Genomic DNA, 115,343 nt, shown 5'->3' on the forward strand with positions numbered 1-115,343 from the left:
TTCTTTTATTATCAATGATAAACATAACTTATCCACAGATTTTATATTTATTAATAATAATAATATTTATTCTTTTATTTTTTTTTTTTTTTTATTTTAAAACAATAAAAAAATAATCTTTAATATTAATGTTTTATTTTTAATGTTTACATGTGTTATCTTGATTAAAATATTAATACTGTATAAAATAATTTTTAACATTTTAAAGGATTTTTATATGTTGCAGTCAAGTTTAAAAGTTTTTGATGTAATTATTATTGGCGGAGGTCATGCTGGGACTGAAGCTGCATCAGCTTCGGCAAGATTAGGATGTAAAACATTATTATTAACTAAAAATATGAAAGATATTGGTGTTTTGTCTTGTAATCCAGCGATTGGTGGAATTGGAAAAAGTCATTTAGTAAAAGAAATTGATGCTTTAGGTGGTATAATGGCTAAAGCGATAGATCATTCAGGTATTCAGTTTAGGATTTTAAACAGTAGAAAGGGTCCTGCTGTACGATCTACTCGAGCGCAAGCTGATAGATTACTTTATGCTCAAAATGTAAAAAAATTATTGTATCAAGAAAATCATTTATTAATTTTAGAAGAAGAAATAAAAGATTTAATTGTAAAAAATTATAAGGTTATCGGTGTTTTAACGCAGAATGAAATCAGTTTTTATGCTAAATCAGTTGTTTTATCTACTGGTACTTTTTTAGGAGGACGAATACATATAGGTAAAGATAGTTATTTTTCAGGAAGAATAGGTGAAAAAGCTTCATTAGATTTAGCGCGTCGTTTAAGAGAATTACCTTTACGTGTTAATCGATTAAAAACAGGAACTCCGCCTAGAATTGATTTAAATACTATTAATTTTAATAATTTACTTGCGCAATATGGAGATACTCCTGTTCCAGTTTTTTCGTTTATAGGAAAAATTTCAAATCATCCTGCTCAAATACCATGCTATATTACACATACAAATGAAAAAACACATCAAATAATACGTGAAAATTTAGATAAAAGCCCAATATATCAAGGTTTAATAACAGGTATAGGACCGCGATATTGTCCTTCTATTGAAGATAAAATTATACGTTTTCCTAACAAGACAGCACATCAGATTTTTTTAGAACCAGAAGGTTTATCTAGTGCTAAGATATACCCTAATGGAATTTCAACTAGTTTGCCGTTAAAAATTCAAGAAAAAATCATTAAATCTATAAAAGGTTTAGAGCAAGCTAAAATTATTGAACCGGGATATGCAATAGAATATGATTTTTTTGATCCTAAAGATTTAGATTTAACTTTAGAAAACAAATGGATTAAAGGATTGTTTTTAGCAGGTCAAATTAATGGTACTACTGGATATGAGGAAGCTGCTTCTCAGGGTCTTTTAGCAGGTTTGAATGCTGGACTGTATGCATTAGATCGGCAACAATGGTTTCCTAGACGTGATCAAGCTTATTTAGGTGTACTTATTGATGATCTTACTACACAAGGCACCAATGAACCATATCGTATTTTTACTTCTCGTGCTGAACATCGGCTGATTTTAAGAGAAGATAACGCGGATATACGTCTTACTGAAATTGGTCGTAAATTTGGATTAGTAGATGATTTTAGATGGTCTTGTTATAATAGTAAATTATTTAATATTAATTCTGAAATAAAACATTTGAAAACAACAAAATTATATCCTAAGTCTTCTCATGCTGTAATGTTAAAGAATTGTTTTGATATTTTATTAACTAAAGAAATAAATGTTTTTAATTTGTTTAAACGACCAGAAATAACATATAAAAATTTATCTGATTTGAATATTTTTTATTCAAAAACGTCTGATCTATCAGTTATGAATCATATAGAAAATGAAATAAAATATGAAGGTTATATTAAACGACAGTTAAAAGAAATTAATAAACATTTAAAAAATGAAAATACTTTTTTACCATTGCAATATGATTATAAACAAGTAAAAGGTTTATCACATGAAGCGATTTCTAAGTTAAATGATTATAAACCAGTTTCTATTGGTCAAGCATCTCGTATTTCTGGTATTACACCCGCATCTATATCTGTTCTATTAATCCATTTGAAAAAAGAAGCTTATAAAAAAAAACTTGTTTTATAAAATATTTACTGTCTAATTTAAAATGTAATATAATTAGATTAAAATATAAATTTTTAATTAATGTTTAAATTATTTTTCATTTTTTAAATAATATATATTTTAGGTATTGTAGTAAAATTTTTTAAATGTTTATGTTTTTATATTAAATTTAATATAAAATAGATGAGAAAAAATTATGTTTTTAGAGCCAATATCTAATCCTCAAAAATATATTAGTCATCATTTGCATCATTTACAAATAGATTTATCTAGTTTCAAAATTGTTCAATCTGAAATTGTTTCTTCTCATTTTTGGATTTTAAATGTTGATTCAATAATATTTTCTTTTATATTAGGGTGTATTTTTATAAGTATTTTTTACATAGTAGCAAAAAAAATTACAACTGGTGTTCCAAATAAATTACAAGCTTGTGTTGAAATAATTTTCGATTTTATATCATCTAATATAAAAGGTATGTTTCAAAGTGACAACATACTTATAGCACCGTTATCACTAACAATTTTTATATGGGTTTTTTTAATGAATCTAATGGATTTGATTCCGATTGATTTTTTACCATTATTTTTTGAAACTTTATTTCAATTACCGGCTATGCGTATTGTTCCGTCTGCTGATGTAAACATTACTTTATCAATGTCATTAGCAGTTTTTGTTTTAATTTTATTTTATAGTATAAAAATTAAAGGATATATTGGTTTTTTTAAAGAACTAACTTTACAACCTTTTAATCATCCTGTATTTTTTATTTTTAATTTTTTATTAGAATTTATTTCTTTACTATCTAAACCTATTTCTTTAGGATTAAGACTTTTTGGCAATATGTATTCTGGTGAAATGATTTTTATCTTAATTGCAAGTTTACTTCCATGGTGGTCGCAGTGCTTTTTAAATGTTCCATGGGCTATTTTTCATGTTTTAATAATTTTTTTACAAGCTTTTATTTTTATGGTTTTGACAATTGTTTATTTATCAATAGCTTCGCAATCTCATTAAGATAAAATTTAACTATAATCCTATTAAAAGCCGGGGTTTATAATGAATAATTTAAATGCTGATATGTTATATATAGCAGTAGCTATTATGATTGGATTAGCTGCAATTGGTGCTGCAATTGGTATTGGTATTTTAGGTGGAAAATTTTTAGAAGGAGCGGCAAGACAGCCTGATTTAATTCCTTTGTTAAGAACACAATTTTTTGTTGTAATGGGATTAGTTGATGCAATTCCCATGATTGCTGTAGGTTTAGGTTTATATATGCTTTTTGCTATTTCTTAAATTTTTATTTTTAAAAGAATAGTTTTTATTTTAAATAATTATCAAAATCTTTACGTTTTTGAATGGCGTAAAGATTAATTTAACATAGGGCGTATGATTGTGAATCTTAATGCAACAATTTTTGGACAAGCAATTTCATTTATTTTATTTGTCTGGTTTTGTATGAAGTATATATGGCCTCCTATTATGTTAGCTATAGAAACAAGACAAAAAAAAATTGAAGATACTTTAATTTCTTCAAAAAAAATTGAAGAAGAATATTTATTGATACAAAAAAAAACGAATCAAATGATTAAAGATAGTAGAAAAAAAGCTTCTTTTATTGTAAATGAAGCTAATCAACAAAAATTATTAATTTTAGAAGAAGCAAGAAATAAAGCTATTCAAGAAACTAAAAAAATTTTTTTAAATAGTAAGTTAGAGATTAATATGCAAGTTATAAATGCTCGTCAAAAATTAAAAAAAGAAATTATAGATTTGTCTATCTTAATGGCTGAGAAAATCATTAAAAAAAATATGCAGGGAGATAAAGATAAATTTTTTATTAATAATATAGTTGCTTCTTTATCAAAGATAAAAAATCAATATAGGTAATATTTAATGTCATTAGACACTATTGCTAGACCTTATGCTAAAGCTATTTTTGAAACAGCAATAAAAAGCAATTCAATAATAAAATGGAAAAAAATATTAATTTTAATTAATCAAATAATTTCATTTAAAGAAATTGAAAAATTTTTATCCGGATCTTTATCTGCTCATTATTTATCATCATTTTTTATATCTGTTATAGATGAATATCTTGATGAAAATTCAAAAAATTTAATAAAATTATTAGCTTATAATCAACGGTTTAAAATATGTGGTAATATATTAAAACAATTTCTTAAATTAGAAGCTGATTATCAAAATATTACCATTATTCAATTGACATCAGCATGTGTTTTAAAAAAAGATCAAGTCATTAAAATACGTCTCCTTTTAGAAGAAATATTATCTTCTAAAATTAAATTTATATATAAAATTAATAGTTATATACTTGATGGTATAATTATAAAGATAGATGATCAAATTTTTGATTTTTCTATGCGCAATCATTTACAACAATTATCTTTAGCATTAAATTTTTAAGAGAATAATATATGCAATTAAATTCGACAGAAATTAGTCAATTAATTAAAGAAAGAATTGCTCAATTTGAGGTTTTTAATCAATCTTATAATGAAGGTACTATTATTTCTGTTAACGATGGTATTATAAAAATATATGGTCTTTCCGAAGTCATGTTAGGAGAAATGATTTCTTTGCCTAATAATGAATATGCTATCGCCCTTAATATAGAAAGAGATACAGTTTCTGCCGTAATTATGGGGTCTTATATTCATATTTCTGAAGGTATGAAAGTAAAATGTACAGGAAAAATTTTAGAGGTTCCTGTAGGTGTAAATTTTTTAGGTCGAATTGTTAATTCATTAGGCTCTCCGATTGATGGTAAAGGAATGATAAAATACGATCGTTTTTTACCAGTAGAATGCAGTGCTCCAGGAGTAATTGAACGTCAATCAATTAATCAACCAATACAAACTGGTTACAAAGCTATTGATGCTATGATTCCGATTGGCCGAGGACAGCGGGAATTGATTATTGGAGATCGTCAAACCGGTAAAACTGCGCTTGCAATAGATACTATTATAAATCAAAAAAAATTTAATATTCCATGTATCTATGTTGCTATAGGACAAAAACTTTCTACTATTATCAATGTTGTAAAAAAATTAGAAGAATATGATGCTTTATCAAATACTATTGTTGTTGTTGCTTCTGCTTCTGAACCAGCTTCTTTACAATATTTAGCACCATATTCAGGTTGTGCTATGGGAGAATTTTTTCGTGATCAAGGAAAAGATGCTTTAATTGTTTACGATGATCTTTCTAAACATGCAGTTGCTTACCGTCAAATTTCTTTATTATTACGTCGTCCTCCTGGGAGAGAAGCTTTCCCTGGGGATATATTTTATCTACATTCTCGCTTATTAGAAAGAGCAGCTCGTGTTTCTGAAGAATATATAAAAAATGTTACTCAAGGAAAAGTTATCGGAAAAACAGGATCACTTACAGCTTTTCCAATTATTGAAACACAGTCTGGAGACGTTTCTGCATTTGTTCCGACTAATGTTATTTCTATTACAGATGGTCAGATATTTTTAGAATCTAATCTATTTAATTCAGGTATTCGACCAGCTGTAAACGCTGGTATTTCTGTTTCTCGCGTTGGCAGTGCTGCTCAAACTAAGATTATTAAACAATTATCTTCTGGTATTCGAACGGCGCTAGCTCAATATCATGAACTTGCAGCATTTTCACAATTTGCATCAGATTTAGATCCGACGACACAAAAACAATTAAGCTATGGTCAAAAAATTACAGAGCTTCTTAAACAAAAACAATATCAACCTTTTAGCATATCTGAACAAGCGTTAATATTTTTTATTGTAGAGAATCATTTTCTTGATGACATTTCCGTTGAAACAATTGCTCAATTTGAACAAGATATTTTAATATACGCACATAATAATTATTTAAATTTAATGGTAGAAATAAATCAAAATGGAGATTATAACAATCAAATAAAAGAACAATTTATTCAGTTAATCAAAACATTTAAACACTCTTAGTTTTATAATAATTTATTTTTTCATAAAAACTATTACAAAAAAGAGAAATATTAGTGGGTATAAAAGAAATACAAAATCAAATAACTAGTATTATAAGTACAAAAAAAATTACTAAAGCTATGGAAATGGTTGCTATTTCTAAAATGCGGAAGACGGAAGAACGAATGCGTTCAGGGAGGCCTTATTGCGAAATTATTGAAAAAGTTATTCGTCATATTGTCACAGGTAGTTTAGAATATAAACATAGTTATTTAGAAAATCGAGATATTAAAAGGATTGGTATAATTATTGTTTCAACTGATCGTGGTTTATGTGGTGGTTTAAATACTAATCTTTTTAAACAAGTACTATTAAAAATCAAAGAATTTATGAATATAAATATTCCTTGCGATTTAATATTATTTGGTTTAAAAAGTTTATCTGTATTTAAATTGTATGGAAGTTCTATTCTTGCTCAAATAACTAATATAGGAGAAAATCCAGATTTATCAAAGTTCATCGGATCTATACAAATTATGTTAGAAAAATATCAAAATAATGAAATTGATAAAATATTTGTTGCATATAATAAATTCCATAATAAAATGTCTCAATATCCAGTAATTACACAACTACTTCCTTTATCTCCTGAAAAAAATATATTAAATAAAGAGAAATGGGATTATTTATATGAACCAGAATCTAAACTAATTTTAGATATATTGTTTAATCGATATATTGAATCTCAAATTTATCAAAGTATTTTAGAAAATATTGCAAGCGAACAAGCAGCTCGTATGGTAGCTATGAAAACTGCAGCAGATAATAGTAGTAATCGTATTAAAGAATTACAACTAGTTTATAATAAAGTTCGTCAAGCTAACATTACTCAAGAATTAAATGAGATTATTGCTGGAGCATCAGCAGTATCAGTAGATTAAAATTAGTTAGAGGTATTCATTCAATGATAGCTACTGGAAAAATTATTCAAATTATTGGCGCTGTAGTTGATGTAGAATTTTATCAAAATGCAGTACCAAAAATATATCATGCATTAGAAGTACAAAATCAGACAGTAAAACTAATTTTAGAAGTGCAACAGCAATTAGGATCAGGTATCGTTCGAACAATTGCTATGGGATCTACAAACGGTTTAAAAAGAGGTTTAATTGTTATTAACCTTGGTCACTATATTAAAATACCAGTAGGACAATCTACATTAGGTCGTATAATCAATGTTTTAGGTCAAACAATAGATAATAAAGGGCCATTGAAAAGTATCGATAAAACTCAAATAGAATACTGGGAAATTCATAGATCTCCTCCTAGTTATCAAGAACAAGCAACTTCTCAAGAGATTTTAGAAACAGGTATAAAAGTTATTGATTTGATTTGTCCTTTTGCAAAAGGGGGAAAAGTTGGTTTGTTTGGGGGGGCAGGTGTAGGAAAAACAGTAAATATGATGGAATTAATTAGAAATATTGCAATCGAACATTCTGGTTATTCAGTGTTTACTGGGGTAGGTGAACGTACTCGAGAAGGTAATGATTTTTATTATGAAATGAAAGATTCCAAGGTATTAGATAAAGTCTCCTTAGTATATGGCCAAATGAATGAACCTCCAGGAAATCGATTACGTGTTGCTTTTACAGGTCTAACTATTGCAGAAAAATTTCGTGATGAAGGCAAGAATGTATTATTATTTATTGATAACATATATCGCTATACTTTAGCAGGTACAGAAGTATCAGCATTACTCGGAAGAATGCCTTCTGCTGTAGGATATCAACCTACTTTATCTGAAGAAATGGGTTTATTACAGGAAAGAATTACCTCAACAAAAAAAGGTTCAATTACTTCTGTTCAAGCAGTTTATGTACCTGCAGATGATTTAACAGATCCGTCACCTGCTACAACATTTGCCCATTTAGATTCTACAGTTACATTAAGTCGTCATATTGCATCTTTAGGTATTTATCCTGCTGTTGATCCTTTAAATTCTACCAGTCGTCAATTAGATCCTTATATTGTTGGAGATGAACATTATAATACAGCGCGAGGAGTTCAATCAATATTACAAAGATATCAAGAACTTAAAGATATTATAGCAATATTAGGTATGGATGAACTTTCGGAAGAAGATAAAAAGCTAGTTTCAAGAGCTCGTAAAATACAAAGATTTTTATCACAACCCTTTTTTGTAGCAGAAGTATTTACTGGATTTCCAGGTAAATACGTTTCTTTAAAAGATAATATTCGTGCATTTAAAGGAATAATAGAAGGTGAATTTGACGATTTACCAGAGCAAGCATTTTATATGGTAGGTTCAATTGAAGAAGTTAAACAAAAATCAAAAACATTATAAATTATAACAAATATTTTGGATATATCCATGCATTTTTATTTAGATATTGTTAGTTTTGAGAAACGTATATTTTCTGGGTTAGTTGAAAAAATACAAGTTTCTGGTAGTGAAGGAGACATGGGTATTTATCCCGGTCATACTCAATTATTAAGTATAATTAAACCAGGAATAATACATATATCTCATAAAAACCAAACAGAAGAATGCCTTTATATATCAGGAGGGATTTTAGAAATTCAACCTTCTATTGTTTCTATTTTAGCAGATATTGCAATTCGCGGTGCAGATTTAGATCAAGAACGGATTTTAAAAGCGAAAAAACAAGCAGAAGAATGTTTTAAAAATCAAGATAAAAACATTAAAAAAGATGATCTTTTAATTCAAATATCCCAAGAAATTGCAAAACTTCGTGTCCTTGAAATAATGAATAAATATAAATAAGTATTATATGTTCGCGGCTGGTCTTTCCTGCCGCAATTGATTTTAAAACATATTAATATATATTTATAAAAATTTTAATAAAATTTTTTAAATATCTATATTTTCAGCGTTTAGAGCGTTATTTTCTATAAATTTTCGTCTAGGTTCAACTGTATCTCCCATTAAAATATTAAATAAATTGTTCGCTGACATTGCATCATGAATTTTAACTTGTAACATATTTCTGGTTTCAGGGTTCATTGTAGTATCCCATAATTGATCTGGATTCATTTCTCCAAGTCCTTTGTAACGTTGTACAAAAAAATTATTTTTAGACTCGTTGATTAACCATTCTATAGTGCTTTTGATATCATTAATCATATATTTTTTATCTCCTTTCACTATAAAGTTTTTATTTATTTGAAATTTTTTAAATTTTTCGCCTAATTTAATAATGGAAATATATTCTTTGCTTTTTAAAAACTTTCTTGTAAATTCATATTGATTAAAATATTCATATCTAGATGAGATTATAATTGGTGCAAATGTATTTTCATTTGCTTTGTTATCAACTTTAAATTGATATAACGTATTATTTTGATCTTTATTATTTAATGCTTTTATTAAGTTTTTTATCCATATTGTTACTTGTTCTTTACTGTTTAAATCATGTAAATATGGTTGGTAAATGAGTTCATTTAATATAATTTCAGGAAAATAATTTTTATTCTTTTTTATATTAATTTGAATTTTATTAAATTCCGAGATAATTTGTTTAAAAATTTTTGTATTATTTTCAATATTATGATATTTTTCATTTTTTATAATAAGATCTTTTAATGCTATTTTTACTTGATATTTTTTCATTTCTTCATCATTTTTAATATATTTTTCTTTTTTACCTACTTTAATTTTATATAAAGGAGGTTGCGCAATATAAATATATCCTTTTTCAATTAATTCAGGTAATTGACGATAGAAAAATGTTAGTAATAATGTACGAATATGTGCTCCATCTACATCTGCATCAGTCATTATAATAATATAATTATACCTTAATTTTTCTAAATTATATTCATTTTCCCCAATTCCACATCCTAAAGCTGTAATTAAAGCTGCTAACTCTTGAGATAAAATCATTTTATTAAATTTTGATTTTTGTACGTTTAATATTTTACCTTTAAGCGGTAAAATTGCTTGGTTTTTTCTGTTTCTACCTTGTTTTGCAGACCCTCCTGCGGAATCGCCTTCTACTAAATAAATTTCTGATATTGTAGGGTCATTTTCTTGGCAATCAGATAATTTTCCAGGTAATCCTCCTAAATCTAATATTCCTTTTTTTTTATTTATCTCTCTAGCACGTCTTGCAGCTTCTCTTGTTTTTGCTGTATTTATAATTTTTTGAATTATCGCTTTTGTATCGACAGGGTTTTCTAAGAGATATTCAATAAGGTGCTCATTAATTAATGATTCTATTACTGATTTTGCTTCAGATGAAACTAGTTTATCTTTTGTTTGTGAGGAAAATTTTGGATCAGGTAATTTAATTGATATAATTGCTGTTAACCCTTCTCGTGTATCCTCTCCTGTTACAACAGTTTTATTTTTTTTATTGTATCCTTCTCTTTCAATATGCAAGTTTAATGTTCGTGTTACTCCAGATCTAAAACCGGCTAAATGTGTACCACCATCTTTTTGGGGTATATTATTTGTAAAACAGTGTATATTTTCTTTATGTGTTTCATTCCATTGTATAGCTACTTCTAGTTCAATATTATTTTTAATAGATTTAAAGTAAAATATATTTGAATTAATTATTAACTTATTTTTATTTAAAAACTTAATAAATGCTTTAATTCCTCCTTTATAACGGTAATGATCTTCCATATTATTTCTGTTATCTTTTAGGATGATAGAAATATTAGAGTTAAGAAAAGATAGCTCACGTAAACGTTTAGATAAAATTTCATATTGAAATTTAGTTTTATTCGTAAAAGTTTTATAACTAGGCCAAAATCTGATATATGTACCTGTTTTTTTTGTTTTTCCAATCTTTAATAAAGGTGATTCTGGAATTCCATTTTTGTATATTTGTTTGTATTGTTTTTGATTTTTATATATTATTAATTCTAGTTTTTCTGACAAAGCATTGACAACTGAAATACCTACACCATGTAATCCACCAGATATTTTATATGAGGCATTGTCAAATTTTCCACCTGAATGTAATACAGTCATAATAACTTCTGCTGCTGAAATTTTTTCTTCATGATGTATATCTGTTGGAATTCCTCTTCCATCATCTTGTATTGATACGGAATTATCTTTATGAACAATCACTATTATTTCTTTACAAAATCCTGCTAATGCTTCATCAATAGAATTATCTACAATTTCAAAAACCATATGATGCAAGCCACTACCGTCATCAGTGTCTCCAATATACATTCCAGGTCTTTTCCGTACTGCATCTAATCCTCTTAAAATTTGAATATTTGAAGAATTATAGTTATTTTTCATAAATTTTCCTGTTTAATCTTTATTATTTATAACTGTTTCAGTTAACGTTTTAGCAACATTATAACGTAAACAGTTGAAGTATTATTTTCTGGTTCAATTTGTATTGCAGTTTGAGATTTATTTAAAAATAATGAAATATTTTCAGTATTAATAGTATTCAGCACATCTAGCATATAATACACATTAATTGATATTTCTATTGTATTACCAAAATATGTAACGTCGAATTTATCTTGTGCAGTTTCTTCTTCTTGATTATCAGATACTGTTTTTAGTTCACCATTTTCAATGTTAATTTCAATTCCAGAAAATTTTTCATGTGATAAAATAGAAGTGCGTAGCAATGATTTTTTTAGTAAATTATTGTTAATAATAATAGGTTTTTTTTGGTCTTCTAATAAAACGCTTTGATAATCAGGATATTTTCCTTCAACTAATTGAGTAGTAAAAATTAAATTGTTAATATGTATTCTCAGGTGATTAGTTCCTATAAAAATATGTAATAATGTTTCTTTTACATTTAGTAGTTTTAATATTTCCATTACTCCTTTATTTGGCACAATAATAGAAAAAGAATTGATTTTTTCTTTTAAAGAAATATATGAGGTTGCTAATCGATACCCATCTGTTGCAACATTTCGAAGGTAATTTTCTTTTTTTTCGAACAACATACCATTAAGATAATAACGAACATCTTGTTTTCCCATAGCAAATTCAGTTTTTGTAATCATATTTTTTAAAATGTTTGATGATATTTCAAAACTAGAAATATAATTAAAGCTTTGATGATTAGGAAAACTTTCAGCTGGCAAAGTTGATAGTACATAACTACTTTTTTCAGAAGAAATATATATTTTATTATTTTTCAGTTGTATTTGAATATCTGATGTTTCTGGTAAATTTCGACAAATATTTAATATTTTTTTACCTGAAATAGTTATTTTACCTGGTATATATTCTTGTGATATTTGAATATTTACAATTGTTTCAATTTCTAAATTTGTTGTAGTTAAAGATAATATACCTGTTTTAATTTCTATAAGAATATTTTCTAAAATAGGAAGTGATGTATTTTTAACTAATAATCGAATAATTTTTTTTAAATTTGCAACTAAAATATTATTTTTAATAATGAATTTCATAAAATCACACTGATAGAGTTCTAATTAAGTTGGAAAAATCTTCTTTAATATCATTGCATTCTTTTCGTAATTGTTCAATTTTACGACAAGCATGCAATACTGTAGTATGATCTCGCCCACTAAATGCATTACCAATTTCTGGTAAACTATGATTAGTCAATTCTTTTACCATAGCCATAGCCATTTGTCTTGGTCTGGCTATCGATCGAGAACGTCTTCTCGATAATAAATCTGATACTTTAATTTTATAGTATTCTGCAACTGTTTTTTGAATATTATCAATTGTTATAAGTTTTGTTTGTAATGCTAATATATCTTTAAGCACTTCTCGTACAAATTCAATTGTAATAGATCTATGAGTAAAATTAGCGTTAGCAATTATTCTATTTAAAGCGCCTTCTAATTCACGAACGTTAGAACATAAACGTTTAGCAATAAAAAAAGCAACTTCATCAGATAATACAATTCTTTTTTCATCAGCTTTTTTTATTAGTATAGCTACTCTTGTCTCTAATTCTGGCGGATCTATAGAAATAGTCAAACCCCAGCCAAATCTCGATTTTAATCGATCTTCTACACCTTTTATTTCTTTTGGATAACGATCTGAGGTCAATATAATTTGCTGATTTCCTTCCAGAAGAGCATTAAACGTGTGAAAGAATTCTTCTTGGGAACGTTCTTTATGTGCAAAAAACTGAATATCATCAATTAATAATGCGTCTACTGAACGATAATGTAATTTAAATTTTTCGATTGCATTATTTTTTAAAGCTTGAACCATATCTTGAACAAAACGCTCAGAATGCATATAAGTGATTTTCATATTGTATTTATATGTTAATATTTCATTTCCAATTGCATGAAGTAAATGTGTTTTACCTAATCCTGTTCCTCCATATAAAAAAAGTGGATTATAAGAACCTCCTGGATTATGAGCAACTTGAGACGCTGCTGCACGTGCTAATTGGTTAGATTTTCCTTCTATAAAGTTTTCAAATTTATTTTTTTTATTAATATTAGAACTATAAGATAACTCATTTAAAATAGGTATTTTATCCCATTTTCGTTTTATTTTTATTTTTTTTAAATAATTTAAAGTATTTTTTTTAAATTTTTTTTCTTTAGAATTTTGGTATACTTTAAATGTTAATAATGGTGTATTTAATCCGCAAAAATCTTTTAGTATTTTTTTAAAAGTAATTAAATATTTATCTTTTACCCACTCTAATATAAATTGATTTGGAGCATATATTTCTAAAATATTATTATTTAGTTTGGCTTTCAGAGAGCGTATCCACATGCTAAATTCTGTAGATGGCAGCTCATCCTGTAACCGGTCAAGACACTGTTTCCAAAGACAAAGTGACACGGTGGACTCCAAGCGAACAAAATTAAATAAAATTGAAGTTTAAAATTTTTTATTGTTATATAAAAAAAATTATATAAAATCATATTTTTTACATTAAAATTTATACAATTTAAAATAGGTGAATATAACGAAAGGATCTATATTATTAGATATTTTATTTAATAAAGTTGTTTTATCTATTTTTTATCTTTATAACTAATAATTTAATTTAATATTTAAAATAAAATATCAAAAAATTTACAAATATGTTTTTTATTTTAAAAAAATATAAGTCATCTTTTTTAAAAAATTTATTTTTAAGAAAGTATTTGCTTATATTTTACACTTAACTAATTATAGAATCTTATCAATTTTCTTTAGGTAAATATTAAAATGAAACGAACTTTTCAACCATCAATATTAAAACGTAATCGTTCACATGGATTTAGAATTCGAATGGCAACTAAAAATGGTCGTTATATTTTATCACGAAGACGTGCTAAATTAAGGGCGCGTTTGAGTGTTTCTAGTAAATAATAGGTTTAATATAATGTTAAATTATTTTTTTAAAAAAAAATTAAGATTATTAAAACCTATAAATTTTAAATATGTTTTTAAAAAACATGACATTCAAAAAACATTTGAATTAATTATTTTAGGACGACCAAATTTATTAGGATACCCTAGATTAGGCATTAACATACCTAGGAAAAATATAAAATATGCATATCAGCGAAATGTTATTAAAAGATTGATTCGAGAAACTTTTCGTTTATTACAACATAAATTAGCTTCCATGGATTTTATAGTAATAGCTAAAAAAAATATTATTTTTTTAAAAAATAAGAATATTATTAATATGTTGGAGAATTTATGGTTAAAATATCATCAATAATTGTACGATCTTTAAGTTTTTTTGTTTTAATTTATCAATATTGCATTAGTCCTTTTATGCGATCACATTGTCGTTTTTACCCAACTTGTTCAACATATATGTTATTATCTTTACGTAGATTTGGCTTCATTAAAGGTATAAGATTAACAATTTTTCGTTTGTTTAAGTGTCATCCATTGCATTCAGATGGATGCAATTCAATATCTTTAAATATAAAAGATAAAAGCGAATATTAATTATGGAAGTACAGCGTAATTTTTTTATTGTTGCCTTTTTGTTAATCTCTTTTTTGCTTTGGCAAAAATGGCAAAATCAATTATATTCACATGATTATAAAAATGAAAAAAGTAGTGTAAATTTTAATTTTGAAAAAAAAGACTATCATAATCAAATTATAATTAAAAATAATGTTATTCGTTTAGTTGTGAATATGTATGGGGGTGATATAGAAGAAGCTAGTTTATTAGCTTATAAAGATAAATTAAATTCTTCTAAACCACTTAAATTATTGGAAACAGCACCAGATTTTATTTATCAAGCACAAAGTGGATTAATTGGACGAGATGGACCAGATAATTCAGAGAATTATAGCAGACCACTCTATCATGCAAAAAATAATTTTTTTGAATTAGAAAATAATCAAAAAGAATTACGTGTTCCAATCACTTTTACTAAAAATAATAATATTATTTATACCAAAACTTTTGTTCTTAAACCTAATCAGTACGATATACAGGTAGAATATAAAGTGCATAATCTTAGCAAAAATAATTTACAAATTCGTATGTTTGGTCAGTTAAAACAAACCATTAAACTTCCTAAAGAACGTGATATTTATAGCGGAAATTTTGCTTTACAAACGTTTCGAGGAGCCGCATATTCAAGCACTGATACAAAATATGAAAAATATAAGTTTGATGATATTTCTCGAAATCAACAATTACATATTTTAACTAAAAGTGGTTGGATTGCAATGTTACAACAATATTTTTCTGTGGCTTGGATACCTGAAGAAGATATAAATTTAAATACTATTTACACATCTTATATAAATCATAATATTGCTACTATCGGATATAAATCTTCTTTTTTTAATATTTCTCCTAATTCTCATTCTATTATAAAATCAAAACTATGGATAGGACCAGCAGTACAAAAAGATATGGCATTAGTAGCTCCAAATTTAGATTTAACAGTAGATTATGGATGGCTTTGGTTTTTATCTCAACCATTGTTTAAGTTATTGAGTGTTATATATAGTATTGTAGGCAATTGGGGTTTTTCTATTGTTTTAATTACATTTATTATGAAAGCTTTAACTTATCCTTTAACAAAAGCGCAATATATTTCTATGGCTAAAATGCGAAAATTACAACCTAAAATTAATGAAATTAAAAAGAATTTTAGAAATAATAAACAACGTATGAGTCAAGAAATGATGAATTTATATAAGAAAGAAAAGATAAATCCATTAGGAGGTTGTTTACCTGTTTTTATACAGATGCCTATCTTTTTATCACTTTATTATATGTTAATTGGATCTGTTGAATTACGTCATGCTCCTTTTTTATTATGGATTAAAGATTTATCTGATCAAGATCCTTATTATGTTTTACCAGTAATCATGGGGATTACAATGTTTTTTATTCAAAAAACATCATCTACTCATTCTTCAGATCCATTACAACAAAAAATAATACATTTTATGCCTGTTATTTTTACAGTATTTTTTTTATGGTTTCCTTCAGGTTTAGTTTTATATTATATTATTAGTAATTTAGTCACTATTATACAACAAAAAATTATTTTATTTAATTTTAAAAAAAGAAGTTGAAGTACAGATTTCTATTTTAATTTAAAAAAATTTTATTTTAAATAAGAAAGCATTCTATGATACAAAATGATACTATTGTTGCTCCAGTTACCTATCCAGGTAAAAGCGCCGTTGGAATATTACGTATTTCTGGAATGAATACAAGACGCATTGCTAGAGAAATTCTGGGTAAAATACCTAAGCCAAGGTTTGCAACGTACGCAAAATTTCTAAATAAAAATAAAACAATTTTAGATCAGGGTATATCTTTATGGTTTCCGGCTCCTTTTTCATTTACAGGTGAAGATGTATTAGAATTGCAAGGTCATGGTAATCCACTAATAATGGATTTATTAATAAAAAGAATTTTATCTATTAAAAATACAAGATTAGCTAAACCAGGTGAATTTTGTGAACGTGCTTTTTTAAATGGTAAAATTGATTTAGTGCAAGCAGAGGCAATAGATGATTTAATTAATTCTGAAACTGAATCTATGGTGAAAGGTTCATTGAATTCTTTAGAAGGAAATTTTTCATGTTATATAACTAATCTAGTAGAAATACTTAATACGTTCCGTGTTAATATTGAGTCTAGTATAGATTTTTCAGAAGAAGAAATTAATTTTCATTGTGATGATATTGTTAATAATAATTTTCAAAAATTAAATGATCAATTTTTAAATATAAAAAAAATTATTAAAAATAAAAGTATTATCAGAGAATCTAAAAAAATTATAATTATTGGACCTCCTAATGCTGGAAAATCTAGTTTATTAAATATTTTATCTTCTCGTAATCGAGCTATAGTTACCAATATTCCTGGTACTACACGTGACCTTCTCTATGAGAGTATAAATATTGATGGTTTTTTATGTGAAATTATTGATACAGCAGGTTTGCATGATACAGATAATGAAATTGAAAAAATGGGTATTAATCGAGCTTTAGAAATAGTTAAAACATGCGATCATATTTTATTTGTCATAGATAAAACAATAGATATTGCAAGCCAAAAAAAGATATCAAGTGATTTTATTAAAAAAATTAATTTATGTAATAGCGGTATACGGATAACTTTTATTTTAAATAAAAATGATTTATTAAAAGATAGTTTTGGTATAAAAAAAATAGAAGATTTTTATTTTATTAGTATTTCTGCTCTTACAGGACAGGGATTGGATGTATTAAAAAAACATCTTATCAAAGTAGAGAAAAATAAAGAAAAAGAAGGTTTATTTATTGCTAGAAGACGTCATGTGCATCAAATTGATTTATCTTATCGTGAATTTTTAAAAGCAAAAAAAACATGGGTAAAGTATAAAAATATTGAGCTACTAGCTGAATCATTAAGTTTAATGAATAAACTATTAGGTGAAATAATAGGTTCTTTTAGTTCAAATGATTTATTAAATCGTATTTTTTCTACTTTTTGTATAGGAAAATAAAATTATTAAATTAAAATAATTTATGCCCGGAGGCGGAATTGAACCACCGACACGGGGATTTTCAGTCCCCTGCTCTACCGACTGAGCTATCCGGGCATTTTTTACATTAAATCATCAAAGATAAAACTTTGTCAATACTTTTTTTATACTAAATTAACTTATATGTTATATTAGAAATTTATTTAAAATATTTAAAAAAAAATCATTAAAAATAATTTTTACCCTTGAAAGTTTTCATAAACATCCCTATATGTAATATTAACGATACAATATTAAAAAATATAATCTCAAACATATATTTTAAAATAAATAAACAGGATTATTCACAGGAGTATTATCATATGAAAATTCGTCCGTTGCATGATCGTGTACTTGTAAAACGTCAAGAAGCAGAATCAAAATCTGCCGGAGGTATTGTTCTTACAGGCTCTGCTGCTAGCAAGTCAAACCGAGGAACAGTTACAGCAGTTGGTAATGGTCGTATTCTAGACAATGGAGAAATTAAGCCATTAGATGTGAAAGTGGGAGACATTGTAATTTTTAATGAAGGTTATGGTGCAAAAACAGAAAAAATTGATAATGAAGAATTATTAATTTTAACTGAAAGTGACATTTTAGCGATTGTTGAATAGTAAAATATACTAACTATTATGCTATATATCCATAAAAAAAATATATTTAAGGAAATGTCAAAATGGGCGCTAAAGATGTAAAATTTGGTAATGAAGCTCGAATTAAAATGCTTCGTGGAGTTAATGTATTAGCTGATGCAGTTAAAGTTACTTTAGGACCAAAAGGTAGAAATGTAGTTTTAGATAAATCTTTTGGAGCACCTAGTATTACTAAAGACGGTGTATCAGTAGCTCGTGAAATCGAATTAGAAGATAAATTCGAAAATATGGGAGCTCAAATGGTGAAAGAAGTTGCATCTAAAGCAAATGATGCAGCGGGAGATGGAACTACAACAGCAACATTATTAGCTCAATCAATCGTAAATGAAGGTCTAAAAGCTGTTGCTGCTGGAATGAATCCTATGGATTTAAAACGAGGTATTGATAAAGCAGTTATTAGTGCTGTTGAAGAGCTTAAAAATTTATCTGTACCTTGTTCTGACTCTAAAGCTATTACACAAGTAGGTACTATTTCTGCTAATGCTGATGAAAAAGTCGGTGCTTTAATTGCTGAAGCCATGGAAAAGGTAGGTAATGATGGAGTTATTACGGTAGAAGAAGGAACAGGATTACAAAATGAGCTTGAAGTTGTTAAAGGAATGCAATTTGATCGAGGCTATTTATCTCCTTATTTTATTAATAAACCAGAGACTGGAATTGTTGAATTAGAAAATCCATATATTTTAATGGCTGATAAAAAAATTTCTAATGTTCGTGAAATGCTTCCAATATTAGAGTCTGTTGCAAAATCAGGTAAACCACTTTTAATAATTTCAGAAGATTTAGAAGGAGAAGCGTTAGCAACTTTAGTAGTTAATTCTATGCGTGGTATTGTAAAAGTTGCTGCTGTTAAAGCTCCTGGATTCGGCGATAGAAGAAAAGCTATGTTACAAGATATTTCGATTCTAACTGGGGGTTCTGTCATTTCAGAAGAACTAGCAATGGAATTAGAAAAATCTACTTTAGAAGATTTAGGGCAAGCAAAACGTGTTGTAATTAATAAAGATACGACAACTATAATTGGTGGTGTTGGAGAAAAACATGCTATCCAAAGTCGTATTAGTCAAATTCGTCAAGAAATCCAAGAAGCTACTTCTGATTACGATAAAGAAAAGTTAAATGAACGTTTAGCTAAATTATCTGGTGGTGTTGCAGTACTTAAAGTTGGAGCTGCAACAGAAGTAGAAATGAAAGAGAAAAAAGCCCGTGTTGAAGATGCTTTACATGCAACTCGAGCTGCTGTAGAAGAAGGTGTTGTTGCTGGTGGTGGTGTTGCATTAGTTCGTGTAGCCGGAAAAATATCTAGTTTACGTGGACAAAATGAAGATCAAAATGTTGGAATTAGAGTGGCTTTACGTGCAATGGAAGCTCCTTTGCGTCAAATTGTATCAAACTCAGGTGAAGAGCCTTCTGTAGTTACTAATAATGTAAAAGATGGAAAAGGTAATTATGGTTATAATGCTGCTACTGATGAATATGGAGATATGATTGATTTTGGAATACTAGATCCTACTAAAGTTACAAGATCTGCTTTACAATATGCTGCATCTGTTGCTGGTCTGATGATTACCACAGAATGTATGGTTACAGATTTACCAAAAGATGAAAAATCTTCTGATACAAGCGCCTCTCCTGCTGGCGGAATGGGTGGCATGGGTGGAATGATGTAAAAATTTTTTAGTTAATCATTGTTCAAATTAATTTAAAGATTTCTTTCCTCAGATATATTCTTTTGAGGAAAGAATTTACTTACAACGAAAAATAAAAATTTCAGATTCAATTTTAAATATTAATAAATTTTTCAAAAATAATATAAGTCTTTAGTTTTAAAATAAAATTTATATCTCATCTAACATTTATATAAAAATGACATTTTTGTTTTTTATTTTCATAATTATAAAAAATTTATAGAATATTTTTTTAAAAATTATTCTCATATTTTTTAAGTTCATGTTTGATGAAATATATATCAAAAGTTTATTTTCATTAGAAACATTAATATATTTTTATGGAGGTGTTATGAGAGTATATCAAAGTAATAATTTTCGTATTGGTTATAAAATTATTTTTGAAAAACAACCTTGTTTAATAGAATCTAGTGAATTTGTTAAACCTGGTAAAGGCCAAGCTTTTGTTCGTGTTAAATTAAGAAAATTATTAACAAATCAACTAATAGAAAAAACATTTAAATCAACGGATTCATTAGAAATAGCTGATATTTCAGAATATAAATTATCTTATTTATACAATGATGGTAATTTTTGGTACTTTATTAATAATAGTACTTTTGAAGATTTATCAGTAGAAAAAAAAATTATTGGTACAAATTCAAAATGGTTATTAGAACAAGATACATGTGTTATTACTTTTTGGAATAATAAACCAATTTCCATTATTCCTAATATTTTTGTAGAACTAAAAGTAGTAGATACAGAAGCAACTTTAAAAAGTGATACGATTAGTACTAATACTAAGTTAGCAAAATTAAGTACGGGTGCAATTGTAAAAGTTCCAATTTTTATACAAGTTGGATCTGTAATTAAAGTTGATACACGATCCGGTGAGTACATAGCTAGAGTAAAATAAAATATTAAATATTATAAAATTCTCATTAGTATTCATCACCTTTTATATATTGTCTATAACTCTCCCATTCAAAAGTTAACCATAAACTATTACCTAATCTCATTCTATCAATAACTCTTTCTCCTAGTAAACTCTTCATGCCTTTATGATCTAAATTCGATAGCATGCCAGTAGATCGTTTTGATGATGATCTTCTATCAACTATTTGATTAATAATAACTTTTTCATATCTTGATTCAGTTTGCATTCCAATTTCATCGATCATTAATAGATCAACACTACTTAGATTATGCAATAAATTTTCTTCAGTGATATTACTAGCTCCGCTAAATGTACCTTTCATATTAGACATTAAATCAGCTACTGTTACAATTAAAATACTTTTTCCATGCAAAATTAAATAATTACCTATAGCTGATGCTAAATGATTTTTACCGGTTCCAGGTCGTCCTGAAAAAATAAAACTTGCAATATTTTCATTAAATTCTTCAGCGTAACGTTTTGCTGCTTTGAGCACTTTTCTTTGTCCTTCATGTTCAATTTTATAATTTTCAAATGAACAATTCATATATAATTCTCGAATTCCAGATCTTCCTAAAACTCTTTGCATTTTCATTGCTTTATTTTCACGCAATATTGATTCAGACGATATTCTTCCTTGTTCTTGATTCCAAGCTAATAAATCCTGATCATTTTCAAATTTAGGTTTTATATTATTAGGCATAATGCGTTGAAGACGTTTGAAAAATTCTGTATAAAATGTCATTATTTCCCTCTAAATCCATCAGGTGTTTTTTTATCAGGAACTGGTATATAAGTAATATCGTTTTGTTTTTTGAGTAAGTTAAAGGAGCGAACTCTTTGTAAACTTCTTGCTAATTTTTGCTCCCATTGTACATGATAAAAAAAGCAACTTTCCGCTTCCCAATAAGAAATAAAAGCATTAAGTTCATGCTTAGATACTTCTTGATCTAATATTATACCCCACAACGCTGCTTTTCGAAGAAAGTCTTCATCTGGAGTCCATTTCGAATGCATAGAAAATTTTTGTTGCATTTTTTCTTCTTTTTTTATATTTTCTTCTGTAAAATTACATTCAAGATCAAATATTTTTTTCAATACTGATGGTGTGATAACATAAAAAAGAACTTTTTTATTTTTTGATATAGATAAAGCTCCATTTTTAGCTGTTTTGATTATTTGAATGGGATTTGTACAAAATAAATCTAGATTGATATTTTTAGATACTAAAATTTTCATAAACTTTAATCCTATTATTTGTTAATATTTTAAATTTTACAGTTCTTTATTTCGAAAATATAAAGATAACATGCAATTTGACTAGTTATTTTTTTTTTATATAAAGTGAAATTATGTGATATTATTAAAGACTGATTTTTTTTAGTTTCTATATAAATTATTGATTTATTTTTTATCCACTTTTTTTTCTCTAATAAAATAATAGTTTTTTCTATTAATTTTGCATCATATGGCGGATCTAAAAATATTACATCATATGGTGTTTTTGGTTTTTTTAACCAATCTAAGGTATTTGTATGTATAATTTCTATATTAGATATATTTAATTTTTTTGAGTTTTTTATTAATGAAAGTACAGTTTTTTTTTCTATTTCTAGTAAAGTAACAAACTTAGCATGTCGAGATATAGCTTCGAATCCTAATGCTCCGCTACCTGAAAAACAATCTAGACAACGAGAATGTTGAATATCTTTAGCAAGCCAATTAAATAGTGTTTCTCTTATTCGATTAGTCGTTGGACGTATATTTAGATTACTCTTGAAAGATAATTTTCTTCCTTTAAGTTTTCCTGAAATAATATAAACTTTTCCATTTTTTTTTAAAAAAGAATTATACATTTTATTAGATTATCGATGTTAATGATATAATTTATTTTATTATTAAATATCATTTAAATAAATATTTAATTTTGAATTTTTATAATATAAAGTAAACAACTTTTATTTTTAATTAAGAGGTTAGTTAAATGCATGATAATAAAAAAAATAATTTATTCTCTTGGATTAATTCAAAAATTATTAAAAAAAATAAAATTAATTTAAATAAAAATGAGGTACATAACAAAACCAATACTGTAAACATAGTAAAAAAAGATGATAAAAATAATATAAAAATTAATTTTTTTTTTAAATTAAAAGAAAGTTTAAAAAAAACTAAAACTTTTTTTAATGAAGGAATTAGTCGTATTTTTACTTCCAAGCATATAGATCAATCTTTGTTCGAAGAATTAGAAGATACTATGATCTTATCTGATATTGGTATTAATACTACTGAGAAAATTATCCAAGGATTAATTAATGATACGAATCGTCAGCAATTAAAAAATCCAAAATCAGTGTATTGTCTTTTAAAAGAAAGAATGCATTTAATTTTAAAAAAAGTAGAAATACCTCTTGTCGTTTCAAATAAAATTCCGTTTGTTGTATTAATAGTTGGTGTTAATGGAACTGGAAAAACTACAACTGCTTTAAAATTAGCAAAAAAATATAAATTAGATGGAAAATCTGTTATGTTAGCAGCAGCAGATACATTCAGAGCAGCAGCAATAGATCAACTACAAACATTGGGTAAAATGCATGATATTCCAGTGATAGCACAAGCTTCAGGATCAGATCCAGCTGCAGTAGCATTTGATGCATTAAAATCTGCTATCTCTAAAAAAATCGATATTTTAATAATTGATACAGCAGGAAGATTACATAATAAGCAGTATTTATTAGAAGAATTAAAAAAGATAGTTAGAGTTATTAAAAAGTTAAATGTATCTGCTCCACATGAAATAGTATTAGTGATCGATGCTTGTAATGGACAGAATACAATTAAACAGACTGAAATGTTTCATAAATCACTTAATTTAACTGGATTAATTATTACTAAATTAGATGGAACAGCAAAAGGAGGAGTAATTTTTGCTTTGTCAGATAAATTTTCTATTCCTATTCGTTATATTGGAACTGGTGAAAACTCAACTGATTTAGTTGCTTTTAATAGTAATGATTTTATTAATTCTATTTTTGATAATATAAAATAATTTTTATAAAATTTTAAATATCAGTCATTTACGTTATTTTTTGATGTTAATGTATTTAACATTTATATAAATTTTTGATTTTACGTTTTAATTAAAGTATGATGAAAATATCCCACATACTTATAATTGATCTGATATATTTCGTTCATGCGGGAATTAACATGACTAATAAAGTACAGATTTTGTCTGTTACATCATTAGGTAACTTAGATGCATATATTAGAATAGCTAATTTATGGCCTATGTTGTCTATTGAAGAAGAAAAATTATTAACTCAACGTTTGCGTTATAACAGCGATTTAGATGCTGCTAAAACTTTAATTCTTTCCCATCTTCGGTTTGTTATTCATATTTCACGTAACTATTCAGGGTATGGTTTACTTCAAGCTGATTTAATACAAGAAGGAAATATAGGTTTAATGAAAGCAGTCCGAAGATTTAATCCGGAAATTGGAGTGCGTTTAGTTTCCTTTGCAGTTCATTGGATTAAATCTGAGATACATGAATATGTACTTAGAAATTGGAGAATTGTAAAGGTAGCGACTACAAAATCTCAAAGAAAATTATTTTTTAACTTAAGAAAAAGTAAAAACAGATTAGGTTGGTTTAATAAAGAAGAAATTGAAATAGTTGCTCAAGAATTAGGTGTAAGCACCGCTGATGTTAGAGAGATGGAATCGCGTATGTCAGCTCAAGATATAACTTTTAATCCATTCCCAGATGATGATTTAAAAGACAGTAAAAATAATGTAAACATGCATTATTTACAGGATAAAACATCTGATTTTGCTCATGGATTTGAACAAGACAATTGGGATGAACATGCAACACATAAACTAAGTAATGCGTTATTAAGACTAGATAAACGTAGTCGCGATATCATTCGATCTAGGTGGCTTGATAAAAATAAAAAAAATACTCTACAAGCATTAGCAAATAATTACGGAATCTCCGCAGAGCGTGTACGACAATTAGAAAAAAATGCTATGAAAAAATTAAAAATAGCTATAGAAAATTAGATTTAAAGACAAAAATTATTTCTTATAATATTCTCTATATAGAGTATGAGACTATATGATAGTACTAAAACTCATACTCTTTTATCAAAATAAATATAAATGTTTACTCTACTGTAACAGATTTTGCAAGATTTCTTGGTTGGTCTATATTTGTTCCTTTACTTAAAGCAATATAATATGCAAGTAATTGCAAGGGAATTACATAAGAAATAGGTGCTATTATTTCCTCTACATATGGCACTTTTAAACATGTTATGTTTTTTTCTAAATTTATTTCTTCGTCAGAAAAAACATAAATTAAACCGCCTCTTGTACATATTTCTTGAATATTTTTTTTTGTTTTTTCAAGTAATGAGTTCTTGGGAGCTATAATAATAATAGGTATATCTTTATCAATTAATGCAAGAGGCCCGTGTTTTAATTCTCCACATGGATACGCTTCGGCATGAATATAAGCAATTTCTTTTAATTTTAATGCTCCTTCCATAGCAATAGGATACTGATCATTTCTTCCAAGAAATAGCATGTTTTTTGTATTATATAATTTTTTTGCTATATTTTGAATTGCTTTTTTTGTTTTTAAAATTTCTTCAATTCTATATGGTAAAACAGTTAAAATTTTTACAATTTTTTTTTCAATATTATCTTCTTTTTTTTTAATACTTACTATTTTTGCAACTAACATTAATAAAACAGTTAGTTGCGTAGTAAAAGATTTTGTAGAAGCAACTCCTATTTCAACTCCAGCTTTAGTTAATAAATAACTATCTGATTCTTGCACTAAAGATGAGCTTTTCATATTGCATATAGTTAAATTTCCTAAATATCCTAATTTTTTAGAAATTCTTAGCGCCATTAAAGTATCTGCTGTTTCACCTGATTGAGATAAAGTAACAAAAAAACTTTTTCTTCTTATCGCTAATTTTCGAGAAGTAAATTCAGAAGCAACTTCAACATCACATGGAATATTAGCTAAAGATTCAAACCAATGCTTAGCTACCATGGCAGCATGATAAGAAGTTCCACATGCAACTATATGAATATGTTCTAAATGTAAAAAAATATTTGTTTCTTTTTTTCCTAACTCTGGAAAATAAATAGTTTTATTATCTTTCAAACGGTTTTTTAGAGTATTTCGAATAGATTTTGGTTGTTCATATATTTCTTTTTCCATGTAATATTTATATTTTCCTTTTTTTATATATTCATACTTAATATCAGATTCAATTATTTTTCTTTGAACTATACAATTATTTTGATTGAAAATTTTAATTTTTTTTAGTTTAACAATAGCAATATCTCCTTCTTTTAAATATATAAAATGTTTGGTAACACCTAATAACGCAATTTGATCTGAAGCTATAAAATTTTCTCCTGCACCTAAACCGATAATTAAAGGACTCCCAGAACAAACAGCTATTAATTTTGATGAGTTTTTGCTATCCATAACCACCATGCTATAATTTCCTTTTAATTTCATTAAACTATAATGCATAATTTCTAAAAGAGATTTACCTGTTTTTTTTTGCTCCCAATGCAATAAATGTACAATAACTTCAGTATCTGTATCTGAATAAAATATATAACCTTTTTTTTCTAAAAAAGATCTAATTTGAAAACTATTTTCAATTATACCATTGTGGACAATAGCAATATTTGAAGAAATATGTGGATGTGTATTTTCTTCTGAAACTTTTCCATGAGTTGCCCATCGTGTATGAGCCAAACCAATTTTTCCAAATAATTTTTTATTTTTTGTTTTTTTTATTAATTCATTTACTTTTCCTACACATCTAACTCGAATAAAATTATTATTTTGATTTATTAGAGCTAATCCAGCAGAATCATACCCCCTATATTCTAATCGTTGAATTCTTTCAAGAAGAAAACTAATTATATTACGCTGTGTTACTGCAGCAACAATACCACACATATAAATCTACCTTTGTTTTATTAAAAAATCATTTTTATTATTTAGTAGTTTTTTTGTTATTACTTTTAGTAAGAACCCAGTTTTCTTTGTATTTTTGTTCTTTTTTATTATAAACTAAACCTGGTTTTTCTACATTTTTTATCACGGTAGTACCTGCTGCAATAGTTGTATTTTTTGAAATTGTAATCGGAGCAATTAATTCAGTATTAGAACCTATGAAAACGTTATTACCGATAATAGTTTTTGATTTTTTTAAACCATCATAATTGCATGTAATGCTACCTGCACCAATATTTACTTGAGAACCAATCTCAGAATTACCAATATAACTAAGATGTTTTATTTTAGATTTTTTTTCTATAGTGCTATCTTTCACTTCGACAAAGTTACCTATATGTATTTCATTGTTTATTATAGTATTATTTCTTAAATGGCAAAAAGGTCCTATTATACAACTTTCTCCGATTTTAACATTTTCTATAATGCTGTATTCTCTAATTTGAGATTTGTTTTTAATCATACTATTTTTAATTATACAACCAGCTCCGATTTTAACATGATCACCTAAAATTATATTACCTTCTAATATAACACCGGTATCTATTTCTATATTTTTTCCATGTTTCAACGTTCCTCTTAAGTTAAAATGATCGGGATCTTTTAATATAATTCCAGAAATCATAAGATTTTCAGTTATTTTTTTTTGAATAATTTTTTCTAAAATAGACAATTGGACTTGATTATTAACGCCTAACATTTCTCTGTAATTTAAAGGTTTGACTGTCGAAATAGTATTTCCTTCTAAATAAGCTAAATAAACAATATCTGTAGCATAAAATTCTTGATTAATATTGTTTTTATTAATTTTTAACAGCCATCTTTTTAAATCTTTTCCATTTGCTATAAATGTTCCAGAATATACTTCTTTAATCAATTTTTCTTTATTTTTAGCACATTTATCTTCTATAATACTAATTACTTTTCCTTTTTTTCTTAAAATTCTTCCATATCCTTCTGGGTGTTTTATATTACTCGTTAGTAAACTTAGATTTGATTTTTTTTTAGATTCTTGTAATTTTCTTATAGATTCTTTTGAAATCAATGGCATATCTCCATAAAGAACAATAATGTTTTCATTGTCTGAAAAATTTTTTGATGCTATAATAATAGCATCTCCTGTTCCTTTTTGATGTTTTTGGATTACCCATTCTACAGGAACATTTTTAGTTTGAGATAATATTTTTTTTATATTATTTGTACAAACTAATATGATTTTTGTAGGTTTAATAGATTTTGCTGTGTTTAAAACATATTCTAATATTGTTTTTCCGCCTAATTTATGTAATACCTTTGGGTAATTAGATTTCATTCTACTTCCCTTACCAGCTGCTAGTATAATAATAGTTGTCTTAGTTTGTAACATATATATCCTTTTAATATTTGTTAAAATATATAAATTTTTAAACTACTTTATTTAAAATTATTAAATTTATCAAATTATAATAATTAATTAATGGATATAAATTGATTATTAAAGTATTTCAAGTATATAAATATATTATTTTATATTAAGGTGTGTTATGTATCGAATTATCACAGTAGATCTAGATGGTACTTTATTATCTCCAAAAAATAAAATAACAAAATATACAAAAAAAATCATAAAATTATTAATAAATAAAGGTTTGTATATTATTTTTGCGTCAGGTCGTCATCATGTGGATATGATGCATATTCGAGATAATTTAAATATTAAAATTTTTATGATTACTTCTAATGGAGCTAAAGTTTATGATTTAGACAATACATTAATCTTTGAAAATGATTTAAATACAGACATCGCTCGTAAACTGATTTCTTTAACACATTTAGATTTAGATATTATTACACAGGTTTATCAAAATGATTATTGGTATATAAATAGCAGTAAAATTCAAAATAATTTTTGTTCGAGTTTATCGTCACTTAAATACAAGTATTTTAATCCAGATAAATTTAATTTTAATAAAGTTAGTAAAATTTTTTTTACCAGTAATAATTTTGAAAAATTATTTAATCTTGAAAAATATATCATTGCTTTATTATCGGAAAAAGTGAATGTGAGTTTTTCTGTACCAGGATGTTTAGAAGTTATATCCGGAAAAACTTCTAAAGGATATGGATTAAAATTAATATCTAATCTTTTAGGTATTTCTTTAAAAGAATGTATTACATTTGGCGATGGGATGAATGATTATGATATGTTAAAAATTTCTGGAAAAGCATGTATTATGCAAAATTCAGATTTACGTTTAAAAAATCTTTTACCTGACGCTGAAGTTATTGGTCATAATAAAGATGACAGTGTAGCAATTTTTTTGAATAAAATATTTTTTTTATCAAATGTTTAATTATATAAATATTTTATTCTTAATTAATATTTAAAGTTTTTAAAAAATCCAGGTTGTAATATATGACGAATAAATTTTAAACGATTATTAGCATGTGAAGATATAGAAAAAATAAAATTTTGTATAGTTAATTCTTTTTGTTCGCCACTTCTTACAGCAGCATATAGTCTTTTCCATATACCTTGTCCTAACTTTTTTGTTACAATTAAGTTTTGTTGTTCAAAATTGTCTACTACCCAGTGCGGTAAAGCAGTAATGCCCATTTTTGCTGATACCATTTGTATCAGAAGTGAGGTATTATTTACATTTTTAAATATTGGTATTATTCCTGCTGGTTGTAAAAAAAACTTCCATATATCTAATCTATTACGTTCTACTGGATATGTCATTAATATTTCAGATGATAAATCTTCTGGAACAATTTTTCTTTCTTGTTTCGCTAAAGGATGACTAGGAGATAAAATTAATCGAACTTCAAAATCGAACATAGGTATATAAACTAAATCGTTTTTAGGTAAAACTTCTGAAGTGAATACAATATCTAGTTTACCTTGTTGAAGAGAGGGTTGAGGACTAAAAATCATATCTGAGTAAAAATCTATTTCTACCTTAGGCCAGTTTTTATGAAAAATTTTTAATGCAGGTGTTAGCCAATGAATACAACTGTGACATTCAATAGCAAGTTTAATAACTGTATGATGAGTATATTTACAGTTTTTTATTGCTTTTTCTATCTTAGGTAGTATTTCTGTAGATAATTTTAGTAAGATTTTTCCTTGAATAGTAAATTTAATAGGATTGGTTTTTCTAATAAATAATTTAAAACCTAATCTTTTTTCTAGTTCATTACATTGATGAGAAATAGCTGATGGTGTTTGATGCAATTGAATTGCAGCGGAGTTTAATGAACCGCTATTTTTTAAGATTTGTAGCGTTCGTAGATGTTTTATTTCGATCATGAGATTCCTTCATATCGATAATTAAATATTTTTGCTTGCGTATTTTATTTAATACTAGAATTATAAGATATCTATTTTAAATAAATCAATTATTAAATTATAAATAAATATTTATAAAATAGTTTGATAAGGAGACAAAATGGCTATTACGAATCATATACTTGGATTTCCAAGAATAGGTGTGAATCGAGAACTTAAAAGAGCCCAAGAATCTTATTGGTCTGGTAATATTAAAAAATCAGATTTATTGTTGATAGGAAAAAATTTAAGAAAATACAGTTGGAATAAACAAAAAGAGACTGGAATCGAATATATATCAGTTGGAGATTTTGCTTGGTATGATCATGTTTTAACGACTAGTATGATGTTAGGAAATATACCAGAACGACATCATGATACTAATAATTCTATTGATTTAGATTGTTTATTTCGTATAGCTCGAGGATCTTATCCAGATATTTCTGCATCAGAAATGACTAAATGGTTTAACACTAATTATCATTATATAGTTCCAGAATTTAATAAAGATAGAATACTAAAATTTTCTTGGAATCAACTGTTAGAAGAAACAGATGAAGCTTTATCATTAGGTTATAAAGTTAAACCTATTATTTTAGGTCCTATCACATACTTATGGCTAGGTAAAGTAAAGGGAAAATATTTTGATCGTTTAGATTTACTTGATAATATATTGCCTATATATAAGTATATTTTAAATGAATTATCCAAAAGAAACATTAATTTTGTTCAAATCGATGAACCTGCTTTAGTTTTAGAACTTCCTGATAAGTGGAAAAAGGCTTATTCATATGCTTATAAATATTTACATGGAAAAACTAAAATATTATTAACAACATATTTTGATAGTATTAATCATAATATAGAATTTATTCGTAATTTGCCTGTACATGGTATTCATATTGATTTAGTTTGTGGAAAATATAATTTATTTGATTTTAATAATAAAATTCCTAAAGAATGGACGTTATCTTTGGGAATTATTAACGGGAGAAATATTTGGAAATCAGATCTTTTAAAATGGTTTGAAGTGATCTCTAAAATTACTAAGTTTCGTCAAAATTTGTTGATTAGTTCGTCTTGTTCATTATTACATTCGCCAATTGATTTAAACATGGAAAAAAATTTAGACAAAGAAACCAAGAAATGGTTTTCTTTCGCTATTCAGAAATGTAGTGAATTAAAATTATTGTTAACAGCGTTAAAGGATGATGATACTAGTTTAATTAAACAATGGTGCGATCCCATTTATCAACGTAGTTTTTCTGAAAAAGTTCAAAAATTTGAAGTTCAAAAACGTGTTTCTAAAATTTTAAATAGTAATTTTAATCGTATTAATAATTATTCTATACGTTCTGAAGCACAAAAAACTAAATTTAATTTGCCTATTTTACCTACTACTACGATTGGTTCTTTTCCTCAAACATTAGAAATAAGAAAGTTAAGAAAAGATTATAAAGAAAATGTAATAAATTTTAAAGAATATGAAATAGGTATTAAAAAACATATTTTAGAAGTAATAAGAATACAAGAAGAGCTAGATATTGATGTTCTTGTTCACGGAGAAGCCGAAAGAAATGATATGGTAGAATATTTCGGAGAACATTTAGATGGATTTGTATTCACAGAAAATGGATGGGTTCAAAGTTATGGATCACGTTGCGTCAAACCACCTATTATTATTGGTGATATTAGTCGTCCAAAATCTATCACTATAGAATGGTTAAAATATGCTCAATCTTTAACAAAAAAACCAGTAAAAGGTATGTTAACAGGTCCAGTAACTATTTTATTTTGGTCTTTTCCTAGAGAAGATATTTCATTAAAAATGATGTCTAAACAAATTGGACTAGCATTGCATGATGAAGTTTTAGATTTAGAAAAAAACGGAATTGAAATTATCCAAATTGATGAACCTGCATTACGAGAAGGATTACCTTTGAAAAAAAGTTTATGGAATAAATATTTAGATTGGGCAGTAGATGCTTTTCGTTTAACTTGTTTTGATGTAAAAAATACTACACAAATTCATACACATATGTGTTATTGCGAATTTAATGATATTATGAACTCTATTGCTTTATTAGATGCTGATGTTATTACAATTGAAACAGCACGTTCTGATATGGAATTATTAGAAGTATTTAAAGAATTTAAATATCCAAACGAAGTGGGCCCAGGTATATACGATATTCATTCTTCAAATGTACCTAATGTTAAATCAATTGATATATTATTACAGCAAGCAATGAAGTATATACCATTGAGACGTCTGTGGGTGAATCCAGATTGTGGCTTAAAAACAAGAAATTGGAATGAAACAATATCTTCGTTAAAAAATATGGTAGAAGCTACAAAAAAAATACGAAATATAATTCAAAAAAACCTAATATAAAACAATATTATTTAAAATATTGAATTAACCAAGTCTTAAATCATCTTTTAGATTATTTTATATAAATAAAAATCTAAATGATGATTTAACGAATATAATAATATTTTTTAATTTATTTTTCAAATATTATAGCTATATTTTATTTTTAGTATGATAAAGTTAATGTTTAAAATGACGTTGTTGAGTAAAAATCATTGCTATATTATATTCATTAGCACATTCAATCACTTCTTGATCACGAATTGAACCACCTGGTTGAATAATGCATTTTATTCCAATAGATGTTGCTTTATCCACTCCATCTCTAAAAGGAAAAAACGCATCAGATGCCATCACAGCTCCTGTAGTATCAAATCCTCGATCTTTGGCCTTAAGATTTGCTAATTGAGTTGCGTCTACTCTACTAGTTTGTCCAGATCCTATACTAATAGTTGTTTTATTAAGACCATATAAAATTGCATTTGATTTGATATATTTCACTATTTTCCAACAAAATATAGCATCTTGTAATTCTTTTTCAGTAGGTAATCTTTTCGTCACAAAATTAAATTTTTTTATATCTATTTCACTTTTATCATGTTCTTGCACAAGTAATCCGTTTGTTATTCTTTTGAAATCTATTTGTTCATTATTTTTTTTGAATTTTCCAGTAATTAATATTCTTATGTTTTTTTTCTTTTTTAATATTTCTAAAGATAAATGATTTATTTCAGGTGCAATAATTACTTCAACAAATTGTCTTTGAATAATTTCTTCAGCTGTTTTTACATCTATTATAGAATTAAATGCAATAATTCCTCCAAATGCAGAAATAGGATCTGCTTTATAAGCAGATATATATGCTTTTAATAGAGATGTTTTTTCAGATACTCCACAAGGATTTCCATGTTTCACAATAACACAAGCTGGTTCATAAAACTCTTTAACACATTCTAAGGCGATATCTGCATCAGATATATTATTATAAGATAATTTTTTTCCATGCACTTGATACGATGAACTAATCGTTCCTGGAGTTAAACTATGTTCTTTTATATATAAAGCCGATTTTTGGTGTTGATTTTCTCCATATCTTAAGTTTTGTTTTTTAACAAATTGAAATTTAATTTGATCTGGAAATAAATTTTTTTTATTTTTTTCATTAAATTTATTTTCATTTGTAAAGTATTGTTCGATACTTTTTTCGTAACGAGATGTATATAAAAAAGCTTGATTTGCTAAATACAACCTTTTTTCTATACTGACATAATTATTTTCTATTGAATTAAAAATTAATTTAAAATCAAAAAAATTTACTATAACTATCACATCTTTATAATTTTTGGCAGCAGATCGAACTAATGTTGGTCCTCCAATATCAATTTTTTCAATCATTTCTTCTATTTTGTATTCTTTTTGAATATCAATTTTGTCAAATGGATAAAAATTAACGATTACAATGTCTATTGGTAGTATGTCATATGATTGTATAGTTTTTTGATCTTTATCTCTTCTATATAAAATGCCTGCTATTATTTTAGGGTGCATAGTTTTTACGCGACCATTTAATATTTCTGGAAAATTTGTATATTCTGCAATTTCAATTACAGGTACATTGTGATTTTTTAAATATTTTGCTGTTCCTCCTGTTGCAAGTAAATTAATTTTTTTTTTCAATAAAATTTGTGCAATTTCTAATAAATGTTTTTTATTAGATAAACTAACTAAAGCATTTTTTAATATCTTTTTTGATGACATAATTTTATTTCTTATTTATAAAAGAGTGTTTTAATAAAATTCATTTAAAAAAATTTTAAATATTTTTTAATTATATAGGGGCACTTTGCCCCTTAAAATTTTTTAATGTAATAGATTTTTATTTAATTGCATTTTTTAATGTTTTACCAGATATAAAACTAGGAACTTTTGTTGCAGGAATAATAATTTCTTTTCCTGTTTGCGGATTCCTTCCTGTACGAGAAGCTCTTAAATTCACTTTGAATGTACCAAAACCAACTATTTGTACGGGTTCGCCTTTTTTCAAAGATTCAATAATAGTAGATAGTGTTGATTCTAAAGTAGATTTAACTTGTATTTTCGATAGATTAGACTTTTTAGAAATAATATTAATTAATTGAGTTTTATTCATTATCTGCCCTTTTTATTTAAAAAAATGATAATTAATTTAAATTATATTGATATAAATTTTAATAAAATAATTTATTTTTTTAATTAAAATAAATTCGTTTTAAGATACATTTTATATTTTTAAAAAATATTAAAAGTATATTTAAATTCGTATTTTATATAATTTAAATCGAAAAGTTGTTTGATATTATATTTTTAAAATTGATTTAAAATTAAAAAGATGAATTTAACGAATTAAATAAAATTAAAATATATAATATATCTAAAAAAAAATAAAAAGATAGTGCAAATCAATCATATGTTATTTCTAAAAGAAAAGTTTATTTTTTATATTTTTATAAATTGTTTAGGCTGCTTTACAAAAGCAGCCATATTTTATATTTTTTAAAAAATTATATAGATATAGTTTTATGTAAGAGTAGAATTTAATAGTTCAGATAAACTTGCAGATGCTTCTTCAACACTAACTTGCGAAGATGAATTATTATTTGATATATAATTTTTATTTGTAGATTTTCGACGATGTAATCGTTCTTTATGATATGCATATCCAGTACCTGCTGGAATTAAACGACCAACAATGACATTTTCTTTCAATCCTCGTAGTTCGTCTTTTTTTCCTGCTACTGCTGATTCTGTTAGCACTCTAGTTGTTTCTTGAAATGATGCAGCAGATATAAATGATTCAGTTGCTAATGACGCTTTAGTAATTCCTAATAAATCTCTTGAAAAAGTAGCTAGTATTTTATTTTTTTTATTTAATATACGATTTGCAATTTTTATTCTTGAAAATTCAACTTGTTCTCCATCTAAAAATTCTGAATTTCCTGATTTAATAATTGTTGCTTTTCTAAGCATTTGTCTGACTATAACTTCAATATGTTTATCATTAATTTTTACACCTTGTAAACGATATACTTCTTGTACTTCATTGACAATATATTTAGTTACAGCTTGTACACCTCTTAAACGAAGAATATCATGTGGTGATTCTGGTCCGTCGGATATAACATCACCTCGTTCGACTCGTTCACCTTCAAATACATTTAATTGTCTCCATTTCGGAATCATTTCTTCATACGAATCATTTCCATCTACTGGAGTAATAATTAATCTTCTTTTTCCTTTAGTTTCTTTTCCAAATGAAATGATGCCACTAATTTCAGCTAAAATAGCCAGTTCTTTTGGGCGTCTTGCTTCAAATAAATCCGCTACTCTTGGTAATCCTCCAGTTATATCTTTAGTTCCTCCTGATTCTTGGGGAACTCTTGCTAGAGTATCACCTGAACTAATTTTTACACCATCATTTAATTGTACAATTGCTTTTCCAGGTAGAAAATATTGAGCAGGCATATCTGTTCCTGAAATAAGTACATCATTTCCGTTTGCATCGATAATTTTTAATGAAGGTCTTAAATCTTTACCAATAGACATTCTTTCAGCTGTATCTAATACTACTATTGAAGATAATCCGGTTAATTCATCTGCTTGTCTTGTAATACTTTGACCATCAATCATATCTATAAATCGAACAAATCCATTTACTTCTGTAATTACTGGTATAGTATGAGGATCCCATTTTGCTATAGTTTCTCCAGAGGTAACTTCTTCTCCATTTTTTTTAGCCATTATAGATCCATAAGGTATTTTATAACTTTCTTTTGTCCTGCCAAATTTATCAATAATATTTAACTCTACATTTCTTGATGTTATAACTATTTTTCCTGAAGAATTAGTGACAGATTTTGCATTATTAAGATTTATAATACCTTTATTTTTAATTTGAATACTAGATTCTGTCGCAGCTCTTGAAGCAGCTCCACCAATATGAAATGTTCTCATCGTTAATTGAGTACCAGGCTCTCCTATAGATTGAGCTGCAATTACTCCTATCGCTTCTCCTTTGTTGACTAAATTACCTCTTGCTAAATCTCGACCATAACAATATGCGCATACACCAAAATCAGTATCACAATTAACTACTGATCTAACTTTAATAGTATCTATAGAATTTTTTTCTAATAAATCACACCATTGTTCATTTAATAAAGTATTTCTTTCTATTAATATTTTTTTAGTATTAGGATTTGTTATATTTTCTACAGTGACTCGACCTAAAACTCGTTCGCGTAATGGTTCTTTGACATCTCCGCCTTCTATTAAGGGAGTCATTAAAATACCTTCATGTGTTCCGCAATCTTTTTTTGTGACAACTAAATCTTGCGCTACATCTACAAGTCTACGAGTTAAATAACCAGAATTAGCGGTTTTTAATGCTGTATCCGCTAATCCTTTTCTAGCTCCATGTGTTGAAATAAAATATTGTAACACATTTAAACCTTCTCTAAAGTTAGCTGTAATAGGTGTTTCAATAATAGAACCATCAGGTTTAGCCATTAAGCCACGCATACCAGCTAATTGTCGAATTTGCGCTGCAGATCCTCGAGCTCCTGAATCTGCCATCATAAATATACTATTAAAAGAAGTTTGTTTTTGCGATTCTCCTTTTTTATTTAGAACCAATTCTGCAGATAAGTTTTCCATCATTGCTTTTGCTACTCTTTCATTTGCCGTAGCCCAAATGTCAATAACTTTATTATATCTTTCGCCTGCTGTAACTAAACCAGACTGAAATTGTTCTTGTATTTCAGCTACTTCAATTTCTGCTTCCTGAATAATACTTGATTTTTTTTCTGGTATGACCATATCATTAATACCAACAGATGCGCCTGATCTTGCTGCATAAGCAAAACCTGTATACATAATTTGATCAGCAAAAGTAACAGTAGGTTTTAAACCTAAAATGCGGTAACATGTATTTAACATTTTAGAAATATCTTTCTTCCCTAAAGTTTGATTAACTATGCTAAATGGCAATCCTTTTGGAACAATCATCCATAAAATAGCTCTGCCTACAGTAGTATTAACTATTTTTTTTATAGGAGTTAATTGATTGTCTTCGTTTTTTTGATATTCTATTATTCTAATTTTAATCAAAGAATGCAACTCAGCAACACCTAAATGATATACTTTTTCCGCTTCATGAGAACTGTTTAGAAACATACCTTCTCCTTTTCCATTGATTTTTTCTCGGGTCATATAATACAACCCTAAAACTACATCCTGAGAAGGTACGATAATTGGTTCACCGTTTGCTGGTGATAAAATGTTGTTTGTAGACATCATTAACGCCCTGGCTTCTAATTGAGCTTCAAGTGTTAACGGAACATGAACAGCCATTTGATCGCCATCAAAATCAGCGTTATAAGCAGCGCAAACTAATGGATGTAGTTGTATAGCTTTTCCTTCTATTAACACAGGTTCAAATGCTTGAATACCTAATCTATGTAAGGTAGGAGCTCGATTTAATAATACCGGATGCTCTCGAATAACTTCATCTAAAATATCCCATACTACCGATTCTTCTCTTTCTACCATTTTTTTTGCAGCTTTAATAGTAGTTGCTAAACTTCGTACTTCTAATTTTCCATATATAAACGGTTTGAAAAGTTCTAACGCCATTTTTTTAGGTAGACCACATTGATGTAATCGTAAATAAGGACCAACAGTAATTACTGATCGACCTGAATAATCTACACGTTTTCCAAGTAAATTTTGACGAAATCGACCTTGTTTACCTTTTATCATATCAGCTAAAGATTTAAGAGGTCTTTTATTAGATCCTGTAATAGCTCTACCTCTTCTTCCATTATCTAATAGCGCATCTACAGCTTCTTGTAGCATTCTCTTTTCATTTCGAATAATAATATCAGGAGCAGCTAAATCTAATAATCTTTTTAATCGATTATTTCTATTAATTACTCTACGATATAAATCATTTAAATCAGATGTTGCAAATCTGCCGCCATCTAATGGTACTAATGGTCTTAAATCAGGGGGTAATACCGGTAAAACAGTAAGAATCATCCATTCTGGTTTATTATGAGACTGTATAAATGATTCAATTAATTTAATTCGTTTTGTTAATTTTTTTCGTTTTGTTTCAGAATTTGTTTCATTTAATTCTGTTCGTAAATTTTCACATTCCTTTATTAAATTCATGCCTTTTAGTAATAATTGAATTGCTTCTGCACCCATTTTTGCGTAAAATTCATCTCCAAATTCTTCTAGTGCATCTAAATATTGTTCTTCTGTTAATATTTGATTTTTTTCAAGATGAGTCATACCTGTACTAATGACAACATAAGATTCAAAGTAGAGAACTCTTTCAATATCTCTTAATGGCATGTCTAATAATAAACCTATACGTGATGGTAATGACTTTAAAAACCAAATATGAGCTGTGGGAGAAGAAAGTTCTATATGTCCCATTCTTTCACGTCTTACTTTACTTTGTGTAACTTCCACGCCGCATTTTTCACAAATAACACCTCGATGTTTTAATCTTTTATATTTTCCGCATAAACATTCATAATCTTTAACTGGACCAAAAATACGAGCACAAAATAATCCATCTCTTTCTGGTTTAAATGTTCGGTAGTTAATGGTTTCTGGTTTTTTAACTTCGCCAAATGACCAAGATCTAATAACATCTGGTGATGCTAATGAAATTTTAATAGCATCAAAGTCTTCAGTTTTAGTTTGGGCTTTTAAAAATTTTAGTAAATCTTTCACGCATGAGCTCTCGTTGGAGTGAAATTTTTGAAGGTTTTAAATCTATGTGTGCACTGGATATATTAAATATTCTTTTATTCGTTTTCTAGTTCAATATTAATTCCTAACGAGCGAATTTCTTTTAATAAAACATTAAATGATTCTGGCATTCCAGGTTCCATTTGATGATTACCATCTACAATATTTTTATACATTTTAGTTCTTCCATTGACATCATCAGATTTAACAGTTAACATTTCTTGTAATGTGTAAGAGGCTCCGTATGCTTCTAATGCCCACACTTCCATTTCACCAAAGCGTTGTCCACCAAACTGAGCTTTTCCACCTAGTGGCTGTTGAGTTACAAGGCTATAGGAGCCAGTTGAACGAGCATGCATTTTATCATCTACTAAATGGTTTAATTTTAACATATACATATAACCAACAGTAACTGGTCTTTCAAATTTTTCACCTGTTCTTCCATCAAAGAGAAAAATTTGTCCAGATTCCGGTAAATTTGCAAATTGTAACATTTTTTTTATTTCATGTTCTTTTGCCCCATCAAATACTGGTGTTGCAACAGGAACTCCTTTTTTTAAGTTTTGTGCTAAATGCAATATTTCTTCATCTGAAAATTCCTCTAAATTCACTTTTTGTCTTAAATTTTCTCCTAAATTAAAAGTTTTTTGAATAAATCTTCTTAATTGAGATATTTTTTCTTGTTTTTTGAGCATGTTATTAATTTGATCACCAATTCCCTTAGCAGCCATTCCTAAATGTGTTTCTAATATTTGCCCAATGTTCATACGTGATGGAACTCCTAAAGGATTCAATACAATGTCTACTGGTATGCCATTTTCATCATATGGCATATCTTCAACAGGATTGATTTTAGAAATAACTCCTTTATTTCCGTGTCTTCCAGCCATTTTATCACCGGGTTGTATTTGGCGTTTTACTGCTAAGTATACTTTTACTATTTTTAAAACTCCTGGTGCAAGATCATCACCTTGTGTAATTTTTCTGCGCTTTATTTCTATTTTTTTTTCGAACTCTTTTTTCAATTCATTATGTTGTTGTATAAATTTTTCCATTTCTTGCTGTTTATTTTCTTGTTTTACATTAATTCTAAGCCATTTTTCAAAAGGTAATTGATTTAACTGCTCTATTTCAACGTTGCAAGATAACAAAGTGTTTTTAATTTTTAAAAATAAGCTTAATTGAAATATTTTAAATTCTTCTGTAAGATCTTTTTTTGCTTTCTTAAGTTGCATATCTTCAATTTCTAACGTTCTTTTATCTTTTTTTACACCATCACGTGTAAAAATTTGAACATCAATTACAGTTCCAGATACCCCATTGGGAACCCTTAATGATGAATCTTTTACATCAGATGCTTTTTCACCAAAAATAGCACGTAATAATTTTTCTTCTGGAGTTAATTGTGTTTCTCCCTTAGGGGTTACTTTTCCTACTAAAATATCTCCTCCGGTTACTTCAGCACCAATATAAACAATACCTGATTCATCTAATTTGCATAAAGCAGCTTCTCCTACATTAGGTATATCTGAGCTGATTTCTTCAGGTCCTAATTTAGTATCTCTAGATATACAGGATAGTTCTTGGATATGAATTGTAGTAAATCGATCTTCTTGTACAACTTTTTCTGAAACCAAGATAGAATCTTCAAAGTTATATCCATTCCAAGGCATAAAAGCGACTCGCATGTTTTGTCCTAATGCAAGTTCACCTAAATCAGTTGATGGTCCATCTGCTAAAACATCTCCTTTGTTTATTTTTTCATTTAATTGAACACATGGTTTTTGATTAATACAAGTATTTTGATTGGAACGAGTATATTTTGTTAAATTATAAATATCTATACCTGCTTCTCCTAAGTATGTTTCATCTTCGCTAACTTTAATTATAATTCGTGAAGCATCTACATATTGAACAATACCACTTCTTTTTGCGACAATTGTAACCCCAGAATCTACTGCTACTGCTCTTTCCATGCCTGTTCCTACTAAAGGTTTATCAGTTTTTAAAGTAGGTACTGCTTGACGTTGCATATTAGCTCCCATTAAAGCTCTATTTGCATCGTCATGTTCAAGGAAAGGAATTAAAGATGCTCCAACAGATACTATTTGTTGAGTAGAAACATCCATATAATCAACTTGATTGCAATTAAATAAGCTTGATTCTCCTTTATGTCTACAAGTTACTAAATCATCTACAAAAAAATTATTTTTATCTATGTTCGTATTAGCTTGTGCAATAATATAATTTCCTTCTTCTATTGCAGATAAATAGTGTATTTCTTGTGTAACTAATCTATCTTTTACCTTTCTATAAGGTGTTTCTAAAAAACCATATGAATTAGTTCTTGCATATACTGATAAAGAATTAATTAATCCAATGTTAGGACCTTCCGGAGTTTCTATCGGACAAACTCGACCGTAATGTGTTGGGTGAACATCTCTTACTTCAAAACCAGCTCTTTCTCTAGTTAAACCACCTAATCCTAAAGCTGAAATTCTTCGTTTATGTGTAATTTCTGATAAAGGATTATTTTGATCCATAAACTGAGATAATTGACTCGAACCAAAAAATTCTTTTACAGCTGCAGATATTGGTTTTGCGTTAATCATATCTTGCGGCATTAAAGTTTCTAAATCACCTACTGACAACCTTTCTTTGACAGCTCTTTCTACTCTTACTAAACCCAGTCTAAATTGATTTTCAGCCATTTCTCCTACTGATCTAATTCTTCTGTTTCCCAAATGATCGATATCATCTACTTCTCCTTTTCCGTTTCGGATATCAATTAATTTTTTTATCACATCAATAATATCTTCTTTATTTAAAGTGCCTAACCCTTCAATTTTTTCACGTGATAAAGATCTATTAAATTTCATACGCCCAACAGATGAAAGATCATATCGATCTTCAGAAAAAAACAAATTTTCAAATAGATTTTCTGTAGCTTCTTTTGTCAGGGGCTCTCCAGGTCTCATGACTCGATAAATTTCCATCAATGCACTTGTTCTATCATTTGATGAATCAATACGAAGTGTTTCTGAAATATATGGTCCATGATCTAAATCGTTAGTAAAAAGGGTTTCAATATATGAAAAATTTAATTTCTGTAATTTTATGAGTACTTCTAAAGATAACTCTGTATTAGCTGCGATAATTATTTCTTTTGTAATTGGGTGTAAGTAGTTTTTTGATACTATTCTTCCTAAAATATATTCTACTGGAACTATAATCGATGTAATTTTAAACTTTTTTAATTCTTGTATATGTCGTGCAGTGATTCGACGACCTTTTTTTACATAAATTTTTCCATTTTTTTCGATATCAAAAGAAGCAGTTTCTCCCCTAAGCCTTTCTGATACCAATGCCAATTCAATTTTTTCATTATCTATTTTAAAAATATTTTTTTCAAAAAATAAATTTAATATTTCTTCTGTATTATAGTTAAGAGCACGTAAAATAATAGTTACTGGTAATTTTCTTCGTCTATCAATTCTAACAAATAAAATATCTTTTGGATCAAATTCAAAGTCTAACCAGGATCCTCTGTAAGGAATAATACGAGCGTTATATAAAACTTTTCCTGAAGAATGTGTTTTTCCTTTATCACTATCAAAAAATACACCAGGACTTCTATGTAATTGAGATACAACAACTCTTTCTGTACCATTAATTATAAAAGTTCCATTATTTGTCATTAATGGTATTTCGCCCATATATACTTCTTGTTCTTTAATATCTTTAACTGTAGGTTCTAATATATCACGTTCATAAATAACTAATCTCAATTTTACTCTTAACGGTGCAGAATAAGTGGCACCTCGTATTTGACATTCTTTAACATCAAATGTTGTTTCTCCTAATCGATAACTGACATATTGCAATTCAGAATTGCCATTATAACCGCGTATAGGAAATACTGATTGGAAAGCTGCTTCTAATCCATGTTGTCCGTCTGGATCTATTTTAATAAACTTTTTATAAGAATTCAGTTGAATCGAAAGAAGATATGGTATATCCAAAATTTTAGGACGTTTTCCAAAATCTTTACGAATACGTTTTTTCTCGGTATAAGAGTAAACCATAGGATTCCTATGCTCGTTGAGAGACAAATAAAAGTTAATGTTATTGTCTTTTAATCTGAAGAAGAGATATTTTTTTTATTTTAATTGTTAATTTTTATTTTTTTAAATAATTTCATTTTGAAAAATTTTTTTAAAATTTTGTAAATATTCTTTATTATATAAAAGGGCTGGTGAATTAAAAACACCAGCCTATGTGGAAGTTAATTACAATAAAATATATAATTTTATTTAATTTCGATTTCAGCGCCAGCAGATTCTAAAGTTTTTTTAAGTGATTCTGCGTCTTGTTTGTTAATATTTTCTTTTATGACAGTTGGTGCAGATTCTACTAAATCTTTAGCTTCTTTAAGCCCTAAACCAGTTGCGCTACGCACACTTTTAATAACTGAAACTTTATTTGGACCAATAGCTTTTAAAAAAACATCAAATTCTGTTTTTTCTTCAGCAGCTTTTTGTTCGTTGCTGTTATTAGACTGCATAGACATATTTGCAGAAATTCCAAATTTTTTTTCCATTTCTGAGATAAGTTCTACAACATTCATAATAGACATTTCTGATATAGCTTCTAAAATTTGTTCTTTAGTAATAGACATAACAATAATTCCTAATAACAATTAGAATTATTTTAGATGTTAATAAATACATCAAAAATAATAACCTCTTTTACGAGGTTTCTTTTTTCCGTTTTATAGCAGATAATGTATAAATCAGTTTTCCAGCAGCTGATATTTTTAAGATTAATAAAAGTTTTGCTATTGCTTCTTCATAAGTTGGCATATCTGCAAGTTGATTGATTTCTAAATTAGATAGTAGTTTACCCTCAAACACTCCTCCTGTAATTTTAAATTGTTTATTTTTTTTTTCAAATTTTTTAAATAATCGAGCTCCACTGCCTGGATGATTTGTCGAGTAAGCTATAAAAGTAGATCCTTTTATAATTTTTTTTAAGCACTCAAAAGTTGTATTCTTAACTGCTAAAGATAATAAAGTATTACGAACAACGCTCATTTTTACGCCTAATTTACGTCCTAATTTTCTTAATTGATTTATTTGGTTTGCAGAAATTCCTTGAGAGTTGGCAATTACAGCTGATAAAGCTGAATTAGAAATTTGATTTATTTTAGAAACAATTGTTTTTTTTTTGTTAAGATTTAATGCCATTTTATCGTATTCTCCTATATTTTAATTTAGAGAAAAGATGTTTTATTAAGTATACTAATTAAAGCAATGATTGGGATTAGTATTATTGTTTCTTTGTGATTATAAAAAATTTATTAAAATAAATTTTAAATTTTTTTTAAAAGGGGATATCATTATAAATAATTTTTTTTCTACCGTAAAGTAAAAGATATTATTATAAAGATAGACTCGATTGGTCTAAAGTTAAACCAACTCCCATAGTACTAGATAGGACAACTTTTTTTATATATATTCCTTTTGATTGTGGTGGTTTAGCTTTTTTTATTGATTCTAAAAAAGTATTTAAATTATCTTTGATTTGATTTTTTTCGAAGTTAATTCTTCCGATAGTAGCATGAACGATTCCATTTTTATCATTTCGATAATAAATTTGTCCTGTTTTTGCATTTTTAATTGCTTCAGCAATGTTTGTTGTAACTGTACCCAATTTAGGATTAGGCATTAATCCGCGAGGCCCTAATATATGACCTATTTGTGTCACAACTTTCATTGCATCAGGCGATGCAATAGCAGTATCAAACATAACACCTTCTTTTTGTATTTTTTTAGATAAATCTTCCATTCCAATATATTCTGCGCCAGATTTTTTAGCTATTTCAATATTTTCACCTTGAGTAAATACAGCTACTTTAATAGAACGACCTATACCGTGTGGTAATATGGTAGTTCCTCGAATGTTTTGATCTGATTTTTTTGCATTTATTCCTAAATTAATAGCAATATCAATACTTTCGATAAAACTTACTTTTGATGCATTCTTTAGTAGTGTAATTAATTCATCAATATTATACATTTTTTCAATATTAATATTTTTTTTCATTATATTCATACGTTTATTAATTTTAATCATTATTAATCCTCAATAATTAAACCCATAGATTTAGCAGTCCCTTTAATAGATTGAATCATATTTTGAATATTTGAACCAGTCATGTCTTTTCTTTTGATTTTAGCTATTTCTTCAATTTGTAAATTTGTGACTTTTCCTTTTGTTTCTATTTTAGGTTTACTAGATCCTGATTTAATTCCAGCAGCTTTTTTTAATAAGATAGAAGCTGGAGGTGTTTTTGTAATAAATGTAAATGAACGATCCGAATATACTGTGATGATCACTGGTATCGGCAAACCTTTTTCTAAGCTTTCTGTTTTTGCATTAAACATTTTGCAAAATTCCATAATATTTACTCCTTTTTGTCCTAATGCAGGACCTATTGGAGGGCTTGGATTAGCCATTCCAGCGGATACTTGAAGTTTTATATAAGATTGTATTTTTTTTGCCATGTTAATATTCTCTTGAATAAAATATTTTTAATTTTTTTCAACTTGTCTAAAATCTAATTCTACAGGAGTAGATCTTCCAAAAATAGATACAGATACTTTTAATCTGCTTTTTTCATAATCTACTTCTTCTACAACTCCGTTAAAATCTGCAAAAGGGCCATCATTTACCCGAATCATTTCTCCAGGTTCAAATAAAGTTTTAGGTCTTGGTTTATCACCAATTTGACGAAGTCTATTAACAATAGTTTCTACTTCTTTATTACTAATTGGTGATGGTTTATCTGATTTACCTCCAATAAAACCTAGTACTCTAGGGATGTTTCTAATTAAATGCCATGTTGTATCTGTCATAATCATTTGAATTAAAACATATCCTGGAAAAAATTTATATTCACTTTTTCTGCGTTGTCCACCTCTAATTTCAACAACTTCTTCAGCAGGCACCATGACTTCCCCAAAAAAATCTTGCATTTTATTTAATTTAACATATTCTCGTATTGATTGAGCAACGCGTCCTTCAAAACCAGAAAAAGCTTGTAATACATACCATTTTTTATTTGAACTTTCGTGCATTTTTATAACCTTAAACTATTTTTATAACCTTAAACTAATAAAAAATGCTATTAAACGGAATATAATATTATCTATACCCCATAAAATGAGTGACATAAACATTGTCACAAAAATAATGATAAGTGTAGTATATAAAGTTTCTTTATATTTCGGCCATATTATTTTTTGCATTTCACTTTTTGATGCCTTGATATATAATAAAATAGATTTTCCTTTTTCTGTATAAATTAAAATTCCAATTGTACAGATAATTAAAAAAATTATTAATGCAGTTCGGATAAAAAAGTTTACTTTAATAAAATAATAGTTAACTAAAATACATAAAATAAAATTTATAAATATAAAAATCCATTTTATTCTTTCTGTATTTTTAAAGTTTTTTTTATTAGAAATTGATAGATTCATAGTTTCCCCTGCGAATTACAAAAAATGAAATAGTCAAAAAAATATGTTAGAATTTTAAATATTTTATTTTTTATAGTACACATTTTAAAAAATATTTTGAAAAATTAAAATCGTTTTTAAAGATACATTGATTTTAGGATTTATAAAATTTACATTAGGTGAGATATGTGAATTGAATACTATTTTTTTTGAATTTTTATATTTTTTAAAATGCTGATACCCAGATTTGAACTGGGGACCTCACCCTTACCAAGGGTGTGCTCTACCTGCTGAGCTATATCAGCAGTAAATTTTTTTAGCGGTCAGCGGGAATCGAACCCGCATCATCAGCTTGGAAGGCTGAGGTAATATCCATTATACGATGTCCGCATTTTTGGTGGGGGAAGGATTCGAACCTTCGAAGTCTGAGACGGCAGATTTACAGTCTGCTCCCTTTGGCCGCTCGGGAACCCCACCTATTAAATTTGCCGGCTACCGGAATCGAACTGGTGACCTACTGATTACAAGTCAGTTGCTCTACCTTCTGAGCTAAGCCGGCTTATTTAAGATTATTTTAAAATAAATTTTTCTACTTAATATTATATGTTGTTTCTTTTTTATTGCAAGGTTTTTTAAAAAATAATTTTTATATTAAATAGTTTCTTAGTTAAATTTAATATGTTTCAAATAAATAATTGAACTCATAAACTTTTAAGTGAAATATTTTTTAAAAGTTTTACTTTTCCTGATGAATTAATAAAATCTATCTCAGGTTCTAGTAATATTTTAAATTTTTTTAAAATAGATTTTTGTATTATTTTAGCTAGTATTAAAATTTCTTTTGGCTTTGCTATTTTTCGATTAATTAATACAAGTTTTTGTTTTTTGTAAATAGCTGCATCTCCAATTTGAATTTTATTAAAATTACATTTTTCAATTAACCATGCAGCTGAAATTTTTATAGATCCATCAATTTGAAAATAGTGCGGTATGTTGAAATATAAAGATAAATGTTTTTTTAAATGTTTTTTAGAAATAATTGGATTTTTAAAAAAACTACCTGCATTTCCTAGTTTATTAATATTAGGTAATTTTTTTTTTCTTATTCGACATATACTATTATATATTGTATATGGATTTATTTTATTTATATTAATGTTTTTTAAAAGCGAATGAAAAATAATAGGATTCCAATTTTTTAATATTTGTATACCAACGGCAATCACTGCGTATCCTTTTGTATATTTGTATTTAAAAAGACTATTACGATAAGAAAATTTACATAAGTTTTTTTCAATTCTTATTATTTTAGAATTTTTTAAAGAAATAATATCTACGTATTGGCATATATTTTTTAACTCTAAACCATATGCACCAATATTTTGAATCGCAGCAGAACCTAAACAACCAGGAATTAATGCTAAGTTTTCTAATCCAAAAAAACCCATTCTTAAAGTATATTTAACTAAATCATGCCATTTTTCTCCAGAAAAAACATGTAATAACCAAGAATTTTTTTTTTCTTTAACTTGAATTCCTTTAATTCTATTAATAATAACTATGCCTTTGTAATTTTCTAAAAATAATACATTACTACCTTCCCCTAAAATAATGTAAGGAATATGAGAGTAATAACATTTTTTACAAATCTCAATTAATGATTTAATAGTTTTAATGAAAATAACTTTTTTTGCTGTTACATCAATGGAAAATGTGTTTAAATTTTTTAAAGATTTTTGATAGATTTGATTTTTATACATATAAATTAAATATTATTAATGTTATTTAATAAAGATATTATTTTTTTTCAATATAAAATCATACATTTATTTATGATATGATACAAAAATAAAATATTTTAATGGAGCTGTTAAAATGAGTTTTTTAAAAAGTACATATTATCAAGATATAATGAATCAAAAATTAAATAATTTAAATAAAAAAATACAATGTTCTTTTGAGTTTTTTCCGGCTAAAAATATAAATTTAGAAAGTAAATTGTTTTCTTCTGCAATTAAATTAAGTGAATTAAAACCATTTTTTTTTTCTGTTACCTATGGAGCAAATAGTGGTGAACGTGAAAAAACATATGAAATTGTAAAAAAAATTCATCAAAAAACAGGCGTGATAACAGCTCCTCACTTAACTTGTGTTGATTCAACATATACTGAATTAGAGCAGATAGCAAAGTTTTATTGGGAAAATGGTATTCGAAGTATATTTGCATTAAGAGGGGATTCTAATAATGTACATCATAAACATGCAATGTATGCTTATGACTTAGTTGTTTTATTGAAAAAAATAGCTGATTTTGATATTTCTGTAGCAGCTTATCCAGAAACACATCCAGAAGCAAAAAATGCTAAATCTGATATTATTAATTTACAAAAGAAAGTAAATGCAGGTGCTAATAGAGCTATTACTCAGTTTTTTTTTAATACTGATATTTATTTACGATTTCGAGATAATTGTCTTAAAAATAATATAAATGTTGAAATTATACCAGGTATATTACCTATTTATAATTTCGAACAACTAAAACGATTTGCTAAAATGACTAATGTTAGTATTCCATCTTGGATGTTTGAAATTTTTCGTGGACTATCTAATGATTTAGCAACTCAAAGAATTATAGGTTCGAGTATACTTATAGATATGATAAAAAACTTATCTATTGAAGGTGTAAAAAATTTTCATTTTTACACTTTAAATCAATCAGATATAGTATATTCTATATGTCGTTTATTTGGTTTTTAAAATTATATAAATTATTTTATTTTAACAGCAAAATTTAACGATCAATTTTTTTAGAATATTTTTTGTAGGATCAATGAAAGAATAATGTAGATATTCGTCTGGGTGATGTGCTTGATCAATAGAACCAGGACCTAAAATTAATGTAGGTGCAATTTTTTTTAAAAATGGTGCTTCTGTGCAATAATTCACAGTTGTAGATTTTATTTTAAAGAGATTTTCTATTTTTTTAACTATATGATGTTTTTTAGATATTTCATACGCAGGAATAGGAAAAAAAATATTTTTTAAAAAAATTCGATTTGGCCATTTTTTTTTAATTTTTTTTAGTGTGTCTTTTAATAACGTTTCAAGTGTTTCAAAGCTTAGCTGAGGTATAGGTCGTATTTCAAAAGTTATACTACATAATGAACAAATACGATTGATTGGAGCATTACCTTGTATAGATCCAAAGTTCATAGTTGGATGCGAGATAGAAAAATCTTGATGTAAGTATTTTTGTTTTATATATTTTTTTAAGTTAATTAACTGTTTTATTATTTCATATGAAATTTCAATGCTATTCACACCATTAGAAGGATTGCTTGAATGCCCAGTATCTCCAAAAATATCAATTTTATATGCAATATGACCTTTATGAGCATTTATTATTTTTAAACATGTTGGCTCACCAATGATAATACAATCTGGTTTAATCTTTGTAGATTTAGAAAAATATCTTGCTCCAGACATATCTGTTTCTTCATTAGCAGTAGCAAGTATATAAATTGGTTTTTTAATTTTTTTTATATTTATAGAGGATATCACATCTAATAAAAAAGCAAAAAATCCTTTCATATCTACTACACCTAATCCATATATTTTATCATTTTTTTCAGTTAATTTAAAAGGATCTGTAGTCCATGTATTTTCGTCAAAATTGACAGTATCTGTATGACCCGAAAATAATAATCCTCCTCTTCCTACTCCAAACGAGGATAACATATTAAATTTATTTGTATTAGGTATATTTTTTATTTGTATTGAAAAATTTAATTCTGAAAAATAATTTGATAGTAAATCAATTAAAATTTTGTTACTTAAATCTATTGTTTTGTTTTCACTGCTAATTGTAGGTATTTGAATCAATGATTTATATATTTCAATAAAAGAAGGTATTTTTCTTGTCATCTGATAAAACTTATTAGGATTTTTATCTATTAAAACATATCTTTCTTATAAAGTAAAAATACTAATAAAATTAACAATAAGTGTAGATTATTTTTTATTTAAATAATTTAATAAACTCATTTTTTATTTTCTAAGGTTTTTAAACGTATGTTAAATGTTTTAATTGTTGGTGGAAGTGGATACTCGGGAGCAGAGTTAGTTAATTATATTTATCATCATAAATTTGCTAAAATAAAAAAAATTTTTGTTTCTAAAGATAGTATAAATATAGGAAAATTGTTTTCTGATTTACATCCAGAATACACGAACATTATAAATTTGCCATTTGAGTCTATTGAAAATTTTTTTTTAATTAAAGAGCATATAGATGCTGTATTTTTGGCTACAGACCATCATGTTAGTCATGCCTTAGTTCCTTTTTTTATGAAGTATAATTGTTTTGTATTAGATCTATCTGGTGCATATAGGATGAATAATGTTAATGTTTATTCAGAATATTATGGTTTTGTTCACCTCTATAAAAATATCTTAAAAAAATCTGTTTATGGATTAGCTGAATGGAACTATAAAAAAATTCAAAAAGCTAAATTAATTGCTGTACCGGGTTGTTATGCCACTTGTATACAATTAGCACTAAAACCATTGATAGAAGTGAATGTTTTATCTAAATCATATATTCCTATAATCAATGCTGTTAGCGGTGTCAGTGGAGCTGGTAGACATCCAAATATTAATAATAGTTTTTGTGAAGTTAGTTTAGCTCCATATAATATTTTTAAGCATCGTCATACTCCCGAAATGATAGAAAAGTTAGGAATTCCAGTAATTTTTATTCCACATTTAGGACCGTTTTCAAGAGGTATCATCGCTACTATCACATGCAAATTAACAAAAAATCTTAAATTAACTCAAATCTATAATATATATAATGATTTTTATAAAGATAAATCATTAATTAGAATACATCAAAATACTTTTCCAAGTATTAAAGGAATAGTGAAATTACCATTTTGTGACATTGGATTTACTATTAATAATGAATATCTTGTTATTATAACAGCTGAAGATAATTTATTAAAAGGAGCGGCTGCTCAAGCAGTACAATGTTTTAATATTCGTTTTGGCTTTTCTGAAACAGAATCAATTATTTGATGAGGTATTTAATGATTTGTCCTTTAGTTATTAAGTTAGGCGGTGTTCTTTTAGAAAGTAACGATGCAATGATAGATTTATTTAAAGCTATTTATGATTATCAAAAATCTAATAAACGAGATATTTTAATTGTTCACGGAGGTGGACGATTAATAGATAATTTAATGAATAAGCTATCTTTACCAGTTAAAAAAAAAAATGGACTACGTATTACTCCTTATGAACATATTAATATTATTACAGGTGTTTTAGCTGGAACAGCTAACAAAATTCTTTTAGCATGGGCATTAACAAGTAAAATTAATGCTATAGGATTATGCTTATCTGATGGAAAAAGTACAAACATAGATATATTAGATAAAGATTTAGGTCATGTTGGAAAAATTACGCCAGGATCTCCTGTTTTTTTATTACATTTATTTAAACAAAATATTTTGCCAATTATAAGTTCTATAGGTATAACTAGTGATGGAAAATTAATGAATGTAAATGCTGATTTAGCTGCAACAGCATTAGCAAAAACTTTAGAAGCTCATTTAATTTTATTGTCAGATATTAGTTCAATATTAGATGGTAAAGGACAAAGAATTAAAGAAATTAATAATGCAAAAGCTAAAAAATTAATTTCTCAAGGAATTATTACTGATGGTATGATTGTTAAAGTGCATGCAGCTTTAGATGCAGCTGCAAGTTTAAATCGTTCGGTAGATATTGCAAGTTGGCAAAATACAGAAAATTTAAAATTTTTATTTAATGGAAAAAATATTGGGACACGAGTTTTAGTATAGTTCAATTACAGTATAGGTATAGAAAAATGAATAATAATCTTGAAAAAGTTGTATTAGCATATTCAGGTGGTTTAGATACTTCTGCTATCATTCCTTGGTTAAAAGAAACTCATAAAGTAGATGTTATTGCTTTTGTAGCAGATATCGGTCAATCAAAAAATGATTTAGATGGTATTAATGAAAAAGCCTTGCAATCTGGTGCGTCAAGTTGTCATATTTTTGATTTAAAAAATGAATTTATAGAAAATTATGTTTTTCCTATATTAAAAACTGGTTCTTTATATGAAGGTAATTATCTATTGGGAACAGCTTTAGCTAGACCGATTATAGCAAAAAAACAAGTAGAATTTGCTTTAAGCATTGGAGCTAAGTTTTTATGCCATGGTGCTACTGGAAAAGGTAATGATCAAGTGCGTTTTGAAATGGCTTATTCAGCATTAGCTCCTGATCTTATAGTAATAGCTCCTTGGAGACATTGGAATTTGAATTCAAGAGAATCACTATTAGAGTACCTACATAAAAAAAATATTCCTACTACGGCAACATTAGAAAAAATTTATAGTAAAGATGAAAATATTTTGCATATTTCTACAGAAGGTGGTTTGCTTGAAAACCCTTGGAATAGAACAAATTCTGATTGCTGGAGTTGGACTGTAGATCCAGAACATGCCCCAGAAAAACCAGAATATATTTTACTTCATATAGATAAAGGAGTTGTGGTATCGATTAATAATAAACATTTTACTCCTTTACAATGTATCAAGAAATTAAATATTATTGGATCTAATCATTCTATAGGTCGATTAGATGTCGTTGAAAATAGAATTATTGGAATTAAATCTAGAGGTTGTTATGAAACTCCAGGTGGAACTATTATCCATACTGCTTTAAGAGCAATTGAACAGTTAGTGTTTGATCGAGAAAGTTTTAATTGGCGAGAAAAAATTGCTTTAGAAATGTCATCTGTAGTTTATGATGGTCGATGGTTTACTCCAATCCGTGAATCTTTACAAGCTGCTTCAGATTCATTAGCTTCTTCATTAAATGGAGAAGTAGTTTTAAAATTGTACAAAGGCAATGTAATTGCTGTTCAAAAAAAATCTTTACATTCATTATACTCTCAAGAATATGCAACTTTTAGTAAAGATGAAGTTTATAAACATTCAGATGCAGAAGGCTTTATTCATTTATTTTCTCTTTCTTCTAGAATACGTGCTTTAAATAAGTTAAAATAATTTTATAAAAATTTATTATTCAATTCATTACTTTAATTAGAGAACATATATGTCGCTTTGGGGTGGAAGATTCCTCGATGAATCTAATAAATTATTTAAAAGATTTAATACTTCTTTATCATTTGACTATATTTTAGCTCAAGAGGATATATTTGCTTCAATTGCTTGGTCTAAAACTCTTTTGGAAATTGGTATATTAACTCAAAAAGAGCAAAATAAAATAGAATCTGCATTGATTTCTTTAAAACAAGATATTTATGAAAACCCAGAAAAGATTCTGAAAAGTGATTGTGAAGACATTCATAGCTGGGTCGAAATAAATCTTATTAAAAAAATAGGAGAACTAGGGAAGAAATTACATACAGGCAGAAGTCGTAATGATCAAATTACAACAGACTTAAAATTATGGTGTAAAAAAAATATTCAGATTTTGTTAGAAAGTATTTTAAATCTTCAAAAACAATTTATTTTAGTTGCTGAACAATATCATGATATAATATTGCCTGGATATACTCATTTGCAACGTGCCCAACCCATTACTTTTGCATATTGGTGTTTAGCGTATGTTGAAATGTTAAAGCGTGATTTTAGTCGTTTAGAAGATACTCTAAAAAGATTAGACGTCAGTCCATTAGGATCCGGTGCTTTATCTGGTACAGCATGGAATATTGACCGTGAAAAATTAGCATTATATATGGGTTTTAGTGCTGCTACTAATAATGCATTAGATAGTGTTTCAGATAGGGATTATGTTATAGAGCTATTAGCTTCGGCTTCAATTAGTATGATGCATTTATCTAGATTTTCTGAAGATTTAATTTTTTTTAATTCTAGTGAAGCAAGTTTCATTGAATTATCTGATTCTGTTACATCAGGATCATCATTAATGCCTCAAAAAAAAAATCCAGATGCTTTAGAACTAATACGTGGAAAGTGTAGTCGTGTATATGGAGCTTTATTTTCTATTTTAATTGTTTTAAAAGCTTTACCACTATCTTACAATAAAGATATGCAAGAAGATAAAGAAAGTCTTTTTGATGCAATTAAAACTTGGAATAATTCTTTATTAATGGCTATTTTAGTTTTAAAAAATATAAAATTAAATAAGCTACTATGCTATCAAGCAGCAGAAAAAGGTTACTCTAATGCTACAGAAGTAGCAGATTATTTAGTTAAAAAAGGAATTACTTTTCGAGAAGCTCATTATATATCTGGTAAAATAGTATTGCATGCTATAAATGAAACGAAAGCTTTAAAAGATTTAGATTTATCTGAATTTAAAAAATATAGTCATCTTATAGAAAATGATATATATCAACATATTACTTTAGAATCATGTATTGAAAAACGTATCGCTAAAGGCGGAGTTGCATTCAATCAAGTACAAAAAGCAATTAAAAAAGAAAAAATTCGATTAAATATTGTATAACTTTGTTACCCAGCCCATAAAAGTACAATAGTTATCTTTTAATCTTATATTTTAGGGCATTTAAATTTTTTTAAATGCCAAAATTAATGCTATTTAAATATAAAATTATTTTTCCATTTATAAAATGTAGGATTTTCTTTTGTGAACGACATATTATTTTTTATATCTAATAATTTCATCCTTAGTATTATATGGTTTGTTTTGCTCAATATAACTATTTTTTTAATTTTTAAACAATTTTTTTTAAAAGCAAAAATAATTAATAATTTTTATGCTATAAAATTAATTAATGAAAGAAACGCTAAAATAATTGATACACGATCTTTAGAATTGTATAATGCAGGTCATATTGTAAATGCAATTCATATTCCATTAAACAATATTTCTTTAAAAAAAATTCAAGAATTAAATTTATCTACTCTTAGACCTGTCATTCTTATAATTAATTCATCAGAAAAAAATAATAAATATATTAAAAAGTTTATTGATAATGGAATAAAAAATATTTATATTTTACAAAATGGAATGGATGCTTGGAATATAGAAAATCTTCCTGTAATTACAAATTAAAAAAATTACTAGATATTTTAAAATCAAATTTTAATTAAATATTAAGAATTGGAATAGTTTATGTTAGAAGAACAGTTAAAAAAAAAAGTTTTTGTAATTCAGCGGATTTATGTAAAAGATATTTCTTTTGAGGCACCGAATACACCAGAAATTTTTGAGCAACAATGCATTCCAACTATGAAATTTAATATAAATACAGATATTAAAAAATTACAATTAAATCTTTTTGAAATTGTTTTACAAGTTAGAGTAATAGTAGAAAGTAAAAAAGATTTAGTGTTTTTATGTGATGTGCATCAAGCAGGTATTTTTCTTATTTCCAACTTTGATGAAATAGAATTAAAACATTGTTTAGGTTCATATTGTCCAAACATTTTATTTCCATATGCTAGAGCATGCATATCTAGCTTAGTGTCTTTTGGAAGTTTTCCGCAATTAAATCTTGCTCCCATTAATTTTGATGATATTTTAAATAAAAATTCAGAATTTAAAAAAAACAATATTAATATAAAATAATAGTTTTTAAATATTTAATAATAAATTATTTATTTAAATATTATTTTAAGGAGACAATATGTGTTTTAAAGAAATTTTAGAATTATGGAATATAATGTTATATGAAGCTCAAAATGAATTAAAAAAAGAACCAATTTTGTCTAGCTTATATAAAGAAAGTATATTAAAACATAAAACATTCAGTAGTTCTCTAAGTTATATATTATCAACTAAATTATCTACTTCTATTATTTCTGAAAAAAATATACAAAATATTTTTAATAAAATATATTTAAATAATATTTTTATTTTAAATTTAGTAGTCAAAGATTTAAAAGCTATTTTAAAAAGAGATCCAGTTGTAAATAATTATTTAACTCCTTTTTTATATTTTAAAGGCTTTCATGCGTTAGAATCTTATAGAATTAGTCATTATCTTTGGAATAAAAAACAATATGCGTTATCGACATATCTACAAAGTAGAATCTCTACTGTTTTTTCAGTTGATATCCATCCAGCAGCATGTATTGGTTCTGGAATCATGCTTGATCACGCTACTGGTATTGTTATTGGAGAAGGTGTAATTATCGAAGATGATGTTTCAATTTTACATTCTGTTACTTTAGGTGGAACAGGTAAAAATAGCAGTAAAAATAGACATCCAGTAATTAGAAATAAAGTTAGTATAGGAGCAGGAGCTAAAATATTAGGAAATATTGAAATTGGTTCTCACACAAAAATAGGAGCTGGTTCAGTAGTTTTAAAAAATGTACCTCCATGTGTTACAGTTGCTGGTATTCCTGCTAAAATTGTAAAACAATTAAATAATTCAGCTTCTTTTTTTCAAGAAAATCAAAATAACTTTTTAGATTGTATTGAACAATTTCAATACGGAGATGGTATTTAATATAATATAAAATTAAAACTTCTGTCTTTTATTCACAACATAATTTATATGTTATAATTGTTTATTACAGAAGTTTTATTATTTAATTAGTGACATATAATAATATTAATCATCTAAAAAACTACGCAATACTTCTGATCTACTTGGGTGACGTAGTTTTCTCAATGCCTTTGCTTCTATTTGTCTTATTCTTTCACGGGTAACATCGAATTGTTTCCCAACTTCTTCTAGAGTATGATCTGTATTCATATCGATTCCAAAACGCATACGTAGAACTTTAGCTTCACGAGCTGTTAGACCTGATAATACATCATGTGTAGCGGATCTTAAGCTTTCAGATGTCGCTGAATCTAATGGAAGTTCCAATGTCGTATCCTCTATAAAGTCGCCTAAATGGGAATCGTCATCATCTCCTATAGGTGTTTCCATAGATATAGGTTCTTTAGCTATTTTTAAAACTTTTCTAATTTTATCTTCAGGGATTAACATTTTTTCAGAAAGTTCTTCAGGAGTAGGTTCTCGACCTGTTTCTTGAAGTATTTGTCTAGAAATACGATTAAGTTTATTAATAGTTTCTATCATATGCACGGGAATACGAATAGTACGTGCTTGATCTGCAATTGAACGAGTAATAGCCTGTCGAATCCACCAAGTTGCGTAAGTTGAAAATTTATATCCTCTACGATATTCAAACTTATCAACTGCTTTCATTAAACCAATGTTACCTTCTTGAATTAAATCTAAAAACTGTAACCCTCTATTAGTATATTTTTTCGCGATAGAAATAACTAATCTTAAATTTGCTTCTACCATTTCTTTTTTTGCTCTTTTGGCTTTTGCTTCTCCAATAGACATTCTTTTATTAATATCTTTTACTTCTCCAATGGTTAATCCTGTTTCTTTTTCAATATTACTTAATTTTTTTATACTTAAAAGAATTTTTTCTTCAATTTTTTGTATTTTTTCAGACCAAGGTTGATTTAAATTTTTTTCTTTTATTAACCAATTGATATTTGTCTCATTGCCTGAAAAAATTTTTATAAAATTTTTTTTTGGCATTTGACATTCTTCAATACATAATTGCATTATTATTCTTTCTTGTGTTCTAACTCTTTCCATCATATTACGCATGTTATTCACTAAATGATCAAATTGTTTTGGAACTAATCTAAATTGTTTAAAAATTTCTGAAAGATTATAAATTTCTAGTAATGAATCCTTATGTTTTCTATTTTTAATTTTAATCATATTACTGGTATTAGTATATTGTATACGTAATGCAGAAAATTTTTCGTTTGCTAATTCAGGGTCAATACTATTGTCTTCATCTTCTTCATTTTCTTCATCTTCTTCATCTTCTTCATCTTGATCGTGTATTGCACTGTTAGCAATCTCATCTAATAATTCAGCTCCTAAATGCATATTGCTATGGGTAGAAGGTAACAGTTCTTCTGCATTAGGATCAACAAAACCTATTACTATGTCAGATAATCTTATTTGACCAGTTTTAATGCGATCATATTGCTCTAGAAGATAAGTAATAGCTTCTGGATATTCGGATACTGAAGATTGAACTTGATTAATTCCTTCTTCAATACGTTTTGCTATATCAATTTCACCTTCTCTCGTAAGTAATTCAACAGTACCCATTTCTCTCATATACATCCGAACCGGATCAGTTGTTCTTCCTAATTCAGATTCAACACTTGATAAAACTTGAGTCGCTGCTTCCACTGCATCTTCATCTGTGTCTGTATTTATTTCATTTAAAATTAAATCATCTGCATCAGGTGCTTCTTCGACGACTTGAATTCCCATATCATTAATCATCTGAATAATGTCATCGATTTGTTCGGAATCAATAATATCTTCTGGAAGATGATCATTAACTTCGGCATAGGTTAAATACCCTTGCTCCTTACCATGTGTAACAAGCAGCTTAAGTTGTGACTTTGGGTTTTGCTCCATAGGAAAATATCCAAATTTTTGTTAATATAATGAATATTAATTGACTACTTAGTCAATAATTAATATATAGAATTATTTTAATTTTAAGGTATACTATATAATGATTTTAATAGAAAAAATAAAAAATTATTCACTATTTTTTAATTGTTTTGTTAATAGACCAAATTTCTTTTTTTTCATTTATCGTAAGTCCGTGAATTCTTTCTTTTGCAATTAAATATTCTTGTCTTTTTTCAAGATCTTTTTTATATATACTTTTTAATAAATCTAAAAAAACATGTTTAATTTTTTCTTCCACTATCATATGGTCTAAAGTTGATAAAGTTTTTAAAATATTAATTATTTTACTATTTCTATAAAATTCTAGTAATTGACCCGTATTAAAATTTGGGTTTTTTAAGCATGTTTTTAAAATCTCTAAAAAAATAGGAATTCCTTTTGTTTTTGAGTTTTTTAATTTTTTTGTTGAAGTTACTAAATTTGACAAATTAGGGTTTTGAATAAGTAATCCTATAAGAGTTCGCATTAAAGTTGGTTTACTTTTATATTGTACAATTTTATTGTTTTGTTTTTGTTGATGTAAAAATTTTTCAAATTGGTAGTCATCTAAAATTCCTATTATTCGTGCTAATATTTGTCTTAAATAAATTCGTATTGTATCGCTAGGTATAGAATTTATTAAAGGTAGTGCACGTACACTTAGATAAAATTTATCATCGTTAGATGATAAATCAATTCCTTTTAAAATATTTTTAAAAAAAAATTTAGACATTGTAAGAGCATATTTAATGCGCAATTGAAAATTTTTAGCTCCTTCTTTTTTAATAATACTGTCTGGATCTTCATTTTCAGGTAGTATTACAAATTTTACAGTTTTTTTATCAGATATATATGGCAATGTAATTTTTAAATTTCTCCAAGCAGCATTTCTACCGGCCTCATCACCATCGTAACAGTATATAACTGTATCAGTATTGCGAAAAAGTATTTTTATATGTTCTTTTGTAATTGACGTTCCTAAAGAGGAAACTACATAATCAATTTTATTTTGTGTTAACATAATAACATCAATATATCCTTCAACAACTAAAAGATATTTTGGTTGTAATTCTTTCTTTTTTACTTGATATAATCCGTAAATTTGTTTGCCTTTATAAAAAATATTTGTTTCAGTCGAATTTATATACTTTGGAAGAGTTTTTTGTATTGTTCTCCCTCCAAAACCTATAGTTTTTCCGTATTTATCATGTATAGGAAATATTATTCTACCTTGGAAAGGATCGTATATTTTTTTTTTTTTATTAATAGAAATAATTTTATTATTTAACAGTTCTATTTCTAATTCTTTTTTTATATTGAATTGCTTAGAAAACAAATCCCAAGTAAAACTTGCAAAACCAATACAAAAAAATTTCATCATATTTTTACTAACACCCCTACGAGTCAGATACTCATAAGCAGCGCTATTTAAAATTAAATTTTTTTGATATAATTTTGATATTTGATCGGTTAATAAATATAATTTTTGTTTTATAAAATAATCATTTTTTTTAGATGTTACATTTTTTTCAAATGGTATTGAAAGCCCATGTATCAAAGAAAGCTCTTCAATACTTTCTAAAAAATTTAAATTTTCATAGTTTATTAAAAAATCAATTACATTTCCATGTGTATTACATCCAAAACAATAATAAAATTGTTTTTCATAACTAACAGTAAATGATGGTGTTTTATCGTTATGAAAAGGGCAATTAGTTTGATAATTTTTACCTATTTTTTTTAATTTTATTCGTGTATTAATAACATCAATGATATTTGTTCGAAATAATAAATCATTGATAAAGTATTTAGGTATTTTTCCAGACATAAATTTTTTATAATAGAATTCCGTTCTTTTAAAAGAACGGTTGTTTATTTTTTATATTTTTAACATATTTTAATACATTCGTATTCTTTTTGCATTTTCTCGCGTCAGTTTTTTTGCTAAACGTTTTATAGCAGAAGCTTTAGCACGCTTTCTTTCAGTGGTAGGTTTTTCATAAAATTCTCTTCTACGTATTTCTGCTAAAATACCAGCTTTTTCACAAGATCTTTTGAAACGACGTAATGCAACATCAAATGGTTCATTTTCACGTACTTTTATTATTGGCATTCAATATTTACCTCAATTATATAATTTATATTAGATTTATGGTTATAGTGTTTAAATTAATCATTGAATAAGCGTTATTTTTTATAGAAAATAAATCCTATCTTAATTAATATTATATTGTAAAGTATCATCTTTTAAATGGAATTATTTTTTTATAAGTAAATTTATTTTTCATGGTTTAATTTTATTTTATTATTCAGTTTTAAATTATTTAATATCAAATGAATAGGTATAGAAATGAAAGTATTAGGTATTGAAACATCTTGTGATGATACTGGTTTAGCTGTTTATGATAACGCTCAAGGTTTATTAATAAATGAATTATACAATCAAAAAAAAATACATGCTAATTATGGCGGAATTATTCCTGAGTTAGCATCACGTGAACATTCAAAAAAAATAATTTTTTTGATAGATAAAATTTTTAAAAAAATAAATATGAAGAAAGATATTAATCTTATTGCATATACTGCGGGGCCTGGTTTAGTTGGTTCTTTATTAGTTGGCGCAACATTTGCTTGTTCTTTAGGTTTTGCTTTAAATATTCCTGTTTTACCTATTAATCATATGGAAGCGCATTTATTATCACCAATGTTAGAGTGTAAGTCAATAACATTTCCTTTTATTGGATTATTGGTATCTGGTAAGCATACTCAAATTATTGCTGCTTACAAATTAGGAAAATATGAAATTCTTGGTAATTCATTGGATGATGCTGCAGGCGAAGCTTTCGATAAAATATCAAAGTTATTAAATTTAAAATATCCAAATGGTCGTGAATTATCTAATTTAGCAGAAAAAGGTATAAAAATGAATTTACAATTTCCTCGTCCTATGAAAAATCATTCTAATTTAAATTTTAGTTTTTCAGGATTAAAAACTTTTACTGCTGATATGATTAAAAATAAAAATTTAAATTTTCAACAAAAAGCAAATGTTGCAAAAGCCTTTGAAGATGCAGTGATTGACATATTGTTGATTAAAACACAAAAAGCTTTGCGTCAAAAAAAATGGAGTAATTTAGTTATAGCCGGAGGTGTAAGTGCAAACAAATTATTACGTAAAAAATCGGAAGTGATGATGAGAAAAGTTTTTAATGGAAAAGTGTTTTATGCTTCTTCAAAATTTTGCACAGATAATGGTGCAATGATTGCTTATTTAGGATCATTATATTATAACAAAAAAAATTTTTCTTCTTCATTAGAAATTTTAGTTAAACCAAAATGGTCTTTAGATAATTTATCTGTATTGTAATAAAGCAGAATTTTTTGAAAATTTATTTGTTTTTAATATATAGAATTAAATCTTTTATAGTTAATACCGTCATTTTTTTTTCTTTTGAAAATTTTATAATTTCAGGTACACGAGACATTGATCCATCTTTATTAGTAAGCTCACAGATTACTCCAGCTGGTTTAAAACCAGCGAGTGAAACTATTTCAATAGCTGCTTCTGTATGACCAGCTCTTGCTAAAATCCCCCCTGGATCAGCTCTTAAAGGAAATACGTGACCTGGTCGATTCAAATCACTAGGCTTAGCATCATCTGCTATAGCTGTTTTTATAGTTGTCAATCTATCTTGAGCTGAAACACCTGTAGAAACACCTTTTGAAGCTTCTATTGTAACTGTAAATCCTGTTCGATAAGTACTTGTATTATTTTTTACCATCATAGGTAAATGTAATTTTTTACGTTTAGATTCTGTTATGCATAAACATACAATACCACTACCGTGCCGAATTGTTAAAGCCATTTGTTCAACTGTCATGTTTTCACACGCAAAAACAAGATCTCCTTCATTTTCTCTATTTTCATCATCGAGTATTATCACCCCTTGTCCAGATTTAAGAGCTAATATTCCTTTTTTTACACGTTCTATAGGGTTTCCAAATTCACAAAGTAGTTTATGATTCATTTTGAAAATCTTATTCAATTAAGCTAGTGAATAAATCATTTTAAAACAATTGTATATATAAAATAACTTACAAAGTAAATAATTACATTATATCTTGAATACAAGTTAAGAGCAATCTTAAAATATATTATTCAAAAAAATATATTTTTTATATCTAAGTATTATATGTAATATTTAGATATAAAATTTATTTTTTTTAAATGTTTTATTACATATTTAAAACTGTGTTTAACTCATTGATATTTAGTGTTTCAGTTCCTATTTTGTTTATTACTATACTTGCACCGATATTAGCATAAAAACATGATTCCTCTAAAGAATAACCTGTAGCTAAAGCAGAGGCAATAATAGAAATTACTGTATCACCTGCACCTGTAACATCGGATGCGATTTTAGAGATCGCTGGAAAATGTATTGGTTTTTTTTCACGTTGAAATAATGTCATACCATTTTTAGATCGAGTCACTAATAGTGCTGATAAATTTAATTCAGATACTAATTTAATTCCTCTTGTTAATATTTGTTTTTCTTCGTGACATTTTCCTACTATTTGCTCAAATTCAGAAAGATTAGGTGTTAATAAGCTAGCTCCAGAATATTTTTTAAAATCTATTCCTTTTGGGTCTATAAGTATATGAATAGACATTTTTTTTGCTAAACTAATAATTTTTTTAATATGAAATAGAGTACCCTTTGCATAATCTGATAGTACTAAAACTTTATAATATTTTAATGAATTTATAATTTTTTTATATAATAAATTAAAATTATTAAAAATATATTTTTCTTCAAAATCCAATCGTATTAGTTGTTTTTTTTCTGATATAATTCTAATTTTTTTAATTGTTTGACTATTTTTTATGCTGATTAAATCAGAGCAAATGTTTATATGTTTAAGAAGTTGTTTTAATTTTATACCTTCAATATCTTCACCAATTAATCCAATTATTTTACATTTCCCCCCTATTTCTGCAATATTTTTTGCTACGTTTCCTGCTCCGCCTGGTTGTTCTATAATTTTTTCAATTAACGCAACAGGCATTGATTGTTCTGCTACCATATAATAATTTTTACTATACCAATAACAATCTAATATTAAATCTCCAACTACAAGCACAAGTGCATTATTGAAATCAATAATTTTTTTTTTCATCGTGAATCCTTTAAGATGTTATCAAAATAATTATTATTTTATATATTAATATTATCTATAAAATTATTATAGTATTTAATTATTACAAATAATTTTTAAACATTTAAGTATTTTATATTTTTTTTATTGAAAAAATATTTTATTTTTATTATGAGAAAATTTTTATGAAAATATATTTAGTTGGTGGCGCTGTTCGTGATCAATTATTAAATTTACCAATTAAAGATAGAGATTGGGTAGTAGTAGGAGCTACTAAAGAAATGCTGTTAAAACAAAATTTTCAACAAGTTGGTAAAGATTTTCCAGTTTTTTTACATCCAGAAACGCATGAAGAATATGCTTTAGCGAGAAAAGAAAGAAAATCAGGTAAAGGTTATACTAGTTTTCACACTAATTTTAGTTCAAATATCACTTTAGAAGAGGATTTAATTAGGCGTGATTTAACAATTAATGCAATTGCTCAAGATAAGTTTGGAAATTATATCGATCCCTACCAAGGTAAACAAGATTTAGAATATCGTATATTGCGTCATGTTTCAGAATCTTTTATTGAAGATCCATTACGTGTTTTACGCACAGCAAGATTTGCGGCTAAATTAATGCATTTAGGATTTCGTGTTGCTAAAGAAACTATACTTTTAATGCGTAAAATAGTTAAAAAAGGAGAACTACTACATTTAACTATAAATAGAATTTGGCGTGAAACTGAAAAAGCATTTACAACCAAGAATCCACATGTTTATTTTCAAGTATTGCATGCTTGTGGAGGACTTAAGTTAATATTTCCAGAGATATATTTTTTATATCAAAAGGAATTATTTTTTACAAATTCTTTTAATCATTTAAATAATTTTTTTTTATTAAAAGGTTTATCTAAAATATCTATTTTAACTCAAGATATTTCTATACGTTTTGCCTATTTATTTCAGTTTTTTTCTTTAAATGTAAGCGATATATTTGATAGAAAATTTTACGATAAAGTTGCTGCATCTATTGTTAAAAATTTTTGTAATCGTTTAAATATTCCCACATATATTAAAGACGTAGCTATATTGAGTACTGGTTTTTATAATTTTTTAACTTTAATAAACTACCAATCTTCTAAAGACATTGTAAATTTTTTCTGTAAGATAGATGCCTGGAGAAAACCAGATCGTATTAAAAAATTTTCATTTTTAAGTAATTTTAACCTTTTAGATAATACATTAAACAAGCATACATTAAATAATATTGCTAATATTAATTTATCACCTGGTTTATTTTTAGAAAAATCTTTTCATATTCTGCAAAATATATGTATTAAGTCAATTTTACAACAAGGTTTAAAAGGAAATCAAATAAAATATGAATTAAATAGAGTAAGAATTAAAAAATTAGATTTATGGAGAATGAAAAATTTTAAAAAATGATTTGAATAATATTTATGTATTATTTACTAATTTATAAAATAAATTAAACTAGCTAATATAAAACGATAGAATCCAAAAATTTTTAATGAAATTTTATTAAGCATTTTAATTAGTTTTTTAATAGAAAGTAAAGAAATGATTAAAGATATAAAAAACCCACTTAAATAATATGGTATATAATTGATATTTATATTATTTATATTTTTTATTAAATCTAACATCGATGCTCCTATCGTCAAAGGTATTGAAATAATAAAAGAAAAATCTATTGCAACAGTACGTTCTATACCTAATAATATTGCACTACCTATAGTAGCACCTGATCTTGAAAACCCTGGGTATAAACATAGTGTTTCAAAGCATCCAATAATAAATGATTGCAACAAACTTATATCATAAATAGAATTAATTTTAGCTTTCTTAGGTTTGAACACTTCAGAAATAAAAAGGAAAAGACCCCCAAAAATTAATGCGTACATAATATTTTGAGTCTTAAATAACAATTTGATATCTTTATAAAATATAAAACCTAAAGATACTGTAGGTATAAGAGATATTAAAATATGAATATTTTTTGTTCTTTTTTTTTGCTTTTTAAATTTTATTAAATTTATTATTTTTTTAAAAAAAAATATTAATATTGCTATTGCTGAACCAAATTGAACAAAGATTTTTAATACATCTGTATTTTTATTTAATATACCTAGCCAATGACTAATAATTACTATATGACCTGTTGATGAAATAGGTAGAAATTCTGTTATTCCTTCTATTACTCCAGTAATGATAGGAATAATTAATTTATAAATATAAAACATTTATGTTCTCTTATTCAGATAAAACGGTACTAAATAATAGCACCGTTTTTATTTTTTAAGAATTAATTATATAAAGACATAATTATTGTCTCACCGGCGATAATAGAACCTGATGATTTCTCTATTTTTTTAAAATTTTCCATATTAGATATTACTACAGGGGTTAAAATAGAACGTGCTTTTTTTTCTAATACATTTAAATCACACAATATAATAGTATCTCCTATTTTTACTTTTTGATTATTTTGTGCTATTTGTTTGAAACCTTCTCCTTTTAGCTTTACTGTGTCAATTCCAAAATGTACAAATAATTCTACTCCATCCTCTGAAAGAATTGAAAAAGCATGTTTACTCTCAAGTATTCTACCAATAGTTCCATTAATTGGTGATAGCATTTTATTGCCTGATGGTTTAATTGCAATACCATCACCTACAATTTTTTTTGAAAACACTACATCTGGTACATCTTCAATATTTATTATTTCACCTGATATAGGTGCAAAAATTTCTATTTTTTTTAAAAAATTAGATTTTTTTCTATTAAAAAAATCTGATAGTAAACTCATTTTATTCTCCTAAATACTTCTATCATGAATTTTTTTATTTTTAAAGTTACATGACCCCTTAATTAAATTTATTTAATAAATTAAATATTTCTTTTGTTGTAGGTAAATTTAATATTTTTTTAGCTAAATTTTGAGCCTTTGAAAAAGATATTTTTCGAATTTTTTCTTTAATTTTAGGAATACTAGTTGAACTCATACTAAATTCATCTAAACCCATACCTAATAAAAGAACGGTAATACGTTCGTCTCCTGCTAATTCTCCACACATACCAGTCCATTTTCCATATTTATGTGAAATATCGATAACTTTTTTAATTAATTTCAATACGGATGGGCTTATAGGATTATATAAATGTGAAATTAAATCGTTGCCTCGATCGACAGCTAAAGTGTACTGTGTTAAATCATTAGTACCAATGCTAAAAAAATCTACTTCTTTTATTAAATATTCGGCTATTATTGCTGATGCAGGAGTTTCTATCATAATGCCAATTTTAATATTTTTATCAAATAATATATTATTATTATCTAATTGATTTTGTAGTATTTTAATTTCGTTTTTTAATATTCTAATTTCCTCTACAGATATAATCATGGGAAACAAAATGTATATTTTACCAAAAGCAGAAGCTCTAAGTATAGCTTTTAATTGAGTATGTAGAATTTCTTTTCTATCCATCGAAATACGTATAGCTCTCCATCCAAGAAATGGATTATCTTCTTTTGGAAGATTCATATATGGGAGATCTTTATCGCCACCAATATCCATAGTTCTTATAATCACTGATTTATTTTCCATAGTTTCTGCAATTTCTTTATATGCTTGAAATTGCTCTTGCTCAGTTGGCAATGTATTACGACCCATAAATAAAAATTCCGTTCGGTATAAACCAATACATTCAGCACCATTTTTTTTTGCTGATTCAATATCTTGAATGTGTCCAATATTAGAACCAATTTTAATATTATGCCCATCAATTGTAGTTGCTGGTAAATTTTTTAATTTTTTAAAACTATTTTTTGTAAAAAAATAGTTCTTTTCCACTTTTCTTTTTTCTTTTATTAACTCAGTGGAAGGATTGATAAAAATTTGATTATTAATTGAATCTAAAATAATATAGTCATAGTTTTTTACTTTACTTGTGATATCTCCAGTACCTACAATTGCAGGTATTTCAAGCGATCTTGCCATAATTGAAGTATGCGATGTTGGACCACCTAAATCTGTAATAAATCCTAAGATATATTTCAAATTAACTTGTGCAGTTTCTGAAGGAGTTAGATCTTTTGAAATTAAAATTACTTTATTTCGTATATTATTTAAATCAACAATATTAATATTAAGTATATTTTTTAATAAACGTAAACCAATATCTCTTACATCAATTGCTCTATTTTTTAAATATTCATCTTTTATTTTTTCTAATGTTTTAGCTTGTGCATTAATCACATATTCGGTTGCTTCTGCTGCTGATATTCTCTTTTCTTTAATCAAGTCTATTATTTCTTTTTCTAGTTCTTCATCTTCAAGAAGCATAATATGACCTTCAAAAATACCTGCTTGTTTTGTTCCGAATTTTTGTTCTGTAATTAATTTTATTTCTGTTAATTGGTTTACTGATTTTTGTCGTCCATTGAAAAATTTATTTATTTCTATTTGAATATTTTCAACAGAAATTATTTTCCGGTTGATGACAATATCTTCATTTTTCAATAAAAGCGCATTGCCAAAAGCTATACCCGGTGATGCTAAAATGCCTGAAATCATAACATTACCTTTAACTATAAATTTGATATTTGTTTCAGAGAGGAAAACATTGAATGTCAGGCGAATATATTTTTTTTATAAGAGTAATCCGGAAGTAGTATAAAACCTCCGGTATTTTTATAAAAATTCATAAATTATTTTTTAATTATGATTTATTCTAATTCTGTCATTATTTTAGATAAATGTTTAATAGCTTCTTTTTCATCTTTTCCTTCTGCAGATAACGTAATTGAACTTCCATAAACTAAACCAAGTGTTTGAATTTTAAATAAACTTTTTGCATTAACAGATTTTCCATTATAAATAATATAAATATCAGAAAGAAATTTTTTTGCTTCTTTTACAAATTCAGCTGCAGGTCGAGTATGTAATCCATGTGATGCGGTAATTTTTATTTCGTTTTGAAACATTTTTTTTCCTTAGTAATATTCAATTTGAGAGGGTATCTCTATTTTAAATCTTAAAATTTAAATGTTAAAATACAACTTCTATAATAAAATTTATTATGTCTTATTAAAGAAGTTGTATTTTTTAGTGTTTATTTATATTTTGAAATGATGTAGTAAACAGTTCTGTACTTAAATAACGTTCTCCAGAAGAAGGAAGTATTACTACTATTTTTTTATTTAAAAATTTTTTTTGATTTTGTATTTTTATAGCTGCGGCGATAGCAGCACCAGAAGAAATACCAGCTAATATTCCTTCTTGTTGCATTATCTTTTGAGCATATAATATTGATTCTTCACTTGATACTGTTATCACTTTGTCAATTAAACTTAAATCTAAGTTTTTTGGAATAAAACCAGCTCCGATACCTTGAATTTTATGTAATCCAGGTTTTATTTTTTCTCCTGATAAAAATTGGCTAATTACAGGTGATTCTAAGGGTTCTACAGCAATACTAATAAAATCTTTTTTACCTTTGATGTTTTTTATATATCTTGTAATCCCTGTAATTGTACCACCTGTTCCTACTCCGGAAATTAATATGTCTATGTTTCCATTTGTATCATTCCAAATCTCTGGCCCAGTAGTATTTTCATGTATTTCTGGATTAGCAGGGTTTTCAAATTGTTTTAATAAAAAATATTTTTTTTTATTTAAAGATACAATTTCATTTGCTTTAGAAATTGCGCCTTTCATCCCATTTGCACTATCTGTTAAAATTAATTTTGCGCCTAAAGATGTTAAAAGTTTTTTTCTCTCCATTGACATGGATTCTGGCATTGTAAGAACTAAATTATAATTTCGAGCAGCCGCAACGTATGCTAAAGCTATTCCTGTATTTCCACTTGTAGCTTCAATTAGTGTAATATTTTTATTTAAATTTCCTTTTTTTTCTGCATCCCATATCATATTAGCACCAATTCTACATTTCACACTAAAACTTGGATTTCTAGACTCTATTTTTGCTAAAATATTTCCATTTCCTATTTTGTTTAAGCGAACAATTGGTGTGTTACCAATGGTGAATGAATTATCTTTATATATTTTACTCATTTTTTTCCATTTTTTAAAATTGATAGTGTGTCATACAAATATTATTTGTAATTATTTTTATATCTTGCAAAATTTATTAAGTTTATATTTTTTATTATACTTTGTTTAATAATTATTAGAAAAATCTATTTTTATAAATTAACAAAATTTAATGTTTTAAAAAATTTTATTTTTTTATCTAATTATTAGTGAATAAATAGTATATTTAAATTTAAATATTAAATATTATTTTATCTTTTATACATATTTAGTTTATAAAATAATGTATTTAACTATTAATATAATAAAAATTTTACTTTTTATAATCTATTTATATTTAAAACAAAACATTTTTTATATTTTAGAATTATATTATAAAAAACGTTAAAAATTTTAATATAATTTCTTTTGCCATATTAATTTCTCATCTAATACATTTATGAAAAAAATTAAATATAAAATTAATAAATTACGTAAAAAAATTTTGAAATATGATTATTTCTATCATACTTTAGATAAACCCATTATTTCTGATGCAGAATATGATTATTTATTAAATCAATTATATGATTTAGAATTAAAATACAAAAAATTTATTACCCATAATTCGCCTACTCAGAAAGTAGGTTCAAATTTATTAAATAAATTTAAAAAGGTAGCGCATTTTTTTCCTATGCTATCTTTAGAAAATACATTCGATTTAAATGGATATTTAAAATTTGAAAATAGAATTAAAAAAAAATACATAGTTAATTCTATAATAGATTTTTGCTGTGAGTTAAAAATTGACGGAATAGCAGTAAGCTTAATTTATGAAGAAGGAAGTTTAGTTCGAGCTGCAACTCGAGGTGATGGTTATTTTGGAGAAAATATTACAAATAATATAAAAACAATTCAATCTATTCCATTGCAATTACAAGGATCTAATATACCGAAAAGATTAGAAATACGAGGTGAAGTTTTTATGTTAAAATCTGATTTTTTCAAGTTAAATAATAAATTTTCTATAGATAGAAAAAAACATTTTTCTAACCCTAGAAATGCAGCTGCTGGATCTTTAAGGCAAACTAATTCGAAAATTACAGCTCAAAGAAAATTAATGTTTTTTTGTCATGGGTTTAATTTTTTTGAAGAAACACAATGCTTTCCAACTCATTATGAAATGCTTATACAGTTAAAAAATTGGGGTTTACCGGTTAACAAAGATATATTAATTTGTTCTAATCATTTAGAATTATTAAATTTTTATAAAAAGTTTGAAAAAAATCGTAAATCATTTAATTTCGACATAGATGGTATCGTTGTAAAATTAAATTCACTTTATTTACAAAAAAAGTTAGGATTTAATAGTAAATCACCAAGATGGGCTATTGCTTTTAAATTTAGTTCTAAAGAAGAAGTTACTAAATTAAACAATGTAAAATTCGAAGTTGGAAGAACAGGAGTCATTACGCCAGTAGCTTATTTTAATCCGGTTTACATTTCAGGAGTACTTATTAAAAAAGCATCTTTATACAACAAAAGTGAAATTAATAGATTAAATTTACATGTTAATGATTATATTGTTGTAAAACGTTCTGGCGATGTTATACCCAAAATTACAAATGTTATTCAAGAAAAGCGTCTTAAAAATGCAAAAAAAATATTTTTTCCAATTTATTGTCCGGTATGTAATTCAGAATTGTTATTAAATACAGAAGAAAAAATTATTCGTTGTCTTTCTGGATTAACATGTAATGCTCAGAAAAAAAAATTATTTTGTCATTTCTTCTCTAAAAATGCATTAGATGCTAGTGGATTAGGGCCTTCAGTAATTTATAAATTAATTGAAAAAAAAATTATTGTGAATTTAATAGACTTTTTTTATCTTGAAACAGAACAATTAAAAAATTTATCAAATATAGGTGAAAAACAAAGTATTAAAATTATTAAAACTATTATGAAATCTAAGAAAACTACTATGAATCGTTTTATTTATGCTTTAGGAATTGTTTCTGTAGGTGAAGTGATAGCGCAAAAGTTATCTAATTATTTTAGTTTTACTCATAATTTAATTAATTCCAATCAAAGAGAACTAGAATCAATAAATGGTATAGGAAAAGTAGTTGCTAAAAATATATTTAGTTATTTTTCTATTTCTGAGAATCGAAAATTAGTAAAAAAATTAATAAAAATATTAGATATTGCTCCAAATCATCATAAATTTGCTAATAAAAAAAGCGTTTTAAACAAAAATATTGTTATCACAGGTGTATTTAAAGACTTTTCTAGAAATGAATTAAAAGAAGTTTTAATTAAATTAGGCGCTCGCATTACCAATAAAGTTTCCAAAAAAACAGAATTATTGATATTCGGTGAAAAAGCTGGTAGTAAGTTTGTAGAAGCAAGTAAATTAAATGTTAAAATGATTAATGAAGAAGAGTTATATATTTTAATTAAAAAAAGTAATAATTAAATTTTTTATTTTTGGGTCGTGCAGGATTTGAACCTGCGACCAATTGATTAAAAGTCAACTGCTCTACCAACTGAGCTAACGACCCAAATTTTTTTGGGTGATGACGGACTTGAACCGCCGACTTCCTCCGTGTAAAGGAGGAGCTCTACCAACTGAGCTAATCACCCTGTTATGACTTATATTGTAAAGATAAGAAAAATAGAGTCAATCTTTTTTTTTAAAAGATTATTCATTTGTTGTAATTTTAATCGTTATGATGAAATAGTTATCTATATTTGTTATATATAAAATTTATTTTAAAATTTATATAGATCTTTTAAAATATTTCAAGGAATATATGAAAGTTAAAACTCGTTTTGCACCTAGCCCTACTGGGGATTTACATATCGGTAGTATACGTACAGCTTTATATTCTTGGTTATTTGCACGTCGTTATAATGGAAAGTTTATACTTCGTATAGAAGATACTGATTTTGAAAGATCCAAATCTTTATCAGTACAATCTATTTTAAAAGGATTAAAATGGCTAGGATTAAACTGGGATGAAGGTCCTTATTTTCAAACTCAAAGATTAGATCGCTATAAAGAAGTGATTGAAACTATGTTAAAAACAGGTCATGCTTATAAATGTTATTGCTCCCCAGAAGCAATAGAAGCTGAACGTTCTAAACAAATTTCCGAAGGAAAAAAACCACGTTATACTGGAGTTTGTAGAAATTTAAAAACTCAATGTGCTAATAAAAAATATACAGTTCGATTTAAAAATCCCACTTTTGGAAAAGTTATTTTTCAAGATAAGATTAGAGGACAAATTACTTTTAATAATATAGAGTTAGATGATCTTATAATTCAACGTTCAAATGGTATTCCGACTTATAACTTTTGCGTTGTAATTGATGATTTAGATATGAATATTACACATGTTATTCGCGGGGAAGATCATATCAATAATACACCTCGTCAAATAAATATTTTAAAATCTTTAAAAGCAAATATACCTATTTATGCTCATGTTTCTATGATACTGAATGAAAATGGAAAAAAATTTTCTAAAAGAGATAATGCAGAAAATATTATTGAGTACTACAAAAGAGGTTTTTTACCAGAAGCAGTAATTAATTATATAATACGATTAGGTTGGTCTCATGGTAACCAAGAAATTTTTAGTCTTTCGGAGTTAAAAAAGTTATTTAATTTAGATACTATTAATAAATCTGCGAGTGCTTTTAGTATTAAAAAACTTTTGTGGTTAAATAAATACTATATTAATAATTTATCATTAGAGTATATTTCTAAGCTTTTAACAAATTACATGATAAACCAGAATATAAATATAAAAAAAGGACCTGATTTAAAATCTTTATTGAATTTATATAAAAATCGTTTTCATACCTTACAAGATATGGCATGTTCTTTTAGATTATTTTATGAAGAATTTGAATCTTTTGATATTAAATTTATTAACAAATATTTAATTTTAACAAATCTTAATGTTTTAAAGAATATTTATAATCAAATAAAAAATTTTTCTTTTTGGAAAATTGAAATGTTATCTGACGTTATTCATAATGAGTCTATAAAATCAAATAAAACATTAAAAGAAATTAATATGTTATTACGAGTTGTGTTAACAGGAAATGTATGTTCACCTAATATAAGTTCTGTAATTTTTTTACTTGGAAAAGAAAAAACGTTATTAAGATTAAAAAAAGCGATCTTTTTTATAAATAATAAAATATAATTTAAATAAATTCTCAAATATCTTAAATAAGATGCTTTTTAAAAAAAGATGCTTTTTTAAATATTTTTAGTTTATATTAATTCATCGTTTTATTAAGATAAAAAGCATTTTATAGAAAAATAAATTGACAGAATTCATGTGTTTTTATATTGTAATAATTTTGGGGTTATAGCTCAGTAGGCAGAGCGTTTGCATGGCATGCAAAATGTCAGCGGTTCGATTCCGCTTAACTCCAATAAATTTAAAATAATTTTCAAATTTCAGTTTTTTATTATATCACTTTAATATTTTACAGATATTTTAAAAAATGCTGTGCTAAATTGTATTTCGCACAGCATTTAATATTAAATTTGTTGATTCATTATTTCTTTATAAGCTGATATAAATTTATTTCTAATTTGAATAGCTAATTCTATAGAAATAGAAGATTTTTGTAAATTTATCATTACGTCGTTTAAAGATATATTAGAAGACGGATCTAATTCAAACTTTTCAACATTTTTTTGTGCATTATTTTGAATATTATTAACTTCTCCTAATGCTTTTTGAAAAAACTGAATAAAATTGTTAGATTCTTGAATATTTTTTTTATTTTCATTTAAAAAATGAATCTTGGTATAAATATTTTGATTATGAATATTATCAATAAACATATCTTCCTCTAAATTTTTATTATAAATTTTAAAATAATATCACATTTTTTAAAAGATAAATATTTTATGTTATACGTAATTTATCAGGAAATCTTTTTATTTCAAGTGAAATTTAATTGTTGTTCAATTATAGTTGAGATTATCTACTAGATTAGGAAGATGTTATGAATTTTAGTGCTATAGAAGAATCAATTTCAGAAGAGAAAAAAAAATTTAGTAATTTTTTATCTTATTTTTTTAAAAATGCACGTGTTTTAATAATTTTATTAGTAATAGCAGTAGTTACTACTATTTCTATATCTTTATGGAAAAAATCTTCTGATTATCAAGTATTATACAATAATTTATCCTCTGAAGATGGAGAATCTATTATTGATTATTTAAATCAAATGAAAATTCCTTATCAGTTTTCTGAAAATTCTGGAAGATTATTAGTTCCAAAAAATCAAATTTATGATATACGTTTACATTTATCAGAAAAAAATTTGCCTCGTAACGGCATAGGTTTTGAAATTTTAGATAAAGCAAAATTTGGGATTAGTCAATTTAATGAACAAATTAACTATCAACGCGCTTTAGAGGGTGAGCTAGCTCGTACTATAGAAAGAATTAATATTGTAAAAAGAGCTCGAATACATATAGCGATAGCAAAAAATTCTTTGTTCTTACAAGATAAAAAAAAACCATCGGCTTCAGTTATTTTAAGTTTAAAACCTGGAACTCAATTAAATTCAGGACAAACAAATGCTATATTACATTTAATATCTAACAGTATATCTGATTTATCTATAGAAAATATAACTATAGTAGATGATTTTGGTAAATTATTAAACAATATTGCATTAGAATCAGATCAAATAAATGATGCTAAATTAAAATATGCTGAAAAAATTGAATCAAGATATATTAGTAAAATTCAAAGTATTTTAGAGCCATTATTTGGAGTTGGTAATGTCTATACACAAGTAACTGCGCAAATTGATTTTAATACTCAAGAAAAAACACGAGAACAATACGAACCTAATTCAAATTATAAAAATCAGTCAATTCGTTCCCATCAAATTACTATTAATGATAAAATCAAAAATCAAAAAGAAAATGATAACAGTAATTATTTGAATAAAAATACTTTATTTAATAGCAATTCAAATAGCACAGACAAAAAATCTGATATGATACAAAATCATAAATTATTTAATGATGCATTTACGAGTTCTCGTTCTACTATTAATCATGATGATACAATTAATTACGAATTAAATCATACTTTATCACATATAAAGATGAATATTGGAGAGATTAAAAGATTATCTGCGGCAGTAGTTATTAATTTTGTTAAAGATAAAAATGGGAAAACACTTCCTTTGAATTTAGAGCAAATAAAAAATATAAAAAATTTAGTTTGCGAATCAATAGGATACTCTAAAATCAGAGGTGATAGTGTACATGTAATTAACGAAGGTTTTAATCAACGAAATAAAAATACTTTCACTAAATTTAATCATTTTAATCAATCTAATATTTTTAATACTTTTTCCATTTTAATACCATGGTGTATTTCAGCTTTATTTGTTTTATTTTTTTTAAAAAAATATATTTTTTCTTTTTCAAAAAGTATTTTTAAAGATAAAACATTAAATAAAAAAAATGTACAAAAAGAGATTATTGATTCTCGTGAAAATGAATTCGTTAATAATATTGAAGAAAAAACTTTAAAAAATTTAAATACAAAAAATACAGATAATTTAATTCATCAAATTTGTAATATATCTAATCAAAATCCACGTGCTATAGCGTCGATTATTCGTAAATGGATGAGTGATAAAAAATGACTGTAAATGGTACTGAAAAGAGTGCGCTTTTGTTAATGTCAATAGGAGCTGATCAAGCATCAGAAGTGTTGAAATATTTAACTCCTTTTGAAATTCAAGAGTTAGTTTCCTCGATGGTTAATATTAATCAGTTTTCTAATATAACATTAAATAAAGTATTATCTGAATGTTATGATCTTTTTATGAAAAATAATAATTTAGTTTATAATAATAATGATGAGTATATATCTGATATGTTAATTAAGGCTATAGGAGATAAAAAAGGAAATGTTTTATTAAATGATGCATTAGCAGCAAGAAATATTAGAATGTCTATTAAATCTCTGAACTTAATAGAACCAGCTAAATTAGCTGATTTATTAAAAGAACAACATCCTCAAATTATTACAACAATACTTGTTTATTTAGATCAAAATCAATCAGCTCAGGTTTTATCTTATTTTAAAGAAGAAAAATGTATTGAAATTATAATTAAAATTTCTGAATTTAACGGACTTGAGGAATCAAAATTCATTGAATTAAAAAATATTATTAATGATTTTCTAAAAAAGAAAAAGTTCACTTTTTTAGATAAAGGAGGTATAAAAACTGTTGCTAAAATTTTAAGTTCTATGAAAATAGAAAATGAAAAAAATTTACTCAAAAAAATTACATCTTGTAATAAAGAGTTATCTAGCAAAATTATTCAAGAGCTATATTCGTTTGAAAATATAGTTAATATTAGTGATGATGTTATCAAATGCTTGATAAAACATTTAGAAGAAGAAAAATTATATATTGCACTGCAAGGTACTAATGAAATTATAAAAAATAAATTTTTTAATAATATGGATGAAGAAAAATCAAAAAAATTATCGCTTTATTTGAAGAAAAAATCTTATGCTTCTAATATTGCTATAGAAAATGAGCAAAAATTGATTTTAATGATGATTAAAAATATTTTAGATTATGGTATGTTTTCAATAGAAAATTTAGGAAAATATTATGTCTGATTTAGATTTAAAAAAAGATTGGAAAAAATGGTATCCAGAAGAAATTTTTTTAAATAATTCAGCAAACAATTATAATGTTTTTTGGAATAAAAGTTTTTTAAAAGAAACTGATTTTTATACTGTAAAAAAAAATGAATTAAATAATAAACATAAGCAATCAAATGAACCTAAAAAAATATCTTTTAATAACGATGAATCATATTTTTTAAATATTAAAAAAAATCTTGAAGAAAAAAAACAAAAATATATTTCATTAAATAATACATTACAAGATTTATGTTTACATTTCGAGTCTACAATTTCTTTATTTGAAAAAACATTATTTTCACGTTTATTAAAAACAATATTAATAGTTTCTTCCTATATTGCTGGAGAAAAAATTTTAATTAATGAATCAGTTTTATTAAAAAAAGTGAATAAAATTATTAAAAATGATAATTTTTTTTTAAAAAAACCAAAATTAGTAATTCATCCTAGCAACAAAAAAATATTAGAAAAAATTTTAAAAAAATCAATAGATAACAAATGGGAACTAGTTTGTAATCAAAGTATTGATATTAATAGTTTTAAAATTCTTTCTGAACAGAGTAATATAGACGCTACTATTTATGCTAGATGGAAAGAAGTATATCGTGTTTTTCTAGAAGAAGAGGAACATGAATGAAATCAAAATGTTCTAAATTATTTAATAAAATTACTTCTTTTGAGAATAAAATCAATAGTCTTTCCGATATTATTGTATATGGTTATGTAATCAGTATACATGGTTTAATATTAGAAGTAATAGGTTTAAAAGCTCCGATTGGAGCTGAATGTATTATTGAAAGGATAATAGATGGTAAAGTTTTAAATGTTTCAGCTGAAGTTGTTAGATTTAGTAAAGAAAAAACGTTATTATTTTCTTTTGAAGAAACTTATGGTATTTTACCTGGTGCTAAAGTTTTTTTAAAATTATCTAGAAATATGAATATTTTGATTAAAAAATCTCCTTTAGGAATGAATTTATTGGGAAGAGTATTAAATGCTAAAGGACGTGCATTAGATAAACTACCTGAATTAGATTCGAAATTTTTTCATACGATTAAAAACAAGCATATCAACCCATTAAATAGAAAACCAATTAATGAAATACTAGATACAGGAATACGAGCAATAAACGGATTACTAACTATTGGAAAAGGCCAGAGGATAGGAATTTTTTCAAGTTCAGGTCTTGGTAAAAGCATTCTTTTAGGTATGATGGCAAAATATACAACAGCAGATGTAGTAGTGATTGGGTTAATTGGAGAAAGAGGAAGGGAAGTTAAAGATTTTATAGAAAACATATTAGGATTAGATGGATTATCTAAATCTGTAGTAATTGCTGCTCCAGCAGATGTTTCTCCGTTATTACAAATAGAAGCTGCATCATATGCAACAAATATAGCTGAATATTTTCGAGATAAAAATAAAAATGTTTTACTAATTATGGATTCATTAACTCGTTATGCAATGGCTCAAAGAGAAGTTTCCTTATCTTTAGGTGAATTACCAGTTTCTCGAGGTTATCCATCTTCTGTTTTTTCTAAGATCCCTGCTTTAGTAGAACGTTCAGGAAATATAGATAATAAAGGATCTATTACTTCTTTTTATACAGTTTTAACTGAAAATAATGAAGATCAAGATCCTATTTCACATATTTGCCGTTCTATACTTGACGGTCATATTGTTCTATCTCGTTATTATGCAGATTTAGGTCACTATCCTGCTATTGACATCGAATCTTCTATAAGTCGTGTTATGCCTGAAATTATTACTACAGAACAATACTCAAAAGCTTGCTATTTTAAAAAGTTAGTCGCTTCTTATCAAAGAAATAAAGATTTAGTTAATATTGGAGCTTATATTAAAGGAAATGATCATGTTTTAGATGATGCTATAAAGAAATGGAAAAACTTAGAAAAATTTTTACAACAGAAACCATCAGAAAAAAGCAATTATTTAGTTTCTTGTGAAAGGTTAAATGAAATATTTATTTAAATTATTTTATACTGATTAATATTTTTTGATATGAGATAGGGTATATTATGAGATATAAAAACATTTTGTTTTCTATTTTAGAAAATATAGAAAATAAAAAAATAAAACAAATAAAAATTTATATTAAAAATTTACATATTCAAAAAAAAAACATATTCAACAATTGAAATTATTAATTAATTTTCGAAATGAATATATTGCAAAATTAAATATTAATCTTAAGTTAGGTATGTATACAACTCATTGGAAAATATACAATAATTTTATTTTTATGTTATATATAGCAATTGAGGAAAACAATAATATCATTAAAAAATATGAAAACAAAATTAAAAACAATATTGATCAATGGTTTAAAAATCATATTAAATTGAAAACTTGGAATTATTTAAATCAAAAAAATAAAATAGCTTTTAAAAATAGTGAAATTTTAAAAGAAAATATTATTAACGATGAATTTTCGCAATTTAAATTTTTTAAAAAAGGCAGTTATTATGATCTTAAGTCATCTAAATAATATAGAATTAAAAAAAAATGTTTTATTAAATTCAGATCATAATTTTTGTTGTTATGTTACTAATTTTGATTTTTATCAAGCTATTTTGAATGAATGTAAAAAAAATTTATTAAACAAAGAAATTAAATTTGACAACATTTCTACACAAAAAAAGAAACAAGATGATGAAAACATTATATCTGTTAATTTTTTAGTAAAAAATTTATTAAATGTTTTCAATAAAAACAATATAAAAACTAGTTTTTATATTGAAAAAAATACTAATATAAAAAAAGAACACAAAAAATTAGATCAACATTTTAAATTAAAATCTTATTATTCTTTAAAAAATAAGAATAAAATTAATATAGAAGAAAATGAAAAAAAGATTAAAATGTTTAAAAATAATGAACTGTTAAAACATTCAAAAAATATTACAAACAAAAATATTTCGTCCTATAACTATAATATTATTAATTGTGTTAAAAAATCTTACAGTAAAAGCAACTTGAACGAAAGCAATAATTTAAAAATTATAAAAAATCAAAAAAATTCTATTAAAGATAGTAAAAATTTTATATATTTTAAAAATAATTTAAATAATAGATCAAATATTCTTGCTTCTAAAAATGCATATAAAAACCAAAATTCTATTTCAGAAATAAATTCTTTTAAAAAAACAGATGAAAATAATTTTTTTAAATTAAATAAAAAATTAACATATATTTTAAATAATAAAAAAAATCTTCAATGGAAGAAAGCTATTAGTCAACAAGTTTTGTTATCTATTTCCAATAAAGAAAATAAAGCTGAAATTCGTTTAAAACCAACATTTCTTGGTTCGATATATGTAGAAATTAAAATAAAAGACAATCAAGTAAAACTAAAATTTATTTCAGATCATATAGAAGTTAAAAATTTTTTGAATCATTGCATTCCATTTTTACAGGATTCTTTGATTAAAAATGGTATTTTTTTAAAAAAAGTTAACATTTCCAGCTTTTTAAATTCAAAAAAAAATAAACATGTATTTATTTCGAAATATATCCCTAGAATATCTAATACGATTAAAAAATTTCACATAAATTTAACACAAAAAAAAATCGTTGATATGTACGTTTAATATAACAGGAATATATATTACAATTTTAATTACATTTAAAACTTAAAAAATAAGTTTTAATATAATTTTTAATCACTTTTACCTATAAGGTATATAATAAATGGGCAAAAGTAATAGCTTCAATGTTATTAATAAAATAATTAATAAAGATAAAGAAATACATAATATTTTAAGTGTAGGCGAAATTAAAAAATTAGAACAAATTAATAAAAATTTTGTAGAAAAAATAATAATACATTTTTCAAATTTTGTTAAAAATAATGTAACATTAAATTTTTTCACTATTACAATAAATTCCAGTGTAAATAGTAAAAAAGATATAAAATATTTATTTTCTAATAAAATAGATATATTAAACTTAAATAAAAAACTTTTTATATTTTTTTCAGATAATTTATTATCTTTATTTATAGATTTATTATTTGGAGGTAATGGTACTTATTCAGAAAAAATTAATCAAGAAAGAAAGCTTACATATATAGAAGACAGTATTGCTAAAAAAATTTTACAATTTATTTTTCAAGATTATTTTAAATTTTTTGAAAACATTTTTTCTGTTGATATAAATACTCTAAATATAAAAATTGTTAACATTAAAAAAAATGATTTTTTAAAAGAAAATTATATAAATAACAATTTTCATTTAAGCTTAAATGGTGTACATATTTTTTTCAGTATTTTACTTCCTATTTCAATAGTTAAAAAATATTTTCAACAAACAAATTTTTTAAAAAATAATAAAACATCTTTAATAAAAAATATAAATTTCGAAAAAAGTGTTTCTGTTATTAACCTATATGATATTGAACTAGATGTTATTATACAATTTTTAATGTCTTCTAAAATACAATATAAAAGATTATCTATAGGTGATATTTTAATGGTTAAAAGTCCTGATAAAGTTATTGCTTATATAAAAAAAATACCTATATTTTTAGGTAGTTATAAAAACTTTAATAAAAAATCAGTTATTTTTTTTAAAAAATTTATAGATAAAAATATAGATTTACATAAATTTGAGGAATTTTTTAATGAATAAATTAAAAAAAAAATATGATTCTGAAAAAATTAATCATTCTAATAAGAATATTAACCATATAGATATTAAAAACCAAAATAATTCTGAAGAAATAATGTCTGTTAGTTTGAATGAAAACATAAATAAAAAAGAAATAATATTTGATATACCAGTTGATATAACTATAGAATTAGGTAAATCTAAAATTAAAATTAAAGAACTTTTGGAGTTTTCAAAAGGAAGTATGCTTTTTTTAAATCAACAAAAAGAAGATCCTTTAAAAATTTTTGCAAATGGTAAATTAATTGCACTTGGTGAAATTGTTATATCAGAGAATACATATGGTGTAAGAATTATTAGTATAAAAAATTCTTAAAATACTATGAATCGATAAATTTAAATTTTATGAAAAATAATATTGAATCACAGTTAACAATAAGTAATTATCAATCAGTTTTTAATGGTATAAATTTTTTTCAAATAGCTAGTTCATTAGTGCAGATAATATTATTAATATTGTGTATAAGTTGGATTATTAAAAAAATTTCGTTAAAAAAAAATAAAAAAAATTCTTATATAAACATGATAGAAAAAATATCAATAGGATCAAATGAATCTATTATTATGATAGAAGTTCAAAAAGTAAAATTAATATTAGGTATTACAAAAAATCATATTACTCATCTGTATACATTAACATCTCCATTAAAAGACGAGTCGCCTAGTAAAGAAGAAAAAATTATGCTTCCAAAAAAAAAAATTTATGATATTTTCAAAAATTTTACTAAAATATTTTTGAAAAAAAAAGTATTATGTCAAACCATTACATTTATATTTTTATTATTATTTTGTCCTTTAGTTTATGCTGATATACCTGGACCAACAATTCATAATTTAAATGATGGTACGCAAACTTGGTCTTTGCCTGTACAAACTTTAGTTTTTTTAACTGCTCTGACTTTTCTTCCAGCTTTTCTTTTAATGATGACTAGTTTTACACGAATTATTATTGTTTTTGGATTATTGAGAAATGCTTTAGGAACTCCATATGCTCCACCTAATCAAATATTATTAGGTTTAGCGCTTTTTCTAACTTTTTTTATTATGTCTCCAACTTTTGAAAAAGTTTATGAAGAAGCTTATCTTCCCTTTAGTAAGGAAGAAATTAATATGAATGAAGCTATTTTAAAAGGTTCAATTCCATTGAAAAAGTTTATGTTAAATCAAACAAGAACGTCTGATTTAGAGTTGTTTTCAAAAATAGCACATGTTTCTGATTATAAAGATCAAGATGAAATACCTATGCGAATTTTATTACCTTCATTTATTACAAGTGAATTAAAAACAGCGTTTCAAATTGGTTTTACTATTTTTATACCTTTTTTAATTATTGACTTAGTTGTTGCTAGCGTGTTAATGGCTCTTGGTATGATGATGGTTCCACCTTCAACAATTTCTTTACCTTTTAAATTAATGTTATTTGTACTAGTAGATGGATGGCAATTATTAGTAACTTCACTATCACAAAGTTTTAATGTGTAATATTTTAATGGGATTTTTTATGACTCCTGAATATATAATGGTTTTATTTAGCCAGGCTATTAAAGTTGCATTAATGATTGCATCTCCATTATTATTATCAGCTTTAATAAGTGGTTTGATTATCAGTATATTACAAGCAGCTACGCAAGTAAATGAGCAAACTCTTTCTTTTATTCCTAAAATAATTTCTATTTTAGCTACTATTGCTATACTTGGTCCTTGGATGTTGGGTGTTATGTTGGATTATACGCATAACTTATTTAATAATATACCAGCTATTATAAAATAATGTTAACATTTAATAATTTACAATTAGTAACAATTATAAGTAACTTTTTTTGGCCATTAGTGCGTATTTTATCATTTTTTTCAACTGTTCCAGTTTTTAATGATGAGCATATAAATAAAAAAACGAAAATAGTTTTATCTATATTAATTAGTTGGATTGTATTTCCATTTTTACCTCAAGTAAAAATACAACTATTTTCTTTAGTTGGCTTATTACTTTTATTAGAACAAATTTTAATTGGTATTACCTTAGGATTTACTTGTCAATTTTTATTTGCTACAATTAATTTTTCAGGGGAACTAATAGGACTACAAATGGGTTTATCATTTGCAACGTTTTTCAATGCAAATAATAATATCGGTGTTTCTATAATATCTCGCTTGTTGAATATTTTAATGTTATCTTTCTTTTTGTCAATTAATGCACATCTTTATTTAATAAATATATTAATTAACAGTTTTTATAGTATACCAATTAATATTATTTTTTTTAATCATAGTGTTTTTTCTATTATCTTGCAATTCGCTAGTAATATCTTTTTAAATAGCATAATGCTAATTTTTCCAATTATAATTTTCTTATTGCTATCTAATTTAATAATGAGTATTTTAAATCGATTATCTCCTCAGATATCTATTTTTTCTATTGGTTTTCCGTTGAATTTATTAATAGGTATACTTATGTTATATTATTTAGTAGGTATTTCTTTCCCTATTTTTAACAACTTATTAAATCAATTAATTTTATTTTTATCAAATACTTTTTTAAAATTACAGTAAATTATTTATATGTATTTATAAAGTATAATTTACATTAAATTATACTTTAGTTTTCAAATAACATTTTTTAAATTTTATTTACAATTTTTTATTATTTAATTTTTCCTTCATTATATAATACATGTTTTCGAATAGTTGGATCATATTTTTTTAATACTAATTTATCAGGTGTATTTCTTTTGTTTTTAGTAGTAGTATAATAATGCCCTGTTCCTGAGGAAGAAATCATTTTAATTTTTTCTCTATTTTTTTTAGCCATATTAAACCCTTATTTTTTGTTTTTTATTTTTTTTATCATCAATTCTACTCCATTTTTATCAATACAACGCATTCCATTAACAGATATACGTAACTTAATAAATCTTTTTTTTTCTGGAATCCAGAAACGATGATTTTGAATATTTGGTAAAAATTTTCTTTTTGTTGCATTTAAAGCATGTGATCGATTGTGACCAACCATACGTTTTTTTCCTGTAACCTGACATATACGAGACATATAAAATTTTTCCCAAAATGAATTTTTGATTTTTTACTTTTAAAACTAGTAAATCACATACTAATATAGTATATATTAATTGAATTGTGTACCTTTTAGATGATTTTACTATGAAAAGTGAATAAATTTAAATAATTTATTTAAAAGTATATTTTTTTTTAAATTAGTATAATATAAAATTTTGTATTTTAAGTGTTAATTAATATTTAATTTGGGATTGCTCCTATGAGTGTATATCAGAGATATTTATCTAAATCTTTGATTTTTTTTTCTAGTTTACTATTTTTGATAGTATTTTTATTAGAAAGTAATTGTGGGTTTAAATTTTTTTTTAATATTACTAATTATTTTTTTTGGGGATTAAAAACAGAAAAAATATCAGGAAATTGGCGTGATTTTACATTAAAAAATATTACTTTTAATTTTTTTCACACATCTATTAAAGCCGCTAGCATTCATATAGTAATTGATCCGATATCTCTATTAAAAATACATAAAGTTTTCAAAAATATTGAGATAAAAAACCTGATTTTTTCATTTAATGAAAATAATTTTTTTTTCTTAGAAAAAAAACATTTCAAAAAAAATATATTAGAAAAAAATATTTTTTTTAGTAACTATATTATTTTAAAAAAAATTTATTTTAATAAAATTTTATTAAAATCAAATAATACACATATACATTTATCCAATGTGAATAGTGGATTCAAATTAATTAATAATAATTTTACAATATTTCGTACTTATGTTGATTCTATTTATTTAGATTTAAAAAAAAATAATCAAAAAAATCTTTTGAACAAAAACACATTTATTAACAAAAAAGAAATAAATAATCTTTTATCTTGTTTTTTAGATCATAAAAAATTTTCACTTCCAATAAATTTAAATTTAATGTTTATGAAATGTAAAAAAATTAAGTTTTTTCATTATCAGTTTAAAAATATTTTATTTCGAGGTATTATTAATAATCAATTTGTATTTAAATTAAAATTTAATGATTTTTTTAAATTTAATATATTTGGAAAAGTATTATTGAATAATTTAAATCATCCTATATACATTCATCTACATATTCATCGTCTATTATTTCCAGTTAAAAAAAGATTAATATTTACTTCAAAAAATGTTAATTTAATTTTAAAAGGAACAATAGATAATTATGATTTATCATTTAAAAATATTATTAATATATCAGGTGTTCCATCAGTTTTTTTGAATATTTTTGGTAGTGGAAACTTAACAAATATTTCTTTAAATAAAATTCATGTGATTCCAATTTTGAAAAACATTCAAAGCAATACATTATTTCATTTAAAAAAAGAAAGCTATACTCAATATATTTCGAAATTGACAGGAAATATTAATATATCCAATAATATTAAGAAAGGTGCAAATAATGTAAAAATTTCTCATTTTAATCTAAAAGCTAATATAATAGATAAGAAAATGCTAATATTAGGTTCCTTATATTATAATCAAATGAATAACATAAAAATACCTAAAATGAGTTTTTTTTTAGGAAGAAATACAGGATTTTTAAAGGGATCAATATCAAAATTAATTAATCTTAACTCATCTATTAATGCTAACAATTTAGATTATTTTATACCTAATTTAAAAGGAGCAGTTATAACTACATTAAATATATATGGTTTTTATTTTTCACCTGTTATTTCTGGTGTTGTTTCAGGAGAAAAGTTAAATTGGAACAATACAATCTATTTAAATAGCATGAAAATGTTATTTAATGTAAATACCAAAAATAATGTTACAAAAAATGTTTCTCTTGTTATAAAAAATTTTAATTTTCTAAAATTTTATTTAGATTATTTAAATATAAAGCTTTATTGGAACGATATTAAACAAAAATTTTATTGTTTTATAAAAAATAAAAACTTGAATATAAATTTTATTATAAATGGAAAATTTGATTATCAAAATCAATTTTGGGAAGGTACTTTTAAACGAATAAATGTTTCAATGTTTCATAAGAAATGGATTTTTAATAATAATCCAATTATATTTAGTTTGAATAAAAATATAAAAAAAAATAAAAAAAATAGAATAAAAAACAAATATCATATTTTTTCTACGATTAACAGAGTTAAAAAATTTTTATTTTCTTCTGTTTTTAATTCATCTATTAATTTTAAAACTAATTTGTTTTTTCAAACAAAGTTTATATCAAATACAAATAATAAATATTCTAATGTAAAAACATTTTTATATAGTAATAATACGATATTATACAAAAAAATTAAAAATAAAATTTTTTCAACAAAAATATCTTCTTTTAAATTATTAGTTCATTTAAAGAAAAATAATCTTATAACTCGCTGGGTAATATACCCATTGAAAAATAAAAATAATAAATTATTTGGATTTTTAAATATTTATGATTTTTTTTATAAAAAAAATATACGAGGAAAATATTTTTTATTTAATTTTCCTTCTTCTATTTTAAATTTTTTTACTTCAAATTTCACAATACTTAAAGGTATATGCACTGGAAAAATAAAATTTTCAGGAACATTATATCAGCCTCATATATTGGCTGATATTCATTTAAACCATTTCTATATTAAAAGTAATCAGATATTAAAGTATATTATTTTATTTTTTTACCCTTCTTTTAATTTAATTAAATATGTAAAAATTAATCAATCGATTTTTATAAATCAAGGAGATGTATTATTTCAATTATATTCAAACTCAAAAAGTAATGTTGTTAATTTGATAGAATGGAATATTTTTTTTAATAGTAATCAAGTTCTTTTTTTTATTGCTCCAAAAATAAAATTAAATCTTTTTTCTCAATTAAATTTGCATTATTTTTTATTAAAATATGACTTAATTGGATATTTAAAATCTTTTTTATTTAATTTTCAAATCAATGAAAAAAATTTTATTTTTTAAAAAATCAAACAACTTTTTATACATTTTTTTTATTTTTGAATCGATTACATGAAGAAATAATTTCTAATTTTGCAGCTTTATGATTATCCCATCCTATAATTTTAGTCCATTTTTCTGTTTCTATTTTTTTATAATATTTAAAAAAGTGTTCTATTTGTTTTTTTAATAACTCTGATATATCTGTAATGTTATTAATATATTTATATGTTTTGCAAATTTTACTTTTTGGTACAGCTATAATCTTAGAATCATCTCCTGATTCATCTTTCATTTTCAGTATGCCAATAGGCTTGCAATGGATAATAGAGCAAGATTGTATAGGATATGGAGATGGCACTAAAACATCTAAAGGATCTCCGTCCATAGATAATGTTTGATTAATATATCCGTAATTGCAAGGGTAAAACATTGGCGTAGATATAAAACGATCTACAAAAAGTAAACCTGATTCTTTTTTTGTTTCGTATTTAATAGGAGATGAATTAGATGGTATTTCAATGATAACATATATATCATTTGGTATATTATCACCTGCAATGATTTTATTATAATCCATTGATTTTTACCTTTTTATATCTTGAAAATATTGTGTTTATATCAAATTTTTTATAGTTTTTTAAAATAAATTTAAAAATAGAAAATTTTAATTAATATTATTTATTCAATAATGTATTTTAAGAATAATTATTTTTTTATACAGTTCTTTATAAATTAATATTAATATATTCTACTTATATAGTATATGTATTTATTAAGGAGTTACAAATGAAATTAATTCATCAAATTGAAAAAGAAGAAAATTTACTAATAAATACAGTAAGTAACACTCTTCAGTTAGCAAAAAAAACAATTAATTGTTCTATTGAAGTTTCTGTGAAAAAAACAATAGGATTCAATATTAATATTAGAAATAACATTGTAGAAAATATAGAATTTAATAGTGATGGAGCATTATTTATTACTGTATATAATAAATTTTCTAAAGGTAGCGTCTCATCTAGAGATTTTAGTGTAAATAGTATTAAAAAAATGTTAGATATTGCTATAGATATTTCTAAAAATTCTTCTTCTGATTTTTTTGTAGGCTTACCGGATATAAAATTGCTTTGTTTTAATCCTAATAATCTTGATTTATTTCATCCTTCTGAATTGAGTATAAAAAATGGAATTAATTTTGCTTCTATAGTAGAAAAAGAAGCATTTAAATTTGATAAAAGAATTTTTAATAGTGAAGGAAGTTTTTTTAGTAGTCATATTACTATAAATGTTTTAGGAAACAGCTTGGGAATGTTAGAAAAATATAAATCAACTCTTTATTCAGCTTATAACTGTATGATTGCAAAAGAAAAAAATATAATGCAAAGAGATTTTTATTATTCTACTTCTAGAAAAATAGAGAATTTAGAAAAACCTGATATTTTAGGACAAAATACTGCAAAACGTGCTGTTTCTCGATTAGGTTCTAAAAAAATTAATACTATGAAATCTTCAGTTATATTTTCAAAAGAAATATCTTTTAATTTTTTTTCTAATCTTATCCCAGCTATTAGTGGTGATAATATTTATCGTAAATCTACTTTTTTACTGCATGATTTACAAAAACAAATTTTTCCTAATTGGTTAAATATTATAGAAAACCCACATATTCAGCAGGGATTAGGTAGTAAGCCTTTTGATGATGAAGGTGTAAAAACAACTGTAAAATATATTGTTAAAAATGGAATATTATCTACTTGGTTACTTAATAGTTATAATTCTCGTAAATTAAAATTAATTAGTACTGGGAATTCTGGAGGTATTCATAACTGGTTAGTTTCTAATCAAAATATATCATTTCAAGATTTATTAGAAAATATGAGCACTGGATTATTAGTAACTGAATTAATGGGTCAAGGAGTAGATATTGTTAATGGAAATTACTCACAAGGTGCTATAGGATTTTGGGTTGAACATGGACAAATTAAATATCCAGTGAATGAAATTACAATTTCTGGTAATTTAAAACATATGTGGCTTAACATTCTGAGTATTAGTAATGATATTGATACACGACATAACATTCAATGTGGTTCTATATTAATATCTGAAATGCAGATTTCAGGAAATTAATTGCTATTTTTAAAGTAAATTATATAAAAGGTAATAAATTTATTACCTTTTTAAAGATTTTATTTGTTATATTAAGAAGTTGACTGATAAGCCGGGTTCTGTTTTTAAAACAGTCATTCATCTAGATTAACAATTACTTGTTAATTCAAGCAGTCTACCCAGGTTTTTAGTACGAGCAATACCTTTTATAATAACCTATATTTGACTTTGCTCCAGGTGGAGTTTACCGTGCCATAAATTGTTGCCAATTATGCGGTGTGCTCTTACCACACCTTTTCACCCTTTCCATTTTTAAAACATATATGATATTAAATTTGGTGGTTTTTTTTCTGTTGCACTAGTCATAAGTTCACACTTTCCAGGTGTTACCTGGCACCTTGCTCTATGAAGCCCGGACTTTCCTCTCTTTAGCAAAGAATACTAAACAGCGACTGTTTTAGTCAACTTCTTAATAAATATTATATGCTATTTAAATAAGAATGTCATTTGTCTTTATTTGTTATTGCATACTGATATAAATTATTTTTTTTAATTTTATGAATTTTTGAAGTTATTAATACTGATTGTTTTAACGATAGAACTGTTCTTAATATTGTAAAAGTATTTATTATCTTATCTGAAATATTGACATTTTTAAATTCTTTATAACCATCTATAATAATAACATTTTCTCCTTTATTATAACGGTTTTCATCTTCTTTTATCCAAGAAAGCATTAAATAAGCTTTATTCCCATAAATAATTTCCCACTTTTTTGTAATTTCTCTGGCAATGACTATATGTCTATTTTCTCCAATTTCATTTATTATATCCTTGATAGTTTCAATTATTCTATGTTTTGATTCATAAAAAATCATTGTTCGTTTTTCTTTTTTTAATGAATTTAATAAATCACGTCTTAATTGTTTTTTAGAAGGAAGAAATCCTTCATAACAAAAACGATGTGTAGATAGTCCAGAAGCGATTAATGCAGTTATAGCTGCGCAAGGACCAGGAAGCGGAAGAATTTGGATATTAAAAAGATGGCATTTCTTAATTAGTAAATATCCTGGATCATTGATTAGTGGAGTTCCTGCATTAGATACTAAAGCAATTTTTTTCCCTTTTTTTAGTTCTTCAATTAAATTATTACTTTTTTGCGATTCATTAATTTTGTTAAAAGTTATTAAGATATTTTTTATATTAAAATGTTTTAGTAAAATATTAGTATGTTTAATATTTTCACATGCTATTAGATCAACTGATTTTAATGTTTCTAAAGCACGATAGGTAATATCAGATAAATTACCAATAGGAGTTGGTACGATATAAAGAATTCCAGTATTTTTAAATAAATTCACTTTTTTATCCAAATATATTTTATGTTTATTTTAATTAAAACGAAATTAATTATTTTATTATATAAACAATATTGAATTTAATCTTTTTATATTTAACTAAATAACAATACATTATTGCGAAAGGAAATCGAGTGAAAAGAGTCGTTATTACAGGATTTGGTATTATTTCTAGCATTGGAAATAATAAACAAGAAGTTTTAGCTTCTTTGTGTAATGGTCGTTCCGGAATAACATTTTCAGATCAAATGAAAGAATTAGGTATGCGTAGTCATGTATGGGGAAATATTAAATTAGAACATAAAAATATCATAAGTAAAAAAATGTCTCGTTTCATGACCGACGCCTCTATTTATGCTTTTTTATCAATGGAGCAAGCAATTAAAGATGCTAATTTAAAAAATAAACATTATCAAAAAAATTCTCGTGTTGGACTAATTGTTGGTTCAGGAGGAGGTTCTCGTAAAGATTATGTAAAAAATATAAATATAATAAAAAATCGTTATAGTTTTCGTTCTTTAAGTCCATATACCGCAATTAAATCTATGACATCTTCAATTTCTGCGTGTTTATCAACTATATTCAAGATTCATGGCGTAAATTACTCTATTAATTCTGCTTGCGCTACTTCTGGGCATTGTATTGGAAATGCTTTTGAATTAGTTAAATATGGAAAACAAGATCTTATTTTTGCAGGCGGTGGTGAAGAAGTAAGTTGTGAATTAGCTGCTGAGTTCGATTCAATGAAAGCGCTGTCTTCACATTTTAATAAAAATCCCATAAAAGCATCTCGTGTATACGATTTAAAACGAGATGGTTTTGTTATATCCGGAGGAGCAGGTATTGTCGTTATTGAAGATTTACATTCCGCACTTGCTCGTTCTGCTCACATTTATGCTGAAATTATTGGATATGCTGCAACATCTGATGGTGGTAATATAGTTATACCTTCTGGAGAAGGCGCGTTAAGATGCATGAATTTAGCAAAAGGGCAAAAAAAGTTATCTGTAGATTATTTAAATGTTCATGGAACATCAACTAAAATTGGGGATTTAATTGAATTAAAAGCAATTCAAAAATCTTTTTTAAATGAAAAAAAACCAATGATTTCAGCAACAAAATCTATAACTGGTCACTCTTTAGGGGCGTCTGGAGTCCATGAAATTATTTATACTTTATTAATGTTACAATATAATTTTATATCTCCTTCAATTAATATCGAAATATTAGATCCTTGTGCAAAAAATATGAATATTATTCAAAAAACTATTTCTAAAAAAATTACAATAGCAATGTCTAATAGTTTTGGATTTGGAGGAACTAATGTTTCTTTAATATTAAAAAGATACTAATTTTATAAAGTAAATATTATTTAAATTATATATTAAATATATGTATTATTAATAAGATAAAATTTACATTTTATATTTTTTGTATTTTACTACCTTTTAAATACCTTAATAATAAGAGTAACGTATAATGAATCAGTTAGAGTTATTAAGAAAATTTACGACAATCGTTGCAGATACAAGTGATATAGATTCTATTTGCAAATATAAACCTGAAGATGCAACTACAAATCCATCTTTAATATTAAAAGCAGTCAATTTAAATAAAAATAAAAAATTTCTTCATCAAGCAGTAGAATATGCTAAAAAAAAAGGAGGATCAAAACAAGAAAAATTAATAAATGCAACAGATAAAATTTTAGTTGATCTTGGTATAGAAATTTTAAAATATATACCAGGTTATATTTCTAGTGAAGTAGATGCTCGTTTATCTTTTAATCAAGATCATTGCATTTTAAAAGCAAATAAAATAATTAAAATGTATGAAGATCAAGGTGTTTCTAGAAAAAGAGTATTAATTAAATTAGCGGCTACATGGGAATGTATAAAAGCAGCGGAAGAACTAAAAAAAGATAATATTTTTTGCAATTTAACTCTTTTATTTTCTTTTGCTCAAGCGCGCGCTTGTGCGGAATCAAAAATATTTCTAATATCTCCTTTTGTTGGTCGTATTTACGATTGGTATGTAGCTCAAAATTTAATATCGAATTTTTCTTATAATGAAGATCCAGGAGTAATTTCTGTTCGTAAAATATATAATTTTTATAAAAAACATAATTATAAAACTATTATTATGGGTGCTAGTTTTCGAAATATTCAACAAATTTTGTTATTATCTGGATGTGACCGATTAACTATTGCTCCTATATTATTAAAAGAACTGGAATCAAATAATACAGTATTTGATAGAAAATTAATTCCACCTACTACTTTTGTAAATCCACCTATGCCTCTTTCCGAAGAAGAATTTCGATGGGCGCATAATCAAGACGAAATGGCTGTTCAAAAATTATCAGAAGGTATAAGAAATTTTGGAAAAGATCAAATTCTTTTAGAAGAAATTATTTCAAAATTAATATAAAAATTTCACAAAATATTAATTTATTTTTTATAAAATTAGAACTTGGGAAAAATTTATGTCTTTGGAAAAAAAATTATCGAATGCAATTCGTATGTTAAGTATAGATGCAGTTGAAAATGCAAAATCAGGTCACCCTGGGATGCCAATGGGAATGGCGGATATTGCAGAAGTATTATGGAGGAATTTTTTAAAACATAACCCAAAAAATCCTAAATGGAACAATCGAGATCGATTTGTTTTGTCTAATGGTCATGGTTCTATGTTGCTTTACAGTTTATTACATCTTACTGGATACGATTTATCAATAGAAGAAATTAAAAGATTTAGAAAGCTTAATTCTAAAACTCCAGGACATCCTGAAGTAGAAGAAACACCAGGTGTTGAAACTACTACTGGCCCTTTAGGTCAAGGTTTAGCGAATGCTGTAGGAATGGCTATTGCAGAAAAAACATTAAGTGCTTATTTTAATCGTTTACATTTTGATATAGTGAATCACTATACGTGGGTTTTTGTAGGAGATGGATGTTTAATGGAAGGAATTTCCCATGAAGTTTGTTCTTTAGCTGGAACATTAAAATTAGGGAAATTAATTGTTTTTTATGATAGTAATGGCATTTCAATAGATGGAAAAGTGTCAAATTGGTTTACAGATGATACAGTAATGCGTTTTCAGTCTTACAATTGGCATGTGATAGATAAAGTTAATGGTCATGATTCAAATGCTATAATGAAAAGTATTCAAGAAGCAATATCTATACAAGATCAGCCTTCTATAATTATTTGCAATACTATTATTGGTTTTGGATCACCAAACAAATCAGGAACATCAGAATCTCATGGTGCTCCTCTTGGAGAATCTGAAATTAATTTAACAAGAACAAATTTAAAATGGAATTATTTACCTTTTGAAATTCCCCAGGAAATTTATAAAAAGTGGAATTTCATTAAACAAGGATTAAAATTAGAAAAAGAATGGGATAAAAAATTTACTTTATATCAAGTAAAATACCCTGAACTAGCTAAGGAATATTTAAGACGCTTCAGAAAAGATTTACCTGATAAATGGCACGAAAAAACTAGTGAATATATTATTCAATTACAAAAAAATCCTAAAAATATAGCAAGTAGAAACGCCTCTCAAAATACTTTAGAAAAATTTGTAAGATTATTACCTGAGTTAATAGGGGGGTCAGCAGACTTATCACCTAGTAATTTAACTATTTGTTCATCTTCTAGTTCTATAGCAGAAAATACATCAGGAAACTATATTCATTACGGTGTACGTGAATTTGGAATGACTGCTATTGCTAACGGTATTTCGCATCATGGAGGATTTATTCCATATACTTCAACATTTTTAATGTTTGTTGAATACGCAAGAAATGCTGTACGTATGGCTGCTTTAATGAATACTAAACATATTTTTGTATATACTCATGATTCTATTGGATTAGGAGAAGATGGTCCTACTCATCAACCAATAGAACAATTGGCTAATTTAAGAATGACTCCTAATATAGATGTATGGCGACCTTGTGATCAAGTAGAAACTGCTATAGCATGGAAATTTGCAATTGAAAAAAAAGCAGGTCCAACAGCATTAATTTTATCACGTCAGAATCTATCTCAGATTGATAGAAATGATGAACAATTAAATAATATTTCATATGGAGCATATATATTGTATGACTCTAAAAAACCTATTGATGTTATTTTTATATCAACTGGATCAGAAATCGCAATTACCTTGCTTGCTGCAAAAAAAATTGTTTCTTTAGGTTATTCTGTGCGTGTAGTTTCTATGCCTTCTAATAATGTTTTTGATAGACAGAAAAACACATATAAAGAACTAGTGCTTCCTTCTTACGTGACTAAAAGAATTGCAATAGAGGCAAGTATCAAAGATTTTTGGTATAAATACGTAGGAATAGAAGGTTTAATTATTGGAATGGAAACATTTGGAAAATCAGCTTCAGCTGATATTTTATTTCAAAAGTTTGGTTTTACTGTAGAAAATATAGTTAATCAATCAAAAAATTTTTTAGAACATTAATTTTAAGCTATCATAAACATTTACAAGGGGCTTTTTAGCCCCACTAGAATAATTTTTTTAAACATTAGAAATAATAAATAATATTTTAAAGAGAAAAATATGATTTGCTCAGTAACTGCATTGTCAAAGAAATTAATTCGAATTCCATCTATAAGCCCAAAAGATCTAGGGTGTCAAGATATTATGATAAATTTTTTGTCTGAACTTGGATTTCAAATAAAGCAAATTAACATTAACGATACAAAAAATTTTTGGGCTACTAGAGGATCAGGTAAAACTTTAACATTCGCAGGTCATACAGATGTAGTTTCACCTGGCGAGTGCAAAGATTGGAATCATCATCCATTTGATCCTATAGTAAAAAATGGTTATTTATTTGGCAGAGGCGCGTCAGATATGAAGGGTGCTTTAGCTGCTATGCTGATAGCATCAAAAAGATTTATAAAAAAACATTCTAATTATAAAGGTCGATTATCTTTTTTAATTACTTCAGATGAAGAGTCTTCTGCTATACATGGAACAACGAAAGTAGTAGATTATTTAATTGCTAAAAAAGAGAGAATTGACTATTGTATTATAGGAGAACCTACTAGCGAAAACAAAATTGGTGATTGTATAAAAAATGGAAGACGTGGTTCTTTGACAGCTAATTTAACAATTTTAGGTGTTCAAGGTCATATTGCATATCCGCATTTAGCAGATAATCCAATTCATAAAGGATTGCCTATTATTTTAAAATTATTATCTATATCATTAGATCAAGGTAATAGTTTTTTTTCACCAACTAGTATAAATATCGCAAATATTCACGCAGGTAATGGAAGTAATAATATAATTCCAGCTTCTTTATTTGTACAGTTTAATTTTCGTTTTAGTGATGAAATATCTGAAAATCAAATAAAATTAAAATTTATACAAATATTAGAAAAAAACAATATTAATTATTCCATAAAATGGCATTTATCTGGACTTCCTTTTATTACAAAAGAGGGTTTATTAAAAAATACTGCAATAGAATCTATTTTAAAAATTACCAAGATAAAACCAATTGTATCTACAGATGGTGGAACGTCAGATGGACGTTTTATAGCAAAACTTAATCCACAAATAATAGAAGTAGGTTTGATTAACAAGACTATTCACAAAGTTAATGAATGCGTTAAAATATCTGATTTAAGAATATTAACCTTAATTTATGAAAATATTATGAAAAAGTTATTTATATAAAATAGTAATAATCTAAAGAATTATTTTACTATAAATAATGCAGAATATCTTGTGAGATAATCTGCACGTAAGTTCTATTATATAAATGAAATTTTTGTATATTTTATTGACTAATTAATTTATACAGGAGGAAATATATCAATTTTTTCTTTTTTCAAGTCTTCTTCTGTATAAGGTATTTTATATTCTTTATCTTCAGTAGGAAAATTGATCCCTTTTGGAATAATTAGTTTTTGCAATGTATTTTGATTACTTGCATTAATAAAGTATTTAGGATGGTTTTTTAAAATATCTAAGTCACAAGAACTTAATGAAACTAGAATAAAAATTTTCAAAATAATGACTTTTTTTTGAAAAAAAAGTTTATTTTTATTGAAAATTAGCATATTGAAGAGCTTTTTCAAGTTGAACTTTTCCAGCAGATGAAATTGGAGTCATTGGTAAACGAAGTGTATCATTTTGTATTAAACCCATTTTTTTAGCAAGCCATTTAATCGGAATTGGATTTGATTCTATAAATAACGCCTCATGTAATAAAGACAAGCGCTCATTTATATATCTAGCATTTTTAAAATCACCTTTTAACGCATATGAACACATTTTTGTCATTTCTTTTGCAGCAATATTTGCTGTTACTGATATTACTCCTTGACCACCTAACTGTATAAAATCTAATGCTGTTGCATCATCACCACTAATTAGCAAAAAATTATTTTTTACAATTTTTTTAATTTGATTAATTCTTGATAAATCTCCACTTGCTTCTTTTATCCCAATAATATTCTTAAATTGAGATAAGCGTGAAATAGTTGAGGGTAGCAAGTCACATCCTGTACGACTAGGAACATTGTATAAGATTTGTGGTAGATCTGTATTTTCTGAAATAGCTTTAAAATGTTGATATAATCCTTCTTGAGTAGGTTTGTTATAATACGGAGTTACACTGAGACAAGCTGCAATTCCAGATTTTTCAAATCTTTTAGTCAACGCTATCGCTTCAGTTGTCGCATTTGCACCTGTTCCTGCAATAATAGGAATTCTTTGATTTGCAATTTCTAACGTTAACATAACAACTTTAATGTGTTCTTCTTGACTTAAAGTAGCTGACTCTCCAGTTGTCCCAATAGAAACAATTGCTGTTGTTTTATTTAATACATGATAATCAATTAAATTTTTTAAACTAGAATGACAAATACCGCCTGATTTATTCATTGGTGTAATTAGAGCTACGATACTTCCTGTGAACATTATTTTTTTTTTCCTCCATAAAAATATTTATGGTATATTTATTTAAAATTTAAAAATGAATTAAATTATATTATATATCTATGTATTGTAATTCATTTAAATTGTTTTATTATTAGTTAAATTTTAAACAAAAATTTCATTAATAATATATTTTAAAAAATCAATTTTAAACATTCAATTAATATTTAAGTAGTTTATTTAGTATTAAAAATTTTTTAAATAATATTTTCATAACAATTAAATCTTGATGTTAAAAAATTATTTACTGTAATATAAATATAAGAAACTAAACATCAATAAGTCATTATAGTATATAACATCATTATTTTTAAATATTTCTCGTTTTAACGTTTATAATTTTTTATAGTGATATTTTTTATTAATTTTATAAAAACTTATGTTTTTAATTGTTTAAAACAGACATTTACAATTATTTAACAATGATTTTATTATGCTACTAAATATTTAATTTTAGTAGCACAAATTTTTTTAATGAATTAAATACTAATTAATTTTTTATCACATTGAGCTCTAAATCTTAATATATGATCCATAATCACAATTGCAACCATTGCTTCAGTAATTGGTACAGCTCTAATTCCTACACACGGATCATGTCGACCTTTTACTACTATTTCTGATATTTCATTGTTTATATTAACTGTTTGCCCTGGTATTCGTATACTTGAAGTGGGTTTAAATGCTGCTTTTAATATAATATTTTCACCATTACTAATACCTCCTAGTATGCCACCAGAATGATTACTTTTAAATCCATTTGGACTCATTTCATCTCGATTTTGACTGCCTCTTTGATTTACGACTAAAAAACCATCTCCAATTTCTACTCCTTTAACTGCGTTAATACTCATTAATGCGTGTGCTAAATCTGCATCTATTCGGTCAAAAACTGGTTCTCCAAGTCCTATAGGAACATTTTCAACAATAATTGTTATTTCAGCTCCGATTGAATCACCTGCTTTTTTTAATTCTTTAATTAATTTTTTTATGTTTTCTATTTTTTGTGGATTAGAACAAAAAAAAGGATTTTTGTTGACTTCCTCCCATGATTTAAATGAACATTGAATATCACCTATTGCTGATAAATATCCTCGAATTATTATTCCATATTTATTTTTAAGATATTTTTTTGCAATAGCTCCAGCTGCGACTCTCATAGCAGTTTCACGTGCAGATGCTCTTCCTCCTCCTCGATAATCTCTAATTCCATATTTTTTTTCATAAGTATAATCAGCATGTCCTGGTCTAAATAAATTTTTTATTTCTTTATAATCTTGAGATCTTTGATCAGTATTATGAATAATCAAACCAATACTTGTTCCAGTTGTTATATTATTAAAAACTCCGGAAAGTATTTGAATTTGATCTGATTCACATCTTTGTGTAGTATATCTAGAAGTACCAGGTTTTCTTCTATTTAAATCATTTTGTAAATCATTAGAAGATAATTTCAAACCTGGGGGTACACCATCAACTATACAACCCAACGCTCTTCCATGTGATTCACCAAAAGTTGTTACACAGAATATTTTCCCAATTGTATTTCCAGCCATATTTTCTTCTTTTTAATTGTTTTATATTGAAATAAATTGTATTTGAATCACATAACTACCTAGAAAATAAAAATTTTTTATTAGACAATATAATGATAAAATTTTTATTTGTTGTTTTTATAAAAACTAAATTATATAATCAAAAAAATATTTCTTAAAACAATAATTTTAAATAATGTGAATTTATATCAGATTTGGTAATAGATGATTATGAACAAAAATCGAGAATGTACTAACAATAGAAGTACTTCGTTTCGTCAATACATAAATGATACACGTGAAATCATACAAGATACGATATTTCATTCGAGAATAAATAAAGTAGTTAATCAAAATACAACATTAAAAAGAAATTTTTTTGAAGAAGAAGCTAATAGTTATTATTTTTCTTGTTTTCAAAATGAAAAAAATTTTTTTAAAGAAAATCCAGTTTCTTATATGCGTAGTAAAAATTCAAATAATATTTTAAAAAAATTAAAAAAAGGAAAGTATTTACCAGATATTTCTCTTGATTTACATGGATTAACACAGTATCAAGCACAAAAAAAACTAGGTCAACTAATTACAATTTGTCAAAAAGAAAAAATTTTTTGCGCGCATATTATACATGGATATGGAAAAAATATTTTAAAAAAGCAAATACCTTTTTGGCTATCTCAACATCCTGATATAGTTGCTTTTCATCAAGCCCCTAGAGTTTTTGGTAGTGATGCTGCTATTATAGTTATTATTGAAGTTTATAATTAAAAATGAATAAGTTAAAAATATTTTTAAAATATGTTTGTAATTAAAATTCACTCAAATTTAATTGATATATTTTTATATTTAAAAATATTTTCTCCTTAGATTTAATAATAAACAATATTGATTTAAATAAAATAAAAAATTTTTTTAAAACCCTTATTTTTTGGGTTTTTTTGTTTTATAGAAAGTTCAATTTTATAAATTGATTTTTAAACATAAAAATGTTACAGGATTTTGAAGATGTTAAATAATAATCGCGTACGTATAGCTATGCAAAAAACTGGTCGTTTAAGTAGTGAATCTATAAAATTATTAACTTTATGTGGGATTAAAATTAATTTAAAACAGCAAAAATTAATAGCATTTGCTCAAAATATGCCTATCGATGTTATGTTAGTGCGTGATGATGATATTCCAGGATTAGTGATGGATGGAGTCGTTGATTTAGGTATAGTCGGAGAAAATGTTTTAGAAGAAGAGTTGCTTAATCGAAAGTCACAAAATTTAGATAGTTCTTATGTAACCCTAAGGCGTCTTGATTTTGGTATTTGTAGATTATCTCTTGCAATTCCTATTAATACTACTTACATTGGAATAGAATCTGTAAAAAACTTTAGGATAGCTACTTCGTATCCTCATTTATTAAAAAAGTATTTAGATCGAAAAAATATTAACTTTAAATCGTGCATGTTAAATGGTTCCGTAGAAGTAGCACCTAGAGCAGGTTTAGCTGATGCTATTTGTGATTTAGTTTCAACAGGGGCTACCTTAGATGCAAACGGATTACGTGAAGTAAAGGTGATATTTCGCTCGCATGCATGTCTTATTTGTAAAATAGGAAATATTAATATTGCAAAGAAAGAAGTGATTAATAAATTAATGACTCGAATTAAAGGTGTAATCAAAGCGAGAGAATCAAAATATATTATGTTGCATGCCCCGATTAATAAACTTGATGAAGTAATATCTTTATTACATGGCGCCGAAAGACCGACAATTTTAAAATTAGCTGGTGATAAAAATCGAGTCGCTATGCATATGGTAAGCAGTGAAACATTGTTTTGGGAAACAATGGAAAAATTAAAAGATTTAGGAGCTAGTTCGATTTTAGTTTTACCTATTGAAAAAATGATGGAGTAAAATTTTATGAACTATTTTAATACAATTATTGATTGGAATAAGCTAACTGCTGATAAGCAAAAAAAAATTTTATCACGGCCTATTTATTTAGAAAAAAATATTGTTAAAAAAAAAGTAAAAGAAATAATTAAAAATGTTAAAGTTTTAGGAGACCAGTCTGTAAGAGATTATACTAATTTATTTGATAAATATTTGTTAAATACATTTCAGTTATCTCAAAAACGTATACTATCTTCTTTATCGAAAATTGATCCTGTATTACAAAACGCAATTGCTGTTGCAAAAAAAAATATTACTTTATTTCATAAAGCACAAATTATACCTGAAATAGATATTGAAACGCAAGTTGGAATACGCTGTCAGCAAATATGTTTACCCTTAAATTCCATTGGAATTTATGTTCCTAATGGAATAGCTCCTTTATTATCTACTGTTTTAATGCTTGGTATACCTGCTAAAATTTCGGGTTGTAAAGAAGTTATATTATGTTCACCTCCTCCTATTAGTGATGAAATTATTTATACTGCAAATGTCTGTGGTATTAATAAAATATTTCAAATAGGCGGTGCTCAAGCTATTTCTGCTATGGCATTTGGAACTGAAAGTATTCCTAAAGTAGATAAAATTTTCGGACCAGGAAATTCTTATGTTACAGAAGCAAAATTACAAGTTAGTTCTATGTTAAACGGACCAGAAATAGATATGTTAGCTGGTCCTTCTGAGTTGTTAATTATTTCTGATAAAACTTCTAATCCAGATTTTATTGCTGCTGACTTATTATCCCAAGCAGAACATGGAACATCTTCACAAGTAATATTGTTAACTTCTTGTATTGAATTAGCAAAAAAAGTTGTTTTATCTATTAATAAACAATTAAGAAATTTTGTTAGATCGTTTGATATATATACTGCTCTAAAAAATAGTGCAATAATTTTAACAAAAAATTTACTTGAATCTATTAATATATGTAATACATATGCACCAGAACATCTAATTATTCATACAAAAAAACCAAGATCATTACTTCATCATATATTAAATGCTAGTTCGATTTTTTTAGGTCCTTGGTCTCCTGAATCAGCAGGTGATTATGCTTCTGGAACGAATCATGTTTTGCCAACATATGGTAAATCTATTTCAAGATCTGCTCTGGGTTTATCTGATTTTAAAAAACGTATATTAGTACAAGAATTAACATCTCAAGGATTTATGGATTTATCAAATACTCTTGAAGCCCTATCTAAAGCGGAAAAATTAGAAGCTCATTATAATGCTGTTAGCATTCGAAAAAATTTCCTTAAGGATAAATATGAAAGATAGTATAATGCATTTAGTTAGATCAAATATAGCAACTTTGGAACCCTACCAATCAGCTAGGCGTATTGGAGGAAATGGTCATACATGGTTAAATGCCAATGAATGCCCTATATCTAGTCCATTTACAACTAATATTACATCATTTAATCGTTATCCTGAATCTCAACCTAAAAATTTAATTTCATCTTATGCTAATTATGTTCATTTGGCTAATAATCAAATTTTAGCTACTAGAGGTGCCGATGAAGGTATAGAATTATTGATTAAAGCTTTTTGTGATCCTGGGGAAGATTCAATTATTTGTTGTCCTCCAACTTATGATATGTATGCTATAAACGCAAGTATTTTAAACGTTCAAGTAAAGGAAATTCCTACGCTTAAAGAGACTTGGAAAATAGATTTAGAAAATATTCAACGTAATCTTAACAAAGTTAAATTAATATATATATGTAATCCTAATAACCCTACTGGAAATCTTATTTCAAAAAAAGATATTATAAATTTATTAAAAATAACTTTAGGATTGACTCTGGTAGTAATAGATGAAGCATATATAGAATTTTCTTCTAAATATAGCATGGTGAATTTTTTACAATATTATCCACATTTAATTATTTTGAGAACTTTATCTAAAGCATTTTCATTAGCAGGTATAAGATGTGGTTTTACGTTAGCAAACAAAGAAATTATTAGTATTTTAAACAAAGTAATTAGTCCATATCCAATTTCTACAATTGTTGCTGATATTGCTACACAAGCATTAAGTGAAATTGCAATAAAAAAAATGAAAAGTAGAGTTTTAAAACTTAATTGTAACCGTGATTGGTTAATTGATGAATTAAAAAAAATTTCTTTGGTGAAAAAAATTTTTAATAGCCACGCTAATTATATTTTAGTTAAATTTCATATGTATAAAAAAATATTCCAGAAATTATGGGAAAAAGGTATAATTTTAAGAAATCAGCATCATAAAATTAATTTAAAAAAATGTTTAAGAATATCAATTGGCTCTGATTCAGAATGCTTACGTTTAATTGAAGAAATTAAAATTTTGTCTAATATATAATATCTCAATTATAAGGTTTAATAAATGAAACAAAAAATGTTATTTATTGATCGAGATGGCACTTTAATTGATGAACCTAAAGATAATTTTCAAATTGATAAAATTAATAAAATTATATTGAAAGATAATGTCATTTCTTCATTATGTGAATTAATGAAACTGAATTATAAATTTATTATGGTTACTAATCAAGATGGTTTAGGAACTGAATCATTTCCATTAGAAAAATTTAATATACCTCATTTTTTTCTTTTAAAAATTTTTCGATCAGAAGGAATAGTATTTGAAGATATTTTAATTTGTCCACATTTTAAACATGATAACTGTAAATGTAGAAAACCTAAAACTCAATTATTAAAAATATGGCTAAATAAAATTGAAAAAAGCCGAAGCTATGTTATTGGTGATCGAATAACAGACATGGATTTAGCAAAAAATGTGCAATTACAAGGTATACAGTATCAAGAAAATCATTGTAATTGGAAAACAATTGTAAAAGAAATTAAACGAAAAAATAGATTTGGAGAAATTTTCCGAGAAACAAAAGAAACTTCTATACATGTAAAAGTATGGTTAGATTTAGAAAATTCTAGTGATATTGATACAGGAATAAATTTTTTTGATCATATGTTGGAGCAATTATCAATACATAGTGGTATTTCTATTTATATAAAAGCTAAGGGCGATTTAAAAGTTGATGATCATCATACTATAGAAGATACAGGTATTGCTTTAGGAGCAGCGTTATTACAAGCGTTAGAAAATAAGAATGGAATATCGAGATTTGGTTTTGTTTTACCTATGGATGAAAGTATAGCAAAATGTGTAATTGATTTATCAAATCGTTCATATTTAAATTTTAAAGGTTTTTTCCGATATCAATGCGTTGGTGATTTAAGTACTGATATGGTAGAACATTTTTTTTATTCTCTTTGTCAATCTATGAAAATTACTTTGCATTTATCGTTCAAAGGAAAAAATGATCATCATTGTATTGAAAGTTTATTTAAAGCATTTGGTAAAGCATTACGCCAAGCAATAAAAATAGAAGGGGAAACATTACCAACATCAAAAGGAATATTATAGTGACAATAGTGATATTAAATACTGGATGTGCTAATTTAACATCAATTAGAATAGCTATTAAGAGATTAGGATATATTTCTCAAATTACTTCTAATCCTGATCTATTACTAAAATCTAAAAAATTAATAATACCCGGTGTAGGAACTGCTGAAGCAGTGATGAATATTTTACATCAAAAAAACTTAGTTGATATTATCAAAAATATGAAACAACCTGTATTAGGTATTTGTCTTGGAATGCAAATTTTGTGTCGATTTAGTGAAGAATGTAATGGAACACAAACAATTGGTGTTTTAAATAACAATTCCACTATTCTTTTAAAAAATACAAATTTGTCTTTACCTCATGTTGGTTGGAATTGTATTAGCTTCAATAAACCGCATCAATTATTTAAAAATATTAAACAAGAATCTAGATTTTACTTTGTACATAGTTATATTATACCTATTGGAACATATACTTTAGCAACAAGTAATTATGGCATACCTTTTAGCTCTGTTATTCAAAAAAATAATTTTTTCGGAGTTCAATTTCATCCAGAAAAATCAGGTGATATAGGCTCTCAATTACTGAAAAATTTTTTAGAGATATAATTTTATGATTATTCCAGCATTTGATTTTTTAGAAGGAAAAGCAGTTCGTTTATATCAAGGAAATTATTTAGATAAAAAGTTTTATAATATAGACCTGTATCAACATTTAAAAGACTTAAAAAAACAAGGGGTCAAAATTATTCATTTAGTAGATCTAAATGGTGCAAAAAAAGCAGAAAATAGACAAATTAAACTTTTTCAAAATATTATATCTTATACTAAAATTCCAATTCAAATCGGCGGAGGAATACGAACTGAAAATGATATAAATACATTATTTAAATTGGGTTTTGAAAGAGTTGTTATTGGGTCTTCTGCAATAACAAACAAATTCGAAGTAAAAAGATGGTTAAAAGTTTATGGATCTAATAAAATTGTTTTAGCATTAGATATCAATATTATGAATAATAAAAAAAAAATATCAATCAATGGCTGGGTTAAAGAAACAAATTATACATTAGAAGATGCAATAGATTATTTTTCTTCTGAACACTTACAACATGTGCTTTGTACAGATATATCTAAAGATGGTACTTTATCTGGTCCTAATATTACATTATATAAAGAAATTGTAAAAAAATTTAAACATATTCAATTTCAAGCATCAGGAGGAGTGTCAAATTTATCGGATATTATTTCCTTAAAGCAAACTGGAGTGAATAGTATTATTATTGGTCGTAGTTTATTAGAAAAAAGATTTACAATAAAAGAGGCTTTAGAATGTTGGCAAAACGAATAATAGCATGCCTTGATGTAAGTCATGGGGTAGTAGTAAAAGGTATTCAATTTAAAAATCATCAAATTGTAGGCGATATAATTCCATTAGCTAAACGTTATGCAAAAGAAGGTATTGACGAATTAGTTTTTTATGACATCACTGCCGCTACTAAAAATACTGTAGTAGATCGAAGTTGGATAGAAAAAGTAGCAGAAGTTATTAATATTCCCTTTTGCGTCGCTGGTGGCATTAAAAGTGTAGAAGATGCAAGAAATATATTAACTTTTGGCGCTGATAAAATATCAATTAATTCTGCTGCATTAATAGATCCTACTTTAATAACAAGAATTGCTGATTGTTTTGGTGTGCAATGTATGGTTGTAGGAATTGATTCATGGTTTGATAAATTGAGTAAACGTTATATGGTGCAACAATATACAGGTGATGTAAATCGTACTTACCAGACTTCCTGGAAAACATCTAATTGGATAAAACACGTTCAAAAATGTGGTGCTGGAGAAGTTGTATTAAATATGATGAATCAAGACGGATTACAAAACGGATATGATTTATTACAATTAGAGAAAATGAGAAAAATATGCAAAGTACCTTTAATTGCATCAGGTGGAGCAGGAAATTTAGAGCATTTTTATGAAGCTTTATGTTATTCTAATGTTGATGGCGTATTAGCTGCTTCTGTTTTTCATAAAAATATAGTTAGTATAAAACTTTTAAAAGATTTTTTAATTCAAAAAGGAATAGAAATTCGACAATGTTAATCAAACAAAAAAAAATACTAAGATTAGATTGGAATAAAACTAATAACATGATGCCGACAATTATACAAGATGTTTTATCTAACGAAGTTCTTATGCACGGTTATATGAATCAAGAAGCTTTTTTAAAAACACAAAAAGAAGGTTTTGTTACTTTTTATTCTCGTAGTAAAAAACGTTTATGGACAAAAGGTGAAACTTCAGGAAATTTTTTAAGAGTAGTAGAAATAACCACAGATTGTGATAATGATTCATTATTAGTTTTAGTTGAGCCCATTGGAAATACATGCCATTTAAATAAAAAAAGTTGTTTTTTTTTAAAAAATCATCATTTGTCTTTTCTTTATGAATTGGAAAGAACAATAGAAAATAGAAAAAATAATAATTTCAAAAATTCTTATACATCTAGTTTGTATAAATCTGGAACTCATCGAATAGCTCAAAAAGTAGGTGAAGAAGCTGTAGAGACAATATTAGCTGCTATGAAAAAAGATACAAATGAATTAATCAACGAATCTTCAGATTTAATTTATCATTTACTTGTATTACTACATGATCAAAATTTAAATTTTAATTTAATTATTGAAAACTTAAAAAAAAGAAAACAATAAGATTATAAAATTTTTATTTTTAAATTGATGTTTTATAAAATAATTAATAAAAACAATATTTAATTTATAATATTTTAAGTTTATTTTAATTTCAAAAAATTTCAATAAAATTCATATATATTAACAACATATATAAATTTTTCTTATTGTAAAAATCAAATAAAAAACAAAAATCTATAAAATTAAAAGATATATAATCAATTTCAAGAATTGTAAAAATCTTATTTTTTATACATTTATTAAAATATTTTCATTTTTTAATGAAAAATTGAAAATAATTGTAATATCATTTATTGTGTAATAAATATAATTTAATAGAGTGATTAAAAATAAATAATATATTTTTAGAATTGGAGAACAAAATGTTAAAGCAACAAATTGGTGTTGTAGGTATGGCTGTAATGGGTCGAAACTTAGCATTAAATATTGCAAACAAAAACTATCGTGTGTCTATCTTTAATAGAACTAGATTAATAACGGAAGAAATAATTAAACAAAATAAAGGAAAAAACATTTTTCCATATTTTTCTATTAAAGATTTTATAGAATCTCTAATAAAACCAAGATGTGTATTATTAATGATAAAAGCGGGATCTCCTACAGATAATACTATACTCTCTATTCTTCCTTATTTAGAAAAGGGAGATATATTAATTGATGGAGGTAATACTTTTTATAAAGATACAATTAGAAGAAGCAATGATCTTCTTAGCAAAGGTATACATTTTATTGGTATGGGTGTTTCAGGCGGTGAATTTGGTGCATTAAATGGTCCTTCTATTATGCCTGGTGGATCAAAAGAAGCATATAAACTTATTTTTCCTATTTTAAAAGATATATCTGCTAAATTTAATGAAGAATCTTGTGTGACTTATATTGGTCCTAATGGTTCTGGTCATTATGTAAAAATGATTCATAATGGCATCGAATATGGTGATATGCAACTAATTTCAGAATCATATTTCATCTTAAAAAATTTATTAAATTTAAACAATGAAGAACTTGCGAATGTTTTCTCTGATTGGAATAAAGGAGAATTAAATAGTTATCTAATTGAAATAACAAAAAATATTTTTTTAAAACAAGATGAAAAAAATCGTTATGTATTAGATTTAATTTTAGATGAAGCAGAAGATAAAGGTACTGGTAAATGGATTAGTAAAAATGCTTTAGAACTTCGAGAGCCACTTACGTTAATTACAGAATCTGTTTTTTCAAGATATTTATCTTCACTTAAAAAACAGCGTATTATTGCTTCAAAAGTTCTAAGAGGACCTACTTTACAACGCATACCATCTGAAAATAAAAAGCTATTTATTGAAGAGGTTCGAAAAGCTTTATATTTAGGAAAAATCATTTCTTATGCCCAAGGTTTTTCTCAATTAAAAAAAGCATCAGAACAATATTCTTGGGATTTAAAATATAGTGAAATTGCTAAAATTTTTAGATCAGGATGTATTATTCGAGCGAAATTTTTAGAAAAAATAAAAGATGCATTTAATATCGATAATAATATAGATAATTTATTATTAACACCCTATTTCTCAAATGTATCTAATGAATATGAGAAATCTTTACGACATGTTGTGAGATATGGAATTAAATATGGGATTCCTGTTCCTACTTTTTCTTCTGCTATATCATATTATGATAGTTATCGAACTTCTTCCTCATCAGCTAATTTAATTCAAGCACAAAGAGATTATTTTGGCGCGCATACTTATAAAAGAACTGATACATCAGGATATTTTCATACAGATTGGTTAAGTAAAAAATAATTTAAACTATAAATATTTTAGTTTTTTAAAACAAAGTTGATTATATAATTTATTATGAGTTTAATGTTTTGAAATAGCAGAAGATGTTTAAATATATCTTTCTGCTATTAATAAGTGTATAAGTCATGAATATAAAGCTATTAAAATTATAGGAAAAATCATGCGTTTATGTGATCAAGATATTGAAGAATGGTTAGCTACAAAAAAATTAATTATTACACCTTATCCTAGCAAAGAACTTATTAACGGCGTTACTGTAGATATACATCTTGGAAACAAATTTCGTATTTTTTATGATCATACTATATCTTGTATTGATTTAAGCAGTTCGCAAGAAAAAATATCTAAAAATTTAAAAAAAATAATGAGTAATGAAAGATTATTTTCCCAAAAAAATCCATTTTTTTTAAAACCAAAATCTTTAGTATTGTTTTCAACTTTAGAAAGCATTACATTGCCTGATAATTTAGTTGGTTGGTTAGATGGTCGCTCTTCTTTAGCAAGGCTTGGGCTAATGATTCATGTAACATCTCATAGAATTGATCCTGGTTGGAATGGTAATATAGTCTTAGAAGTTTTTAATGCTGGCAATTTAACATTAGTCTTATCTCCAAAAATTAAAATTGCTGCATTAAGTTTTGAATTACTTTCTAAATCAGTTTCTCGATCTTATAGTTCTCGTTGTGAATCAAAATATAAAATTCAGACTGGAGTGGTTCCTAGTCGTATTTATAAAGAATAAATATTTTTAAGTATTTAACAATTTATAAAAAAATTATTTAGATATTTGTACAATAATAACTTTACGATTATTTTTTTGTATATTATATTACTTATTTTAATAAACGAAATATTATTTTTATGTCTATTCAAGCTAGAAAAATTTTAGTTACTTGTGCATTACCATATGCTAATGGTCCAATTCATATTGGACATATGCTGGAACATATTCAAGCAGATATCTGGGTGCGTTATCAAAGAATGCGAGGGCATGAAGTTTGGTTTATTTCTTCCGATGATGCACATGGTACTGCAGTTATGTTACGTGCGAAAAATTTAGGAATATCAGAAAAACAGTTAATAAAAAATACTCAGAAAGAACATACAATAGATTTTATGAACTTTAATATTTCTTATGATAATTATCATAATACACATAGCGTAGAAAATTTATTTTTAATCAGAAAAATATTTTTTTCTTTATGTAATAAAAAATTGTTAAATAAGAAAAAAATTGTTCAATTTTATGATAATCAAGAAAAAATATTTCTTCCGGATAGATTTGTCAAGGGAACATGTCCTGTTTGTTATGCAAAAAATCAATATGGAGATACCTGTGAAGTATGCAGTTCGATTTATGAACCTATAGATTTAATTAATTCTATTTCGGTCATTTCAGGTACACCGCCTATTCTAAAAGAAACTGAACATTTATATTTTGATTTACCAAGTTTTTCAGATATGTTAAATAAATGGATATATTCTGGTATATTGGAAAAAACAGTAATTAATAAAACAGAAGAATGGTTAAAATTAGGTTTAAAAAAATGGTGTATTTCTCGTGACGCACCATATTTTGGATTTAAAATTCCAAATTTTTTAAATAAATATTTTTATGTTTGGCTAGATGCGCCCATTGGTTATATTAGTTCATTTAAAAACCTTTGTTTAAAAAACAAAAATATAAATTTTAATGAGTTTTGGGATAAAAACGCTAAATCCGAATTATATCATTTTATTGGAAAAGATATTATCTATTTTCATACATTATTTTGGCCTGCTATACTAGAATCATCTGATTTTCGAAAACCTAGTGGTATTTTCGTTCATGGTTATCTTACAATGAATGGATTAAAATTATCAAAATCTCGAAATTTTTTAATTACAGCATCAGATTGGCTAAAATATTTTGATTCTGATAGTTTACGTTATTATTATGCGAGTAAATTAACAAATAATATTAATGACATTGAAATGAATTTAGATGATTTTATGTATAAAATAAACAATGATATTGTGAATAAATTAGCAAATTTAGCATCAAGAAGTGCTAGTTTTATTCATAAATATTTTAATGGATATTTATCTGATAAATTAGATGATTACAACTTGTATCAATCCTTTGTGGATACAACTAAAAAAATAGAAAATTTTTTTGAAAATAGAGAATTTAGTTTAATTATTAAAAGTTCTATGAAATTACTAGACGTTGCAAATCAATATATAAATGAAAAAAAACCTTGGACGATTCAAAAAAAAGTAGAGAAAAATAATGATTTACATATGATTTGTACTATGGGAATTAACTTATTTAGAGTAATTATGATTTTTTTAAAACCCATTTTACCTACTTTATCTAAAAAAACAGAACTATTTTTAATTTCAAATCTTATTTGGAATGATATTCATAAACCTTTATTATCGCATAAAATAACAGATTTTCCAAGATTATATGAAAGAATCAGTTCTGATAAGATATTACAATTATTTAAGTTATTTAAATAATTAAAACAGATAAATACATTTAATTAAATACAAAATTACTATAATCATTTGATTGAACATTATTGATCCAAGAGATACACCATTGATTTTGATTGTTTTTTTCTTGATATTTCATTGTTTGATTAACAACAAATACACCTAATGCGCTAATTAATTGATTATTGTAAAATATAAGAGGAATTTGATTTCGCAACCAAGGAGGGATGTTATGTTCTTGCCAGATTTTTTTAATATTTCTTTGTTTTTGTCTTCCTAAAATTAATATTTTTCCTTCATGTTGAAAACGAATATTAATTAATTCACCATTTTTTGGTTTAGGTAGATTTATTCCTTCTTTATTATTTCTTATAATATAACCTAAATGGTTAGGAAGAGTTAATTTATGACAAGTATCATGCCAAAATATAATCATATTTTTAATATTTTTTTTTATTTTAACAAAATAAAGAAATTTTTTATAACATCTAATTTCATTTTTTTGAATAATTATTTTTAGACTAGCATTTTTTCGATTATATATGATTTCATTATATATACGCTGAATAGTATTATATGAAGGTGTTTTAATATTTTTTAAAGAAATCCAATATCTAATTAAAGCTTTACATAATTCTTCTTTTAAATTTTTAAAATTTCCAATATTTAAACATTCGTTGAAATTAAGAAATTTTTGAATTTTTTCTTTTAAAAGAATATTTTTTAATATAGTTTCTTCATTACATATTTTAGTAGTACGAAAACAATTTCTTAAAAAAAAAGGCCATTTTTTTTCTAAAACTGGAAGTATTTTATGTCGTATAAAATTACGTTCATAATTTATATTCAAATTAGTAAAATCTTCAATCCATTTTAATTGATTGGAGTTAGCTAATGTTTTGATTTCTTCTCTTGTTTTTGTTAAAAATGGCCGAACAATTTTACTTTTTCCAAAAATTGTTTCAGAAGACATTGCAGATAAACCAGTAGGACCACTACCTCTTTTAAGAGATAAAAAGAATGTTTCGCATTGATCGTTTAAATGATGGCCAGTTAGTAGTATTTCTCTGTTTAATAAATTTTTATAAATTAAGTTGTATCTTTTAATTCGTAGTTGTTCTTCAATGTTATTTGTAATATTTATATCTATTTTTTCAATGATTAATGGTATATTATATTTTTTACAAGTATTAATGCAATGTATTTGCCATTTATTTGAATTAATATGCATATTATGATTGATATGAATAGCACGTATACTAATTTTAGGATTGTTTTTTTTAATTTTTACTAACTGATATAATAGTACTGTAGAATCTATTCCACCACTATATGCTATTAAGAATAGTTTATATTTATATTTTTTAATAATATCTTGAATCAAGTAAAAAGCACCTAACGTATTAAGTATATTTTAATTTTTATTACGTTCGAGTGGACTTGAACCACTAACCACCACTATGTCATAGTGGTGCTCTAACCAATTGAGCTACGAACGTAAAATCTAAAAAAATTATTTTATCATAAAAAAAATTTTTTCTCTATTAAATATATATTATTTTTCAAATAAAAAAGTACTTTAGATAAGATTAAGTTAAGGGTATTTTATGTTTACAGGCATTGTCCACGGAGTAG

Annotated in this window: 103 protein-coding genes, 9 tRNA genes, 1 other RNA gene and 1 pseudogene (1 of these 114 running past the window's edge); 65 read left to right on the top strand and 49 right to left on the bottom strand. The window is 25.5% G+C overall.

Annotation, left to right across the window (positions count from 1 at the left end):
- Positions 1 to 217: 217 nt before the first annotated feature.
- The 9 genes from mnmG (at position 218) to D9V63_RS00045 (ending at position 8,852) form a co-directional block, all read left to right on the top strand.
- Positions 218 to 2,116, top strand: a complete 1,899-nt coding sequence (gene mnmG / locus D9V63_RS00005) for a tRNA uridine-5-carboxymethylaminomethyl(34) synthesis enzyme MnmG (RefSeq protein WP_158368190.1) — start codon at positions 218 to 220, stop codon at positions 2,114 to 2,116.
- Between the two features lie 175 nt (positions 2,117 to 2,291).
- On the top strand, positions 2,292 to 3,110 hold the full coding sequence (gene atpB, locus D9V63_RS00010; protein WP_158368193.1) for a F0F1 ATP synthase subunit A: 819 nt from the start codon (positions 2,292 to 2,294) through the stop codon (positions 3,108 to 3,110).
- 42 nt (positions 3,111 to 3,152) lie between these two features.
- Positions 3,153 to 3,392 (top strand): F0F1 ATP synthase subunit C, encoded by a 240-nt coding sequence (gene atpE, locus D9V63_RS00015; RefSeq protein WP_158368196.1) that lies wholly within the window; start codon positions 3,153 to 3,155, stop codon positions 3,390 to 3,392.
- 99 nt (positions 3,393 to 3,491) lie between these two features.
- The gene (locus tag D9V63_RS00020) at positions 3,492 to 3,986 is read left to right on the top strand and encodes a F0F1 ATP synthase subunit B (RefSeq protein WP_158368199.1); all 495 of its coding nucleotides are present in this window, start codon (positions 3,492 to 3,494) and stop codon (positions 3,984 to 3,986) included.
- 6 nt (positions 3,987 to 3,992) lie between these two features.
- The gene (gene atpH, locus D9V63_RS00025; RefSeq protein WP_158368201.1) at positions 3,993 to 4,523 is read left to right on the top strand and encodes an ATP synthase F1 subunit delta; all 531 of its coding nucleotides are present in this window, start codon (positions 3,993 to 3,995) and stop codon (positions 4,521 to 4,523) included.
- An 11-nt stretch (positions 4,524 to 4,534) separates the two neighbouring features.
- Positions 4,535 to 6,067 (top strand): F0F1 ATP synthase subunit alpha, encoded by a 1,533-nt coding sequence (gene atpA / locus D9V63_RS00030; RefSeq protein ID WP_158368204.1) that lies wholly within the window; start codon positions 4,535 to 4,537, stop codon positions 6,065 to 6,067.
- Between the two features lie 47 nt (positions 6,068 to 6,114).
- Entirely contained in the window at positions 6,115 to 6,987 is an 873-nt protein-coding gene (gene atpG, locus D9V63_RS00035; RefSeq protein WP_158368207.1) for a F0F1 ATP synthase subunit gamma, read from the top strand.
- Positions 6,988 to 7,013: 26 nt separating this feature from the next.
- Entirely contained in the window at positions 7,014 to 8,411 is a 1,398-nt protein-coding gene (gene atpD / locus D9V63_RS00040) for a F0F1 ATP synthase subunit beta (RefSeq protein WP_158369266.1), read from the top strand.
- A gap of 21 nt (positions 8,412 to 8,432) precedes the next feature.
- Positions 8,433 to 8,852: a F0F1 ATP synthase subunit epsilon gene (locus tag D9V63_RS00045; RefSeq protein ID WP_261979559.1), complete on the top strand. Its 420-nt coding sequence runs from the start codon at positions 8,433 to 8,435 to the stop codon at positions 8,850 to 8,852.
- 87 nt (positions 8,853 to 8,939) lie between these two features.
- On the opposite strand, the gene gyrB is transcribed toward D9V63_RS00045, so the two are convergent.
- Genes gyrB through dnaA form a run of 3 tightly spaced genes read right to left on the bottom strand, consistent with a single transcriptional unit; the run spans position 8,940 to position 13,862 of the window.
- Positions 8,940 to 11,351, bottom strand: a complete 2,412-nt coding sequence (gyrB, locus tag D9V63_RS00050) for a DNA topoisomerase (ATP-hydrolyzing) subunit B (protein ID WP_158368215.1) — start codon at positions 11,349 to 11,351, stop codon at positions 8,940 to 8,942.
- Positions 11,352 to 11,392: 41 nt separating this feature from the next.
- On the bottom strand, positions 11,393 to 12,493 hold the full coding sequence (gene dnaN / locus D9V63_RS00055) for a DNA polymerase III subunit beta (RefSeq protein WP_158368218.1): 1,101 nt from the start codon (positions 12,491 to 12,493) through the stop codon (positions 11,393 to 11,395).
- A gap of 4 nt (positions 12,494 to 12,497) precedes the next feature.
- A complete protein-coding gene (dnaA, locus tag D9V63_RS00060) occupies positions 12,498 to 13,862 on the bottom strand; it encodes a chromosomal replication initiator protein DnaA (RefSeq protein WP_158368221.1) in 1,365 nt (454 codons plus the stop codon).
- A 372-nt stretch (positions 13,863 to 14,234) separates the two neighbouring features.
- On the opposite strand from dnaA, the gene rpmH reads away from it, so the two are divergent.
- From rpmH to mnmE, 5 genes are read left to right on the top strand one after another with little or no spacing between them, the layout of a single operon-like run.
- On the top strand, positions 14,235 to 14,378 hold the full coding sequence (rpmH, locus tag D9V63_RS00065) for a 50S ribosomal protein L34 (RefSeq protein ID WP_158339793.1): 144 nt from the start codon (positions 14,235 to 14,237) through the stop codon (positions 14,376 to 14,378).
- 13 nt (positions 14,379 to 14,391) lie between these two features.
- Complete coding sequence (gene rnpA, locus D9V63_RS00070; RefSeq protein WP_158368224.1) at positions 14,392 to 14,736, top strand: ribonuclease P protein component; 345 nt, start codon at positions 14,392 to 14,394, stop codon at positions 14,734 to 14,736.
- On the top strand, positions 14,715 to 14,972 hold the full coding sequence (gene yidD / locus D9V63_RS00075; RefSeq protein WP_158368227.1) for a membrane protein insertion efficiency factor YidD: 258 nt from the start codon (positions 14,715 to 14,717) through the stop codon (positions 14,970 to 14,972). Before rnpA ends, yidD begins: the two co-directional genes overlap by 22 nt.
- A 2-nt stretch (positions 14,973 to 14,974) precedes the next feature.
- Positions 14,975 to 16,570 carry a membrane protein insertase YidC gene (gene yidC / locus D9V63_RS00080; RefSeq protein ID WP_158368230.1) on the top strand — a complete coding sequence of 532 codons (1,596 nt, stop codon included), beginning with the start codon at positions 14,975 to 14,977 and terminating at the stop codon, positions 16,568 to 16,570.
- Positions 16,571 to 16,626: 56 nt separating this feature from the next.
- Positions 16,627 to 17,994, top strand: a complete 1,368-nt coding sequence (gene mnmE, locus D9V63_RS00085) for a tRNA uridine-5-carboxymethylaminomethyl(34) synthesis GTPase MnmE (protein ID WP_158368233.1) — start codon at positions 16,627 to 16,629, stop codon at positions 17,992 to 17,994.
- Positions 17,995 to 18,017: 23 nt separating this feature from the next.
- On the opposite strand, the gene D9V63_RS00090 is transcribed toward mnmE, so the two are convergent.
- Positions 18,018 to 18,090, bottom strand: a tRNA-Phe gene (locus D9V63_RS00090).
- A 245-nt stretch (positions 18,091 to 18,335) separates the two neighbouring features.
- Here D9V63_RS00090 and D9V63_RS00095 point away from each other — a divergent pair.
- The 3 genes from D9V63_RS00095 (at position 18,336) to efp (ending at position 21,251) form a co-directional block, all read left to right on the top strand.
- Positions 18,336 to 18,626: a co-chaperone GroES gene (locus tag D9V63_RS00095; protein ID WP_158368236.1), complete on the top strand. Its 291-nt coding sequence runs from the start codon at positions 18,336 to 18,338 to the stop codon at positions 18,624 to 18,626.
- A gap of 62 nt (positions 18,627 to 18,688) precedes the next feature.
- Complete coding sequence (gene groL, locus D9V63_RS00100) at positions 18,689 to 20,335, top strand: chaperonin GroEL (RefSeq protein WP_158345877.1); 1,647 nt, start codon at positions 18,689 to 18,691, stop codon at positions 20,333 to 20,335.
- Positions 20,336 to 20,684: 349 nt separating this feature from the next.
- A complete protein-coding gene (efp, locus tag D9V63_RS00105) occupies positions 20,685 to 21,251 on the top strand; it encodes an elongation factor P (protein WP_158368239.1) in 567 nt (188 codons plus the stop codon).
- Positions 21,252 to 21,276: 25 nt separating this feature from the next.
- Here the strand turns inward: efp and dnaC are convergent, their stop codons facing one another.
- The 3 genes from dnaC to rsmD are packed head-to-tail and all read right to left on the bottom strand — an operon-like array spanning position 21,277 to position 23,128.
- Complete coding sequence (gene dnaC, locus D9V63_RS00110; RefSeq protein WP_158368242.1) at positions 21,277 to 22,017, bottom strand: DNA replication protein DnaC; 741 nt, start codon at positions 22,015 to 22,017, stop codon at positions 21,277 to 21,279.
- A complete protein-coding gene (locus D9V63_RS00115; protein ID WP_158368245.1) occupies positions 22,017 to 22,511 on the bottom strand; it encodes a DnaT-like ssDNA-binding domain-containing protein in 495 nt (164 codons plus the stop codon). Before D9V63_RS00115 ends, dnaC begins: the two co-directional genes overlap by 1 nt.
- A gap of 29 nt (positions 22,512 to 22,540) precedes the next feature.
- On the bottom strand, positions 22,541 to 23,128 hold the full coding sequence (rsmD, locus tag D9V63_RS00120) for a 16S rRNA (guanine(966)-N(2))-methyltransferase RsmD (RefSeq protein WP_158368248.1): 588 nt from the start codon (positions 23,126 to 23,128) through the stop codon (positions 22,541 to 22,543).
- A gap of 128 nt (positions 23,129 to 23,256) precedes the next feature.
- On the opposite strand from rsmD, the gene ftsY reads away from it, so the two are divergent.
- A complete protein-coding gene (gene ftsY, locus D9V63_RS00125) occupies positions 23,257 to 24,321 on the top strand; it encodes a signal recognition particle-docking protein FtsY (RefSeq protein ID WP_158368251.1) in 1,065 nt (354 codons plus the stop codon).
- Between the two features lie 161 nt (positions 24,322 to 24,482).
- On the top strand, positions 24,483 to 25,340 hold the full coding sequence (gene rpoH / locus D9V63_RS00130; protein WP_158368254.1) for an RNA polymerase sigma factor RpoH: 858 nt from the start codon (positions 24,483 to 24,485) through the stop codon (positions 25,338 to 25,340).
- Positions 25,341 to 25,443: 103 nt separating this feature from the next.
- Here the strand turns inward: rpoH and glmS are convergent, their stop codons facing one another.
- Together glmS and glmU are read right to left on the bottom strand one after the other, a co-directional pair.
- Positions 25,444 to 27,273: a glutamine--fructose-6-phosphate transaminase (isomerizing) gene (glmS, locus tag D9V63_RS00135; RefSeq protein ID WP_158368257.1), complete on the bottom strand. Its 1,830-nt coding sequence runs from the start codon at positions 27,271 to 27,273 to the stop codon at positions 25,444 to 25,446.
- A 37-nt stretch (positions 27,274 to 27,310) separates the two neighbouring features.
- Positions 27,311 to 28,696: a bifunctional UDP-N-acetylglucosamine diphosphorylase/glucosamine-1-phosphate N-acetyltransferase GlmU gene (gene glmU / locus D9V63_RS00140; protein WP_158368260.1), complete on the bottom strand. Its 1,386-nt coding sequence runs from the start codon at positions 28,694 to 28,696 to the stop codon at positions 27,311 to 27,313.
- A gap of 157 nt (positions 28,697 to 28,853) precedes the next feature.
- Between glmU and D9V63_RS00145 the strand changes: the two genes are divergently transcribed.
- Positions 28,854 to 29,663 (top strand): Cof-type HAD-IIB family hydrolase, encoded by an 810-nt coding sequence (locus D9V63_RS00145; RefSeq protein WP_158368263.1) that lies wholly within the window; start codon positions 28,854 to 28,856, stop codon positions 29,661 to 29,663.
- Positions 29,664 to 29,686: 23 nt separating this feature from the next.
- Here the strand turns inward: D9V63_RS00145 and metR are convergent, their stop codons facing one another.
- Positions 29,687 to 30,622 (bottom strand): HTH-type transcriptional regulator MetR, encoded by a 936-nt coding sequence (gene metR, locus D9V63_RS00150; protein ID WP_158368266.1) that lies wholly within the window; start codon positions 30,620 to 30,622, stop codon positions 29,687 to 29,689.
- Positions 30,623 to 30,761: 139 nt separating this feature from the next.
- Here metR and metE point away from each other — a divergent pair, with 139 nt between their 5' ends.
- Positions 30,762 to 33,035, top strand: a complete 2,274-nt coding sequence (metE, locus tag D9V63_RS00155) for a 5-methyltetrahydropteroyltriglutamate--homocysteine S-methyltransferase (RefSeq protein WP_158368269.1) — start codon at positions 30,762 to 30,764, stop codon at positions 33,033 to 33,035.
- 159 nt (positions 33,036 to 33,194) lie between these two features.
- Here metE and purH read toward each other — a convergent pair whose 3' ends face one another.
- The 15 genes from purH to murB form a co-directional block, all read right to left on the bottom strand.
- On the bottom strand, positions 33,195 to 34,772 hold the full coding sequence (gene purH / locus D9V63_RS00160; protein ID WP_158368272.1) for a bifunctional phosphoribosylaminoimidazolecarboxamide formyltransferase/IMP cyclohydrolase: 1,578 nt from the start codon (positions 34,770 to 34,772) through the stop codon (positions 33,195 to 33,197).
- A gap of 118 nt (positions 34,773 to 34,890) precedes the next feature.
- Positions 34,891 to 35,163 (bottom strand): HU family DNA-binding protein, encoded by a 273-nt coding sequence (locus D9V63_RS00165; RefSeq protein ID WP_158368275.1) that lies wholly within the window; start codon positions 35,161 to 35,163, stop codon positions 34,891 to 34,893.
- 407 nt (positions 35,164 to 35,570) lie between these two features.
- Entirely contained in the window at positions 35,571 to 39,797 is a 4,227-nt protein-coding gene (gene rpoC, locus D9V63_RS00170) for a DNA-directed RNA polymerase subunit beta' (RefSeq protein WP_158368278.1), read from the bottom strand.
- A gap of 74 nt (positions 39,798 to 39,871) precedes the next feature.
- Positions 39,872 to 43,900 carry a DNA-directed RNA polymerase subunit beta gene (gene rpoB, locus D9V63_RS00175; RefSeq protein WP_158368281.1) on the bottom strand — a complete coding sequence of 1,343 codons (4,029 nt, stop codon included), beginning with the start codon at positions 43,898 to 43,900 and terminating at the stop codon, positions 39,872 to 39,874.
- A gap of 224 nt (positions 43,901 to 44,124) precedes the next feature.
- Positions 44,125 to 44,493 (bottom strand): 50S ribosomal protein L7/L12, encoded by a 369-nt coding sequence (gene rplL, locus D9V63_RS00180; RefSeq protein ID WP_158368283.1) that lies wholly within the window; start codon positions 44,491 to 44,493, stop codon positions 44,125 to 44,127.
- Between the two features lie 70 nt (positions 44,494 to 44,563).
- Positions 44,564 to 45,061, bottom strand: a complete 498-nt coding sequence (rplJ, locus tag D9V63_RS00185) for a 50S ribosomal protein L10 (RefSeq protein WP_158368285.1) — start codon at positions 45,059 to 45,061, stop codon at positions 44,564 to 44,566.
- Positions 45,062 to 45,254: 193 nt separating this feature from the next.
- The gene (gene rplA, locus D9V63_RS00190) at positions 45,255 to 45,950 is read right to left on the bottom strand and encodes a 50S ribosomal protein L1 (RefSeq protein WP_158368287.1); all 696 of its coding nucleotides are present in this window, start codon (positions 45,948 to 45,950) and stop codon (positions 45,255 to 45,257) included.
- Positions 45,951 to 45,952: 2 nt separating this feature from the next.
- A complete protein-coding gene (rplK, locus tag D9V63_RS00195) occupies positions 45,953 to 46,381 on the bottom strand; it encodes a 50S ribosomal protein L11 (protein WP_158368289.1) in 429 nt (142 codons plus the stop codon).
- A 27-nt stretch (positions 46,382 to 46,408) separates the two neighbouring features.
- The gene (nusG, locus tag D9V63_RS00200; RefSeq protein WP_158368291.1) at positions 46,409 to 46,954 is read right to left on the bottom strand and encodes a transcription termination/antitermination protein NusG; all 546 of its coding nucleotides are present in this window, start codon (positions 46,952 to 46,954) and stop codon (positions 46,409 to 46,411) included.
- 21 nt (positions 46,955 to 46,975) lie between these two features.
- On the bottom strand, positions 46,976 to 47,359 hold the full coding sequence (secE, locus tag D9V63_RS00205; RefSeq protein WP_158368293.1) for a preprotein translocase subunit SecE: 384 nt from the start codon (positions 47,357 to 47,359) through the stop codon (positions 46,976 to 46,978).
- 211 nt (positions 47,360 to 47,570) lie between these two features.
- A tRNA-Thr gene (locus D9V63_RS00210) sits at positions 47,571 to 47,643 on the bottom strand.
- 13 nt (positions 47,644 to 47,656) lie between these two features.
- Positions 47,657 to 47,728, bottom strand: a tRNA-Gly gene (locus D9V63_RS00215).
- A gap of 5 nt (positions 47,729 to 47,733) precedes the next feature.
- Positions 47,734 to 47,815 (bottom strand) — tRNA-Tyr (locus D9V63_RS00220).
- 9 nt (positions 47,816 to 47,824) lie between these two features.
- A tRNA-Thr gene (locus D9V63_RS00225) sits at positions 47,825 to 47,897 on the bottom strand.
- A 142-nt stretch (positions 47,898 to 48,039) separates the two neighbouring features.
- Positions 48,040 to 49,098, bottom strand: a complete 1,059-nt coding sequence (gene murB / locus D9V63_RS00230; protein WP_158368295.1) for a UDP-N-acetylmuramate dehydrogenase — start codon at positions 49,096 to 49,098, stop codon at positions 48,040 to 48,042.
- Positions 49,099 to 49,213: 115 nt separating this feature from the next.
- Here murB and metF point away from each other — a divergent pair, with 115 nt between their 5' ends.
- On the top strand, positions 49,214 to 50,095 hold the full coding sequence (gene metF / locus D9V63_RS00235; protein ID WP_158368297.1) for a methylenetetrahydrofolate reductase: 882 nt from the start codon (positions 49,214 to 49,216) through the stop codon (positions 50,093 to 50,095).
- A 21-nt stretch (positions 50,096 to 50,116) separates the two neighbouring features.
- Here the strand turns inward: metF and argE are convergent, their stop codons facing one another.
- Positions 50,117 to 51,262, bottom strand: coding sequence for an acetylornithine deacetylase (argE, locus tag D9V63_RS00240; protein WP_158368299.1), 1,146 nt, complete (start codon positions 51,260 to 51,262; stop codon positions 50,117 to 50,119).
- Between the two features lie 147 nt (positions 51,263 to 51,409).
- Between argE and argC the strand changes: the two genes are divergently transcribed.
- The 7 genes from argC (at position 51,410) to cysE (ending at position 57,838) form a co-directional block, all read left to right on the top strand.
- A complete protein-coding gene (gene argC / locus D9V63_RS00245) occupies positions 51,410 to 52,414 on the top strand; it encodes an N-acetyl-gamma-glutamyl-phosphate reductase (RefSeq protein WP_158368301.1) in 1,005 nt (334 codons plus the stop codon).
- A 14-nt stretch (positions 52,415 to 52,428) separates the two neighbouring features.
- Complete coding sequence (gene argB, locus D9V63_RS00250; RefSeq protein ID WP_158369267.1) at positions 52,429 to 53,202, top strand: acetylglutamate kinase; 774 nt, start codon at positions 52,429 to 52,431, stop codon at positions 53,200 to 53,202.
- Between the two features lie 26 nt (positions 53,203 to 53,228).
- Entirely contained in the window at positions 53,229 to 54,437 is a 1,209-nt protein-coding gene (locus tag D9V63_RS00255; RefSeq protein WP_158368303.1) for an argininosuccinate synthase, read from the top strand.
- A 49-nt stretch (positions 54,438 to 54,486) separates the two neighbouring features.
- Positions 54,487 to 55,866 carry an argininosuccinate lyase gene (argH, locus tag D9V63_RS00260; RefSeq protein ID WP_158368305.1) on the top strand — a complete coding sequence of 460 codons (1,380 nt, stop codon included), beginning with the start codon at positions 54,487 to 54,489 and terminating at the stop codon, positions 55,864 to 55,866.
- Between the two features lie 141 nt (positions 55,867 to 56,007).
- Entirely contained in the window at positions 56,008 to 56,436 is a 429-nt protein-coding gene (locus D9V63_RS00265) for a rhodanese-like domain-containing protein (RefSeq protein ID WP_158368307.1), read from the top strand.
- A gap of 60 nt (positions 56,437 to 56,496) precedes the next feature.
- On the top strand, positions 56,497 to 56,952 hold the full coding sequence (gene secB, locus D9V63_RS00270) for a protein-export chaperone SecB (RefSeq protein WP_158368309.1): 456 nt from the start codon (positions 56,497 to 56,499) through the stop codon (positions 56,950 to 56,952).
- A gap of 58 nt (positions 56,953 to 57,010) precedes the next feature.
- Positions 57,011 to 57,838: a serine O-acetyltransferase gene (cysE, locus tag D9V63_RS00275; protein ID WP_158368311.1), complete on the top strand. Its 828-nt coding sequence runs from the start codon at positions 57,011 to 57,013 to the stop codon at positions 57,836 to 57,838.
- 105 nt (positions 57,839 to 57,943) lie between these two features.
- Here the strand turns inward: cysE and rpoD are convergent, their stop codons facing one another.
- The 3 genes from rpoD to rpsU form a co-directional block, all read right to left on the bottom strand.
- Positions 57,944 to 59,806 (bottom strand): RNA polymerase sigma factor RpoD, encoded by a 1,863-nt coding sequence (gene rpoD, locus D9V63_RS00280; protein WP_158368314.1) that lies wholly within the window; start codon positions 59,804 to 59,806, stop codon positions 57,944 to 57,946.
- A gap of 133 nt (positions 59,807 to 59,939) precedes the next feature.
- Complete coding sequence (dnaG, locus tag D9V63_RS00285; protein ID WP_158368316.1) at positions 59,940 to 61,673, bottom strand: DNA primase; 1,734 nt, start codon at positions 61,671 to 61,673, stop codon at positions 59,940 to 59,942.
- 69 nt (positions 61,674 to 61,742) lie between these two features.
- The gene (gene rpsU, locus D9V63_RS00290) at positions 61,743 to 61,958 is read right to left on the bottom strand and encodes a 30S ribosomal protein S21 (RefSeq protein WP_053940044.1); all 216 of its coding nucleotides are present in this window, start codon (positions 61,956 to 61,958) and stop codon (positions 61,743 to 61,745) included.
- A 237-nt stretch (positions 61,959 to 62,195) separates the two neighbouring features.
- Between rpsU and tsaD the strand changes: the two genes are divergently transcribed.
- Positions 62,196 to 63,212 (top strand): tRNA (adenosine(37)-N6)-threonylcarbamoyltransferase complex transferase subunit TsaD, encoded by a 1,017-nt coding sequence (tsaD, locus tag D9V63_RS00295; protein WP_158368318.1) that lies wholly within the window; start codon positions 62,196 to 62,198, stop codon positions 63,210 to 63,212.
- Between the two features lie 22 nt (positions 63,213 to 63,234).
- On the opposite strand, the gene ribB is transcribed toward tsaD, so the two are convergent.
- A complete protein-coding gene (gene ribB / locus D9V63_RS00300) occupies positions 63,235 to 63,873 on the bottom strand; it encodes a 3,4-dihydroxy-2-butanone-4-phosphate synthase (protein WP_158368320.1) in 639 nt (212 codons plus the stop codon).
- Between the two features lie 208 nt (positions 63,874 to 64,081).
- Positions 64,082 to 65,026 carry a D-glycero-beta-D-manno-heptose-7-phosphate kinase gene (gene rfaE1 / locus D9V63_RS00305; RefSeq protein WP_158368322.1) on the bottom strand — a complete coding sequence of 315 codons (945 nt, stop codon included), beginning with the start codon at positions 65,024 to 65,026 and terminating at the stop codon, positions 64,082 to 64,084.
- Positions 65,027 to 65,190: 164 nt separating this feature from the next.
- On the opposite strand from rfaE1, the gene D9V63_RS00310 reads away from it, so the two are divergent.
- Positions 65,191 to 66,435: a tRNA CCA-pyrophosphorylase gene (locus D9V63_RS00310; protein WP_158368324.1), complete on the top strand. Its 1,245-nt coding sequence runs from the start codon at positions 65,191 to 65,193 to the stop codon at positions 66,433 to 66,435.
- A gap of 26 nt (positions 66,436 to 66,461) precedes the next feature.
- Here the strand turns inward: D9V63_RS00310 and D9V63_RS00315 are convergent, their stop codons facing one another.
- The 5 genes from D9V63_RS00315 to cysK all read right to left on the bottom strand — a co-directional run bounded on the left by D9V63_RS00315 (position 66,462) and on the right by cysK (position 71,087).
- Entirely contained in the window at positions 66,462 to 67,253 is a 792-nt protein-coding gene (locus D9V63_RS00315) for an undecaprenyl-diphosphate phosphatase (protein ID WP_158368326.1), read from the bottom strand.
- Between the two features lie 62 nt (positions 67,254 to 67,315).
- Complete coding sequence (gene crr, locus D9V63_RS00320; protein WP_158368328.1) at positions 67,316 to 67,819, bottom strand: PTS glucose transporter subunit IIA; 504 nt, start codon at positions 67,817 to 67,819, stop codon at positions 67,316 to 67,318.
- 58 nt (positions 67,820 to 67,877) lie between these two features.
- Positions 67,878 to 69,587, bottom strand: a complete 1,710-nt coding sequence (gene ptsI / locus D9V63_RS00325) for a phosphoenolpyruvate-protein phosphotransferase PtsI (RefSeq protein WP_158368330.1) — start codon at positions 69,585 to 69,587, stop codon at positions 67,878 to 67,880.
- A gap of 152 nt (positions 69,588 to 69,739) precedes the next feature.
- Entirely contained in the window at positions 69,740 to 69,997 is a 258-nt protein-coding gene (locus D9V63_RS00330) for an HPr family phosphocarrier protein (protein ID WP_158368332.1), read from the bottom strand.
- 121 nt (positions 69,998 to 70,118) lie between these two features.
- Entirely contained in the window at positions 70,119 to 71,087 is a 969-nt protein-coding gene (cysK, locus tag D9V63_RS00335; RefSeq protein WP_158368334.1) for a cysteine synthase A, read from the bottom strand.
- A gap of 418 nt (positions 71,088 to 71,505) precedes the next feature.
- Between cysK and ligA the strand changes: the two genes are divergently transcribed.
- Positions 71,506 to 73,521: an NAD-dependent DNA ligase LigA gene (gene ligA, locus D9V63_RS00340; RefSeq protein ID WP_158368336.1), complete on the top strand. Its 2,016-nt coding sequence runs from the start codon at positions 71,506 to 71,508 to the stop codon at positions 73,519 to 73,521.
- Positions 73,522 to 73,533: 12 nt separating this feature from the next.
- On the opposite strand, the gene D9V63_RS00345 is transcribed toward ligA, so the two are convergent.
- A tRNA-Lys gene (locus D9V63_RS00345) sits at positions 73,534 to 73,606 on the bottom strand.
- A gap of 9 nt (positions 73,607 to 73,615) precedes the next feature.
- Positions 73,616 to 73,688, bottom strand: a tRNA-Val gene (locus D9V63_RS00350).
- A 170-nt stretch (positions 73,689 to 73,858) separates the two neighbouring features.
- Here D9V63_RS00350 and gltX point away from each other — a divergent pair.
- Both gltX and D9V63_RS00360 read left to right on the top strand, forming a co-directional pair.
- Positions 73,859 to 75,262, top strand: coding sequence for a glutamate--tRNA ligase (gene gltX, locus D9V63_RS00355; RefSeq protein ID WP_158368338.1), 1,404 nt, complete (start codon positions 73,859 to 73,861; stop codon positions 75,260 to 75,262).
- A 162-nt stretch (positions 75,263 to 75,424) separates the two neighbouring features.
- A tRNA-Ala gene (locus D9V63_RS00360) sits at positions 75,425 to 75,497 on the top strand.
- Positions 75,498 to 75,606: 109 nt separating this feature from the next.
- On the opposite strand, the gene fliE is transcribed toward D9V63_RS00360, so the two are convergent.
- A complete protein-coding gene (gene fliE, locus D9V63_RS00365; protein ID WP_158368340.1) occupies positions 75,607 to 75,915 on the bottom strand; it encodes a flagellar hook-basal body complex protein FliE in 309 nt (102 codons plus the stop codon).
- 164 nt (positions 75,916 to 76,079) lie between these two features.
- Here fliE and fliF point away from each other — a divergent pair, with 164 nt between their 5' ends.
- The 12 genes and pseudogenes from fliF (at position 76,080) to fliR (ending at position 86,005) form a co-directional block, all read left to right on the top strand.
- Positions 76,080 to 77,747, top strand: coding sequence for a flagellar basal-body MS-ring/collar protein FliF (gene fliF, locus D9V63_RS00370; RefSeq protein ID WP_158368342.1), 1,668 nt, complete (start codon positions 76,080 to 76,082; stop codon positions 77,745 to 77,747).
- A complete protein-coding gene (locus tag D9V63_RS00375; RefSeq protein ID WP_158368344.1) occupies positions 77,744 to 78,739 on the top strand; it encodes a FliG C-terminal domain-containing protein in 996 nt (331 codons plus the stop codon). Before fliF ends, D9V63_RS00375 begins: the two co-directional genes overlap by 4 nt.
- Positions 78,732 to 79,403 (top strand): FliH/SctL family protein, encoded by a 672-nt coding sequence (locus tag D9V63_RS00380; RefSeq protein WP_158368346.1) that lies wholly within the window; start codon positions 78,732 to 78,734, stop codon positions 79,401 to 79,403. Before D9V63_RS00375 ends, D9V63_RS00380 begins: the two co-directional genes overlap by 8 nt.
- The gene (locus D9V63_RS00385) at positions 79,400 to 80,758 is read left to right on the top strand and encodes a FliI/YscN family ATPase (RefSeq protein ID WP_158368349.1); all 1,359 of its coding nucleotides are present in this window, start codon (positions 79,400 to 79,402) and stop codon (positions 80,756 to 80,758) included. The genes D9V63_RS00380 and D9V63_RS00385 overlap by 4 nt, the downstream gene beginning before the upstream one ends.
- Positions 80,759 to 80,912: 154 nt before the next feature.
- Positions 80,913 to 81,275: a flagellar export protein FliJ gene (locus tag D9V63_RS00390; RefSeq protein WP_158368351.1), complete on the top strand. Its 363-nt coding sequence runs from the start codon at positions 80,913 to 80,915 to the stop codon at positions 81,273 to 81,275.
- Positions 81,253 to 82,377 carry a flagellar hook-length control protein FliK gene (locus D9V63_RS00395; protein WP_187308582.1) on the top strand — a complete coding sequence of 375 codons (1,125 nt, stop codon included), beginning with the start codon at positions 81,253 to 81,255 and terminating at the stop codon, positions 82,375 to 82,377. Before D9V63_RS00390 ends, D9V63_RS00395 begins: the two co-directional genes overlap by 23 nt.
- 100 nt (positions 82,378 to 82,477) lie before the next feature.
- A complete protein-coding gene (locus D9V63_RS00400) occupies positions 82,478 to 83,416 on the top strand; it encodes a hypothetical protein (RefSeq protein WP_158368355.1) in 939 nt (312 codons plus the stop codon).
- Positions 83,409 to 83,771, top strand: coding sequence for a flagellar motor switch protein FliN (gene fliN / locus D9V63_RS00405; RefSeq protein ID WP_158368357.1), 363 nt, complete (start codon positions 83,409 to 83,411; stop codon positions 83,769 to 83,771). The genes D9V63_RS00400 and fliN overlap by 8 nt, the downstream gene beginning before the upstream one ends.
- A 29-nt stretch (positions 83,772 to 83,800) precedes the next feature.
- Positions 83,801 to 84,121 (top strand): annotated as a pseudogene (gene fliO, locus D9V63_RS03135) (flagellar biosynthetic protein FliO); the annotation flags it as partial.
- Between the two features lie 96 nt (positions 84,122 to 84,217).
- Positions 84,218 to 84,937, top strand: coding sequence for a flagellar type III secretion system pore protein FliP (gene fliP / locus D9V63_RS00410; protein ID WP_410051816.1), 720 nt, complete (start codon positions 84,218 to 84,220; stop codon positions 84,935 to 84,937).
- Positions 84,938 to 84,956: 19 nt separating this feature from the next.
- Positions 84,957 to 85,226 (top strand): flagellar biosynthesis protein FliQ, encoded by a 270-nt coding sequence (fliQ, locus tag D9V63_RS00415; protein WP_158368361.1) that lies wholly within the window; start codon positions 84,957 to 84,959, stop codon positions 85,224 to 85,226.
- Positions 85,226 to 86,005 (top strand): flagellar biosynthetic protein FliR, encoded by a 780-nt coding sequence (fliR, locus tag D9V63_RS00420; protein ID WP_158368363.1) that lies wholly within the window; start codon positions 85,226 to 85,228, stop codon positions 86,003 to 86,005. The genes fliQ and fliR overlap by 1 nt, the downstream gene beginning before the upstream one ends.
- Before the next feature lie 91 nt (positions 86,006 to 86,096).
- On the opposite strand, the gene rpmG is transcribed toward fliR, so the two are convergent.
- Positions 86,097 to 86,264, bottom strand: a complete 168-nt coding sequence (rpmG, locus tag D9V63_RS00425) for a 50S ribosomal protein L33 (RefSeq protein WP_158360400.1) — start codon at positions 86,262 to 86,264, stop codon at positions 86,097 to 86,099.
- A gap of 9 nt (positions 86,265 to 86,273) precedes the next feature.
- Positions 86,274 to 86,501, bottom strand: coding sequence for a 50S ribosomal protein L28 (gene rpmB, locus D9V63_RS00430; RefSeq protein ID WP_158368365.1), 228 nt, complete (start codon positions 86,499 to 86,501; stop codon positions 86,274 to 86,276).
- Between the two features lie 225 nt (positions 86,502 to 86,726).
- Between rpmB and D9V63_RS00435 the strand changes: the two genes are divergently transcribed.
- Positions 86,727 to 89,420 carry a hypothetical protein gene (locus tag D9V63_RS00435; protein WP_158368367.1) on the top strand — a complete coding sequence of 898 codons (2,694 nt, stop codon included), beginning with the start codon at positions 86,727 to 86,729 and terminating at the stop codon, positions 89,418 to 89,420.
- Between the two features lie 16 nt (positions 89,421 to 89,436).
- On the opposite strand, the gene ppa is transcribed toward D9V63_RS00435, so the two are convergent.
- A complete protein-coding gene (ppa, locus tag D9V63_RS00440; RefSeq protein WP_158368369.1) occupies positions 89,437 to 89,976 on the bottom strand; it encodes an inorganic diphosphatase in 540 nt (179 codons plus the stop codon).
- A gap of 209 nt (positions 89,977 to 90,185) precedes the next feature.
- Between ppa and pmbA the strand changes: the two genes are divergently transcribed.
- Positions 90,186 to 91,529 carry a metalloprotease PmbA gene (gene pmbA, locus D9V63_RS00445; RefSeq protein ID WP_158368371.1) on the top strand — a complete coding sequence of 448 codons (1,344 nt, stop codon included), beginning with the start codon at positions 90,186 to 90,188 and terminating at the stop codon, positions 91,527 to 91,529.
- A gap of 71 nt (positions 91,530 to 91,600) precedes the next feature.
- Here pmbA and rnpB read toward each other — a convergent pair.
- Together rnpB and rsmI are read right to left on the bottom strand one after the other, a co-directional pair.
- Positions 91,601 to 91,977: RNase P RNA component class A (rnpB, locus tag D9V63_RS00450), an RNA gene on the bottom strand.
- A gap of 34 nt (positions 91,978 to 92,011) precedes the next feature.
- Positions 92,012 to 92,869, bottom strand: coding sequence for a 16S rRNA (cytidine(1402)-2'-O)-methyltransferase (rsmI, locus tag D9V63_RS00455; RefSeq protein WP_158368375.1), 858 nt, complete (start codon positions 92,867 to 92,869; stop codon positions 92,012 to 92,014).
- Positions 92,870 to 93,000: 131 nt separating this feature from the next.
- Between rsmI and D9V63_RS00460 the strand changes: the two genes are divergently transcribed.
- From D9V63_RS00460 to dapE, 4 genes are all read left to right on the top strand, one after another.
- On the top strand, positions 93,001 to 94,218 hold the full coding sequence (locus D9V63_RS00460) for a beta-ketoacyl synthase N-terminal-like domain-containing protein (protein WP_158368377.1): 1,218 nt from the start codon (positions 93,001 to 93,003) through the stop codon (positions 94,216 to 94,218).
- A 127-nt stretch (positions 94,219 to 94,345) separates the two neighbouring features.
- Positions 94,346 to 95,296: a transaldolase gene (gene tal / locus D9V63_RS00465; protein ID WP_158368379.1), complete on the top strand. Its 951-nt coding sequence runs from the start codon at positions 94,346 to 94,348 to the stop codon at positions 95,294 to 95,296.
- 55 nt (positions 95,297 to 95,351) lie between these two features.
- Positions 95,352 to 97,349: a transketolase gene (gene tkt, locus D9V63_RS00470; RefSeq protein ID WP_158368381.1), complete on the top strand. Its 1,998-nt coding sequence runs from the start codon at positions 95,352 to 95,354 to the stop codon at positions 97,347 to 97,349.
- 99 nt (positions 97,350 to 97,448) lie between these two features.
- Positions 97,449 to 98,576 (top strand): succinyl-diaminopimelate desuccinylase, encoded by a 1,128-nt coding sequence (dapE, locus tag D9V63_RS00475; RefSeq protein ID WP_158368383.1) that lies wholly within the window; start codon positions 97,449 to 97,451, stop codon positions 98,574 to 98,576.
- A 119-nt stretch (positions 98,577 to 98,695) separates the two neighbouring features.
- Here the strand turns inward: dapE and D9V63_RS00480 are convergent, their stop codons facing one another.
- From D9V63_RS00480 to aroC, 3 genes are all read right to left on the bottom strand, one after another.
- Complete coding sequence (locus tag D9V63_RS00480) at positions 98,696 to 98,911, bottom strand: hypothetical protein (protein WP_158368385.1); 216 nt, start codon at positions 98,909 to 98,911, stop codon at positions 98,696 to 98,698.
- Positions 98,912 to 98,945: 34 nt separating this feature from the next.
- Positions 98,946 to 99,824, bottom strand: coding sequence for a 4-hydroxy-tetrahydrodipicolinate synthase (dapA, locus tag D9V63_RS00485; protein WP_158368387.1), 879 nt, complete (start codon positions 99,822 to 99,824; stop codon positions 98,946 to 98,948).
- A gap of 497 nt (positions 99,825 to 100,321) precedes the next feature.
- Entirely contained in the window at positions 100,322 to 101,398 is a 1,077-nt protein-coding gene (aroC, locus tag D9V63_RS00490) for a chorismate synthase (protein WP_158368389.1), read from the bottom strand.
- A gap of 210 nt (positions 101,399 to 101,608) precedes the next feature.
- Here aroC and smrB point away from each other — a divergent pair, with 210 nt between their 5' ends.
- The 12 genes from smrB to metG all read left to right on the top strand — a co-directional run bounded on the left by smrB (position 101,609) and on the right by metG (position 113,732).
- Positions 101,609 to 102,145: an endonuclease SmrB gene (gene smrB / locus D9V63_RS00495; protein WP_158368391.1), complete on the top strand. Its 537-nt coding sequence runs from the start codon at positions 101,609 to 101,611 to the stop codon at positions 102,143 to 102,145.
- A 237-nt stretch (positions 102,146 to 102,382) separates the two neighbouring features.
- The gene (gene hisG, locus D9V63_RS00500; RefSeq protein WP_158368393.1) at positions 102,383 to 103,282 is read left to right on the top strand and encodes an ATP phosphoribosyltransferase; all 900 of its coding nucleotides are present in this window, start codon (positions 102,383 to 102,385) and stop codon (positions 103,280 to 103,282) included.
- 6 nt (positions 103,283 to 103,288) lie between these two features.
- A complete protein-coding gene (gene hisD / locus D9V63_RS00505) occupies positions 103,289 to 104,602 on the top strand; it encodes a histidinol dehydrogenase (RefSeq protein ID WP_158368395.1) in 1,314 nt (437 codons plus the stop codon).
- A complete protein-coding gene (hisC, locus tag D9V63_RS00510) occupies positions 104,592 to 105,665 on the top strand; it encodes a histidinol-phosphate transaminase (protein ID WP_158368397.1) in 1,074 nt (357 codons plus the stop codon). The genes hisD and hisC overlap by 11 nt, the downstream gene beginning before the upstream one ends.
- Positions 105,666 to 105,689: 24 nt before the next feature.
- The gene (gene hisB, locus D9V63_RS00515; protein ID WP_158368399.1) at positions 105,690 to 106,751 is read left to right on the top strand and encodes a bifunctional histidinol-phosphatase/imidazoleglycerol-phosphate dehydratase HisB; all 1,062 of its coding nucleotides are present in this window, start codon (positions 105,690 to 105,692) and stop codon (positions 106,749 to 106,751) included.
- On the top strand, positions 106,751 to 107,344 hold the full coding sequence (gene hisH, locus D9V63_RS00520) for an imidazole glycerol phosphate synthase subunit HisH (RefSeq protein ID WP_158368401.1): 594 nt from the start codon (positions 106,751 to 106,753) through the stop codon (positions 107,342 to 107,344). The genes hisB and hisH overlap by 1 nt, the downstream gene beginning before the upstream one ends.
- 4 nt (positions 107,345 to 107,348) lie before the next feature.
- A complete protein-coding gene (hisA, locus tag D9V63_RS00525) occupies positions 107,349 to 108,083 on the top strand; it encodes a 1-(5-phosphoribosyl)-5-[(5-phosphoribosylamino)methylideneamino]imidazole-4-carboxamide isomerase (protein WP_158368403.1) in 735 nt (244 codons plus the stop codon).
- Positions 108,065 to 108,841, top strand: coding sequence for an imidazole glycerol phosphate synthase subunit HisF (hisF, locus tag D9V63_RS00530; protein WP_158368405.1), 777 nt, complete (start codon positions 108,065 to 108,067; stop codon positions 108,839 to 108,841). The genes hisA and hisF overlap by 19 nt, the downstream gene beginning before the upstream one ends.
- Positions 108,835 to 109,449, top strand: coding sequence for a bifunctional phosphoribosyl-AMP cyclohydrolase/phosphoribosyl-ATP diphosphatase HisIE (gene hisIE, locus D9V63_RS00535; protein WP_158368407.1), 615 nt, complete (start codon positions 108,835 to 108,837; stop codon positions 109,447 to 109,449). Before hisF ends, hisIE begins: the two co-directional genes overlap by 7 nt.
- 362 nt (positions 109,450 to 109,811) lie before the next feature.
- Positions 109,812 to 111,227 carry an NADP-dependent phosphogluconate dehydrogenase gene (gndA, locus tag D9V63_RS00540; RefSeq protein ID WP_158368410.1) on the top strand — a complete coding sequence of 472 codons (1,416 nt, stop codon included), beginning with the start codon at positions 109,812 to 109,814 and terminating at the stop codon, positions 111,225 to 111,227.
- 160 nt (positions 111,228 to 111,387) lie between these two features.
- Positions 111,388 to 111,969 carry a dCTP deaminase gene (gene dcd, locus D9V63_RS00545; RefSeq protein WP_158368412.1) on the top strand — a complete coding sequence of 194 codons (582 nt, stop codon included), beginning with the start codon at positions 111,388 to 111,390 and terminating at the stop codon, positions 111,967 to 111,969.
- A gap of 119 nt (positions 111,970 to 112,088) precedes the next feature.
- A complete protein-coding gene (metG, locus tag D9V63_RS00550) occupies positions 112,089 to 113,732 on the top strand; it encodes a methionine--tRNA ligase (RefSeq protein ID WP_158368414.1) in 1,644 nt (547 codons plus the stop codon).
- Between the two features lie 19 nt (positions 113,733 to 113,751).
- On the opposite strand, the gene tilS is transcribed toward metG, so the two are convergent.
- Together tilS and D9V63_RS00560 are read right to left on the bottom strand one after the other, a co-directional pair.
- The gene (gene tilS / locus D9V63_RS00555; protein WP_158368416.1) at positions 113,752 to 115,092 is read right to left on the bottom strand and encodes a tRNA lysidine(34) synthetase TilS; all 1,341 of its coding nucleotides are present in this window, start codon (positions 115,090 to 115,092) and stop codon (positions 113,752 to 113,754) included.
- A 41-nt stretch (positions 115,093 to 115,133) separates the two neighbouring features.
- Positions 115,134 to 115,207 (bottom strand) — tRNA-Val (locus tag D9V63_RS00560).
- Positions 115,208 to 115,315: 108 nt separating this feature from the next.
- Between D9V63_RS00560 and D9V63_RS00565 the strand changes: the two genes are divergently transcribed.
- Positions 115,316 to 115,343, top strand: partial view of a riboflavin synthase subunit alpha gene (locus D9V63_RS00565; protein WP_158368418.1) — the 5' end (the start) only. It continues 599 nt past the right edge of the window; only the first 28 of its 627 coding nucleotides appear in the window; it begins with the start codon at positions 115,316 to 115,318; its stop codon lies beyond the right edge, outside the window.

Origin of the sequence: Buchnera aphidicola (Aphis nasturtii), assembly GCF_005083345.1 — a bacterium.
GTDB lineage: Bacteria > Pseudomonadota > Gammaproteobacteria > Enterobacterales > Enterobacteriaceae > Buchnera > Buchnera aphidicola_R.

Bases quoted from the DNA above. Each gene is read 5' to 3' on its own strand.
- gltX (WP_158368338.1), top strand. From the start codon at position 73,859: ATGAAAGTTAAAACTCGTTTTGCACCTAGCCCTACTGGGGATTTACAT.
- dnaN (WP_158368218.1), bottom strand. From the start codon at position 12,493: ATGAAATTCATTATTAAAAATAATATTTTAGTTGCAAATTTAAAAAAA.
- rfaE1 (WP_158368322.1), bottom strand. From the start codon at position 65,026: ATGAAAAAAAAAATTATTGATTTCAATAATGCACTTGTGCTTGTAGTT.
- ppa (WP_158368369.1), bottom strand. From the start codon at position 89,976: ATGGATTATAATAAAATCATTGCAGGTGATAATATACCAAATGATATA.
- atpA (WP_158368204.1), top strand. From the start codon at position 4,535: ATGCAATTAAATTCGACAGAAATTAGTCAATTAATTAAAGAAAGAATT.
- D9V63_RS00095 (WP_158368236.1), top strand. From the start codon at position 18,336: ATGAAAATTCGTCCGTTGCATGATCGTGTACTTGTAAAACGTCAAGAA.
- rpmH (WP_158339793.1), top strand. From the start codon at position 14,235: ATGAAACGAACTTTTCAACCATCAATATTAAAACGTAATCGTTCACAT.
- argC (WP_158368301.1), top strand. From the start codon at position 51,410: ATGTTAAATGTTTTAATTGTTGGTGGAAGTGGATACTCGGGAGCAGAG.
- rplK (WP_158368289.1), bottom strand. From the start codon at position 46,381: ATGGCAAAAAAAATACAATCTTATATAAAACTTCAAGTATCCGCTGGA.
- hisA (WP_158368403.1), top strand. From the start codon at position 107,349: ATGATTATTCCAGCATTTGATTTTTTAGAAGGAAAAGCAGTTCGTTTA.
- tkt (WP_158368381.1), top strand. From the start codon at position 95,352: ATGTCTTTGGAAAAAAAATTATCGAATGCAATTCGTATGTTAAGTATA.
- hisF (WP_158368405.1), top strand. From the start codon at position 108,065: ATGTTGGCAAAACGAATAATAGCATGCCTTGATGTAAGTCATGGGGTA.
- secB (WP_158368309.1), top strand. From the start codon at position 56,497: ATGTTAGAAGAACAGTTAAAAAAAAAAGTTTTTGTAATTCAGCGGATT.
- hisG (WP_158368393.1), top strand. From the start codon at position 102,383: ATGTTAAATAATAATCGCGTACGTATAGCTATGCAAAAAACTGGTCGT.
- ribB (WP_158368320.1), bottom strand. From the start codon at position 63,873: ATGAATCATAAACTACTTTGTGAATTTGGAAACCCTATAGAACGTGTA.
- rplL (WP_158368283.1), bottom strand. From the start codon at position 44,493: ATGTCTATTACTAAAGAACAAATTTTAGAAGCTATATCAGAAATGTCT.
- hisB (WP_158368399.1), top strand. From the start codon at position 105,690: ATGAAACAAAAAATGTTATTTATTGATCGAGATGGCACTTTAATTGAT.
- metG (WP_158368414.1), top strand. From the start codon at position 112,089: ATGTCTATTCAAGCTAGAAAAATTTTAGTTACTTGTGCATTACCATAT.
- D9V63_RS00395 (WP_187308582.1), top strand. From the start codon at position 81,253: ATGATCTTAAGTCATCTAAATAATATAGAATTAAAAAAAAATGTTTTA.
- dcd (WP_158368412.1), top strand. From the start codon at position 111,388: ATGCGTTTATGTGATCAAGATATTGAAGAATGGTTAGCTACAAAAAAA.
- ftsY (WP_158368251.1), top strand. From the start codon at position 23,257: ATGCATGATAATAAAAAAAATAATTTATTCTCTTGGATTAATTCAAAA.
- rpmG (WP_158360400.1), bottom strand. From the start codon at position 86,264: ATGGCTAAAAAAAATAGAGAAAAAATTAAAATGATTTCTTCCTCAGGA.
- D9V63_RS00165 (WP_158368275.1), bottom strand. From the start codon at position 35,163: ATGAATAAAACTCAATTAATTAATATTATTTCTAAAAAGTCTAATCTA.
- D9V63_RS00380 (WP_158368346.1), top strand. From the start codon at position 78,732: ATGTCTGATTTAGATTTAAAAAAAGATTGGAAAAAATGGTATCCAGAA.
- rplJ (WP_158368285.1), bottom strand. From the start codon at position 45,061: ATGGCATTAAATCTTAACAAAAAAAAAACAATTGTTTCTAAAATAAAT.
- D9V63_RS00400 (WP_158368355.1), top strand. From the start codon at position 82,478: ATGGGCAAAAGTAATAGCTTCAATGTTATTAATAAAATAATTAATAAA.
- dapA (WP_158368387.1), bottom strand. From the start codon at position 99,824: ATGTTCACAGGAAGTATCGTAGCTCTAATTACACCAATGAATAAATCA.
- aroC (WP_158368389.1), bottom strand. From the start codon at position 101,398: ATGGCTGGAAATACAATTGGGAAAATATTCTGTGTAACAACTTTTGGT.
- smrB (WP_158368391.1), top strand. From the start codon at position 101,609: ATGAACAAAAATCGAGAATGTACTAACAATAGAAGTACTTCGTTTCGT.
- tsaD (WP_158368318.1), top strand. From the start codon at position 62,196: ATGAAAGTATTAGGTATTGAAACATCTTGTGATGATACTGGTTTAGCT.
- argE (WP_158368299.1), bottom strand. From the start codon at position 51,262: ATGACAAGAAAAATACCTTCTTTTATTGAAATATATAAATCATTGATT.
- rplA (WP_158368287.1), bottom strand. From the start codon at position 45,950: ATGATTAAAATTAATAAACGTATGAATATAATGAAAAAAAATATTAAT.
- D9V63_RS00145 (WP_158368263.1), top strand. From the start codon at position 28,854: ATGTATCGAATTATCACAGTAGATCTAGATGGTACTTTATTATCTCCA.
- rnpA (WP_158368224.1), top strand. From the start codon at position 14,392: ATGTTAAATTATTTTTTTAAAAAAAAATTAAGATTATTAAAACCTATA.
- rpsU (WP_053940044.1), bottom strand. From the start codon at position 61,958: ATGCCAATAATAAAAGTACGTGAAAATGAACCATTTGATGTTGCATTA.
- atpH (WP_158368201.1), top strand. From the start codon at position 3,993: ATGTCATTAGACACTATTGCTAGACCTTATGCTAAAGCTATTTTTGAA.
- fliF (WP_158368342.1), top strand. From the start codon at position 76,080: ATGAATTTTAGTGCTATAGAAGAATCAATTTCAGAAGAGAAAAAAAAA.
- D9V63_RS00255 (WP_158368303.1), top strand. From the start codon at position 53,229: ATGAATAATAATCTTGAAAAAGTTGTATTAGCATATTCAGGTGGTTTA.
- D9V63_RS00315 (WP_158368326.1), bottom strand. From the start codon at position 67,253: ATGTTTTATATTTATAAATTAATTATTCCTATCATTACTGGAGTAATA.
- fliE (WP_158368340.1), bottom strand. From the start codon at position 75,915: ATGTTTATTGATAATATTCATAATCAAAATATTTATACCAAGATTCAT.
- D9V63_RS00330 (WP_158368332.1), bottom strand. From the start codon at position 69,997: ATGTTTCAAAACGAAATAAAAATTACCGCATCACATGGATTACATACT.
- crr (WP_158368328.1), bottom strand. From the start codon at position 67,819: ATGAGTTTACTATCAGATTTTTTTAATAGAAAAAAATCTAATTTTTTA.
- tal (WP_158368379.1), top strand. From the start codon at position 94,346: ATGAATCAGTTAGAGTTATTAAGAAAATTTACGACAATCGTTGCAGAT.
- groL (WP_158345877.1), top strand. From the start codon at position 18,689: ATGGGCGCTAAAGATGTAAAATTTGGTAATGAAGCTCGAATTAAAATG.
- pmbA (WP_158368371.1), top strand. From the start codon at position 90,186: ATGAAATTAATTCATCAAATTGAAAAAGAAGAAAATTTACTAATAAAT.
- atpB (WP_158368193.1), top strand. From the start codon at position 2,292: ATGTTTTTAGAGCCAATATCTAATCCTCAAAAATATATTAGTCATCAT.
- dnaC (WP_158368242.1), bottom strand. From the start codon at position 22,017: ATGACATTTTATACAGAATTTTTCAAACGTCTTCAACGCATTATGCCT.
- D9V63_RS00115 (WP_158368245.1), bottom strand. From the start codon at position 22,511: ATGAAAATTTTAGTATCTAAAAATATCAATCTAGATTTATTTTGTACA.
- cysK (WP_158368334.1), bottom strand. From the start codon at position 71,087: ATGAGTAAAATATATAAAGATAATTCATTCACCATTGGTAACACACCA.
- metE (WP_158368269.1), top strand. From the start codon at position 30,762: ATGGCTATTACGAATCATATACTTGGATTTCCAAGAATAGGTGTGAAT.
- yidC (WP_158368230.1), top strand. From the start codon at position 14,975: ATGGAAGTACAGCGTAATTTTTTTATTGTTGCCTTTTTGTTAATCTCT.
- hisD (WP_158368395.1), top strand. From the start codon at position 103,289: ATGAACTATTTTAATACAATTATTGATTGGAATAAGCTAACTGCTGAT.
- purH (WP_158368272.1), bottom strand. From the start codon at position 34,772: ATGTCATCAAAAAAGATATTAAAAAATGCTTTAGTTAGTTTATCTAAT.
- yidD (WP_158368227.1), top strand. From the start codon at position 14,715: ATGGTTAAAATATCATCAATAATTGTACGATCTTTAAGTTTTTTTGTT.
- hisC (WP_158368397.1), top strand. From the start codon at position 104,592: ATGAAAGATAGTATAATGCATTTAGTTAGATCAAATATAGCAACTTTG.
- D9V63_RS00375 (WP_158368344.1), top strand. From the start codon at position 77,744: ATGACTGTAAATGGTACTGAAAAGAGTGCGCTTTTGTTAATGTCAATA.
- fliQ (WP_158368361.1), top strand. From the start codon at position 84,957: ATGACTCCTGAATATATAATGGTTTTATTTAGCCAGGCTATTAAAGTT.
- D9V63_RS00385 (WP_158368349.1), top strand. From the start codon at position 79,400: ATGAAATCAAAATGTTCTAAATTATTTAATAAAATTACTTCTTTTGAG.
- nusG (WP_158368291.1), bottom strand. From the start codon at position 46,954: ATGCACGAAAGTTCAAATAAAAAATGGTATGTATTACAAGCTTTTTCT.
- mnmE (WP_158368233.1), top strand. From the start codon at position 16,627: ATGATACAAAATGATACTATTGTTGCTCCAGTTACCTATCCAGGTAAA.
- argH (WP_158368305.1), top strand. From the start codon at position 54,487: ATGTCGCTTTGGGGTGGAAGATTCCTCGATGAATCTAATAAATTATTT.
- murB (WP_158368295.1), bottom strand. From the start codon at position 49,098: ATGTATAAAAATCAAATCTATCAAAAATCTTTAAAAAATTTAAACACA.
- ligA (WP_158368336.1), top strand. From the start codon at position 71,506: ATGAAAAAAATTAAATATAAAATTAATAAATTACGTAAAAAAATTTTG.
- D9V63_RS00435 (WP_158368367.1), top strand. From the start codon at position 86,727: ATGAGTGTATATCAGAGATATTTATCTAAATCTTTGATTTTTTTTTCT.
- cysE (WP_158368311.1), top strand. From the start codon at position 57,011: ATGTGTTTTAAAGAAATTTTAGAATTATGGAATATAATGTTATATGAA.
- glmS (WP_158368257.1), bottom strand. From the start codon at position 27,273: ATGTGTGGTATTGTTGCTGCAGTAACACAGCGTAATATAATTAGTTTT.
- efp (WP_158368239.1), top strand. From the start codon at position 20,685: ATGAGAGTATATCAAAGTAATAATTTTCGTATTGGTTATAAAATTATT.
- gndA (WP_158368410.1), top strand. From the start codon at position 109,812: ATGTTAAAGCAACAAATTGGTGTTGTAGGTATGGCTGTAATGGGTCGA.
- rpoD (WP_158368314.1), bottom strand. From the start codon at position 59,806: ATGGAGCAAAACCCAAAGTCACAACTTAAGCTGCTTGTTACACATGGT.
- rpoB (WP_158368281.1), bottom strand. From the start codon at position 43,900: ATGGTTTACTCTTATACCGAGAAAAAACGTATTCGTAAAGATTTTGGA.
- gyrB (WP_158368215.1), bottom strand. From the start codon at position 11,351: ATGAAAAATAACTATAATTCTTCAAATATTCAAATTTTAAGAGGATTA.
- fliN (WP_158368357.1), top strand. From the start codon at position 83,409: ATGAATAAATTAAAAAAAAAATATGATTCTGAAAAAATTAATCATTCT.
- hisIE (WP_158368407.1), top strand. From the start codon at position 108,835: ATGTTAATCAAACAAAAAAAAATACTAAGATTAGATTGGAATAAAACT.
- ptsI (WP_158368330.1), bottom strand. From the start codon at position 69,587: ATGATTTCAGGCATTTTAGCATCACCGGGTATAGCTTTTGGCAATGCG.
- dnaG (WP_158368316.1), bottom strand. From the start codon at position 61,673: ATGTCTGGAAAAATACCTAAATACTTTATCAATGATTTATTATTTCGA.
- dapE (WP_158368383.1), top strand. From the start codon at position 97,449: ATGATTTGCTCAGTAACTGCATTGTCAAAGAAATTAATTCGAATTCCA.
- glmU (WP_158368260.1), bottom strand. From the start codon at position 28,696: ATGTTACAAACTAAGACAACTATTATTATACTAGCAGCTGGTAAGGGA.
- metR (WP_158368266.1), bottom strand. From the start codon at position 30,622: ATGATCGAAATAAAACATCTACGAACGCTACAAATCTTAAAAAATAGC.
- atpE (WP_158368196.1), top strand. From the start codon at position 3,153: ATGAATAATTTAAATGCTGATATGTTATATATAGCAGTAGCTATTATG.
- fliR (WP_158368363.1), top strand. From the start codon at position 85,226: ATGTTAACATTTAATAATTTACAATTAGTAACAATTATAAGTAACTTT.
- secE (WP_158368293.1), bottom strand. From the start codon at position 47,359: ATGAATCTATCAATTTCTAATAAAAAAAACTTTAAAAATACAGAAAGA.
- D9V63_RS00310 (WP_158368324.1), top strand. From the start codon at position 65,191: ATGAAAATATATTTAGTTGGTGGCGCTGTTCGTGATCAATTATTAAAT.
- mnmG (WP_158368190.1), top strand. From the start codon at position 218: ATGTTGCAGTCAAGTTTAAAAGTTTTTGATGTAATTATTATTGGCGGA.
- rpoH (WP_158368254.1), top strand. From the start codon at position 24,483: ATGACTAATAAAGTACAGATTTTGTCTGTTACATCATTAGGTAACTTA.
- metF (WP_158368297.1), top strand. From the start codon at position 49,214: ATGAGTTTTTTAAAAAGTACATATTATCAAGATATAATGAATCAAAAA.
- rpmB (WP_158368365.1), bottom strand. From the start codon at position 86,501: ATGTCTCGTATATGTCAGGTTACAGGAAAAAAACGTATGGTTGGTCAC.
- rsmD (WP_158368248.1), bottom strand. From the start codon at position 23,128: ATGTATAATTCTTTTTTAAAAAAAAATGGAAAAGTTTATATTATTTCA.